Source organism: Mycobacterium sp. PTI7 (assembly GCF_056679845.1).
In genome coordinates this window covers 4,091,081-4,205,860 of the sequence record NZ_CM155252.1, presented here as the reverse complement: position 1 = coordinate 4,205,860, position 114,780 = coordinate 4,091,081, and the positions used below count along the sequence as shown (strand labels likewise).

Annotated in this window: 107 protein-coding genes, 2 tRNA genes and 2 pseudogenes (2 of these 111 only partly in view); 63 read left to right on the top strand and 48 right to left on the bottom strand. The window is 70.1% G+C overall.

Going from position 1 to position 114,780, the window contains the following annotated elements:
* Positions 1-211: the final stretch of a hypothetical protein gene (locus AC1MEY_RS20265; protein ID WP_480227194.1), read on the top strand. It extends 263 nt beyond the left edge of the window; 211 of the gene's 474 nt are visible here — the last part of the coding sequence; its start codon lies off the left edge, out of view; its stop codon occupies positions 209-211.
* Between the two features lie 45 nt (positions 212-256).
* On the top strand, positions 257-1,240 hold the full coding sequence (locus AC1MEY_RS20260) for a linear amide C-N hydrolase (RefSeq protein ID WP_480227193.1): 984 nt from the start codon (positions 257-259) through the stop codon (positions 1,238-1,240).
* On the opposite strand, the gene AC1MEY_RS20255 is transcribed toward AC1MEY_RS20260, so the two are convergent.
* Positions 1,237-1,839: a nitroreductase family protein gene (locus AC1MEY_RS20255; protein WP_480227192.1), complete on the bottom strand. Its 603-nt coding sequence runs from the start codon at positions 1,837-1,839 to the stop codon at positions 1,237-1,239. The two genes, AC1MEY_RS20260 and AC1MEY_RS20255, sit on opposite strands and share 4 nt — an antisense overlap.
* Positions 1,840-1,955: 116 nt before the next feature.
* Here AC1MEY_RS20255 and AC1MEY_RS20250 point away from each other — a divergent pair, with 116 nt between their 5' ends.
* The 3 genes from AC1MEY_RS20250 to AC1MEY_RS20240 all read left to right on the top strand — a co-directional run bounded on the left by AC1MEY_RS20250 (position 1,956) and on the right by AC1MEY_RS20240 (position 5,437).
* On the top strand, positions 1,956-3,221 hold the full coding sequence (locus AC1MEY_RS20250; RefSeq protein ID WP_480227191.1) for an aspartate kinase: 1,266 nt from the start codon (positions 1,956-1,958) through the stop codon (positions 3,219-3,221).
* Positions 3,222-4,256 (top strand): aspartate-semialdehyde dehydrogenase, encoded by a 1,035-nt coding sequence (locus AC1MEY_RS20245; protein WP_480227190.1) that lies wholly within the window; start codon positions 3,222-3,224, stop codon positions 4,254-4,256.
* A gap of 116 nt (positions 4,257-4,372) precedes the next feature.
* Positions 4,373-5,437 (top strand): DUF4185 domain-containing protein, encoded by a 1,065-nt coding sequence (locus AC1MEY_RS20240; protein ID WP_480231588.1) that lies wholly within the window; start codon positions 4,373-4,375, stop codon positions 5,435-5,437.
* Between the two features lie 20 nt (positions 5,438-5,457).
* Here the strand turns inward: AC1MEY_RS20240 and AC1MEY_RS20235 are convergent, their stop codons facing one another.
* Positions 5,458-5,631 (bottom strand): CsbD family protein, encoded by a 174-nt coding sequence (locus AC1MEY_RS20235; RefSeq protein WP_480227189.1) that lies wholly within the window; start codon positions 5,629-5,631, stop codon positions 5,458-5,460.
* A gap of 162 nt (positions 5,632-5,793) precedes the next feature.
* Between AC1MEY_RS20235 and AC1MEY_RS20230 the strand changes: the two genes are divergently transcribed.
* The 10 genes from AC1MEY_RS20230 (at position 5,794) to egtE (ending at position 15,130) form a co-directional block, all read left to right on the top strand.
* Positions 5,794-6,291, top strand: a complete 498-nt coding sequence (locus AC1MEY_RS20230) for a hypothetical protein (RefSeq protein ID WP_480227188.1) — start codon at positions 5,794-5,796, stop codon at positions 6,289-6,291.
* A 94-nt stretch (positions 6,292-6,385) separates the two neighbouring features.
* Positions 6,386-7,837, top strand: coding sequence for a catalase (locus AC1MEY_RS20225; RefSeq protein ID WP_480227187.1), 1,452 nt, complete (start codon positions 6,386-6,388; stop codon positions 7,835-7,837).
* 214 nt (positions 7,838-8,051) lie between these two features.
* Positions 8,052-8,591: a hypothetical protein gene (locus tag AC1MEY_RS20220; RefSeq protein WP_480227186.1), complete on the top strand. Its 540-nt coding sequence runs from the start codon at positions 8,052-8,054 to the stop codon at positions 8,589-8,591.
* Between the two features lie 31 nt (positions 8,592-8,622).
* Positions 8,623-9,051 carry an organic hydroperoxide resistance protein gene (locus tag AC1MEY_RS20215; RefSeq protein ID WP_480227185.1) on the top strand — a complete coding sequence of 143 codons (429 nt, stop codon included), beginning with the start codon at positions 8,623-8,625 and terminating at the stop codon, positions 9,049-9,051.
* Positions 9,052-9,053: 2 nt separating this feature from the next.
* Positions 9,054-9,701, top strand: a complete 648-nt coding sequence (locus AC1MEY_RS20210) for a sensor domain-containing protein (protein WP_480227184.1) — start codon at positions 9,054-9,056, stop codon at positions 9,699-9,701.
* Positions 9,702-9,848: 147 nt separating this feature from the next.
* The gene (gene egtA, locus AC1MEY_RS20205) at positions 9,849-11,129 is read left to right on the top strand and encodes an ergothioneine biosynthesis glutamate--cysteine ligase EgtA (protein ID WP_480227183.1); all 1,281 of its coding nucleotides are present in this window, start codon (positions 9,849-9,851) and stop codon (positions 11,127-11,129) included.
* A complete protein-coding gene (gene egtB / locus AC1MEY_RS20200; protein WP_480227182.1) occupies positions 11,126-12,400 on the top strand; it encodes an ergothioneine biosynthesis protein EgtB in 1,275 nt (424 codons plus the stop codon). The genes egtA and egtB overlap by 4 nt, the downstream gene beginning before the upstream one ends.
* Positions 12,393-13,082: an ergothioneine biosynthesis protein EgtC gene (gene egtC, locus AC1MEY_RS20195; protein ID WP_480227181.1), complete on the top strand. Its 690-nt coding sequence runs from the start codon at positions 12,393-12,395 to the stop codon at positions 13,080-13,082. The genes egtB and egtC overlap by 8 nt, the downstream gene beginning before the upstream one ends.
* Positions 13,083-14,048: an L-histidine N(alpha)-methyltransferase gene (egtD, locus tag AC1MEY_RS20190; protein WP_480227180.1), complete on the top strand. Its 966-nt coding sequence runs from the start codon at positions 13,083-13,085 to the stop codon at positions 14,046-14,048.
* Positions 14,045-15,130, top strand: a complete 1,086-nt coding sequence (egtE, locus tag AC1MEY_RS20185; RefSeq protein ID WP_480227179.1) for an ergothioneine biosynthesis PLP-dependent enzyme EgtE — start codon at positions 14,045-14,047, stop codon at positions 15,128-15,130. Before egtD ends, egtE begins: the two co-directional genes overlap by 4 nt.
* Here egtE and AC1MEY_RS20180 read toward each other — a convergent pair.
* The 9 genes from AC1MEY_RS20180 to AC1MEY_RS20140 all read right to left on the bottom strand — a co-directional run bounded on the left by AC1MEY_RS20180 (position 15,127) and on the right by AC1MEY_RS20140 (position 23,698).
* Positions 15,127-15,819 (bottom strand): class I SAM-dependent methyltransferase, encoded by a 693-nt coding sequence (locus AC1MEY_RS20180; protein ID WP_480227178.1) that lies wholly within the window; start codon positions 15,817-15,819, stop codon positions 15,127-15,129. The two genes, egtE and AC1MEY_RS20180, sit on opposite strands and share 4 nt — an antisense overlap.
* Positions 15,820-15,843: 24 nt before the next feature.
* On the bottom strand, positions 15,844-17,319 hold the full coding sequence (locus AC1MEY_RS20175; RefSeq protein ID WP_480227177.1) for a glutamate-cysteine ligase family protein: 1,476 nt from the start codon (positions 17,317-17,319) through the stop codon (positions 15,844-15,846).
* Between the two features lie 56 nt (positions 17,320-17,375).
* On the bottom strand, positions 17,376-18,467 hold the full coding sequence (locus AC1MEY_RS20170; RefSeq protein WP_480227176.1) for an FAD-binding domain-containing protein: 1,092 nt from the start codon (positions 18,465-18,467) through the stop codon (positions 17,376-17,378).
* Positions 18,468-18,506: 39 nt separating this feature from the next.
* Positions 18,507-19,235: a class I SAM-dependent methyltransferase gene (locus tag AC1MEY_RS20165; protein WP_480231587.1), complete on the bottom strand. Its 729-nt coding sequence runs from the start codon at positions 19,233-19,235 to the stop codon at positions 18,507-18,509.
* Positions 19,236-19,282: 47 nt separating this feature from the next.
* Complete coding sequence (locus AC1MEY_RS20160; RefSeq protein WP_480227175.1) at positions 19,283-19,711, bottom strand: hypothetical protein; 429 nt, start codon at positions 19,709-19,711, stop codon at positions 19,283-19,285.
* Positions 19,712-19,786: 75 nt separating this feature from the next.
* Positions 19,787-20,641, bottom strand: a complete 855-nt coding sequence (locus AC1MEY_RS20155) for an oxidoreductase (RefSeq protein ID WP_480227174.1) — start codon at positions 20,639-20,641, stop codon at positions 19,787-19,789.
* A gap of 101 nt (positions 20,642-20,742) precedes the next feature.
* Positions 20,743-21,459: a PadR family transcriptional regulator gene (locus tag AC1MEY_RS20150; RefSeq protein ID WP_480227173.1), complete on the bottom strand. Its 717-nt coding sequence runs from the start codon at positions 21,457-21,459 to the stop codon at positions 20,743-20,745.
* Between the two features lie 83 nt (positions 21,460-21,542).
* Entirely contained in the window at positions 21,543-22,082 is a 540-nt protein-coding gene (locus AC1MEY_RS20145) for a PadR family transcriptional regulator (RefSeq protein WP_480227172.1), read from the bottom strand.
* A 62-nt stretch (positions 22,083-22,144) separates the two neighbouring features.
* On the bottom strand, positions 22,145-23,698 hold the full coding sequence (locus AC1MEY_RS20140) for an NCS1 family nucleobase:cation symporter-1 (protein WP_480227171.1): 1,554 nt from the start codon (positions 23,696-23,698) through the stop codon (positions 22,145-22,147).
* A gap of 249 nt (positions 23,699-23,947) precedes the next feature.
* On the opposite strand from AC1MEY_RS20140, the gene AC1MEY_RS20135 reads away from it, so the two are divergent.
* The 3 genes from AC1MEY_RS20135 to AC1MEY_RS20125 are packed head-to-tail and all read left to right on the top strand — an operon-like array spanning position 23,948 to position 26,848.
* Positions 23,948-25,276 (top strand): carotenoid oxygenase family protein, encoded by a 1,329-nt coding sequence (locus tag AC1MEY_RS20135; protein WP_480227170.1) that lies wholly within the window; start codon positions 23,948-23,950, stop codon positions 25,274-25,276.
* A gap of 36 nt (positions 25,277-25,312) precedes the next feature.
* The gene (locus tag AC1MEY_RS20130; protein WP_480227169.1) at positions 25,313-25,690 is read left to right on the top strand and encodes a hypothetical protein; all 378 of its coding nucleotides are present in this window, start codon (positions 25,313-25,315) and stop codon (positions 25,688-25,690) included.
* Between the two features lie 57 nt (positions 25,691-25,747).
* The gene (locus AC1MEY_RS20125; protein ID WP_480231586.1) at positions 25,748-26,848 is read left to right on the top strand and encodes a cation:proton antiporter; all 1,101 of its coding nucleotides are present in this window, start codon (positions 25,748-25,750) and stop codon (positions 26,846-26,848) included.
* On the opposite strand, the gene AC1MEY_RS20120 is transcribed toward AC1MEY_RS20125, so the two are convergent.
* Complete coding sequence (locus AC1MEY_RS20120; RefSeq protein WP_480227168.1) at positions 26,827-27,759, bottom strand: AraC family transcriptional regulator; 933 nt, start codon at positions 27,757-27,759, stop codon at positions 26,827-26,829. The genes AC1MEY_RS20125 and AC1MEY_RS20120 overlap by 22 nt on opposite strands.
* Positions 27,760-27,803: 44 nt before the next feature.
* Between AC1MEY_RS20120 and AC1MEY_RS20115 the strand changes: the two are divergent.
* Positions 27,804-28,247, top strand: a pseudogene (locus AC1MEY_RS20115) (anthrone oxygenase family protein); the annotation flags it as partial.
* Here AC1MEY_RS20115 and lfrA read toward each other — a convergent pair.
* The 3 genes from lfrA to AC1MEY_RS20100 form a co-directional block, all read right to left on the bottom strand.
* Complete coding sequence (lfrA, locus tag AC1MEY_RS20110) at positions 28,159-29,856, bottom strand: efflux MFS transporter LfrA (RefSeq protein ID WP_480227167.1); 1,698 nt, start codon at positions 29,854-29,856, stop codon at positions 28,159-28,161. The pseudogene AC1MEY_RS20115 and the gene lfrA overlap by 89 nt on opposite strands.
* Before the next feature lie 34 nt (positions 29,857-29,890).
* On the bottom strand, positions 29,891-30,457 hold the full coding sequence (locus AC1MEY_RS20105; RefSeq protein ID WP_480227166.1) for a TetR/AcrR family transcriptional regulator: 567 nt from the start codon (positions 30,455-30,457) through the stop codon (positions 29,891-29,893).
* A 144-nt stretch (positions 30,458-30,601) separates the two neighbouring features.
* Positions 30,602-31,471 carry an RDD family protein gene (locus tag AC1MEY_RS20100; protein WP_480227165.1) on the bottom strand — a complete coding sequence of 290 codons (870 nt, stop codon included), beginning with the start codon at positions 31,469-31,471 and terminating at the stop codon, positions 30,602-30,604.
* A gap of 114 nt (positions 31,472-31,585) precedes the next feature.
* Here AC1MEY_RS20100 and AC1MEY_RS20095 point away from each other — a divergent pair, with 114 nt between their 5' ends.
* A complete protein-coding gene (locus tag AC1MEY_RS20095) occupies positions 31,586-32,578 on the top strand; it encodes a stage II sporulation protein M (protein ID WP_480227164.1) in 993 nt (330 codons plus the stop codon).
* Here AC1MEY_RS20095 and AC1MEY_RS20090 read toward each other — a convergent pair whose 3' ends face one another.
* From AC1MEY_RS20090 to AC1MEY_RS20070, 5 genes are read right to left on the bottom strand one after another with little or no spacing between them, the layout of a single operon-like run.
* Positions 32,579-33,901, bottom strand: coding sequence for a DUF58 domain-containing protein (locus AC1MEY_RS20090; protein WP_480227163.1), 1,323 nt, complete (start codon positions 33,899-33,901; stop codon positions 32,579-32,581).
* Positions 33,901-34,875: an AAA family ATPase gene (locus tag AC1MEY_RS20085; protein WP_480227162.1), complete on the bottom strand. Its 975-nt coding sequence runs from the start codon at positions 34,873-34,875 to the stop codon at positions 33,901-33,903. Before AC1MEY_RS20085 ends, AC1MEY_RS20090 begins: the two co-directional genes overlap by 1 nt.
* Positions 34,872-36,014 (bottom strand): DUF4350 domain-containing protein, encoded by a 1,143-nt coding sequence (locus AC1MEY_RS20080; RefSeq protein ID WP_480227161.1) that lies wholly within the window; start codon positions 36,012-36,014, stop codon positions 34,872-34,874. The genes AC1MEY_RS20085 and AC1MEY_RS20080 overlap by 4 nt, the downstream gene beginning before the upstream one ends.
* Complete coding sequence (locus tag AC1MEY_RS20075; protein WP_480227160.1) at positions 36,011-36,664, bottom strand: DUF4129 domain-containing protein; 654 nt, start codon at positions 36,662-36,664, stop codon at positions 36,011-36,013. Before AC1MEY_RS20075 ends, AC1MEY_RS20080 begins: the two co-directional genes overlap by 4 nt.
* Before the next feature lies 1 nt (position 36,665).
* Positions 36,666-37,946, bottom strand: a complete 1,281-nt coding sequence (locus tag AC1MEY_RS20070; RefSeq protein WP_480231585.1) for a hypothetical protein — start codon at positions 37,944-37,946, stop codon at positions 36,666-36,668.
* Positions 37,947-38,007: 61 nt separating this feature from the next.
* Between AC1MEY_RS20070 and AC1MEY_RS20065 the strand changes: the two genes are divergently transcribed.
* From AC1MEY_RS20065 to AC1MEY_RS20055, 3 genes are all read left to right on the top strand, one after another.
* Positions 38,008-38,472 carry a GatB/YqeY domain-containing protein gene (locus tag AC1MEY_RS20065; protein ID WP_480227159.1) on the top strand — a complete coding sequence of 155 codons (465 nt, stop codon included), beginning with the start codon at positions 38,008-38,010 and terminating at the stop codon, positions 38,470-38,472.
* A 38-nt stretch (positions 38,473-38,510) separates the two neighbouring features.
* On the top strand, positions 38,511-39,488 hold the full coding sequence (locus AC1MEY_RS20060; protein WP_480227158.1) for an LLM class F420-dependent oxidoreductase: 978 nt from the start codon (positions 38,511-38,513) through the stop codon (positions 39,486-39,488).
* 73 nt (positions 39,489-39,561) lie between these two features.
* Positions 39,562-39,807 carry a hypothetical protein gene (locus tag AC1MEY_RS20055; RefSeq protein ID WP_480227157.1) on the top strand — a complete coding sequence of 82 codons (246 nt, stop codon included), beginning with the start codon at positions 39,562-39,564 and terminating at the stop codon, positions 39,805-39,807.
* Positions 39,808-39,842: 35 nt separating this feature from the next.
* On the opposite strand, the pseudogene arsB reads toward AC1MEY_RS20055, so the two are convergent.
* The 6 genes and pseudogenes from arsB to ponA2 all read right to left on the bottom strand — a co-directional run bounded on the left by arsB (position 39,843) and on the right by ponA2 (position 46,771).
* A pseudogene (gene arsB / locus AC1MEY_RS20050) lies at positions 39,843-41,335 on the bottom strand (ACR3 family arsenite efflux transporter).
* Positions 41,332-41,679, bottom strand: a complete 348-nt coding sequence (locus AC1MEY_RS20045) for an ArsR/SmtB family transcription factor (RefSeq protein WP_480227156.1) — start codon at positions 41,677-41,679, stop codon at positions 41,332-41,334. Before AC1MEY_RS20045 ends, arsB begins: the two are co-directional and overlap by 4 nt.
* Before the next feature lie 109 nt (positions 41,680-41,788).
* Positions 41,789-41,862 (bottom strand) — tRNA-Pro (locus tag AC1MEY_RS20040).
* Positions 41,863-42,180: 318 nt separating this feature from the next.
* Positions 42,181-43,293, bottom strand: a complete 1,113-nt coding sequence (cds1, locus tag AC1MEY_RS20035) for an L-cysteine desulfhydrase Cds1 (protein WP_480227155.1) — start codon at positions 43,291-43,293, stop codon at positions 42,181-42,183.
* Positions 43,290-44,249 (bottom strand): metallophosphoesterase, encoded by a 960-nt coding sequence (locus tag AC1MEY_RS20030; RefSeq protein WP_480227154.1) that lies wholly within the window; start codon positions 44,247-44,249, stop codon positions 43,290-43,292. The genes cds1 and AC1MEY_RS20030 overlap by 4 nt, the downstream gene beginning before the upstream one ends.
* Positions 44,250-44,317: 68 nt before the next feature.
* On the bottom strand, positions 44,318-46,771 hold the full coding sequence (gene ponA2, locus AC1MEY_RS20025) for a transglycosylase/D,D-transpeptidase PonA2 (RefSeq protein WP_480227153.1): 2,454 nt from the start codon (positions 46,769-46,771) through the stop codon (positions 44,318-44,320).
* A gap of 303 nt (positions 46,772-47,074) precedes the next feature.
* On the opposite strand from ponA2, the gene AC1MEY_RS20020 reads away from it, so the two are divergent.
* Positions 47,075-47,431 (top strand): WhiB family transcriptional regulator, encoded by a 357-nt coding sequence (locus AC1MEY_RS20020; protein WP_480227152.1) that lies wholly within the window; start codon positions 47,075-47,077, stop codon positions 47,429-47,431.
* A 5-nt stretch (positions 47,432-47,436) separates the two neighbouring features.
* On the opposite strand, the gene bagB is transcribed toward AC1MEY_RS20020, so the two are convergent.
* The gene (bagB, locus tag AC1MEY_RS20015; RefSeq protein ID WP_480227151.1) at positions 47,437-48,567 is read right to left on the bottom strand and encodes an ATPase BagB; all 1,131 of its coding nucleotides are present in this window, start codon (positions 48,565-48,567) and stop codon (positions 47,437-47,439) included.
* Positions 48,568-48,654: 87 nt separating this feature from the next.
* Positions 48,655-49,695: an ATPase BagA gene (gene bagA, locus AC1MEY_RS20010; RefSeq protein WP_480227150.1), complete on the bottom strand. Its 1,041-nt coding sequence runs from the start codon at positions 49,693-49,695 to the stop codon at positions 48,655-48,657.
* Positions 49,696-49,742: 47 nt separating this feature from the next.
* Here bagA and sp36 point away from each other — a divergent pair, with 47 nt between their 5' ends.
* The 3 genes from sp36 to AC1MEY_RS19995 are packed head-to-tail and all read left to right on the top strand — an operon-like array spanning position 49,743 to position 51,163.
* Complete coding sequence (gene sp36 / locus AC1MEY_RS20005) at positions 49,743-49,904, top strand: Sp36 family protein (protein ID WP_480227149.1); 162 nt, start codon at positions 49,743-49,745, stop codon at positions 49,902-49,904.
* On the top strand, positions 49,901-50,356 hold the full coding sequence (locus tag AC1MEY_RS20000; protein WP_480227148.1) for a RidA family protein: 456 nt from the start codon (positions 49,901-49,903) through the stop codon (positions 50,354-50,356). The genes sp36 and AC1MEY_RS20000 overlap by 4 nt, the downstream gene beginning before the upstream one ends.
* A 3-nt stretch (positions 50,357-50,359) precedes the next feature.
* A complete protein-coding gene (locus AC1MEY_RS19995) occupies positions 50,360-51,163 on the top strand; it encodes an MBL fold metallo-hydrolase (RefSeq protein ID WP_480227147.1) in 804 nt (267 codons plus the stop codon).
* 96 nt (positions 51,164-51,259) lie between these two features.
* On the opposite strand, the gene AC1MEY_RS19990 is transcribed toward AC1MEY_RS19995, so the two are convergent.
* Both AC1MEY_RS19990 and AC1MEY_RS19985 read right to left on the bottom strand, forming a co-directional pair.
* Positions 51,260-51,934: a Crp/Fnr family transcriptional regulator gene (locus AC1MEY_RS19990; RefSeq protein ID WP_163795365.1), complete on the bottom strand. Its 675-nt coding sequence runs from the start codon at positions 51,932-51,934 to the stop codon at positions 51,260-51,262.
* Positions 51,935-52,043: 109 nt separating this feature from the next.
* A complete protein-coding gene (locus AC1MEY_RS19985; RefSeq protein ID WP_480227146.1) occupies positions 52,044-52,373 on the bottom strand; it encodes a hypothetical protein in 330 nt (109 codons plus the stop codon).
* Positions 52,374-52,550: 177 nt separating this feature from the next.
* Between AC1MEY_RS19985 and nth the strand changes: the two genes are divergently transcribed.
* Genes nth through marP form a run of 4 tightly spaced genes read left to right on the top strand, consistent with a single transcriptional unit; the run spans position 52,551 to position 55,864 of the window.
* On the top strand, positions 52,551-53,231 hold the full coding sequence (nth, locus tag AC1MEY_RS19980) for an endonuclease III (protein WP_480231584.1): 681 nt from the start codon (positions 52,551-52,553) through the stop codon (positions 53,229-53,231).
* 10 nt (positions 53,232-53,241) lie between these two features.
* Entirely contained in the window at positions 53,242-53,889 is a 648-nt protein-coding gene (locus AC1MEY_RS19975) for a TlpA family protein disulfide reductase (RefSeq protein ID WP_480227145.1), read from the top strand.
* Positions 53,886-54,680, top strand: a complete 795-nt coding sequence (locus AC1MEY_RS19970; protein ID WP_480227144.1) for an NUDIX hydrolase — start codon at positions 53,886-53,888, stop codon at positions 54,678-54,680. Before AC1MEY_RS19975 ends, AC1MEY_RS19970 begins: the two co-directional genes overlap by 4 nt.
* Positions 54,677-55,864: an acid resistance serine protease MarP gene (gene marP / locus AC1MEY_RS19965; RefSeq protein ID WP_480227143.1), complete on the top strand. Its 1,188-nt coding sequence runs from the start codon at positions 54,677-54,679 to the stop codon at positions 55,862-55,864. The genes AC1MEY_RS19970 and marP overlap by 4 nt, the downstream gene beginning before the upstream one ends.
* Position 55,865: 1 nt before the next feature.
* Here the strand turns inward: marP and AC1MEY_RS19960 are convergent, their stop codons facing one another.
* Positions 55,866-56,873 (bottom strand): alpha/beta fold hydrolase, encoded by a 1,008-nt coding sequence (locus AC1MEY_RS19960; RefSeq protein WP_480227142.1) that lies wholly within the window; start codon positions 56,871-56,873, stop codon positions 55,866-55,868.
* Positions 56,873-57,385, bottom strand: coding sequence for a phage holin family protein (locus AC1MEY_RS19955; RefSeq protein WP_480227141.1), 513 nt, complete (start codon positions 57,383-57,385; stop codon positions 56,873-56,875). The genes AC1MEY_RS19960 and AC1MEY_RS19955 overlap by 1 nt, the downstream gene beginning before the upstream one ends.
* Positions 57,386-57,595: 210 nt before the next feature.
* Between AC1MEY_RS19955 and AC1MEY_RS19950 the strand changes: the two genes are divergently transcribed.
* Positions 57,596-58,267, top strand: a complete 672-nt coding sequence (locus tag AC1MEY_RS19950; protein ID WP_480231583.1) for a S1 family peptidase — start codon at positions 57,596-57,598, stop codon at positions 58,265-58,267.
* A 3-nt stretch (positions 58,268-58,270) separates the two neighbouring features.
* Here the strand turns inward: AC1MEY_RS19950 and acs are convergent, their stop codons facing one another.
* A complete protein-coding gene (gene acs / locus AC1MEY_RS19945) occupies positions 58,271-60,223 on the bottom strand; it encodes an acetate--CoA ligase (RefSeq protein WP_480227140.1) in 1,953 nt (650 codons plus the stop codon).
* A 168-nt stretch (positions 60,224-60,391) separates the two neighbouring features.
* Here acs and AC1MEY_RS19940 point away from each other — a divergent pair, with 168 nt between their 5' ends.
* Positions 60,392-61,153 (top strand): Fic family protein, encoded by a 762-nt coding sequence (locus AC1MEY_RS19940; protein ID WP_480227139.1) that lies wholly within the window; start codon positions 60,392-60,394, stop codon positions 61,151-61,153.
* Positions 61,154-61,560: 407 nt separating this feature from the next.
* On the opposite strand, the gene AC1MEY_RS19935 is transcribed toward AC1MEY_RS19940, so the two are convergent.
* Positions 61,561-62,415, bottom strand: a complete 855-nt coding sequence (locus AC1MEY_RS19935; protein WP_480227138.1) for an HAD-IB family hydrolase — start codon at positions 62,413-62,415, stop codon at positions 61,561-61,563.
* 433 nt (positions 62,416-62,848) lie between these two features.
* Here AC1MEY_RS19935 and ssd point away from each other — a divergent pair, with 433 nt between their 5' ends.
* The 8 genes from ssd (at position 62,849) to AC1MEY_RS19895 (ending at position 69,069) form a co-directional block, all read left to right on the top strand.
* Complete coding sequence (gene ssd, locus AC1MEY_RS19930) at positions 62,849-63,916, top strand: septum site-determining protein Ssd (RefSeq protein ID WP_480227137.1); 1,068 nt, start codon at positions 62,849-62,851, stop codon at positions 63,914-63,916.
* On the top strand, positions 63,913-65,073 hold the full coding sequence (locus AC1MEY_RS19925) for a TadA family conjugal transfer-associated ATPase (RefSeq protein ID WP_480227136.1): 1,161 nt from the start codon (positions 63,913-63,915) through the stop codon (positions 65,071-65,073). Before ssd ends, AC1MEY_RS19925 begins: the two co-directional genes overlap by 4 nt.
* Positions 65,074-65,084: 11 nt before the next feature.
* Complete coding sequence (locus AC1MEY_RS19920) at positions 65,085-65,855, top strand: type II secretion system F family protein (RefSeq protein WP_480231582.1); 771 nt, start codon at positions 65,085-65,087, stop codon at positions 65,853-65,855.
* Entirely contained in the window at positions 65,852-66,412 is a 561-nt protein-coding gene (locus AC1MEY_RS19915; RefSeq protein WP_480227135.1) for a type II secretion system F family protein, read from the top strand. Before AC1MEY_RS19920 ends, AC1MEY_RS19915 begins: the two co-directional genes overlap by 4 nt.
* A 54-nt stretch (positions 66,413-66,466) precedes the next feature.
* Positions 66,467-66,670 carry a DUF4244 domain-containing protein gene (locus AC1MEY_RS19910; protein ID WP_480227134.1) on the top strand — a complete coding sequence of 68 codons (204 nt, stop codon included), beginning with the start codon at positions 66,467-66,469 and terminating at the stop codon, positions 66,668-66,670.
* Positions 66,667-66,990, top strand: coding sequence for a TadE family type IV pilus minor pilin (locus tag AC1MEY_RS19905; RefSeq protein WP_480231581.1), 324 nt, complete (start codon positions 66,667-66,669; stop codon positions 66,988-66,990). Before AC1MEY_RS19910 ends, AC1MEY_RS19905 begins: the two co-directional genes overlap by 4 nt.
* Entirely contained in the window at positions 66,893-67,327 is a 435-nt protein-coding gene (locus AC1MEY_RS19900) for an Rv3654c family TadE-like protein (RefSeq protein WP_480227133.1), read from the top strand. Before AC1MEY_RS19905 ends, AC1MEY_RS19900 begins: the two co-directional genes overlap by 98 nt.
* A 113-nt stretch (positions 67,328-67,440) precedes the next feature.
* Positions 67,441-69,069: an acetolactate synthase large subunit gene (locus AC1MEY_RS19895; RefSeq protein ID WP_480231580.1), complete on the top strand. Its 1,629-nt coding sequence runs from the start codon at positions 67,441-67,443 to the stop codon at positions 69,067-69,069.
* Positions 69,070-69,075: 6 nt separating this feature from the next.
* Here AC1MEY_RS19895 and AC1MEY_RS19890 read toward each other — a convergent pair whose 3' ends face one another.
* Complete coding sequence (locus tag AC1MEY_RS19890) at positions 69,076-69,936, bottom strand: SDR family NAD(P)-dependent oxidoreductase (RefSeq protein ID WP_480227132.1); 861 nt, start codon at positions 69,934-69,936, stop codon at positions 69,076-69,078.
* Between the two features lie 91 nt (positions 69,937-70,027).
* Here AC1MEY_RS19890 and AC1MEY_RS19885 point away from each other — a divergent pair, with 91 nt between their 5' ends.
* Positions 70,028-70,576: a TetR/AcrR family transcriptional regulator gene (locus tag AC1MEY_RS19885; protein ID WP_480227131.1), complete on the top strand. Its 549-nt coding sequence runs from the start codon at positions 70,028-70,030 to the stop codon at positions 70,574-70,576.
* Here AC1MEY_RS19885 and AC1MEY_RS19880 read toward each other — a convergent pair whose 3' ends face one another.
* Both AC1MEY_RS19880 and AC1MEY_RS19875 read right to left on the bottom strand, forming a co-directional pair.
* A complete protein-coding gene (locus AC1MEY_RS19880; protein ID WP_480227130.1) occupies positions 70,577-71,647 on the bottom strand; it encodes a PAS domain-containing protein in 1,071 nt (356 codons plus the stop codon).
* 283 nt (positions 71,648-71,930) lie between these two features.
* The gene (locus AC1MEY_RS19875) at positions 71,931-74,264 is read right to left on the bottom strand and encodes a DEAD/DEAH box helicase (RefSeq protein WP_480231579.1); all 2,334 of its coding nucleotides are present in this window, start codon (positions 74,262-74,264) and stop codon (positions 71,931-71,933) included.
* Positions 74,265-74,591: 327 nt separating this feature from the next.
* On the opposite strand from AC1MEY_RS19875, the gene AC1MEY_RS19870 reads away from it, so the two are divergent.
* The 4 genes from AC1MEY_RS19870 to AC1MEY_RS19855 all read left to right on the top strand — a co-directional run bounded on the left by AC1MEY_RS19870 (position 74,592) and on the right by AC1MEY_RS19855 (position 80,157).
* On the top strand, positions 74,592-74,795 hold the full coding sequence (locus AC1MEY_RS19870; RefSeq protein WP_480227129.1) for a cold-shock protein: 204 nt from the start codon (positions 74,592-74,594) through the stop codon (positions 74,793-74,795).
* Between the two features lie 174 nt (positions 74,796-74,969).
* Positions 74,970-75,560 (top strand): hypothetical protein, encoded by a 591-nt coding sequence (locus AC1MEY_RS19865; protein ID WP_480227128.1) that lies wholly within the window; start codon positions 74,970-74,972, stop codon positions 75,558-75,560.
* Between the two features lie 145 nt (positions 75,561-75,705).
* Positions 75,706-78,525, top strand: coding sequence for a type I DNA topoisomerase (gene topA / locus AC1MEY_RS19860; protein WP_480227127.1), 2,820 nt, complete (start codon positions 75,706-75,708; stop codon positions 78,523-78,525).
* Positions 78,526-79,230: 705 nt separating this feature from the next.
* On the top strand, positions 79,231-80,157 hold the full coding sequence (locus tag AC1MEY_RS19855) for a hypothetical protein (RefSeq protein WP_480227126.1): 927 nt from the start codon (positions 79,231-79,233) through the stop codon (positions 80,155-80,157).
* A gap of 133 nt (positions 80,158-80,290) precedes the next feature.
* Here the strand turns inward: AC1MEY_RS19855 and AC1MEY_RS19850 are convergent, their stop codons facing one another.
* Complete coding sequence (locus AC1MEY_RS19850) at positions 80,291-81,940, bottom strand: adenylate/guanylate cyclase domain-containing protein (protein WP_480231578.1); 1,650 nt, start codon at positions 81,938-81,940, stop codon at positions 80,291-80,293.
* A gap of 47 nt (positions 81,941-81,987) precedes the next feature.
* On the opposite strand from AC1MEY_RS19850, the gene AC1MEY_RS19845 reads away from it, so the two are divergent.
* Together AC1MEY_RS19845 and AC1MEY_RS19840 are read left to right on the top strand one after the other, a co-directional pair.
* Positions 81,988-83,205 (top strand): DNA polymerase III subunit delta', encoded by a 1,218-nt coding sequence (locus tag AC1MEY_RS19845; protein ID WP_480227125.1) that lies wholly within the window; start codon positions 81,988-81,990, stop codon positions 83,203-83,205.
* A gap of 77 nt (positions 83,206-83,282) precedes the next feature.
* A tRNA-Thr gene (locus tag AC1MEY_RS19840) sits at positions 83,283-83,358 on the top strand.
* Between the two features lie 63 nt (positions 83,359-83,421).
* Here AC1MEY_RS19840 and AC1MEY_RS19835 read toward each other — a convergent pair.
* From AC1MEY_RS19835 to AC1MEY_RS19820, 4 genes are all read right to left on the bottom strand, one after another.
* Complete coding sequence (locus tag AC1MEY_RS19835) at positions 83,422-83,805, bottom strand: carboxymuconolactone decarboxylase family protein (RefSeq protein ID WP_480227124.1); 384 nt, start codon at positions 83,803-83,805, stop codon at positions 83,422-83,424.
* Between the two features lie 22 nt (positions 83,806-83,827).
* Positions 83,828-84,631 (bottom strand): hypothetical protein, encoded by an 804-nt coding sequence (locus AC1MEY_RS19830; RefSeq protein ID WP_480227123.1) that lies wholly within the window; start codon positions 84,629-84,631, stop codon positions 83,828-83,830.
* The gene (locus AC1MEY_RS19825) at positions 84,631-86,763 is read right to left on the bottom strand and encodes a TPR repeat domain-containing protein (protein WP_480227122.1); all 2,133 of its coding nucleotides are present in this window, start codon (positions 86,761-86,763) and stop codon (positions 84,631-84,633) included. The genes AC1MEY_RS19830 and AC1MEY_RS19825 overlap by 1 nt, the downstream gene beginning before the upstream one ends.
* Positions 86,764-86,905: 142 nt before the next feature.
* Entirely contained in the window at positions 86,906-88,702 is a 1,797-nt protein-coding gene (locus AC1MEY_RS19820) for a hypothetical protein (protein WP_480231577.1), read from the bottom strand.
* 42 nt (positions 88,703-88,744) lie between these two features.
* Here AC1MEY_RS19820 and AC1MEY_RS19815 point away from each other — a divergent pair, with 42 nt between their 5' ends.
* Complete coding sequence (locus AC1MEY_RS19815; protein WP_480227121.1) at positions 88,745-89,683, top strand: NAD-dependent epimerase/dehydratase family protein; 939 nt, start codon at positions 88,745-88,747, stop codon at positions 89,681-89,683.
* Positions 89,684-89,705: 22 nt separating this feature from the next.
* Here AC1MEY_RS19815 and AC1MEY_RS19810 read toward each other — a convergent pair whose 3' ends face one another.
* From AC1MEY_RS19810 to AC1MEY_RS19790, 5 genes are read right to left on the bottom strand one after another with little or no spacing between them, the layout of a single operon-like run.
* Positions 89,706-90,044: a DUF2304 domain-containing protein gene (locus tag AC1MEY_RS19810; RefSeq protein WP_480227120.1), complete on the bottom strand. Its 339-nt coding sequence runs from the start codon at positions 90,042-90,044 to the stop codon at positions 89,706-89,708.
* Entirely contained in the window at positions 90,041-90,739 is a 699-nt protein-coding gene (locus AC1MEY_RS19805; RefSeq protein WP_480227119.1) for a glycosyltransferase family 2 protein, read from the bottom strand. Before AC1MEY_RS19805 ends, AC1MEY_RS19810 begins: the two co-directional genes overlap by 4 nt.
* Positions 90,740-90,762: 23 nt before the next feature.
* The gene (locus AC1MEY_RS19800) at positions 90,763-92,085 is read right to left on the bottom strand and encodes a hypothetical protein (RefSeq protein WP_480227118.1); all 1,323 of its coding nucleotides are present in this window, start codon (positions 92,083-92,085) and stop codon (positions 90,763-90,765) included.
* Positions 92,052-93,380: a M1 family metallopeptidase gene (locus AC1MEY_RS19795; RefSeq protein ID WP_480231576.1), complete on the bottom strand. Its 1,329-nt coding sequence runs from the start codon at positions 93,378-93,380 to the stop codon at positions 92,052-92,054. Before AC1MEY_RS19795 ends, AC1MEY_RS19800 begins: the two co-directional genes overlap by 34 nt.
* Positions 93,380-97,264, bottom strand: a complete 3,885-nt coding sequence (locus AC1MEY_RS19790) for a Pls/PosA family non-ribosomal peptide synthetase (RefSeq protein ID WP_480231575.1) — start codon at positions 97,262-97,264, stop codon at positions 93,380-93,382. The genes AC1MEY_RS19795 and AC1MEY_RS19790 overlap by 1 nt, the downstream gene beginning before the upstream one ends.
* Positions 97,265-97,490: 226 nt before the next feature.
* Between AC1MEY_RS19790 and AC1MEY_RS19785 the strand changes: the two genes are divergently transcribed.
* The 11 genes from AC1MEY_RS19785 (at position 97,491) to AC1MEY_RS19735 (ending at position 110,008) form a co-directional block, all read left to right on the top strand.
* The gene (locus tag AC1MEY_RS19785; protein WP_480227117.1) at positions 97,491-97,886 is read left to right on the top strand and encodes a hypothetical protein; all 396 of its coding nucleotides are present in this window, start codon (positions 97,491-97,493) and stop codon (positions 97,884-97,886) included.
* A gap of 79 nt (positions 97,887-97,965) precedes the next feature.
* The gene (locus tag AC1MEY_RS19780) at positions 97,966-99,564 is read left to right on the top strand and encodes an aldehyde dehydrogenase (NADP(+)) (protein WP_480227116.1); all 1,599 of its coding nucleotides are present in this window, start codon (positions 97,966-97,968) and stop codon (positions 99,562-99,564) included.
* Between the two features lie 55 nt (positions 99,565-99,619).
* Complete coding sequence (locus AC1MEY_RS19775; protein WP_480227115.1) at positions 99,620-100,561, top strand: 5-dehydro-4-deoxyglucarate dehydratase; 942 nt, start codon at positions 99,620-99,622, stop codon at positions 100,559-100,561.
* A complete protein-coding gene (locus tag AC1MEY_RS19770; RefSeq protein WP_480231574.1) occupies positions 100,558-101,823 on the top strand; it encodes a glucarate dehydratase family protein in 1,266 nt (421 codons plus the stop codon). The genes AC1MEY_RS19775 and AC1MEY_RS19770 overlap by 4 nt, the downstream gene beginning before the upstream one ends.
* A 56-nt stretch (positions 101,824-101,879) precedes the next feature.
* A complete protein-coding gene (locus tag AC1MEY_RS19765; protein WP_480227114.1) occupies positions 101,880-103,784 on the top strand; it encodes a solute carrier family 23 protein in 1,905 nt (634 codons plus the stop codon).
* A 42-nt stretch (positions 103,785-103,826) separates the two neighbouring features.
* A complete protein-coding gene (gene uraD / locus AC1MEY_RS19760; protein WP_480231573.1) occupies positions 103,827-104,276 on the top strand; it encodes a 2-oxo-4-hydroxy-4-carboxy-5-ureidoimidazoline decarboxylase in 450 nt (149 codons plus the stop codon).
* Positions 104,273-104,596, top strand: coding sequence for a hydroxyisourate hydrolase (uraH, locus tag AC1MEY_RS19755; protein ID WP_480227113.1), 324 nt, complete (start codon positions 104,273-104,275; stop codon positions 104,594-104,596). Before uraD ends, uraH begins: the two co-directional genes overlap by 4 nt.
* Before the next feature lie 3 nt (positions 104,597-104,599).
* Positions 104,600-105,499: a factor-independent urate hydroxylase gene (gene pucL, locus AC1MEY_RS19750; RefSeq protein ID WP_480227112.1), complete on the top strand. Its 900-nt coding sequence runs from the start codon at positions 104,600-104,602 to the stop codon at positions 105,497-105,499.
* A gap of 10 nt (positions 105,500-105,509) precedes the next feature.
* Positions 105,510-106,334, top strand: a complete 825-nt coding sequence (locus AC1MEY_RS19745; RefSeq protein ID WP_480227111.1) for an FAD binding domain-containing protein — start codon at positions 105,510-105,512, stop codon at positions 106,332-106,334.
* A complete protein-coding gene (locus tag AC1MEY_RS19740; protein ID WP_480227110.1) occupies positions 106,331-109,069 on the top strand; it encodes a molybdopterin-dependent oxidoreductase in 2,739 nt (912 codons plus the stop codon). The genes AC1MEY_RS19745 and AC1MEY_RS19740 overlap by 4 nt, the downstream gene beginning before the upstream one ends.
* 9 nt (positions 109,070-109,078) lie before the next feature.
* On the top strand, positions 109,079-110,008 hold the full coding sequence (locus tag AC1MEY_RS19735) for a LysR family transcriptional regulator (RefSeq protein WP_480227109.1): 930 nt from the start codon (positions 109,079-109,081) through the stop codon (positions 110,006-110,008).
* A 79-nt stretch (positions 110,009-110,087) separates the two neighbouring features.
* Here AC1MEY_RS19735 and AC1MEY_RS19730 read toward each other — a convergent pair whose 3' ends face one another.
* Entirely contained in the window at positions 110,088-111,116 is a 1,029-nt protein-coding gene (locus AC1MEY_RS19730) for a 2-hydroxyacid dehydrogenase (protein WP_480227108.1), read from the bottom strand.
* A 308-nt stretch (positions 111,117-111,424) separates the two neighbouring features.
* Here AC1MEY_RS19730 and AC1MEY_RS19725 point away from each other — a divergent pair, with 308 nt between their 5' ends.
* The 3 genes in view from AC1MEY_RS19725 to AC1MEY_RS19715 are tightly spaced (at most 33 nt apart) and all read left to right on the top strand, a layout consistent with a single transcriptional unit that may run on beyond the window.
* Positions 111,425-113,005, top strand: a complete 1,581-nt coding sequence (locus tag AC1MEY_RS19725) for an ABC transporter substrate-binding protein (RefSeq protein ID WP_480227107.1) — start codon at positions 111,425-111,427, stop codon at positions 113,003-113,005.
* Between the two features lie 33 nt (positions 113,006-113,038).
* On the top strand, positions 113,039-113,968 hold the full coding sequence (locus AC1MEY_RS19720; RefSeq protein WP_480227106.1) for an ABC transporter permease: 930 nt from the start codon (positions 113,039-113,041) through the stop codon (positions 113,966-113,968).
* A 9-nt stretch (positions 113,969-113,977) separates the two neighbouring features.
* A protein-coding gene (locus AC1MEY_RS19715) for an ABC transporter permease (RefSeq protein ID WP_480227105.1) crosses the window boundary here: on the top strand, positions 113,978-114,780 show its 5' portion. The gene runs 187 nt beyond the window's last position; only the first 803 of its 990 coding nucleotides appear in the window; it begins with the start codon at positions 113,978-113,980; its stop codon lies beyond the right edge, outside the window.

Here is a 114,780-nt window from a genome sequence, read left to right as displayed (position 1 = left end):
CAAGGTGACGGCAGACGGCCTGGCGGGTCAGGCCCGCGAGCTGGCGCAGACCATCGACCGCCTGGTCGGGGCGAAGATCGACTTCAACGCGCAGACCCGGGCGACCGCGCCGGGCAGTAACGGCCCCCAGGCGCTGGCGATGGTGGTGACCGCCTTCAACGACGAGTTCGAGACACGGGTCGGCCAGCTGTCGCAGGCGTGCCCGGCGTGAACGGTGTCGCCCCGCTCGCCCCTGCCCCCGTCCTAGAGTGAGCCCATGTGCACACGGGTGGTCTACCTCGGAACCAACGATCGTGTCGTGACCGGTCGCTCGATGGACTGGAAGACCGAGATGGGGACCAGCCTGTGGGCGTTCCCGCGCGGGATGACGCGCACGGGAGAGGCCGGACCGGGCTCCCCGGAGTGGACGTCGACGTACGGCAGCGTGATGGCCTCGGGCTTCGACATCGCGACCACCGACGGCGTCAACGAAGTCGGTCTGGCCGTCAACCTGTTGTGGCTGGCCGAATCCGAGTACCCCGCGCCGACCGCCGACGGACCGGCCGTCTCGGTGTCACTGTGGGGCCAGTACGTGCTGGACAACTTCGCGACCGTGTCCGACGCGGTGGCGGCGCTGACGGCGACGCCCCTGCGGGTGGCCACCGCTGAGATCCCGGGTCAGGACCTGTCGGCGACGGTGCACCTGGCGATCTCGGACCCCAGCGGCGACAGCGCCATCGTCGAGTACATCGACGGCCACCAGGTGATCCACCACGGCAGGCAGTACCAGGTGATGACCAACTCACCCATCTTCTCCAAGCAACTCGCGATCACCGAGTACTGGAAGGAGATCGGCGGCACCGTGATGCTGCCCGGCACCAGTCGCGCCGCCGACCGGTTCGTGCGCGCGTCGTTCTACGTCGATGCGATCCCCAAGACCGACGACCCGCTTGTGGCTGCCGCGTCGGTGCTGAGCGTGATGCGCAACGTGTCCGCCCCGTACGGCATCGCGACGTCGGACGAACCCAACATCTCCTCCACGCGCTGGCGGACCGCGATCGACCACAAGGCGCTGCGCTACTTCTTCGAATCCGCACTGTCGCCCAACACGTTCTGGGTCGAGCTGAAGAACATCGACTTCACCGAAGGCGCGCCCGTCCTGCGGCTCAGCCTCGGCGAGGGTGAGAAGACGATCTACGCCGGCGACGCCAGTTCGAGCTTCGAGCAGGCCGCCCCGTTCGCGTTCCTCGCGGTGGGTTAACGCTCCAGCGGTAGGCCCCAGCGACCCGCGAACGCGACGTCGGCCAGCGGCAGGCGTTCGCGCGGCCGGGAGTCCCGCTCGACGATCTCGGGCGCGGCGTCGGCGTAGTCGCCCAGCGTGCCCACCGCGACGACGGCGATCGGTCGTACGCCGTCGGGGATGCCGAACGCCGACCGCGCGGCGTCGGCGTCGAACCCGGCCATCGGGTGCACGACGAGACCGCGGGACACCGCCTCCACGCTGAGGTTCGCCATCGCCGCCCCGGCGTCGACCGCCGCGTAGCGGGCGGTGTTCTCGTCGTCGCCCTCGTCGGCACAGACCAGGACGAGCGCCCCCGCGGCGTGGGCGTAGGAGTTGCCGCGCTTCAGCGTCGCGGCCAGCGCGACAAAGGTCTCGTCACCGCGGACCCCGACCACGAACCGGACCGGCTGACGATTGCCCCACGTCGCCGCCCACCGCGCCGCCTCGAGCAGCGCGGTCAGCTGGCCAGCGGAAACGTCGGCACCGGGGTCGAAGGCCCGTGGACTCCACCTCGCTGCGAGGTCCGGGTGGATGGGCACCAGCGTGGGTGCCGACCGGTCGGCGGGACGGGAGGTCACGGTGTCTCACGCTACCGGCGGACGGCGAGGGAAAAATCGGGTGCGGATACCCCTTATCCTTGACGGGAATCGCGGGAGGGGCCCCGGGGGCCCTCGAGTAGGCAGAAAGGCATGTCGTGGCGCTCGTCGTCCAGAAGTACGGCGGCTCGTCGGTGGCCGACGCCGACCGGATCCGACGCGTCGCAGAACGCATCGTCGAGACCAAGAAGGCCGGCAACGACGTGGTCGTGGTCGTGTCCGCGATGGGCGACACCACCGACGACCTCCTCGACCTGGCCCGCCAGGTCAACCCCGCTCCGCCCGCCCGCGAGATGGACATGCTGCTGACCTCCGGCGAGCGGATCTCCAACGCGCTCGTCGCGATGGCCATCTCCTCGCTCGGCGCCGAGGCCCGTTCCTTCACCGGATCGCAGGCCGGCGTCATCACCACCAGCACGCACGGCAACGCCAAGATCATCGACGTCACGCCGGGCCGTCTGCGCGAGGCGCTCGACGAGGGCCTGATCGTCCTCGTCGCCGGCTTCCAGGGCGTCAGCCAGGACAGCAAGGACGTCACGACGCTGGGCCGCGGCGGATCCGACACGACGGCCGTCGCGCTGGCCGCCGCGCTCGACGCCGACGTCTGCGAGATCTACACCGACGTCGACGGCATCTTCACCGCAGACCCGCGCATCGTGCCCAACGCCCGGCACCTCTCGACCGTCTCCTTCGAGGAGATGCTCGAGATGGCGGCAGCCGGCGCGAAGGTGCTCATGCTGCGCTGCGTGGAATACGCCCGCCGCTACGACGTTCCGATACACGTCCGGTCGTCGTACTCCGACAAGCCGGGCACGCTCGTCACAGGATCGATGGAGGACATCCCCATGGAAGATGCCATTCTCACTGGGGTGGCCCACGACCGCAGCGAGGCGAAGGTCACGGTGGTCGGGCTGCCCGACGTCCCGGGCTATGCCGCCCAGGTGTTCCGCGCGGTCGCCGATGCCGACGTCAACATCGACATGGTGTTGCAGAACATCAGCAAGATCGAGGACGGCAAGACCGACATCACGTTCACGTGCTCGCGGGAAAGCGGACCGGGCGCCGTCGAGAAGCTGACGGCGCTGAAGGACGAGATCGGTTTCAGCGCAGTGCTGTACGACGATCACATCGGCAAGGTGTCGCTGGTCGGTGCGGGCATGCGCAGTCATCCCGGCGTGACGGCCACCTTCTGCGAGGCGCTCGCCGACGTCGGCGTGAACATCGACCTGATCTCCACCTCGGAGATCCGAATCTCGGTGCTGGTCAAGGACACCGAGCTGGACAAGGCCGTCGCGGCGCTGCACGAGGCCTTCGGTCTCGGCGGCGAAGAGGTCGCGGTCGTGTATGCGGGGAGTGGAATCTAAATGGTGTCGATCGGTGTGGTCGGCGCGACCGGCCAGGTGGGTCAGGTGATGCGTCGCCTGCTCGAGGAGCGTGAGTTCCCGGCCACCAGCGTGCGGTTCTTCGCCTCGGCGCGGTCCGAGGGCAAGAAGCTGACGTACCGCGGCCAGGAGATCGAGGTCGAGAACTCCGAGACCGCCGACCCCAGCGGCATCGACATCGCCCTGTTCTCGGCCGGCGCGACGATGTCGCGGGTGCAGGCGCCGCGGTTCGCGGCCGCCGGTGCGGTCGTCGTCGACAATTCGTCGGCGTGGCGCAAGGACCCCGACGTGCCGCTCATCGTCAGCGAGGTCAACTTCGAGCGCGACGCCGCGAACCGGCCCAAGGGCATCATCGCCAACCCGAACTGCACCACCATGGCGGCGATGCCGGTACTGAAGGTGCTGCACGACGAGGCCGGACTGACCAGGATGATCGCCTCGACGTACCAGGCCGTCTCGGGCAGCGGGCTCGCCGGTGTCGAGGAGCTGTTCGGCCAGGCGTCCGCCGTCGTCGCCGACAGTCGCGAACTCGTGCACGACGGGTCGGCGCTGAGCTACCCCGCGCCGGAGAAGTACGTCGCACCCATCGCGTTCAACGTGGTGCCGCTGGCCGGGTCGCTCGTCGACGACGGGTCCGGCGAGACCGACGAAGACCAGAAGCTCCGCAACGAGAGCCGCAAGATCCTGGGCCTGCCCGACCTCGCGGTGAGCGGGACCTGCGTCCGCGTGCCGGTGTACACCGGCCACTCGCTGTCGATCAACGTCGAGTTCGAGCGTCCGATCACGCCCGAGCGCGCGCGCGAATTGCTCAGCGGTGCAGCCGGAGTCACCTACGTCGACGTGCCGACGCCACTGGCGGCAGCCGGTGAGGACGACTCGCTCGTCGGGCGCATCCGGCAGGATCCGGGCGTGCCGGACGGTCGCGGCCTCGCGCTGTTCGTCTCGGGTGACAACCTGCGCAAGGGCGCCGCGCTCAACACCATTCAGATCGCCGAGCTGCTCGCCGCCCAGCTCTGAGGCGCCGCGTGTCGGTCCGTGTCCCGCGGTGGCGCCGCGCGGCACGGCTGACGGCGACGCTCGGGGTGCTGCTGCTGATCGCCGCACCGCAGGCGCACGCCGACCCGCCGGCGCCGATGCCTGGGCCCGCGCTCCCGCCGCTGCTGCCCGGCCAGGTGGTCCGCATCGGACCGACCGCCGGAACCGGAACGCCGACAAGGGATTACGGGATCGGCGCGACGGACCTGTGCGAGTTCATGGAGTTCCCGAGCGGCATCCTGCAGGTGTGCGGTGACAGCTTCGCAGGCCAGGGCGTCGCCTTCGGGCGGCACTTCTCGCCGATCGCCCTGCACGTCGAGACTGAGTCGATCGACGACCCGTCCGGGGTGCGCTACGACGGCGTCACCGGGGTCGACACGCCACTGCTGGCCGACCGGTCGGCCCCCGGCACCTCGCAACTGCCCGCCGGCATCGTGTCGATCAACCGCGAGAACTACATGCTGGTGACCACCACCACGGACCTGGTGCCCGCGACGTCCCGGCTGGTGAAGGCGCTTCCCGCAGGGGGAGATTGGCCCACCGTGCCCGGCTCGCGGCGCGACGTGGCCTGGGCCGAGGGCAGGCAGTCGCAGATCAGCGGCTACTACGACCCGATTCCGCGGCCCGACTCGGCACGCGGCTGGGTGTACGTGGTGGCCAACGACTTCGATCGCAGCGCGCCCGTCGAGCTGTACCGCGTGACCCCGCAGGAGTTCACCGACCGCGGCGCCTGGCAGGCCTGGTCCGGGCCGGGCGGCGGCTGGGGCAGGCCGCCGGTGCCGCTGTGGGAGGACGCGGTGGGCGAGATGAGCATCCGGCAGATCGACGGCAAGACGGTGTTGTCGTACTTCAACGCCACGACCGGCAACATGGAGATCCGCGTCGCCGACGATCCGACGCTGCTCGGCAGTGCGCCGGTCACCACCGTGGTCGTGGCGGGGGACTGGCCCGAGCGCGCCGACGACCTCCCCGCACCCACCGACAACCGGCTCGCCCAGCCCTACGGCGGGTACATCTCGCCGGGCTCGACCATCGACGAGGTGCGCGTGTTCGTCAGCCAGTGGAACACCACGCCCCGCGGCGACAACGCCCCGTACCGGGTGATCCAGTTCGCGGTGAACCCGATGAGGCCCGGACAGCAATCAGGCCCGTCACCTCGGTGACGGGCCCGATCGGGAATTCGCTAGCTCTTGAAGGCGTCCTTCACCTTCTCGCCCGCGTCCTTCAGGTTGGCCTTGACCTGGTCGGCCTTGCCCTCGTTCTTGGTGCTCTCGTCGCCCGTGGCGTCGCCGGCCTTCTCCTTGGCCTGGCCGCCGATGTCCTCGGCCTTGTTCTTGGCCTTGTCGACAAAGCTCATGTTCGACTCCTTCTCTTCACTGCCCAGAAACTCCGGGCGTGGCAGTCGGGTACCTCCTGACGCTCGCGACGAAACCGCGAGACGCCCCGTCCGCCCGTCTTCACAGGTGATTCACATACGGTTCTGCGCCGATGCTTGGCCTCGGCGACCACCATCGTTCCCATGAGCGAACCGACGCCGTCCTCGACGCCTCCCGAACGTTCGGTGGGGGACACCCCCGCCGACCCGGCCACGGGCCCCATCCACCCCGTCGCCGCGCCGCAGTACGGTCCACCTCCCGGCTACGTGCTGCCGCCGCAGCCGGTGCAGAGGCAGAGTCGGGTGCCGCTGATCGCCGCATGGGTCGGCATCGCCGCTGGTGCGGTGTTCATCGTCGCGATCATCTTCGGCACCGGGTTCATGCTCGGCGCCCACTCCGGCGCGGGGCACCGCGGCGGCCCCGACCGCGGCGACGCGATGGCGCACCGGGGCGAGGGCCCGCCCCCGCAGGTGTTCCCGATGGGTCCGATGCTGCGACCCGGCCCCGGTTTCGTCTTCCCCGGTGGCCCCGGCGGCAACTTCGGCCCCGGTGGCCCCGGCGGGGTGTTCGGGCCCGGCGGACCGGACGGCTCCGGTGGATCCGGCCAAACGCCGAGCACCCTCCCGACTCCGCCACGCTGACCCGTTTTCGGTCGTACGGTCCTGGGGTATCCGCGACGCGGGTACCCCAGGTTTCGTTTGCGGCTCAGCCCCCGCCGACTACGAGGAGAACAGAATGACCGAAAAGATCGCCACCACCGATTCGGGTGCGCCGGTACCCAGTCTGGAGCACTCGCTGTCGGTGGGGCCGGATGGTCCGCTCCTCCTCCAGGATCACTATCTGATCGAGCAGATGGCGAACTTCAACCGGGAGCGCATCGTCGAACGCCAGCCGCACGCCAAGGGCGGCGGGGCCTTCGGTCACTTCCAGGTGACCCACGACGTCAGCCAGTACACCAAGGCGGCCGTGTTCCAGCCCGGCGTGAAGACCGAGATGCTCGCCCGGTTCTCCACCGTGGCGGGGGAGCGCGGCAGCCCAGACACGTGGCGCGACCCGCGCGGTTTCTCGCTGAAGTTCTACACGACCGAGGGCAACTTCGACCTCGTCGGCAACAACACGCCGGTGTTCTTCATGAAGGACCCGATGAAGTTCCAGAACTTCATCCGGTCGCAGAAGCGCATGGCGGCCAACAACCTTCGCGATCACAACATGCAGTGGGACTTCTGGACGCTGGTGCCCGAGTCGGCACACCAGGTGACCTGGCTGATGGGTGATCGCGGCATCCCGAAGTCGTGGCGGCACATGAACGGCTACTCCAGCCACACGTACAGCTGGATCAACGCCGCGGGCGAGATGTTCTGGGTCAAGTACCACTTCAAGACCGACCAGGGCATCGACTTCCTCACCCAGGAGGACGCCGACCGGCTCGCCGGCGAGGACGCCGACTACCACCAGCGCGACATGTACGACACCATCGAGGCGGGCGACCACCCGACCTGGACGCTCAAGATGCAGATCATGCCGTTCGAGGACGCCAAGACCTACCGCATCAACCCGTTCGACCTGACCAAGGTGTGGCCGCACTCGGACTACCCGCTGATCGACGTCGGCACGATGACGCTCGACCGCAACGTGGTCGACTACCACTCGCAGATCGAGCAGGCGGCGTTCGAACCGAACAACGTGGTGCCCGGTACCGGCCTGTCGCCGGACAAGATGCTGCTGGCCCGCGGGTTCTCGTACTCGGACGCGCACCGCGCGCGACTCGGGGTCAACTACAAGCAGATCCCGGTCAACGAGCCCCACGTGGAGGTCAACGCCTACTCCAAGGACGGCGCGATGCGGATGAAGCTCGCCACCGATCCGGTGTACACGCCGAACTCGATGGGCGGCCCGGTCGCCGACGATCCGAAGCGGGTCGCCGAGGCGCACTGGGCGAGCGACGGTGACATGGTCCGCGCGGCCTACACGCCGCGCGCCGAGGACGACGACTGGAGCCAGGCGGGCACGCTGGTCCGCGACGTGCTCGACGACGCAGCCCGGGAGCGTCTGGCGCAGAACATCATCGGGCACGTCTCCGATGGCGTGAAGGAGCCGGTGCTGTCGCGGGTCTTCGAGTACTGGACCAACGTCGACCCCGACCTGGGCAAGAAGGTCGAGGAGGGCGTGCGGTCCGGACAGGGCTGACGCCGAACCGCTCTTACGCCGAGACTGCGGTGGGATCGCCTTCCGAGGCCGGGAAGCGATCTCACCGCAGTCTCGCGTGTGGGGAGGGGAGTGGCGGCACCGCGACACGCCGGTTTGAATCGCACCCTTGTAATTCCGATGTGGTCTGTGGGACCATTGAGAACTTTGTGATTGCTGTGGCGTAAGCCGACGATTCGTGACAGATTCGTCAACCATGACGCGGGTCGAACGAGCACGGTGGACGACGATCGCCGTCATGGTCGCGGTGGCCGCGACCCTGGTGGGCTGCGGGATGCAGACCGCCCCGCCGGTCGAGCGCGCCACGATGGACGTCTTCAAGGTCGGCGACTGCGTCGAGATCCCCAGCGGAACCCCCGACGCGCCGGGCTCGCTGCGTGCCGAGGAAGTGCCGTGCAGCGTGGACCCGAGCTACACGGTGGGCGCCACCGCCGACGACTCCGGCGCCTGCCCCAGCGCGGAGTACCAACACATCTCGGCCGAGACGGTCGATCCCACGACCTCCCGGCTGTGCCTGGTGCCCAACCTCGTCGCCAACCACTGCTACGTGATGGACGTACCCGTCGGGGTCATGCAGCGCGCCGACTGCGACGAACGCGGCCAGCAGGGCCTGCTCGTCCAGGTCACCCAGCGCCTCGACGTCCGCGATCAACGGGCGTGCCCCTCATCGTCGGGCCAGTTCGCGTGGCCGTACCCCTCGCCGGCGAGGACGTACTGCACGCTCACCATCTACTGACGCGAACCGCTCGGCTGGCATGATCGAACCCGTGAGCATCGACGTCGTCTACACCGCAGAATCCACGGCCACCGGCGGAGGCCGCGACGGCCACGTCAAGTCCACCGACGGCAAGATCGACCTCGACACCCGCCCGCCCAAGGAGATGGGCGGCAGCGGCGAGGGCGTCAACCCGGAGCTGTTGTTCTCGGCGGGCTGGTCCGCGTGCTTCCTCGGCGCGCTGCGCCTGGTCGCGAAGAACGAGAAGGTCACCATCGACGACGCGAGCGGCATCACCGCCCAGATCGGCTTCGGCAAGGACTCCGACGGTGGCTTCGGCCTGACCGCACACCTGCTCGGCTACCTGCCCGGTCTGGAACAGGACGAGGCCGACGCGCTGATGGAGAAGGCGCACGAGGTGTGCCCGTACTCGAAGGCGACCCGCGGCAACGTCGAGGTCAAGCTGACGGCGAAGGTCTGAGGATGCGCCGGGCCGCCTGGGGCGCCGCGGTGGCGGCGCTGACCGTGGCGCTCCCGATCGCCGCTCCGGCCGCGGCACGACCGTCGGAGCCGGGCGTCGTCAACTACGCGGTGCTGGGCAAGGGATCGGTGGGCAACGTCGTGGGCGCCCCGATGCGCTGGGAGTCGACGTTCACCGCGCCGTTCCAGGCGTTCTACGTCGACGACGCCCGGTGCAACGACTGGGCCGACGTCGGCCTGCCCGACGTGTACGCCGACCCCGACCTCGCGTCGTTCAACGGCGCCGTCGCGCAGCGAGCCGCCGACGACGACACCAACCTGGTCAAACAGGCGGTCGGAGTGTTCGCCACCACCGACGCGGCCGATCGTGCGTTCCGCCGCCTCGTGGACCGCACCCGGGGATGCGACGGTCAGACCACCGCGATGCACCTCGACGGCTTCGTCACCGAGGTGTGGTCATTCTCTGGTAATCCCCCGACGGGCACCGACGCGGCGTGGGTGAAGCAGGAAGCGGGTACTGACCGGCGATGCTTCATTCAGACCCGCCTGCGGGAGAACGTCCTGCTGCAGGCCAAGGTGTGCCAGCCGGGCAACGGCGGTCCGGCGGTCGACGTACTCGCCGGGGCCATGCAGAACGCTCTCGGACAGTGACGGCGACGGGGCGCGGCGCGCGTCGATGAGCCCCGGGAAATCCCGTGCGGGAATTCCCGCGACATTGTCGGTGTCCTCTTCCAAGATGGAAGGCATGGTGGCGGACCGGCGGTCGGCCGTGCCCACGTCCGGAAAGGTTTGGTTGACGTGACCACGACCGAGGCAGATACGCCGCAGCCCTGCGGCGACCAACGCAACCGCGAATTCGCCGACGCCGACGAGGCCGCCCTCCACATCGGGGGCGACTGTCTGCGCGACGGCCCGGTGGGCACGGTGGGTCTGGAGATCGAGGCGCACTGCGTCGACCTGGCCGACCCGATGCAGCGCCCCGGCTGGGACCGGCTCAGCGACGTCATCGCCACGGTGCCGCCGCTGCCGGGTGGCAGCGCCATCACCGTCGAACCCGGCGGCGCCGTCGAACTGTCCGGTCCACCGCTGGCGGACGCCCCCACGGCCATCGAGGCGATGCTGGCCGATCGTCGGGTGCTCACCGAGGCGTTCCGCGCCGACGGGCTCGGGCTGATCCTGCTCGGCGCCGATCCGCTCCGGCCCGCGCAGCGCGTGAACCCGGGCGGCCGGTATCGAGCCATGGAGACGTTCTTCGCGGCCAGCGGCACCGAGGCCGCGGGCGCGGCCATGATGACGTCCACGGCGTCCGTCCAGCTCAACGTCGACGCCGGACCGCGTGACGGGTGGGCCGAACGGGTGCGGCTGGCGCACGCCCTCGGACCCACGATGATCGCGATCACCGCCAGTTCGCCGCTGCTGGGCGGCGAGGCCACCGGGTGGCGCAGCGCCCGGCAGCGCGTGTGGAGTCAGCTCGACTCGGCGCGCTGCGGGCCGATCCTCGGCGCGGGCGACGACGACCCGGTGAACGACTGGGTGCGGTACGCGCTGAACGCGCCGGTGATGCTGGTGCACGACCCCGAGCCGACCGCGGTGACCGACTGGGTGCCGTTCGCCGACTGGGCCGACGGCCGAGCACCGCTGGGCGGCCGCCACCCCACCGAGGCTGACGCCGACTACCACCTGACCACGCTGTTCCCGCCGGTGCGGCCGCGAGGATTCCTCGAGATCCGATACCTGGACAGCGTCCCCGACGTCGTGTGGCCTGCAGTGGTGTTCACACTCGCCACGCTGCTCGACGACGCGGAGGCCGCACGGATCGCCGCGGAGGCGACCGCGCCGGTCGCCACCGAGTGGGACGGCGCCGCCCGCGACGGGCTCGCCGACGCGCGACTCCGGCACGCCGCCGTGCAGTGCGTGACCGCCGCCGCCGAACGCGCGCCCGACGCCCTGGCACCCGCCATGACGCGCCTCGTCGATCAGGTCGAGCGGGGCCGGAGCGTCGCCGACGACTTCGACGATCGGGTCGCGGCGGTCGGAATCGTCGGTGCCGTGCGGGAACTCGCGGCGGCGGACGCGTGAGCACACGCGAGGCGCTGGCCCGGGAATTGACCCGTGCGCGCGACCGGACGCTGCGGATCGTCGAGTTCGACGACGTCGAACTGCACGCGCAGTACGACCCGCTGATGAGCCCGCTGGTGTGGGACCTCGCCCACATCGGCTGGCAGGAGGAGTTGTGGCTGCTGCGCGGCAACGACCCCCGCCGGCCAGGCATGCTGGCCGCCGACGTCGAGCGCTGCTACGACGCGTTCGCCAACCCGCGCGCCGGCCGGGTCGACCTGCCGCTGCTCCCGCCCCGCGACGCGCGGTCCTACTGTGCGACGGTGCGGGACAGGGTGTTCGACCGCCTCGAGGCACTGCCCGAGGACGGTGACGCGTTCACGTTCGGTCTGGTGGTCAGCCACGAGAACCAGCACAACGAGACGATGCTGCAGGCACTGAACCTGCGCGCGGGTCCCGCGCTACTGGACGCCGGCACCGCGCTGCCGCCGGGCAGGCCGGGCGTCGCGGGGACGTCGGTCCTGGTGCCGGGTGGGCCGTTCGTCCTCGGCGTCGACGCGGTGACCGAGCCGCACTCACTGGACAACGAGCGCAACGCCCACGTCGTCGACGTGCCGTCGTTCCGGATCGGGACGGTGCCCGTCACCAACGGCGAGTGGGCCGGATTCATCGCCGACGGCGGCTACCGCGAACGGCACTGGTGGTCCGAGCGCGGCTGGCAGCACCGCGAGCAGGCCGGGCTGGACGCACCCCGGTTCTGGAGCGGCGACGGGACGCGCACCCGGTTCGGACACGTGGAGCAGCTGCCCGCCGACGAGCCCGTGCAGCACGTCACCTTCTTCGAGGCGGAGGCGTTCGCGGCGTGGGCCGGGGCGCGACTGCCCACCGAGGAGGAGTGGGAGAAGGCCTGCGCGTGGGACCCCGTCGCGGGCTCGCGCCGTCGCTTCCCCTGGGGGTCGACCGAGCCCACCGCCGCGCTGGTGAACCTCGGCGGCGACGCACTGCGCCCGGCACCCGTCGGCGCCTACCCGGCCGGCGCGTCGGCCTACGGCGCCGAGCAGATGCTGGGCGACGTGTGGGAGTGGACGACGTCGGACATCCGGCCGTGGCCCGGCTTCACGCCGATGCTCTACGAGCAGTACACGGAGCCGTTCTTCGGCGGTGACTACAAGGTGCTGCGGGGCGGCTCGTGGGCGGTATCGGCCGACATCCTGCGGCCGAGCTTCCGCAACTGGGACCACCCGATCCGCCGGCAGATCTTCTCCGGGGTCAGGCTGGCCTGGGATGTGTAGACATCTCGGCTGGCTCGGCGCGCCCGTGTCGGTGGCCTCGCTGGTGCTCGATCAGCCGTACGGCCTTCGCGTGCAATCGTATTCACCGCGCAGGCAGAAGAACGGCCTGATGAACGCCGACGGCTGGGGCGTCGGCTTCTTCGACGGCGGGGAGGCCAGGCGGTGGCGCAGCGCGGCGCCGCTGTGGGGCGACGTGTCGTTCGCGTCGGTGGCCCCCGCGTTGCGCAGCGGCTGCATCGTCGCCGCGGTCCGATCGGCGACCATCGGCATGCCCATCGAACCGTCGGCGTCGGCCCCGTTCACCGACGGCACCTGGCTGCTGTCCCACAACGGAGTCGTCGACCGCGGCGTGCTGCCGCTGTCGGCCGCCGCCGAGTCGACCGTGGACAGCGCGCTGCTGGCCGCGCTGATCTTCGACCGCGGCCTCGACGCGCTGGGCGACACGATCGCCGAGGTCGGCGCCGCCGACCCGAAGGCGCGCCTGAACGTGATCGCCGGCAACGGCTCCCGCCTGCTCGCCACGACGTGGGGCGACACCCTGTCGATCCTGCGGCGCGACGACGGCGTGGTGGTGGCCAGCGAACCCTACGACGACGACCCCGCCTGGCAGGAGGTGCCGGACCGGCACCTCGTGATCGCCGGTGACGGTGGCGTGATCTTGACCGCTCTGGAAGGAGCCTGAATGTCCATCACCCTGTCCAACTATCTCGCGGCCGACGCCGCCGCGACCGCGCTGCGCCGCGACGTGCGCGAGGGCCTCACCGGATCGCCGAAGTCGTTGCCGCCGAAGTGGTTCTACGACGCGGTCGGCAGCGATCTGTTCGACCAGATCACCCGGCTGCCCGAGTACTACCCCACCCGCGCCGAGGCCGAGATCCTGCGCACGCACGCCGCCGCGATCGCGGCGGCCGCCGGTGCGGACACCCTGGTGGAACTCGGCAGTGGTACGTCGGAGAAGACCCGCATCCTCCTCAGCGCCATGCGCGAGACCGGCGAGTTGCGCACGTTCATCCCGTTCGACGTCGATGCGAGCGTGCTCACCGCGGCGGGTGAGGCGGTCAGCGCCGAGTATCCGGGCGTGGACGTCGACGCCGTCTGCGGCGACTTCGAGGAGCACCTCGGCAAGATCCCGGCCGGCGGTCGACGGCTGGTGATCTTCCTGGGGTCGACAATCGGCAACCTGACGCCCGGGCCGCGCGCCGAGTTCCTCGCCGCGCTGTCGGAGAGCATGGCTCCCGGCGACACCCTGCTGCTCGGCACCGACCTGGTGAAGGACACCGGTCGGCTGGTGCGCGCGTACGACGACGCCGCCGGTGTCACCGCCCAGTTCAACCTCAACGTCCTGACCGTGGTGAACCGCGAACTCGACGCGGACTTCGACCCGTCGGCGTTCGAGCACGTCGCGAAGTGGAACGAGGCCGAGGAGCGCATCGAGATGTGGCTGCGGTCCCGCACGGCCCAGCGCGTCCGCATCGCCGCCCTGGATCTCGACGTCGACTTCGCCGACGGCGAGGAGATGATCACCGAGGTGTCCACGAAGTTCCGGCCCGAGCGCGTGCGTTCCGAGCTGGCCGCCGCGGGTCTGACCCTGCAGCACTGGTGGACCGACGTCGCGGGTGACTTCGGGCTCTCGCTGTCCACCCGGTGACCGCGGGCCTCGCCGAGCGGTGGCGCGCCGCGCGGCCGGTGGTCGCGGGCGTCCACCTCGACAGCGCGGCGTGCTCGCGGCAGAGCTTCGCGGTGATCGACGCCGCCGCCCAGCACGCGCGGCACGAAGCCGAGGTGGGTGGATACGTGGCGGCCGATGCCGCCGCCCCGCTGCTCCGGGCGGGCCGGGTGGCGGTCGGGACGCTCACCGGCGTCGCCGCCGACGACGTCCTGTTCACCACCGGGGCGACCGATGCGCTCGACCGGCTGCTGACCGACTGGCGCGGTGATCGCACCGTGGCCTGCCTGCCCGGGGAGTACGGACCGAACCTCGCGGTGCTGGCCCGGCACGGCTTCGAGGTACGCCGACTGCCGGTCGATTCCGCGGGACGCCTCGACGTGGATGCCGCCTCGACGATGCTCGCCGCCGCGCCGCCCGCGATGGTGCACCTCACGATGCTCGGCAGCCACCGCGGCACGGTCCAACCGGCCGCGGCGCTCGGGGCCGTGTGCCGCGCATCGGGGCTCCCGCTGATCGTCGACGCCGCACAGGCCTTCGCCCACCTCGACTGCTCGGACATCGGCGCGGACGCGATCTACACGTCGTCGCGAAAGTGGACCGCGGGTCCCCGCGGCGTGGGCGTGCTCGCCACCCGTCCGGGGCTGCTGTCCGACGACGCACTGGCCCGCTTCGCGCATCAGGAGGTGAATCTCGCTGCGCACGTTGCCCTCTCGTTGGCGATCGGCGAGCACGTCGCGGCGGGCCCCGACGCGATCCGCGCGCGCCTGCTCGAGGTCGGAACGATGACCAGGACGGTGCTGGCCGGCGTGGCGGGCTGGCGGGTGGTCGAGGCGACGGACGAGCCGAGCGCCATCACCACGTTGACCGCACCCGACGGCGTCGACGCGCAGCAGGTACGCACGCGGCTGATCGAGGACCACCGCATCGTCACCACCTACGCCGGGGTGCAGCGCGCGCCGGACGAGATGACGACCCCGGCGCTGCGGGTGTCTCCGCACGTCGACGCGACCGAGGGTGACCTCGAGGCGCTGGCCCGGGCGCTCGTCGACCTCGGCGGCTAGCCCGGCTTGTGCGCGGTGAGTAGCAGGGCGGGAAACTTCATGCGGCCCTTGTCGTCTCGTGGATGTTCGGGCGCCGGACCTTCGATGCCGGGCGGTGCAGTCATCGCGTTCGCGTGGATGAACGCGGGCCGCACGTCGGCGACGGCCCAGTACTTGCCGACCACCGCGCGCAACTCGTTCTCGTCGACCTCGTTGGGCTTGGTGGTCCACTCCGCCGGGAACGCGCCGCGCGCGAACACCAGCACGAAGTACGTCGCCCCCGGCGCCGCGGCCCGCAGGATCGACTGCTGGTAGCCGTCGCGGCCCTCGACGGGCAGCGAGTGGAACAGGGTCGAGTCGATGACCGTGCTGAACCGGCCGTCGAAGCCGGTGAAGCTGGTGATGTCGTCGGCCACGAACGTGGCCCCGGTCAGGTTGCGCTCGGCCGCAGCGCTCGTCGCGGCGGCGATCGCGGTGGGGGACAGGTCGATGCCGACGACGGTGTAGCCGTCGGCGGCCAGTGCGAGGGACAGTTCGGCGTGCCCGCAGCCGGCGTCGAGGACGTCGCTGCGAACCTTGCCGTCGCGGATCAGGACCGCCAGCTCGGGTTGCGGCTCACCGATGTTCCACGGTGGTGGGCCCTCGAAGTCGCCGGCCCCGCGGTAGGCGCCGTCCCAGTCCATGTCCTCCGGGTGCATCGCGTCGGTCATGGATTCCACGCTACGCCCGGTGCGTCACGGCCCGTCCCAGGTGTGCACGGGCTCGTTGGAGTGCATCCGCTCGCAGTACAGCCGCAGCATCTCGGCCAACGCCCGGGGCCGGTCGAGTCCCCGGTCGTGGAGTGCGTGCACCGTCGCGACCTGCCAGGCCGCGCCGTTCCGCCCGGTCTTGGCGCGACCTTCGATGACGCCGAGGAAGCGCTCGCGGACCTCGGCCGCCACACCCCACCGGCGCAGCCCCTCATGGGCCATCGGCAGCAGCTCGCGCAGTACCAGCTCGTCGGGCGTCACCTCGCCGACGCCGGGCCAGTACAGCCGCGCGTCCATGCCGTGCCGGGCTGCGGAGGTGAAGTTGTGTTCCGCCGCAGCGAAACTCATCTTCGTCCACACCGGCCGCTCGTCGTCGGCCAAGGCGCGCAGCATCCCGTAGTAGAACGCGGAGTTGGCGAGCATGTCGACCACGGTGGGGCCGGCGGGCAGCACGCGGTTCTCCACCCGGAGGTGCGGACGGCCGTCCACGACGTCGTACACCGGGCGGTTCCACCGGTAGATGGTGCCGTTGTGCAGTCGCAGTTCGGGCAGCGTCGGGGTGCGACCGGCAGCCAGTTCGGCGACGGGATCCTCGTCGGACAGCTCGGGCAGCAGCGACGGGAAGTACCGGACGTTTTCCTCGAACAGGTCGAAGATCGAGGTGATCCACCGCTCGCCGAACCAGACCCGCGGGCGCACGCCCTGGGTCTTGAGTTCGTCGGGCCGGGTGTCGGTGGCCTGGGCGAACAGCTCGATGCGCGTCTCGGACCACAGTTCGTGGCCGTAGAAGTACGGCGAGTTGGCGCCCAGCGCCAGCTGTGGGCCCGCCAGCACCTGAGCGGCGTTCCAGTTCTTGGCGAAGTCGCCGGGGGAGACCTGAAGATGCAATTGCATGCTGGTGCAGGCGGATTCGGGCGCGATCGTAGCCGCCTGGACGTTCAGCCGCTCCGGCCCGTGGATGTCGATCTGGATGTCCTCGCCGCGGGCGGTGAAGATCGAGTCGTTGAGCGCCTGGTACCGCGTCGACTCGCTCATCCAGGGGCCGGTGAGGTGCTCGGGCATCAGCGTCGGCAGGATGCCGATCATCACGATGTGCGACCCGTCGGCGTTGGCCTTGGTCTCGGCGGCGTTGAGGCTGGCGCGCACCTCGGTCTCGAGTTCCAGCGCCGACCGGCCGGGCAACGGCCGCGGCGGCACGTTGAATTCGATGTTGTACGCGCCTAATTCGGTCTGGTATGCCGGGTCGGCGATCGAGGCGAGCACGTCGGCGTTCGTCATCGCGGGCTGGTAGCCGGCGTCGACGAGGTTGCACTCGATCTCCATGCCCGTCAGGGGCCGGTCGAAGTCGAAGCTCGACTGCGCGAGCATCGTCTCGAACACGTCGAGGCTCAGCGCCACCTTGCGGCGGTACTCCTGCCGGTGCGCCCGGCTGAACTCCGTCTGCGTGACTTCTTCACCCACACCGCGAGCCTATCGGCGCGAGGCGTCGCACCGCTCCACTTCGCCCGCGGCGCCGGTCAGGCCGGTCTGGCCGTGGTCTTCTGGCACTGCTTCCAGAAGCTGGTGAACGACGCGTACGACTTCTCGGGCACCTGAGGGAACATCCGCGGCATCTCGTCGGCGGTGCCGCGCCAGTGCGACACCGACGGGTGCTGCGCGAAGTACACGTCGTCACCCAGCTCGAGGTCGTCGAACTCGGCGACCACCACCGCGGCACCGGGGATCTCGCGCGCGCAGCGCACGATGTAGTCGGTCACGTGCGGGGCGACCGGGAAGCGGGCGAACCAGCTCGGCTCGAGCAGCACGACGCGGTTGGCGTCGAGGTCCTCGCGCCAGGCCGCGTTGAGCCAGAAGGAGTGGTACAGCACCGTCGGCTTGGCCGGGTCGATGGACACCGGGTCGCTCGGCGGCGGCGTCCACGCGAGGTCAAGGTCGGCACGTTCGGTGAGACGGTCGGGGACGTCCATCTCGCCGAGTTCCCCGTAGCCGAGGTCGATGATGCTGCCGTGCTGGACGAGCGGCGAGTACTTGTTGACGTTGGACTGCGCGGGCACGTACTTCTTGTGGCTGTTGGTGCCCGCCACCCACTGCCAGGACAGGCTGTTGCTGGCAGGGTCGCCGTCGAGCAGGTGGTAGTACATCCAGAGGCTCGGCTGCCACCAGTGCGTGCGCGCGACGTTGCAGATCAGGCCGGACATCCACATCCGCGCGTGGTTGTGCATGTAGCCGGTGTCGTAGAGGGTGCGCACGGCGGCGTCGAGCGCGTCGACTCCGGTGTCCGCCTCGAGCACTGCGCGGGGGATCCGGCGGGAGCTGACGGGGAACTGCGATCGCTTCACGTCGGTGAAGATCTTCTCGCCGAGATACGTCCACTCTCGCTGCCAGTACTCGCGCCAGGCCAGTTCGAAGACGAATTTGGAGGCCTGGCTCGGGGTGTGGCGCGTCAGGACCTCGTCGCGCACCTCGGGCAGCGTCACCAGGCCGCGGGTGAGGAAGGGGGAGATCTCGGTGCCGCCGTCGGTGTGGTTGCGCCGGCGGGCGTACCGGGCGGCGTCGATCTCGGAGACGTGGGCGAGCACCTCGTCGCGGGACACCGGAAATTGCTGCACGCCCCGAGCGTAGGTGCGGGCCCCGACAGGCACCGACGGTCAGCGGCGGGTGGCCACCATGACCTGCGGACTCAGCAGACCGCCGCGCAGGTCGGCGTCGGCGTCCACGTGGTCGGCCAGGGCGCGCAGCGCCGAGGGACTGTAGGACCGCAGCGAGCTGATCACGCCGTCGTGCACGAACGGGACGAACGGGGCCAGCGGCAGCATGCTCGCCAGCCGCAGCAGGTGCAGCGGCGCGGGCGGCCGGGGCAGATCGATCACCAGCAGCTTGTCCGCGACCCGGGTGCCCTCGGCGATCGCCCGTGCCGCGGCAGCCGGTGCGAGGTGGTGAAACGACAGCGCGAAGACCGCGAGGGCGTAGTGCCCGTCGGGTGCGTCGATGTCCGTCGCGTCCATCGTGCGCACCGTCGCGCGGGGGTGGCGGCCCAGGTCGCCGGCCGCGATCGCCGCCACCGAGTCCGCCTCGAGGTCGGTGACGGTGAGTTCCGCCGTCGGGTGCATCTCGAGCAGCTTCGACGAGAGACCGCCGTGCCCCGATCCCAGCTCGAGGATGCGCGGATCGGGGACGTCGGCGACCTCGTCCAGCGCGATGGCGGCGAACCTCTGGTGGTTGCCGAACAGTTCCCCGGTGCGTTCCAGCGCCCGCACGACGCTGCGCTTGCGCGCCTCGCTCTCGGGGTCGCCGCCGGAGTCGCGGTCGAGGTACTCGGTGCAGTCGGTGGTCAGCGCCCGGTCCAGGCAGGACGCCGTCGGGCCGCCGCGAGGCATGCGGGCGATGTCGATCACGCGCGCAGTCGTGGACACCGTGCCTCCTCTCAGGAGGGGCCCAAGAACCCCGGGAGACGAAAGTCCGGGGGGATGGTGAAGAGCTCGGGGATGACCGGGCGTTCGGTGGGCTCGGTCTTCCCGTCGCGGTACACGGCCGTGCCGACGTAGGCCCCGTTCTCGTAGGTGTCGTAGTAGAAGTGGCCCGAGACGATGTACTGACAGACCGACCGCGGAACACCCTGCTGGACATCGGTGGTGAGAACGCCGCCGAACTCGGGGGACTCGCACTGAGCCCGCAGGTCGGGGCCGGGCACGAGCGGATCGGGCTCGGCGTGGGCGGCCGCGCTCAGGACCAGGGGGGCGACGGCACACGCAGCCGCGAGCGCAGCGACCCGACCCAGGGCAGTGGTATTGATGGACGGCACCTCTCGTGTCGCGACGGCGAACCCGACCCCGTGCACACTACCGGCGTCCACCGCCGGGACCCTGCGCTTCAGCGGCAATGCCCCACCTGGTCATCCGAGAGGGCGGAAGCCGGCGCTGCGCATCCCCTACGGGGCGAAGCCCTCGGGCAGTTCGATGTCGTCGACGGCGAGGTTCTCCTCGAGGTGTGCGACCGACGACGTGCCCGGGATCAGCAGCACGTTGGGTGCCACGGACAGCGTCCACGCGAGGGCGATCTGCGCCGGCGTGCGGCCGAGGTCGGCGGCGGCCTGCTGCACTGCGGGATTGCCGAGCACCGGGTTGTCGGCCGAGAAGCCCGAGCCCAGCGGGAAGAACGGCACGAACGAGATGCCGTGTTCGGTCGTGAGGTCGAGCACCGGCTGCGACGACGTGTCGACGAGGTTGTAGGCGTTCTGCACCGTGACGATCTCGGTGCGGTCGAGCGCGATCCGCAGGTGCTCGACGGAGACGCTCGACAGTCCGATGCCGCCGATGAGGCCCTCGTCGCGGGCCGCGATCATCGCGGTCAGCTGGCGGTCGAACAGCTCGCGCTGCACTGGTCCGACCGAGTTCGGGTCGCCCGAGTGGATGCGGAGGTTGACCGCGGCGAGGCGATCGGTCTGCAGGGTGCGCAGGTTCTCCTCGATGTCGGCGCGCAGCTCGTCGGGTTCCTGGGCGGCGGTCCAGTTGCCCTCGCCGTCGCGGCGGGCACCGACCTTGGACACCAGGGCGAGGTTCTCGGGGTAGGGATGCAGCGCCTCGCGAATCAGGTCGTTCGAGACGTTGGGGCCGTAGAACTGCGCGGTGTCGATGTGGTCGACACCCAGCTCCACCGCGCGCTTGAGCACCGCGATCGCCTGGTCGTGATCGCGCGGCGGCCCGAAGACGCCGGGGCCGGGGAGCTGCATGGCGCCGAAGCCGACGCGCTTGACCGTGTAGGAGCCGATGTGGAAGGTCGTCATGCTCTCTCACTACCTCTGATGCGGCGGCGGTATTCCGGGTTCTCGCGATTCGTGGAGTCTGAGCGGCGGTGAGCGCCGCTCAGACTCCACGAACGGATGAGCTACTCCGACTCGCCGAGGATCTGATAGACCTCGCGGCGTGCGTTGTTGACGATGTCGAGGATGCGCTGCTGCTGTTCGGCAGATCCGGCGTGCGCCGACTGGGCGATCGCGCCCATGAGTTGGCCGACCGCGGTGCGGAGGTTGACGGCGTTGGGATCGGCGCCCTCGGTGATCTCGTCCCACGGTGCCGTCTCGATCTTCTCGGCGGCGGCGCGGCCGTCGTCGGTCAGTTCGAACAGCTTCTTGGTGCCGCCGGCATCGGTCGAGACGATCAGGCCCTCGTCGACGAGGAGCTGCAGCGTCGGGTAGACCGAGCCGGGGCTCGGCTTCCAGAGCTGCTGGCTGCGTTCGCCGATCTCCTGGATCATCTCGTAGCCGTGCATCGAGCGTTCGGTCAGCAGGGTGAGGATCGCGGCGCGCACGTCGCCGCGCCTGCTGCGTCCGCCGCCGCCGCGTCGTCCGCCGCGACCACCGGGGCCGAAGCCCGGGCCGGGGGCACCGGGACCGAAGCCGCCGAAGCCGCCGAAGCCGGGTCCGAAGGGACCTCCGCCGCGGTGCTCGCGGACGTGGTCACGGAAGTCGCGACGCGCCTGCCTGCGGTGTTCGTGCAGTGCACGGCGGTCTGCGGGGGCGAAGCCGAAGCCCGGTCCGAAGCCGGGGCCGAACTCGGGGCGGCCGCCGAAGGGGCCGTCTTGGGGTGTGAATGGGGTGTTCATGAGTGTTCCTTCTGTCGAGAGGGAAGCACTGAGTGCGCTTCCGATACGTTGACGATATATCGGAAACTATCGGGATGCAACGGTTATGCCGAGGGCGAACCCGAGCTGCGTTCGTCGATGGCGCCGATCAGCCAGTGCGCCCACTCTCGCTCCATCGCGGCGTCGCGCAGTCCGAACTCCAGCGCGGCGCGGCCGTAGAAGTCGGGGTCATCGGTACCCCAGTGGAACGAGTCGCGAAGGCGCTCAAGGCGTTCGAGTTCCGACCCGGCGTGGTGGGCGAAGTCGACGGCGTAGGTGCGGGCGGCCTCCGCGGGCAGTTCGCCCAGCAGGAAGACGCGCAACAGGTCGGGGCGCCGCATCGGTGGATCGCTCTCCGGTTCGGTGATCCACCGGACGAGTTCGGCACGGCCGGCCTCGGTGACGCGGTACTCCTTGCGGCCGCGCGGACCGATGTCGGCCACCTCGATCAGGCCGCCGTCGGCGAGCTTGTTCAGTTCTCCGTACAGCTGGCTCTGGGTGGCCGGCCACACGTTGGCCATCGACACCTCGAACCGTCGGAGCAGGTCGTAACCACTACCGGGGTGCTGGGCGAGCAGGCCCAGCGCGGCGAATCTCAGGCTCACGGGTCGATGGTACGGCCCCACATGTCAGTTGTGACATGTCGGGGCCGCCCGCGTGTCGCGGATCAGTCGACCAGCGTCGCGCCCTCGGCGACCCGCAGCGCCGTCATCCGCCACGGACCGCGCGTCGCCAGCACGTGATAGATCGCGAACGCCACGCCGCAGCCGATGAACCAGCTGTACTGCGCCGCCCCGGCCATCCCGAACACCACCCCGCCCAGCAGCACCGGCGTCATCGCCAGGACCGCGCCGACCAGGGTGGCCGCCACGGCCGCGGGGTTGTAGCCCTTCGTGTACCAGTAGTTGCCGGTCTCGCTCATCGTGAAGAGGTCGTCGACGACGATCTTCTGCTTGCGGATCAGGTAGAAGTCCGCGATCAGGACACCGAACAGCGGACCGATGAACGCGCCCAGCGTCTCCAGCGTGTAGTGGATGACCTCCGGGTTGCCGTACAGGTTCCACGGCGTCAGCAGGACGGACCCGACGGCGGCGATCATGCCGCCCATCCGCCAGCTGATCTTCTGCGGGCTGACGTTCGAGAAGTCGAACGCCGGGCTGATGAAGTTGGCCACGATGTTGATGCCGATGGTGGCGATGGTGAAGGTCAACGCGCCCAGGATGATTGCGGTGACGCTGTCGATGCGGGCGACCGTGGTGACCGGGTCGGTGATGAGTTCACCGAACACCGGGACGGTGGCCGCTGCGGTGACGACGACCAGTAGCGAGAACACCAGGAAGTTGACCGGCAGCCCGAGGAAGTTGCCCTTCTTCACCGCCTGATAGCTCCTGCCGTAGCGGGCGAAGTCGCCGAAGTTCAGCATCGGACCGGAGAAGTACGACACCACGAGTGCGATCGCGCCGAGCATGACCACCAGTGCGTTGCCCTGCTTCTCGCCGCCCAGCGAGAGGCTGACGTGCCAGCCCGACTTCCACAGCAGGTAGCCGCAGAGGATGAACATGACGACGTAGACGGCGGGCCCGCAGAAGTCGATGAACTTGCGGATCGACTCCATGCCGCGCCAGAACACGGCCGCCTGCAGCACCCACAGGAGCGTGAAGCTGCACCAGCCCAGCAGCGACAGCCCGGTGAACCCGTACTGCTCGACGTCGGCATACGGCATCAGGCCCGGAAAGAGCTTGAGCAGCACGATGTCCAGGGCTGCCGACGCCAGATACGTCTGAATCCCGTACCACGCCACTGCGATCAGGCCGCGGATGATCGCCGGGATGTTCGCGCCGAGGACGCCGAACGAACTGCGACACACCACCGGGTACGGCACGCCGGCCAACTGGCTCGGCTTCGCGACCAGGTTGCACAGGAAGTAGACGATCACGATGCCGACCAGTAGGGCGATCAGCACCTGCCAGCTGGCGAGCCCGAGCGCGAACAGGCTGCCCGCCGTGACGTACCCGCCGACGCTGTGCACGTCGGACATCCAGAACGCGAAGATGTTGTAGGTCGACCACGATTGTTTGGCCAGGGGCGCGAGATCCTCGTTGGTCAGCCGCGGGTCGTAGTGCTCCTTGATGAGCCCGCCGCCGACGGGGTGGCCCGCGGCTTCGACGACGTCGCCCGCGCCGACCACGGCGCTCGGCGGGAGATCACGAGTGTCTGTCATGTCTGCGTCCTGTCCATCGGCGAGGAGATGAACGGAACGTAGCGACGGAGTGTTTCGCCGCCGTTGCGCCGAAATCATATTTACGCGGCGTGTGACACAACCCGCGAGCAGTCGCGAACTCCCCTGTTTGCCTGCCAAGGAGGGGAGTTCGCGACTGCTCGCGAGGATTGGAGGTCGCCGCACCTACCACCATTGACATGTCATACCTGGAATGTCAGAGTGGGGGTCAGCCCAGCCGAGGAGTCCGCCATGACCGAGACCGTGAACCCGCCGACCGCCGACGCCTCGCTGCCCGAGGACGGCCAGGCCTTCGGCGTCGGCAACTACGCGCCCGTCGCCGACGAACTCACCGAATACGACCTGGACGTCGAGGGCGCCATCCCGCCCGAACTCGACGGCTGGTACCTGCGCAACGGCCCGAATCCGCGTCAGGCCGAGGGGCACTGGTTCACCGGCGACGGGATGATCCACGGCGTCCGCGTCGAGGACGGCCGCGCCAAGTGGTACCGCAACCGGTGGGTGCGCACCGAGAGCTTCGTCGACCCGTTCCCGCTCTACCGGGAGGACGGCACGCGCAACCTGCGCTCCAGCGTGGCCAACACCCACGTGGTCAACCACGCGGGAAAGACGCTCGCGCTCGTTGAGTCGTCGCTGCCCTACGAGGTCACCAACGACCTGGAGACCGTCGGCGTCTACGACTTCGGCGGCAAGCTGGTCGACTCGATGACGGCACACCCGAAGATCTGTCCGACGACGGGTGAATTGCACTTCTTCGGCTACGGCAACGTGTTCGAGCCGTACGTCACCTACCACCGTGCAGATGCCAACGGCGAGTTGGTGATCGACCGGCCCATCGACGTTCCCGCGATGACGATGATGCACGACTTCGCGATGACCGCCGAGCACGTCGTCTTCATGGACCTGCCCGTCGTCTTCGACGTCGACGTCGCGGCGAAGGGCGGCATGCCGTTCCGCTGGGACGACGGGTACGGCGCGCGGTTCGGTGTGCTGCGCCGCGACGACCCGTTCGGCGAGGTCCGGTGGTTCGACGTCGACCCCTGCTACGTGTTCCACGTCGCCAACGCGCACGACACGATCGACGGCCTGGTGGTGCAGGCCGTCCGGTACCCCGAACTGTGGCGCGACGCCGCCGATTTCGACGTCGACGGCGTCCTGTGGTCGTGGACGATCGACCTGGCGTCCGGCCGGGTGACCGAACGTCAGCTCGACGACCTCAGCGTCGAGTTCCCGCGCATCGACGACCGGCTGGCCGGCCTGCCAGCGCGGTACGCGGTGTCCGTCGCCAAGAACGGGTGGGTACGCCACGACCTCGGCACCGGTGCGGCCGTCGCGCACGACCTGGGCGACGGCGGGCCGGGTGAGGCCGTGTTCGTCCCGGCGCCGGGTCCGGCGGGCGAGAGCAACGGCTACTACCTCGGCTACGTGTACGACCCCGGCCGCGACGGCAGCGATCTGGTGATCCTCGACGCCGCCGACTTCGCCGGGGACCCGGTGGCCAGGATCAAGCTGCCCACCCGCGTGCCCTACGGATTCCACGGCAACTGGATCGCCGACTGACAGCCGATCGGCGGCGGCGGCGTTTATCGTGACCGGATGGCAGTCAAGTGGTCGAGCGATCCGGAGTCCCACGACTACGACGCGGCCGCCGACTATCTGAGCCTGGTCGCCGAGGCCGCCGCCGTCGACGCCACGGTGGCGGCGCTGCGGGCGGGCGAGCCCGTCCACCGCAAGGCCAAGGACATCCTGCGCGCCGCCTGCCTGGCGCTGCTGCCGGACACCAACGTCCGCGTGCGCAGCGACCTCGGCAAGATCAGCGACGGCAAGAAGCTGTCGCCGATCCTGCTCGTCCGCGGCGACTTCCGCACCACGGCGCCGCTGCACATCGCCGACGGCTACCACCGGGTGTGCGCCAGCTACCTCACCGACGAGAACACCGACATCCCGTGCCGGCTCGTGTCGTGGCAGTCCTGAACGGCTGACGTGCCGGGCTTCGGGTTCGACACGCTGGCGCTGTTGGTCGTCGTCGGCATGGCCGGTCCGCTGCTGACGGCGGTGCCACGCCTCGCGATACCGGTGATCATCGGCGAACTGGTGGCCGGAATGGTCATCGGCCGAACGGGATTCGACCTCGTCGACACCACCGATCCCACGTTCGTACTGCTCGCCAACATCGGCTTCGCGCTGGTGATGTTCGTCGTCGGCACCCACGTACCGGTACGCGACGCGGCGCTGCGCACCGGCCTCGGCAGGGCGGTGCTGCGGGCAGTCCTGGTCGGTGCGGTCGCGGCGGTCCTCGGCGTCGCGGTGGCGCACGTGTTCGACACCGGGCACGCCGCGCTGTACGCCGTGTTGATGGCGTCGTCGTCGGCCGCGGTCGCGCTGCCCATCATCGACGGACTCGGTCTCGACGGCCCACGGGTGCTGTCGGTCAAGGCGCAGATCGCCGTCGCGGACGCCGCGTGCATCGTGTTGCTGCCGTTGGTGATCAACCCCGGTCGAGCCGCAGGCTCCGCGCTCGGTGCGCTGGCCATCACCGCGTCGGCCGCAGTGCTGTACGCCGTGCTGCGACGGCTCGACCGCGACGGCACGCGCAAGAGGGTCCGCGAGTACTCGAAGCGCCACTCACTCGCGCTCGAATTGCGGATCAGCCTCATCCTGCTGTTCGCACTGTCCGCGCTTGCGGTCACCACACACGTGTCGATCATGCTGGCCGGCTTCGCGCTCGGCCTGGTGATCAACGGCATCGGGGAACCGAAGCGGCTGGCCCGCCAGTTGCTCGGCATCACCGAGGGCTTCTTCGGCCCGCTGTTCTTCGTGTGGCTCGGGGCCTCACTGCAGGTGCGCGAACTCGCCGACGACCCGGCCTTCATCGGCCTGGGCCTCGCACTGGGAGCCGGCGCCGTGGTCGCCCACGGCGTGGGACGACTGGTCGGTCAACCCCTTCCGCTGGCGGCGATGGCCGCGGCACAGCTCGGCGTGCCCGTCGCCGCCGCCACCCTCGGCACCGAGCAGGGGCTGTTGGCGCCCGGTGAGCCGTCCGCGCTGATCCTCGGCGCGCTGGTGACCATCGCGGTCACCTCCGTCGCGGGCGCGGTGGCCAAGCGCCGTCAGGACGCGGCGGCCCGATAGGCATTGGGGCTGACGCCGTAGGCCCGCTTGAACGCGGTGCTCAACGCGAACGGGGTGGCGTAACCGACCTCGCGAGCGATGAGTGCGAGCGTCGACCTGCTGTCACGCAGCATGTCGGCGGCCAATGCCAGTCGCCAGCCGGCCAGGAATGCGATGGGTGGTTCGCCGACGCGCTCGGTGAACCGACGGGCGAAGGCGGCCCGCGAACTGCCCACCGCCGCAGCGAGGTTCGCGACCGTCCAGGGGTGCCGAGGGTTGTGGTAGATCAGTCGCAGTGCGGGCCCGACGACGGCGTCGCGCTCGGCGTGCCACCAGGTCGGCGCGTGCTCGTCGCGGTCGAAGCGGGTCCGTAGCACGTCCATGAGGAGGAGGTCGAGAAGTCGGTCGAGGTACGCCTCCTGGCCGGGTCCCGCCCGCTCGGACTCCGTCGCCAGCAGGTCGACCAGCGATGTCCGCCAGTCACCTGCCCGCAGGACGAAGAGCTGTGGAAGGGATTGCAGCAGGCGGGAACTCACCTGGCTGTCACCGTCGTAGCTCGCGACGATCGCCCGGTCCGCCCCCGTTGCCGAGTTGCCCCAGGTGCGTACGCCGACCGACATCTCGAAGCGGAGGTCCACCCCGTTCAGCGTCGTGCACCGGTTGCCGGGATGGATGACCACCTGCGGGTCGGTGTCGGCGGAGTCGGCGAACCGGTAGTGCTCGGTGCCGCGGGCGACGGCGACGTCACCCGGTCCGAGGTCGACACGCGTTCCCGACCCCGTGACGATGACCGCCGCACCGTGGGTGACGCAGATCAGGGTTAACGGGGCGTCGTCCTGGATCGACATCGACCATGGCGGCTCGAGCGACAACTTCAAGACGAAGGCGCCTCGAGCACGCACCCCGTCGAGCAGGCCTCCGAGCGCGTCCACCTGCCGAATGTAGACGATGGCGTATGCCTCGAGCACCCTGATCGATGGATCGTCTCGTGACGGACTGGTGGACTGTCCCCATGACCTCCAGCCCCTATGCCATCGCGACCGCCGCCGCCACCCTGTCCGCGGCCGCGACCGGAGGGCTGTTCTTCGCCTTCTCGACGTTCGTCATGACCGGTCTCGACCGTGCGGACCCGGCAGAGGCGATCGCCGCGATGCGAGCCGTCAACGCCGAGGCGCAGGCCAACGCTCCGTTCCTCGCCCTCTTCTTCGGTGGCACCGTGGTCGCATTGGTGGTGGGCGTCGTTGCGGCACTCCGACTGTCGACGCCCGGCTCCGGTTACGTGTTGGCCGGCGCGGTTCTCGCGGTCGTCGCGTTCATCGTGACGGTGGTGTTCAACGTCCCGCTGAATGACCGACTGGACGTGGTCGATCCGTCCGCGGTGTCCGCGGCCGACGCGCTGCGCGACTGGACTGCCTACTCAGCGACGTGGACCGGGTGGAATCACGTGCGGACGGTGGCGCCGCTGGCGGGGGCGGCGTTGATGCTGGCGGGCCTTCTTCGCCACCCTTGAGCCGATGGCTGCGGAACGCCAGGGCGACGACGACGGCCGCGATGAGCACCAGCACGCCGGCGATGATCGACGTCGGCGCGATGCCCGAGTCGAACGCCGTTCGCGCAGAGTCCATCAACGAGTCGGCCTGTGCTGCGGGCAACTGCGTGGCGACGGCTGCCGCACCACTGATGCTCTCGGCGGCGTCGGCGGTCTGCACCGACGACAGGCCCTGTGGGACGTCGACGTTGGCGCGGTAGAACGCCGTGAAGATCGTGCCCAACGTGGCGGTGCCGACGACGGCGCCCAACTCGTAGGCGGTCTCCGAGACCGCCGATGCCGCACCGGACTTCTCGGCGGGCACCGACGCGACGATCGTGTCGTTGGTGATGGTCTGCGAGATGCCCACGCCGATCTCCAGCACGATGAACGACACGACCACGGCGGCGATGCTCAGGTCGTGGCGGAACAGCAGGATCATCCAGAACCCCACGGACACCAGGACGAGTCCGAAGATCATCAGCTGGTGCGGCGCGAACCAGCGCACGAAGCGCACGACGGTGATGCCCGCGATCATCGACAGCACCGCACCCGGAAGCGTGACCAGTCCGGCGGCGAGCGGGCTCATCCCGAGGACCAGCTGCAGGTGCTGGGACACGAAGAAGATGAACCCGATGAGGCCGACGATCGACAGGAAGTTGGCCAGGACCGACGACGCGAAGGGTGCGTGCCGGAACAGCGTGATGTCGAGCATCGGTGTGGCGGTGCGGGTCTGGCGTCGGGCGAACAGGACGGCGGACGCGATGCTCAGCGCGAGCGCGCCGGCCACGGTCCACGACGGGCCGTCGTGTGCGGCGGTCTTGATGGCCCACACCAGGGGGAGCATCGTCGTCAAGGACAACAGCACGCTGAACGAGTCGACCGGGCCCGGGTTGGGGTCCTGCGACTCGGGCACCAGCCGCGGCGCGAGGATCAGTAGCGGCAGCAGGATGGGCACCGCGACCAGGAAGACCGCGCCCCAGTGGAAGTGCTCGAGCAGCACGCCACCGACGATCGGCCCCAATGCGGAACCGGCCGTGAAGAACGACGCCCAGATGGCGATCGCCAGCCGGCGCGAGGAGGCGTCGGCGAAGATGTTGCGGATCAGCGACAGCGTCGACGGCATCAGCATGGCGCCGAAGAAGCCGAGCACCGCGCGGGCCGCGAGAAGTGCTTCCGCGCTGGGCGCGAAGGCCGCGGCGACGGACACGACGGCGAAACCGCTGGCACCGATCATCAGCAGCCGGCGTCGCCCGAAGCGGTCGCCGAGGCTGCCCATGGTGACCAGCAGCGCGGCCAGCACGAGCGAGTAGACGTCGATGATCCACAGCTGCGTGGTCGCCGGCGGGCGGAAGTCCTGCGCGATGCTGGGCAGCGCGAAGGCGAGGATCGTGTTGTCGACCGCGATCAGCATCACGGGCAGCAGCAACACCGCGAGCGCCACCCAGGCGCGCCGCGGGGTGTGGACGGACGTCGTCACGACGTCTGACCGGGAAGACATTGTTTCTCCTGTGGTGCAGTTCGGTGAAGCGGAATCAATCGGATGAGATGGTGCCGCGGGTCAGGCTCGCCATGATGGCGTCGACCACCTGCACCCGCGGGGTGCCCTTGTTCGCGGCCTCGTAGCCGGCGTTGAGCAGCGCCCAGAAGACCAGGCGCGGCCAGCACGGCGGTCCGGCGGTGCCCTGCGTGGCGACGCGGTCGAGCACCGCGACGATCGCCTCGTCGCCGGTGTCGAGGATCGCGGCCAGCTCCTTGTCGGCCTGCAGGCTCGGCTCGGCGTAGATGAACGGCACGATCGGGCCGAGGTCCAACTGGCTCTCGACGACGCGTCGCAGTGCCTCGATGGCCGGCCCGCAGTCGGGTTCGGCGTGGGCGATGGCCGCGTTGCTCAGCTCGTGCACGTGCAGCGCCAGCGCCTTCAGCAGCTCGGAGCGCTCGGGGAAGTAGCGGTGCAGCGTGCTGCGGCCCACCTCGGCGGCCGAGGCGATGTCCGACAGCGATGCCGTGCCGTTCTCGGCGAGCACGACCATCGCGGCCTCGAGGATCGCCCGGCGCGTCCGCGTGCGCGGACCACCTTCGTACGACAACGGAGCAGCCATGCCAGCCAATGTAGCACCCGTGGTCCAGAATGGGACAATGGTGTCCCACATCTCCGCGCACGTGCTCCGCGAGTGTGACCGTGACGACGGATTCGGCGCTCAGGCGTCGTCGGGTTCACACTCGGCGGTGCAAGGGGGGAGCGGTCAGTCGGGAGGGGCGAATCCGCCGGGCGGGCCGGGCTGCGGCGGGGCGCCCGGCGGCGGTGCGGACTGCGGCGGCGCGTAGGTCGGCGGCGCGGCGGGCTGGGGCGGACTCCACTGCTGAGGCGCGGCGTGAGGCGGACCCGACGGCGCCGGACCCCACTGCTGAGGCGGGCCCGACGGCGGACGCTGCGCGGCCTGCATCCGGGCGTACTCGCGGCGGTGCCGCTCGGCGAGCACGGCGGCGAGTACCAGCTGAGGCGGCGCCCCGGGCGGCGGAGGCGGGGAGACCTGCGCGGCGACCTCGCCGGCGATCCGGTGCGCCATCTGGTCACGGAACCCCGGTTGCAGCTGCGGGGCGCGAGAGAGGAACTGCCGGGCCCGCTCGGCCTGCTCGGCGCCCAGCCCGGACAGCTGCAGCGACGACGCCCACCAGGCGAGCTGCGGCGGCATCTGCGGCGGTGGGCCGAGGCGCGGTGCGCGCTCGCTGATCACCATCGTGCCCGCGAACACGTCGCCGATCCGCTTGCCCCTCGGCGACACCAGACTGCAGATCACCGCGGGGCCACCGGCCAGCGTCCAGATCTCGACGAAGCCTGCCAGCGCGCGAAAGAGGGCCTGGCGGAAGCGTTCCGGGCCGCCGTCGTCGGAGACGACGCGCAGCCCCATGACCATCTTGCCGAGGGACCGGCCGCGCGTCGCCGTCTCGATGACGACCGGGTAGCCGACGAGGGCGAGGACGGTGAAGATGATCAGCACCGCCGCCGAGAACGCCGTGTCGAGGTCGGTCAGCGTCGCCGCCCACAGCACGATGCCGATCAGGTAGACGATAAAGATCACGGTGATGTCGATGAACGCGGACAGCGCGCGCACCGGCAGCTGGGCGATCTGCACGTCGAGCACGACGGCGTCGCCGGTCACCATCGGTTCGGGCTGAGCCACCATGGCCACCCACGCTACTAGGGCGGCGCACGTAGGATTTTCGACGTGGATGTCGACGCGTTCGTGCTGGCCCACGACGCGACGTGGGATCGCCTGGAACAGCTCCTCAAGCGCCGCCGCAGTCTGACCGGCGCCGAGGTCGACGAACTGGTCGACCTGTACCAGCGGGTGTCCACCCACCTGTCGATGGTGCGGTCGGCGTCCGCGGACCCGGTGCTCGTCGGCCGCCTGTCCGGTCTCGTCGCTCGCGGCCGGGCGGCCGTGACCGGCGCACACGCGCCGCTGTGGAGCGAGTTCACCCGGTTCTGGCTGGTGTCCTTCCCGCTGGTCGCCTACCAGGCCTGGCGGTGGTGGCTGGGCTCGGCCGTCGCGTTCCTGGTGGTGGCCATCGCGGTCGGGGCGTGGGTGGCGGGCAGCCCGGAGGTGCAGTCCACGATCGGCACCCCGTCCGACATCGAGCGGCTCGTCAACAACGACTTCGCCGCCTACTACAGCGAGAATCCGGCGGGCTCGTTCGCGCTGCGGGTCTGGATCAACAACTCCTGGGTCGCGGCGCAGTGCATCGGCTTCGCGGTCCTGCTGGGCATCCCGATCCCATACATCCTGTTCCAGAACGCCGCCAACGTGGGCGTGTCCGGCGGCCTGATGTTCCACGCCGACAAGGGCGACATCTTCCTCGGGCTACTGACCCCGCACGGCCTGCTCGAGCTGACGGCGGTGTTCCTCGCCGCCGCTGCGGGCATGCGCCTGGGCTGGTCGGTGGTGGCTCCCGGCGACCGTCCGCGCGGGCAGGTGCTCGCCGAGCGGGGCCGGGCCGTGGTGGCGGTCGCCGTCGGCCTCGTCGTGGTCCTGCTGGTGTCCGGCCTCATCGAGGCGCTGGTCACGCCGTCACCGTTCCCCACGTTCGTCCGGATCGCGATCGGCGTGATCGCCGAGGCGGCCTTCCTGGCGTACGTGGTGCACTTCGGCCGCCGAGCGGAGCGTGCCGGGGAGACCGGCGACGTCCAGGACGCGCCGGACGTGTTGCCGACGGGCTGATCAGAGCCGTCCGGTGGCCTTCATCGCCAGATAGCGATCGGCCAGCGCGGGCGCCAGGTCCTCGGGTTCTGCGTCGACGACGTCCACGCCGTGCCGCCGCAGTCGTGTCGCGATCGCCGACCGGTCGTTGCGGGACCGCTGGGCGGACGCGGCGTCGTACACCTGCGCGGCATCGGCCCGGCCTGCTGCCAGCAGGTCGACGCGGGGGTCGGCCACCGCGGCGATCAGGACGTGGTGCCGGGCCGCCAGGCCGGGCAGGACCGTCATCAGACCTTCGTCGAGCGCCGAGCTGTTCAGGTCCGTCAGCAGCACCACCAGCGCGCGTCGCCGGACGCGGCGCTGCACGGTGGCGACCATGGCCGCGGCATCGGACTCCACCAGCGCCGGCTGCAGCGGGGCCATGGCGCCGACGAGGGCGGCGAGCAGGCCGGTGCGCGACGCGTTGAACACGCCGGCGCGGGCGACCCGGTCGTGCGCGATGAAGTCGACGTGGTCGCCGGCCCGGGAGGCCAACGCCGCCAACAGGAGTGCGGCGTCCATCGACCAGTCCAGGCGCGGCCAGCCGCTCGGATCGCCCGCGGTGGGGTCGACGCCCACCCGGCCCGCCGAGGTGCGGCCGGTGTCGAGTACGACGACGATCCGGCGGTCGCGCTCGGGTCGCCAGGTGCGGACGACGACGTCGGACCGCTTGGCCGTCGCACGCCAGTCGATCGAGCGGACGTCGTCACCCGGGACGTACTCCCGCAGCGAGTCGAACTCGGTGCCCTGGCCGCGGATCAGCACGGGGATCATGCCGTCGAGTTCGCGCAGTCGGGCGAGTCGCGACGGCAGGTGCTTGCGCGACAGGAACGGCGGCAGGATCCGGACCTCCCACGGCACGCGGTGCGAGGCCTGCCGGCCGGCCAGCCCCAGCGGACCGATCGACCGTGCCGTCACGAACGCCGAGCGCTGATCGCCACGACGGTTCGGGCGCAGCGTCGTCACGATCCGGAGGCGCTGTCCCGCCGCGACGTCGGCGTCGTGCAGCCTGGGCTCGGCGCGCGCGGACGGTGGCCATGCGTCGCGCACCACGCCGCAGAACCGCCGACCGGTGCCGTTCTCGAGCAGCAGGATTGCGTCGACGCTCTCGCCGAGCCGCGCCGTCACGTCCCCGCTCCTGCTGAACCGCAACCGTCGTGGGCCCGCGGCCGCCGCGACGTCCACGGCGACGGCGAGCAGGAGCGCGGCCAGCAGGACGACGAACGTCGCGGCGGGCCAAGGGGACAGGCCGACGGGCAGTGCGCAGACCAGGGCCACCAGCCCGGCGCGGCGGGTGAGGACCACTAGCGCGGGACCGGGACCGCGGCCAGGATCCCGTCCACGATGCCGTCGGGGGAGGCGCCCTCGAGTTCGGCCTCGGGCCGCATCGCGATCCGATGGCGCAGCGTCGGCCGCGCCATGGCCTTGACGTCGTCCGGGGTCACGTAGTTGCGGCCCGACAGCCAGGCCCAGGACCGCGCGGTGGACAGCAGCGCCGTGGCGCCGCGCGGTGAGACGCCGAGCTGCAGCGACGGCGAATGCCTCGTGGCGCCTGCGATGTCGACGATGTACCCGAGCACCTCGTCGGCCACCAGCACCCGGGCGACGGCCTCGCGGCCGGCTGCCAGTTCGGCGGGGCCGGCCACCGGACGGATCGCGGAGAGGTTCCTCGGGTCGAAGCCACGGGCGTGCCGGGACAGGATCGCGATCTCCTGATCACGCGGCGGCAGCGGCACGTTCAGCTTCAGCAGGAATCGGTCGAGCTGTGCCTCGGGAAGCTGGTAGGTGCCCTCGTACTCGATCGGATTCTGCGTCGCGGCGACGATGAACGGATCGGGCAGCGGCCGCGCCTCGCCCTCGACGCTGACTTGACGTTCCTCCATCGCCTCGAGCAGGGCCGCCTGGGTCTTCGGCGGCGTCCTGTTGATCTCGTCGGCGAGGAACAGGTTGGTGAACACGGGTCCCGAGCGGAACTCGAACTCCGCGGTGCGGGCGTCGTAGACGAGCGACCCGGTGATGTCGCCGGGCATGAGGTCGGGGGTGAACTGGACGCGCTTGAAGTCCAGCGCGAGTGCCGCGGACAGGGTGCGCACCAGCAGTGTCTTGGCCACGCCCGGAACGCCTTCAAGCAGCACGTGACCACGGCACAGCAGCGCGATCACCAGACCGCTCACGACGGCGTCCTGACCGACGACGGACTTGCCGATCTCGGCGCGCAACGCCAGCAGTGCGTTGCGGGCCGCAGCCTCGTCGGGTGGGGTGTCACGGGAGTCGGTCACGACTGGGAGACCTGCCTTTCGATGTCGTCCAATTGGTGGGCGAGGGTGACCAGGTCTGCGTCGGTGTCCGGCGCAGGCCCGAACAGCCAGTGGCCGTGGGCATTCGGGTCGCCGCCGATCCGCTCGGCGACGGCGAGGGCGACGGCCGGTGGTGCCGTGGCGGCGTTCATGCCCAGCCGCGGCAGCAGACGGTGCAGCGTGCCCGTCCGCAGTGCGTCGGCGGCCCGGTCGCGGGCCCGCCTCGACCGGTACAGCCGGCCGCGGCCCTCCACGGTCTCCGAGGCGCGGACCACGACGGGCAGATCCTCGGCCACCAGCGGCCCGACGCGCCTGCCGCGCCACAGTGCGGTGAGCAGCACGGCCAGACACAGCTGCAGCACGACCCAGAAGACCCAGCCGGGGATGAGGTCCGTGACGGACGCCGACGCGTCGGACTCGCCCTCGACGAGGGTCGGCGTGTACCAGATGACGCGTTCACGGCTGCCGACGAGGTTCATCGCGAGCGCGGCGTTGCCCTCCTGCGTCAGACCGCCGTTGAGCATGAAGTCAGCGGTGCCGACGGCGGTGATCGTGCGGCCGTCGCGGGGGTACCGGGCCACCGCACCGCCGTAGCACCGGGTGACGTCGGCGCCGTCGTTCGCCTCGAAGGTGGTGGCGGTGCCCAGTCGGGTCCGTCCGGCACGCTCGGCGGCGGGCAGGTCGCAGTCGGGGTCGCCGCCGAAGCTGCTGTCCGGCGCCACCTTCAGGCCGTCGGCGAGTGCTTCGCGGGTGCGGGAGACGGGTTCGACCAGGAGACGGTCGCCGGGCAGGCCGGCCAGTCGGCGGAGTGCGTCGTCGTCCACCAGGAAGGAGGACTCGGCCACCACCAGCAGGGTGTCGGGCCGGGCGTTGCGTTCGACGTCGTCGAGCCGGCTCGCCTCGACGACGTCGACTCCGGCGTCGCGCAGCAGCGTGACGAGCGCCAGCGCCCCATCCGGAGACGAGGACGCCGGGTCCATCCGGGCACCCGGCCGCGCACCCGTCAGGTAGGCGGTGAGTACGGAGACCGCGGTGATCACCGCCAGCGCCAACAGGATCCACCGCGCAGTGCGCCAGCGCTGCGCCATCGACGAGCCGACGGCCGTGGTGCCCAGCGTCATCGGATCTCGGCCCAATCGGCCGCGTCGCCCGTCGGCGCACCGGACGACGGGTGTGCCGGGGCGTGGCTGCGCAGGTGGTCGTCGAGGTCGGCGACGACGCGGTAGCCGGCCTCGGTGCCCGGCCGCTCACCGTAGGTGACGTCGTTGAACGCGTCTGCCGCCCCGCGTAATTCGGTCGTGAGCGCGGGGATCTCGGCCCCGGCGTCGCGGGCCAGTTCGGTGGCGGTCCGTCCGGGAACCGGGTTGAGCACGGCCGTTTCCTCGAGGTGCCGTGCCACCGCGCGCAGGCGGTGTCTGATGGCCTGCGCCCAATCCCCCTGTGCCGCAGTTTGCTCGGCGGCGGCACGGTGCTCGGCGGCCGTCTGGACCGTCGAACCGAAGACCGCGGCGTCGCCTGCGCGGTTGGTGCGCATGGTGCGCAGCGCCACCCGGACGGCGACCACCGCGGCGACGAGCAGCAGGAGGGCGAGGACGGTGATGGTCAGCCAGCCGCCGGGGATGGATGCGCCCTCGACGGTCAGCTTGTAGATGAGGTCGTCGAGCCAGCCGCTGAGCCGGTCGGTCAGCGACGCGTCGGGGTAGATCGGTTTCGAGAGTTCGCGTTGCGCGGCGTCGTGCGCGGCGTCGCGGTCGACGTCGAGTCCCGTCACGTCAGCGACGCGGCGTCTGCGACGTCAACCACAGGTGGTCGGTGGAGTCCTGCGGTGCGTGCGGGGGCATCCCGACGCCGGTCTGCAGGACGAGGTCGAACGCCTCGGCCCGCATGCGCCGGTCGGCGTAGAGCAGCACCACTACGCCGGCGGCGAAGGGAGCGGTGATGATCTGCCCGATCGCCAACCCGATCGACTCGAGCACCAGCGCGACCACGGATCCCGACGTCGACCCGTCACCCAGGAGCAGCACCTGGCCACCCACGCTGAACGGGATGGAGACGGCGCCGGCGATGATGGTGGCCACCAGCTGGCTCAGCAGCCAGATCCCGAGGACGCGCCAGAAGTCCTTCTTCACCAGCGCGAACGACCGCGTGATGGCGTCGATGACCGGCAGCCGCTCGAGCACCACCAGCACGGGTGCGAACAGCAGCATCGTGCCGAAGTAGCCCAGTGCGGCCAGCAGCGCGAGGACCAGCGGGATGCCGATGACGAAGCCGGCGGTGCCGCTGATGATGTAGCTGACCATCGCGATCGCTCCGGCGACGACGCCGACGAGCACCAGCGTGCCGACGACCTCGATGCCGAGGATGCCGAACAGCGCCGGGAGCCTGTTGCGCACCCGGTTCCAGGTCTCGCCGATGGAGATGCCCGCGCCGAAGACGGCGCGCCCGACCACGACGGTCAGCAGGCCGCTGAGCACGACTGCCGACAGCATCGTGGTGAGCACGCTGGCCAGGGAGGACAGCACGGCGCCGATCAGGCCGGCGGTGGAGACGTCGTCGGTACCCGACCCGTCGCCGAGGGCTCCCAACGCGGCAAGTGGACCGATCTGGAGCACCAGCGTGAGGATCTGCGCCACGACCACCACGACCGCGGTCAGCCCCAGGGTGGCCTTGGGATTGGCCCGCACGTAGCTGAACGCACCGTTGAAGATGTCGGACAGGCTCAGCGGGCGCAGCGGGATGATGCCCGGCTTGAGCGCGGGCGGACCCCCGGGGTATCCCGGCGGCCCGTATCCGGGTGGCGGCCCGTACCCGGGCGGTGGGTAGCCCCCGCCGTACTGCGGTGGCGGGTACCCGGGCGGTCCGTACCCCGGCGGCGGTCCCGCAGGCGGCCCGTACCCAGATGCCGGAGGCGGCCCGTACCCGGGCGGACCGTAGCCCTGCGGCGGCGGACCGTAGCCCTGCGGCGGCGGGCCGTAGCCCTGCGGCGGTCCGTACTCCGGCGGCGGCGGATCGGGTCGGCCGAACCCACCGGCGTCGTTGCTCATGCTCACCATCCTGTCCAAGCCGACGATGATTGTCGACGTTCACGTCTGCCCCGGGCGTACCGTTTCGATCATGTCGGAACTGAAGGCGAAACTCCGGTCGGATCTCACCGCGTCGATGAAGGCCCAGGACAAGCTCCGGACCGCGACGCTCCGGATGCTGCTCGCCGCGGTGCAGGCCGAGGAGGTGTCGGGCAAGGCCGCACGGGACCTCTCCGACGACGACGTTCTCAAGGTGCTGGCGCGCGAGTCCCGCAAGCGTGGTGAGGCGGCCCAGATCTACGTCACCAACGGCCGCGGCGAACTCGCCGCCAACGAGCGCGCCGAGGCGACCATCATCGACGAGTATCTGCCCTCGCAGCTCAACGACGACGAACTGGCGCACGTCGTCAACACTGCGATCGCCCAGGTGGCCGAGGAGATCGGGGCCCGGCCCAGCATGAAGCAGATGGGCCAGGTGATGAAGGCCGCGGCGTCGATCGCGGCCGGACAGGCGGACGGCGCGCGCCTCTCCGCCGCGGTGAAGGACCGCCTCTAGCCGGGTTTTCGCTGCTGGCGCCCGGGTATCCGAGCGGCATGACCCGCTACGGATACACCCTGATGACTGAGCAGAGCGGCCCGAAAGAGCTTGTCGAATATGCGGTTTCGGCCGAGAACGTCGGCTTCGACTTCGAGGTGAGCAGCGACCACTTCTCGCCGTGGCTCAGCTCGCAGGGACACGCGCCGAACGCCTGGACCATGCTCGGCGCCGTCGCGCACGCGACCAACCGGGTCGAACTGTTCACCTACGTCACCTGTCCGACGATGCGGTACCACCCCGCGATCGTCGCGCAGCAGGCCGCCACGCTGCAGATCCTCGCCGACGGCAGGTTCACCCTCGGGCTGGGCAGCGGCGAGAACCTCAACGAGCACGTCGTGGGCAAGGGCTGGCCGACGGTGGCCCGCAGGCTCGACATGCTGCAGGAGGCCATCCACGTCATCCGCGAGTTGTTCACCGGCGAGATGGTGGACTGGCGGGGCGACTACTTCGAGGTGGACTCGGCCCGACTGTGGGACGTTCCCGAGATCCCGGTGCCGATCGCCGCTGCGGTGTCCGGTGACCGCTCCGTGGAGGCGTTCGCCACGATCGCCGACCACCTGATCGCCGTGCAGCCCGACAAGGACGTCGTCGACGCGTGGCATCAGGCGCGGAAGGGGACCGGACTGCCGGGCGACGTCCGGGTCATCGGACAGCTGCCGATCAGCTGGGATCCGGACCGGGACACCGCCGTCGCCCGTGCGCACGACCAGTTCCGCTGGTTCGCCGGCGGCTGGGCCGTCAACGCCGACCTCCCGACCACCGCGGGGTTCGCCGGTGCGACGCAGTTCGTCACGCCCGAGAACACCGCGTCGGCCATCCCGTGCGGACCCGACCTCGACGCGATCGTCGACGCGGTGCGCGAGTACGAGGCCGCCGGGTTCACCGACATCGCCCTGGTGCAGGTCGGCGACGAGGGTCAGGCCCGGTTCCTCGACGAGGCCGCCGAACCCCTGCTCGCAAAGCTGCGCGGCTGATCCCGGCAGGCCGTTTGACTTCGACGGCCGTCGGGAAGACAGCACGAGAACGCCAAACGAACCAGGGGGAATCGTGGCTACGACGCTGTTGACCGCATACCTGACCATCGCCGCGGCTGCGGCCGTGATCGTCTACGTCGTGAGTGGGCGGGCGGCCGACGAGCGTCGGCCCGTTACCACCCGCGCGCCGCTGAGCCTGGTCGCCGGCCTGATGTGGCCGCTGCTGCTGATCGGGCTCGTCGAGTTCACCTCGTTCGCCGCCTACGCCAAGGTGCACGAGAACGACGACGTCGACCAGGGTGTCGCAGTCCTGGTCTGAGCGCGCTCAGCCGGCCTGACGGTCGACGCGTCGAACTAGGCGCCGGTGAGCGTGCCGTGCAGGTGTCGCACGCGAGCGGCGATGTCGTCGCGCACGAGGCGCATCCGCTCGATTCCGTCGATGCCGCGGTCGGACGGTTCGTCGGTGTCCCAGTTCTCGACCCGCACTCCCGGCAGCGGGTCGAGCGTCGCCTCCCGTCCGAGGGTGACGACGACGTCGACCGAGCGGGCCAGGTCGTAGTCGACCGCCGTGGGCCGCTCGGCGGTGATGTCCACGCCCACCTCCAGGAGCGCCTGAGCGGACAGGCCGTTCACCGTCGCGCCGGGTGTGGTTCCGGCCGAATGGACCTCGACGGTGTCGCCGGCGAGCTGCCGCATGAGCCCGGCGGCCATCTGCGACTTCCCGCCGTTCTTGACGCAGACGAACAACACGGACGGCGTGGTCACGGGGTCTCCTGGGTGGTCGGCACGGCCGGGACGTGGTCGCGGAAGCGGCGGCGCAGTGCGAGTGAGACGTAGACCAGCCCGACCAGGACCGGGACCTCGATCAGTGGTCCGACGACCCCGGCGAGGGCTTGGCCCGACGTGGCGCCGTAGGTGGCGATGGCCACGGCGATCGCGAGCTCGAAGTTGTTGCCCGCCGCGGTGAACGCGAGCGTGGTGGTGCGCTGGTAGCCGAGGCCGATCGCGGCGCCGAGCAGGTAGCCCCCGCCCCACATGATCGCGAAGTAGACGAGCAGCGGGAGCGCGATGCGTACGACGTCCAGTGGGCGGCTGGTGATCTGTTCGCCCTGCAGCGCGAAGAGGATGACGATGGTGAACAGCAGCCCGTAGAGGGCCCAGGGGCCGATTCTCGGCAGGAACGCCGACTCGTACCAGTTGCGGCCCTTGGCCTTCTCGCCGAGCCGGCGCGACAGGTAGCCCGCCAGCAGCGGGATCCCCAGGAAGATGAGCACCGACTTGGCAATCTGCCACGGCGAGGTGCTGATGGTGGTCTGCTCCAAGCCCAGCCACCCGGGCAGGACCGACAGGTAGAACCAGCCCAGGACGGCGAACATGACGACCTGGAAGATCGAGTTCAGCGCGACCAGCACCGCGGCGGCCTCGCGGTCCCCGCAGGCGAGGTCGTTCCAGATGATGACCATGGCGATGCAGCGGGCGAGTCCGACGATGATCAGGCCGGTCCGGTACTCGGGCAGGTCCGGCAGCATCAGCCAGGCCAGTGCGAACATCAGCGCCGGGCCGAACACCCAGTTCAAGAACAGTGAGCTGAGCAGTAGCTTGCGGTCGCTGGTCACGGTGTCCAGGCGGTCGTAGCGGACCTTCGCGAGCACGGGATACATCATGATCAGCAGGCCGAGGGCGATCGGCAGCGAAATGCCGTCGATCTGAACGCCTTCCAGTGCACCGTCGAGGCCGGGGAGCCATCGGCCCAGGAGTAGGCCGGCGACCATGGCGATGCCGATCCACGCCGGAAGGAACCGGTCCAGGGTGGACAGCTTGCCGACCACCGGGGTCGTGGCCGTCACGCGGACACCGGCGCGTCGACGTCGAGCAGGGTCGACAGCTCGCGCAGCGCATCGGGCACCACGGCGTAGTAGACCCAGGACGCACGGCGCTCGGAGGTCACCAGCCCCGCGTCGCGCAGCACCTTCAGATGGTGCGACACGGTGGATTGAGAGACGTCGATGCCGTCGGTGACGTCGCAGACGCACGCCTCACCACCGGCATGACCGGCGATGGCGCTGAAGAGTCGCAGCCGTACCGGATCGGCGAGCGCCTTCACGGTCCGTGCCAGATCGACGGCCTGGTGCGCGGTCAGCGGCGGTCGGCGCACGGGCGTGGCGGCGCAGTCCTGCTGCGGATTCGACATCCATCGATATTGACAGTCGTCGAAGCCGAGGGCAACTCGTCGACTCGGTAGAACGAAGGAAGGCCCCGACCGGACAACCGGTCGGGGCCTTCTTCTGCAGTTCCACGAGTCGGGGTGGCGGGATTCGAACCCACGACCTCTTCGTCCCGAACGAAGCACGCTACCAAGCTGCGCCACACCCCGCGGAAAGCTCCGACAGCGTATCGCACGGGTGCCGATGGAAGCCAAACGCTGTGGTCCCCGGCACCCCGGGTGTAGCGCCGAAGGCCGATGGGTAACCCGAACACAACACAGCCGCCCAGTCGGGCGGCGGGATCAGCCGGCGACAACGGGATGAAACGAGCCCGGGCTGACGTTGTGACCAGCACGGTCGTACATCGGTACGACCCGAGAAGGAGAAGATTCGATGACCGGTCTGGGAGCTGCCATCTACGGTGGATTCTTCGGTCTTGCTGCGCTGTGGTTGTTCCTGACGTCGGACGCGGTGAGCGTGCGACGGGTTCAGACCCAGGCGCCGGATCGTTCGAACTCGACCAACTTCGTGGCCGATTCCGAGGAGTCCAGCCCCGAGCTGGTCAGCCATTCGTCGTTGAAATAGGTGTCGGCGTAGCGGTCGCCGCTGTCGGCGATCAGCGTCACCACCGAACCACTACGACCCTCGGCCACCATCTGCGCGATCAACCCGAACGCACCCCACACGTTGGTGCCCGTCGACGGCCCGACGCGTCGGCCCATCACGGAGCTGACGTGGTGGGCGGCCGCGATCGACGCGGCGTCGGGGACCCGAACCATGCGATCGACGACGTCCGGTAGGAACGACGGCTCGACGCGCGGTCGTCCGATGCCCTCGATACGCGACGACGACCCCGCCACCGCGCGACCCTGCTGGTACGACGGGAAGAACGCCGAGTTCTCCGGATCCACCACGCACAACTGGGTGGGATGGCGCCGGTAGCGGATGTAGCGACCTATGGTCGCGCTGGTGCCACCGGTGCCCGCACCCACCACGATCCACTCCGGGATGGGGTTGGTCTCCTCGCGCAACTGCTCGTAGATCGACTCGGCGATGTTGTTGTTGCCGCGCCAGTCGGTCGCGCGCTCGGCGTTGGTGAACTGGTCGAGGTAGTGGCCGCCCGTCTCGTCGGCCAGTCGTTCCGCCTCCGCGTACACCTCGGCGGCGTTCACCACGAAGTGGCAACGCCCGCCCTGACTTTCGATGAGCCGGATCTTCGACGCGCTCGTCGTCCTGGGCATCACCGCGATGAAGGGCAGCCCCAGCATCGCCGCGAAGTACGCCTCGGACACCGCCGTCGACCCGGACGACGCCTCGATCACCGTGGTGCCCCGGTCGATCCAGCCGTTGCACAGCGCATAGAGGAACAGGGACCGCGCCAGCCGGTGCTTGAGGCTGCCGGTGATGTGGGTGGTCTCGTCCTTCAGATACAGCTGCACGTCGACACCGGGACCCGGGAAGTGACTCCATGCCGACGGCAGCGGGTAGCGCAGCAGATGGGTGTCCGCGCTACGCCGAGCGTCGGCCTCGATCAGCCGGATCGCATTCTCGGCCCAGTCACGGGACCGGGCGCGGGACGCGACGGAGGTCCCGTCGGTCACCGCGCGGAGACGGTCGGCTGCGACATGCCTGCCGTGGCACCCGTACGTCCGCCGCCGGTCGGCGCCGCGACCAGCGTGAGCAGGGTGGCCTCGGGCCTGCAGCAGAACCGCAGCGGCGCATACGGGGAGGTCCCGATGCCCGCCGAGACGTGCAGCGCCGTCCCGGCACCCCACCGCGACGGACCCTTCGCCCGCGAGGTGTCGATGTCGCAATTGGTGACCAGTGCGCCGACGAACGGCAGGCACAGCTGGCCGCCGTGGGTGTGCCCGGCCAGCACCAGCTGGTAGCCGTCGGCCGCGAAGCGGTCCAGCACGCGGGTGTACGGCGCGTGGGTGATGCCCAGGCTCAGGTTCGCCGCCGGGTTCGGCGGGCCCGCGATGGTGTCGTACCGGTCGCGCTTGAGGTGCGGATCGTCGACGCCGGCGGCGGCGATCACCAGCCCGTTGACGTCGATCTCGCGCCGAGTGTGGGTCATGTCCAGCCAGCCGCGCTCGGAGAACGCCGCACGCAGGTCCTGCCACGGCAGCGGTGCGCCGGTGACCCGCTTCTTCTTGTCGAAGACGTAGCTCGCCGGATTCTTCGGCCGGGGACCGAAGTAGTCGTTGCTGCCGAACACGAACAGTCCCGGCACCGACAGCAGGTCACCCATCGCCTGCACGACCGACGGCACGGCCTTGGGGTGGGCGAGGTTGTCACCGGTGTTGATCACCAGGTCCGGGCTCCAGCGCGACAGATCCCGCAGCCACGCCTGTTTGCGGCGCTGGCCGGGCCGCATGTGGAAGTCGGACAGGTGCAGCACCCGCAGCGGCGACGATCCCGGTGTCAGCACCGGCATCGTCAGCTCCCGCACGACGAACGCGTTGCGCTCGATCAGGGAGCCGTAGGCGAGCCCAGCGACCAACGAACCGGCCGCCGCAGCCGCCGAGTTCCTCAGGACGGTAGTGGGTTCGGGCATGCAGGCAGCTTACTGCCAGATGCCCCGGCGAACCCGTGACTGCGCTCTGACGTCACCGTTTCCACACGTCACGGCGGGGGAGGCGGCGGTGGCGGCCCGAGCACCGGCACCGTGATCGGCGGCAATCCGGGGATCTGGACCACGGTCTGTCCCACCTGCGGTGGCGGCGCGTTCGGGTCGAAACCGGGGATCGGCGGGAGACCGATCGGCGGCGGGGGTGGCGCCGGCGCGATGCCATTGCTGACCTGGATGGTGATGATCGAGCCGGGCACCGTCTGACCCGACGGGGAGGTGCCGACCACCGTTCCCTGCGACGAGCTGCTGTTGACCGGGGTCGCCTGGTCGGCGACCTGGAAGCCGGCGTCCTTCAGGCGCTGACGGGCCAGGCTCTCGTTCATGCCCGCGATGCTCGGCACCCGCGAGCCGGGCGCGCCCTCGACGTACCTCGGGTCGGTCGGCGGCAGTGCGACGGTGTCGGGCGTGATGGTCTTCATCGCCGTGAACCAGGTGCGGGCGGGCTCGTTGCCGCCGAACAGGTCGCCGGAGCCGCACTGGCGCAGCGGGAACGAGCAGAGTTCGCCGGGGCTGGTCGAGTCGTCGTAGATGTAGTTGGCGGCCGCGAACTCACTGGTGAACCCCAGGAAGCCGGACGAGCGGTGCGCCTCGGTGGTGCCGGTCTTGCCCGACATGGGCAGGTTCCAACCGACCGAGCCCGCCGCGCCCGCGGCGGTGCCGGAGCCGGTGTCGTCCTTGCTCATGGCGTTGGCCAGCGTGTTGGCCAGCCCCTCGGGCACGACCTGCTCGCAGGTCTCGGTGGTGACCGAGACCTCTTCGCCGTTGCGGTCGAAGACCTTGTCGATCGGGTTGGGCGGGCACCACGTGCCGTTCGACCCCAGGGTCGCGGCGACGTTGGACAGCTCCAGGGCGTTGACCTCGATGGGGCCGAGGGTGAAGGAGCCCAGGTTCTGGCGCTTCACGAAGTCGGCGAGGCTCTCGTTGCTCTCGGGATCGTAGTCGCGTGCGGTGCCGGGCAGCGCGTAGGACCGCAGCCCGAGCTTGACCGCCATGTCGACGGTGCGCTGCACGCCGATCTGGGAGATCAGCTTGGCGAACGCCGTGTTCGGGGACGTGGCCAGCGCGTCGGTGACGCTCATGCCGCCGCGGCCGCCGCCGGTCACGCACCAGGTGGCCGGCGGGCACCCCTTGGCGCCACCGCTGCCCAGGCCCTTCGCCTGGAAACTGGCCGGCGCATCGAGCGTGGCGTTGATGCCCATGCCCATGTCGAGCGCCGCCGCGGTGGTGAACACCTTGAAGATGGAGCCCGCGCCGTCGCCGACGAGCGAGAAGGGCTGCGGCTGCATGGTCTCGCCGGCGTCCAGGTTGAGCCCGTAGGTGCGGTTGCTGGCCATGGCGACCACCGGGTGGACCGTCTTGCCGGGCCGGATGACGCTCATGACGCTGGCGACGCCCTCGAGGTCGGGGGCCGCGATGCCGTCCACCGACGACTTGACCTGGTTCTGGATGTCGGGGTCCAGCGTGGTCTTGATCAGGTAGCCGCCCTTGGCCACCTGCTCCTTGCTGATGCCCGCCCGCGCGAGGTACTCGAGCGCGTAGTCACAGAAGAACGCGCGGTCGGCGGCGGCGATGCAGCCGCGCGGCAACTCCTGGGGCTGCGGCAGGATGCCCAGCGGCTGCTCCTTGGCCGCGCGCAGCGCCTCGGCCTCCTGCGGCACGTTCTCGATCATGGTGTCGAGCACCAGGTTTCGGCGGGCGAGCGCGCCGTCGGGGTTGGTGTACGGGTTCAGCGTGCTGGTGGACTGCACCATGCCCGCGAGCAGGGCGGCCTGCTGCCAGTTCAACTCGGAGGCGTTGATGCCGAAGTAGGTCTGGGCGGCGTCCTGCACGCCGAAGGCGCCGTTGCCGAACGACACGAGGTTCAGGTAGCGCGTGAGGATCTCGGGCTTGGTGAACGTCTTGTCGAGCGTCAACGCCATGCGGATCTCGCGCAGCTTGCGTGCCGGCGTGGTCTCGATCGCCGCCCGCTTCTCGCTCTCGGTCTGCGCGACGACGAGGAGTTGGTAGTTCTTGATGTACTGCTGCTCGAGCGTCGAGCCGCCGCGGGTGTCGGCGGCACCGGACAGGTAGCCGGACAGGCCCGTCAGCGTGCCCTGCCAGTCGACGCCGTTGTGATCGGCGAACCGCTTGTCCTCGATCGAGACGATGGCCAGCTTCATCGGGTTGGCGATCTCTTCGCTCGGCACCTCGAAGCGGCGCTGCGAGTACAGCCAGGCGATCGGGTTGCCCTTGGCATCGACCATCGTCGACACGGCGGGCACCTCACCCTCGACGAGCTGGGCGGAGCCGTTGGCGACGACGTCGGAGGCGCGGTTCGACACCAGGCCGAAGCCGCCGACGAGGGGAAACATGAGCGCCGCGGCGATCACGCTGGCGAGGATGACGCACCAGGCCAGCTTGATCGCCGTGACCGCGGTGGGCGGTCGGGTCGGCGGGCGGTCGGACATGGGTTACAGACTAGCGAGGTCGGCGAACAACGGTCTCCGCGTGGTCGCGGGGCCCGCCCGCAACCATCGGCGCCGCTCGCAGGGCTGCGACCTCGCCGGACACGAGGAATCATGGTTCACGGCACGGTCGTCCCAAAAAAGCGGGATTTGACTGTTGCGCAAAACCCCCCTGACCACCTAGCTTGGGACACACAGTGCGATCTAGGTAACACTCCAGGTCGCAATGTGGCGTAGATCGCACCGGCGTTCTGCACCAGGGATACGGACCGTCGAGAACATGGCGGCTGGACGGAGGGATCGCAGGTGTCAGCTACTCGGCCCGCGGCGCGCAAGACCATTACGTGTTCGCCTGTCACCGGCGCAGTTCAGAGCGCCGAAGCAGAAGCCCGCATCGCGTGGGTGTCGCAAGCCAGGTGCCGGCAAGCCGATCCCGATGAACTGTTCGTCCGTGGCGCCGCTCAGCGCAAGGCCGCCGTGATCTGCAGGCACTGCCCGGTGATCTCCGAGTGCGGTGCGGACGCCCTCGACAACCGCGTCGAGTTCGGCGTGTGGGGCGGCATGACCGAGCGTCAGCGCCGTGCCCTGCTCAAGCAGCATCCCGAGGTCGTCTCCTGGGCGGACTTCTTCGCCGCCCAGCGCAAGCACCGCAGCGCGGTCTAGGACCGCTAGGCCGCAGGGGCGTCGCCGGTGATCTGATCGGCGATGGCCCGCAGCGCTTCCAGGTCCGACACGTCGAACGGAAGCGACGGCACACCCACGATCGCCACGTTCGGGTTGGCGCCCGTGAAGCGCGACAGCAGCCGCACCTCACGCTTGGCCGTCAGTGACCGGTCGGCGTGGACCCGCAGCACCGCCGCCGCGAGCTGATCGTTCGGCTCCAGCGACTCGGCCGCCTCCCGTGCCTTTTCCGGGCTCAGGTTGCACAGCGTGGGATGCGTCCGGTTCAGGATGAGACCCGCGAGCGGCATGCTCTCCTGCGACAGCCGGTCGACGAAGAACGACGCCTCGCGCAGCGCGTCCGGTTCGGCCGCCGAGACCACCACGAACTGGGTGCCGCGGCGCTTCAGCAGCTCGTAGGTCTTGTCCGCCTTCTTGCGGAACCCGTCGAACGTGGCGTCGAGCGCCTGCACGAAACCGGCTGCGTCCGAAAGCATCTGCGATCCGAGGATGGTCGACATGGCCTTCATGGCCAGACCGACGGCACCCGTGACCAGCTTGCCGATCCCGCGTCCCGGTGCCAGCAGCAGCCGCCACAGCCGGCTGTCCATGAAGCTGCCGAGCCGCTTCGGCGCGTCGAGGAAGTCGAGCGCGTTGCGCGACGGCGGGGTGTCCACCACGATCAGGTCCCACTTGTCCTCGCCGAGCAGCTGGCCCAGCTTCTCCATCGCCATGTACTCCTGCGTGCCGGCCAGCGACGTCGCGACGGTCTGATAGAACTGGTTCTCCAGAATCGCCTCTGCGCGTTCGGCATCCGAGGAGTACTGCAACACCATCTCGTCGAACGTGCGACGCATGTCGAGCATCATCGCGTGCAGTTCGCCGGTCACCTCGGGCGCCAGCGGAACCCGCTGCGGGGTGTTGCCCAGATCCTTGATGCCGAGCGCCTGGGCGAGGCGCTTGGCCGGGTCGATCGTCAGCACGACCACGGTGCGCCCGTACTCCGCGGCGCGCAGCGCCATCGCGGCCGCGGTCGTGGTCTTGCCGACTCCGCCTGCGCCGCAACAGACGACGACGCGGTTGGACCGGTCGGACAGGATCGCGTGCATGTCGAGTGCGCGAGGTGCGGTGGTGGCCATGTGTGTTCCTCAGCTCCGAAGCTCTACCGGTGGTGGGTGGTCGTCGCGCGGGCGCTCATCGGGACCCGACGCTCTTCGCGCAGGCGCTCATCGGACGCCCTGGGCCGCAAGCTCTTCGGCGAGTTCGTACAGGCTCCCCAAATCGACGCCCTCGCGGAGCGCGGGCAGCTCCAGGCGGGGGATGTCGATCTGGTCGAGCTGCTCGGCGCTCTCGGCGCGCGCCGACAACCGCGTCGCGTGCTGGATGGACTCGGTGAGCAGGCCCGCGAAGTCGTCGTCGGGCAGCGTGATCCCGGCGGCTGCGAGCCCGCTGCGGACGGCGTCGGCGTCGACGACGCCCTCGGCGGCCTTCGTGAGGTCGTCCGCATCGAGGTAGGCCGGGATGTTCCGGTTGACGATGACGCTGCCGATGGGCAGGCCCAGCGCCTTCAGCTCGTCGATCGCCTCGACGGTCTCCTGGACGGGCAGCGCCTCCAGCAGCGTGACCAGGTGGATGGCGGTGAGTTCGGAGTGCAGGACCTTGACCACGCTCTCGGCCTGACCGTGCACGGGTCCGCCCTTCGCCAGGTCGGACACCGCCTTGGTGACGTCGAGGAACCGCGCGATGCGGCCGGTGGGCGGCGAGTCGACCACGACCGCGTCGTAGACGGCCAACTTGCCGCTCTTGTCGGGCTTCTCGCCACGGGTGACGATCTCGCGGACCTTGCCGGTGAGCAGCACGTCACGCAGGCCGGGAGCGATGGTGGTGGCGAACTCGATGGCGCCGATGCGGCGCATCGCCCGACCCGCGATGCCCAGGTTGTAGAACATGTCGAGGTACTCGAGGAACGCGGCCTCGGTGTCGATGGCCAGCGCGTTGACCTGACCGCCGCCCTCGGCGGTCGCGATCTTCACCTCTTCGTAGGGCAGCGGCGGGACGTCGAACAGCTGCGCGATGCCTTGGCGACCCTCGACCTCGACCAGCAGGACCTTGCGCCCACCGGCGGCCAGCGCCAGCGCCAGTGCCGCGGCGATCGTGGACTTGCCCGTTCCGCCCTTGCCGGTGACGAAGTGCAGACGGGCCTTGGCCAGCCGCGGCGGCCAACCGACCGAGGTGCGGGGTGAGGAGGACGACGGCTCTGTGGTCACACCATGAGCCTAGCCAAGCGGGGCGACCTGCCAGATAGGCTGCGCACATGAGTGACATCACCCGCTGGGAGTACGCCACCGTTCCCCTCCTGACCCACGCCACCAAGCAGATCCTCGATCAGTGGGGCGAGGACGGGTGGGAACTCGTCTCCGTGTTGCCCGGCCCGACGGGAGAGCAGCACGTCGCGTACCTCAAGCGCGCCAAGTGAGCTACTCGGACCGCCTGGCCGAACTGGGCATCGACCTGCCGGGCGTCGTCGCGCCACTGGCCGCCTACGTGCCGGCCGTGCGAACCGGGAACCTGGTCTACACCGCAGGTCAGCTCCCCATCGTCGACGGTGAACTGGTCCGCACCGGCAAGGTCGGCGACGACGTCAGCGCCGAGGATGCCCAGGCGCTCGCCAGGACGTGCGGGCTCAACGGGCTCGCCGCCGTGCACGCCCTCGTCGGCATCGACAGCATCGTCCGCGTGGTCAAGGTGGTCGGCTTCGTCGCGTCGGCCCCCGGTTTCACCGGCCAGCCCGGCGTGATCAACGGCGCCTCGGAGCTGTTCGGCGAGATCTTCGGCGAGGCCGGCGCACACGCCCGGTCCGCCGTCGGCGTCTCCGAGCTGCCGCGCAACGCGCCCGTCGAGGTCGAACTCATCGTCGAGGTTGCGTAGCGCGTGACGTCCGGCGACGCCTCCGACGGACCGGGTCCCGAGCACCCGGCCTACGGAACGCTGCGCCGCGTGACCGACACGGCGTCGGTGCTGCTCTGCGACAACCCCGGCCTGATGACCCTCGAGGGCACCAACACCTGGGTGCTGCGCGGACCGGGGAGCGACGAGTACGTCGTGGTCGACCCCGGCCCCGACGACGACGCGCACGTCGGACGCATCGCCGACCTCGGCAGGATCCCGCTCGTCCTGATCAGCCACAAGCACGGCGACCACACCGATGGCATCGACCGGCTGGTGGACCGCACCGGCGCCGTGGTGCGGTCCGTGGGCAGCGGATTCCTGCGGGGTCTCGGTGGGCCGCTGGTCGACGGCGAGGTCATCGACGCCGCGGGATTGCGGATCACCGTGCTGGCGACACCCGGGCACACCGCTGACTCGCTGTCGTTCGTCCTCGACGATGCCGTGCTCACCGCCGACACCGTGCTCGGCCGTGGCACCACCGTCATCGACAACGAGGACGGCAGCCTCCGCGACTACCTCGACTCGCTGCGCCGGCTACGCGGTCTCGGCCACCGCGCGGTGCTGCCCGGGCACGGGCCGAACCTCCCCGACCTCGAAGCGGTCACCAGCACGTACCTCGCGCACCGCGAGGAACGCCTCGACCAGGTGCGCGACGCGCTGCGGGTCCTCGGTGAGGACGCGACCGCGCGGCAGATCGTCGAACACGTCTACACCGACGTCGACGAGAAGCTGTGGGACCACGCGGAATGGTCCGTGCAGGCGCAGTTGGACTACCTGCGGTCCTGAGTCGGACAGCACGCCGGACCGTCCACACGCGAACAGACGCGAACTCCCCTCCTTCGCGAGGAAAGAGGGGAGTTCGCGACTGCTCGCGGAGAAAAGCTAGCGGGCTCGGCGGGCCAGCCGCTCGGAGTCGCTGATCAGCACGCTCTTGCCCTCGAGCCGGATCCACCCGCGATGGGCGAAGTCGGCGAGCGCCTTGTTGACGGTCTCGCGGGAGGCGCCGACGAGCTGGGCGATCTCCTCCTGCGTGAGGTCGTGCGTAACGCGGAGCGAGCCGCCCTCCTGCGTACCGAAGCGTTGCGCGAGCTGAAGCAGCTGCTTGGCCACGCGGCCCGGGACGTCGGTGAAGATGAGGTCGGCGAGGTTGTTGTTGGTGCGGCGCAGGCGGCGGGCGAGGACGCGCAGCAGCTGGTCGGCGATCTCCGGCCGGTCCTTGATCCAGGCCTTCAGCGCGTCGCGGTTCATGGCGACGGCGCGCACCTCGGTGATCGTGGTGGCGCTCGACGTCCGCGGGCCGGGATCGAAGATCGACAGCTCGCCGAACATGTCGGACGGTCCCATGATGGTGAGCAGGTTCTCGCGACCGTCCGGCGAGCGACGCCCGATCTTCACCTTGCCGGTGATGATGATGTACAGGCGGTCGCCTGGCTCTCCCTCGGCGAACACGGTGTGCCCGCGCGGGAAGTCGACGGGTTGAAGTTCCTTCGTCAGCGCGGAGACCGCCGCTGGTTCGACTCCCTGGAAGATTCCGGCCCTGGCCAGGATCTCGTCCACGTTGCCCCTCTTATGTTCTCGGGTCACATGACATGACACGCGCAGGCCAGATCCGGGTTTGGAATGGCAACTTCAGTCTAGTGGTAGGCCGCTTCTCGACGTGCCAAAGCTACACACGATCCGCCTGGCGAGTCGGGAGAAATTCCGGATTGCTCCGATGATGGACGTAGATCCGTGCGGGCAAACGCGGTGACGGCTCGCTGAAGACGAGGTCGCCCCGGTCGACCCAGGGGTCGAAGTCGTCGTCGTCGGCCGCGTCGTCGGCGTCCCGATACCGGGGCAGCGCACGGCGCGCACAGTCCGCCTTGGCCTTGTCGAGGGCGGCGGTGACGTCGGCGGGGGAGACGGCGTCCTCGGTCAGGCCGGCCTCCAGACGGTCGAGCCCAAACGTCGCCAGCATCAACAATGCTGGGATGAACGAGACGAGCAACCAGGACACAAGGACGAAGTAAACACGGCCCAGGTCTCAGCAGGATCACGAAATGCCACCGGTCCGTCCGCGCCGCTGTCGGCCCCCGTCAGTACGCTGACGTGCGTGGCAGTACGTGCGCCCAGCGTCAAGCGGGCACCGGTCAAAGAGGAAACCCACCTGGGTCTGGTTCGCCGGGCCCGGCGGATGAACCGTGCTCTCGCGCAGGCGTTCCCACACGTCTACTGCGAACTCGACTTCACCAACCCGCTGGAACTCACGGTCGCGACCATCCTGTCCGCGCAGAGCACGGACAAGCGGGTGAACCTGACCACGCCCGCCCTCTTCGCGCGGTACCGGTCGGCGGAGGACTACGCCGGCGCCGACCGGACCGAACTCGAGGAACTGATCCGCCCCACGGGCTTCTACCGGAACAAGGCGACGTCGCTGATGCGCCTCGGGCAGGAACTCATCGCGCGCTTCGACGGCGAGGTCCCGAACACGCTCGACGAACTCGTCACCCTGCCCGGGGTCGGCCGCAAGACCGCCAACGTCGTCCTCGGCAATGCGTTCGACGTCCCCGGCATCACCGTCGACACCCACTTCGGCAGGCTGGTGCGGCGCTGGGGCTGGACCGAACTCGAGGACCCGGTGAAGGTGGAGTTCGCGATCGGCGAACTGATCGAGCGCAAGGAATGGACGCTGCTCAGCCACCGCGTGATCTTCCACGGCCGCCGCGTGTGCCATGCCCGCAAGCCCGCCTGCGGCGTGTGCGTGCTGGCCAAGGACTGTCCCTCGTTCGGCACGGGCCCCACCGACCCCGCGACCGCTGCCGCGCTGGTCAAGGGCCCGGAGACCGATCACCTGCTCGCGCTGGCCGGACTGTAGTGCGCCGGCCATGAACAGATCGGCGCGCTGGAGCGTCGTCGTGCTGGTCGTCCTCATCGCGCTCGGCGTCGCGTTCTGGCGCGAACTGGACGTCACGGAATCGACACCTGGAGCGCAGGCGGCCGAGACGTCACGCGACCGTCGCGACGCCGACACCCCGGCCGCGCTCGCCGGTCCGCGCGACAGGGCCGACCTCGCGCCGTGCCCCCGGCCGGGCCCCGGACCGGGACCGCAACGGCTGCGCGGCATCACCCTCGAGTGCGTGGGGGACGGCTCGCCGGTCGACGTCGGCCGGGCACTCGACGGTCGCGCCGTCGTCCTCAACCTCTGGGCCTACTGGTGCGGGCCGTGCGCCGACGAACTACCCGCGATGGCCGAGTACCAGCGCCGGATGGGATCGGCGGTGACGGTACTGACCGTCCATCAGGACGAGAACGAGACCGCCGCCCTCGTGCGGCTCGCGGAATTGGGCGTGCACCTGCCGACGGTGCAGGACGGCAGGCGTCTGGTGGCCGCCGCTCTCGCCGTTCCCAACGTCATGCCCGCGACTGTCGTCCTGCGACCGGACGGTACCGTTGCCGACATCCTGCCCCGCTCCTTCGCCACGGCCGACGAGATCGCGGAGGCGGTGAATCCACGGATCGGAGTGCCGGGTTGAGTGCGGAGCAAGACCGGGCCCGATTGGCTCCCGATGCCGCCCCCGGCTGGTTGAGCGGCCTCGTCGACAACCTCGCGGGCGTCCCCACCGCGCAGAGCCGATACATCCCGCCGGACGTGCAGGCTGCCTTCGCCGCCGCGAGCGCCACCGCGATGGCGAAGGCCGCCGTCACCGGCACCAAACGCGACGCCGCGGTCCTGGTCCTGGTCTCCGGCCCGACGGACGCGCCGGCCGACGTCCTACCCGACACCGCAGACCTGCTGCTCACCGTCCGCGCCTCGACCCTGCGCAACCATGCCGGTCAGGCCGCGTTCCCGGGCGGCGCCAGTGATCCGGAGGACACCGGACCCGTCGACACCGCGCTGCGCGAGGCCCGCGAGGAAACCGGCATCGACACCGACCGATTGCAGCCGCTGGCAATCCTCGACCGGATGTTCATCCCGCCGTCGAACTTCCACGTCGTCCCCGTGCTGGCGTACTCGCCCGACCCGGGACCCGTCGGTGTGGTGAGCCCCGGCGAGACGGCGATCGTCGCCCGCGTGCCGGTGCGGGCGTTCACCAATCCGGAGAACCGGCTGATGGTCTACCGCAAGGAGCGGTCGCGCCGCTACGCCGGACCGGCGTTCCTGCTCAATCAGATGCTGGTGTGGGGGTTCACCGGGCAGGTGATCTCCGCGATCCTCGACGTCGCGGGCTGGGCCAGGCCCTGGAACACCGACGACGTGCGCGAGCTGGACACTGCAATGGCGCTCGTCGGGGCGACCAGCGACTACGGTGATGGCCAACGATGACATCCTCGCAGTGGCTGGATCTGGCCGTTCTCGCCGTCGCCTTCGTCGCGGCCATCTCCGGATGGCGCTCCGGGGCGCTGGGTTCCCTGCTGTCCTTCGTCGGGGTGATCCTGGGCGCGGTGGCCGGCGTGCTGCTGGCGCCGCACGTCGTCAGCCACGTCGACGGCCCCCGGAGCAAGCTGTTCGTCACGCTCTTCCTGATCCTCGGCCTCGTCGTGATCGGCGAGATCGCCGGCGTCGTCCTCGGCCGCGCCGTGCGGGGCGCCATCCGCAGCGGGCCGCTGCGCCTGGTGGACTCGGTGGTCGGCGTCGCGCTGCAACTGGTCGCCGTCCTGGTGGCCGCATGGCTGCTGGCCACCCCGCTCACGTCGTCCGACCAACCGAATCTCGCTGCCGCCGTGCGCGGTTCGCGGGTACTCGAGCAGGTCAACGAACTGGCGCCGTCCTGGCTGCAGCGGGTTCCCGCCCGGTTGTCGTCGCTGCTCGACACCTCCGGCCTGCCCGACGTGCTGCAACCGTTCGGCCGCACGCCGATCGCCAACGTCGGCGTGCCGGACGCGGCGCTGGCGACCGATCCCGTGGTCGCGGCCGTCCGCCCGAGCGTGCTCAAGATCCGCGGTGTCGCGCCGAGTTGCCAGAAGGTCCTGGAGGGCAGCGGTTTCGTGGTCGCCCCCAACCGGGTGATGTCGAACGCGCACGTGGTGGCGGGCTCCGAGACCGTCACGGTGGAGGTCGACGGCCAGAGCTACGACGCGAGCGTGGTGTCCTACGACCCGAACGCCGACATCTCCATCCTGGACGTGCCGAACCTGCCGTCGGCGCCGTTGGCGTTCGACATGGTGGAGGCAGAGTCGGGCCTCGACTCCGTGGTCCTCGGCTACCCGGGCGGCGGTGACTTCACGGCGACGCCGGCGCGGGTCCGCGAGATCATTCAGCTCAACGGCCCGGACATCTACCACACCACGACGGTGACCCGTGAGGTCTACACCATCAGGGGCACTGTCCGGCAGGGCAATTCGGGTGGCCCGCTGATCGACCGCGAGGGCAGGGTGCTCGGGGTCGTCTTCGGCGCGGCCGTCGACGACGCCGACACCGGCTTCGTGCTGACCGCCAACGAGGTGGCCAAGCAGATGGCGAAGGTCGGCAACAGTGCCCGGGTGCCCACCGGCACCTGCATCTCCTGACCTAGCGGCCGTACACCTGGGTGAGGAACCTGCTGAACTGCTCGTTCACGATGTCCGGGGACTCCTCGTGGGCGAAGTGTCCCGCGCCCGCGATGGTGGCGTACCGGCCGTGCGGGGCGTAGCGCTGCGTGCGCAGCACCGGATCCTCCAGCACGTAGGGGTCGGCGTCGCCGCGCACGTGCAGCACCGGTACCGACTGCGGCTTCTTCATCGACCGCATGAAGCGTCGTCCCTCGCCGCGCAGCTGACTGCGCACCGCCCAGCGCTGGTACTCCAGCGCACAGTGTGCGGCGGACGGGATCTGGATGGCGCGCCGCAGGTGCCGCATGGTCTCGGCGAAGTCGTCGGTCGCGTGCCACGCCGCGCTGGACCGGCTGCGCACCAGCGTCTCGAGTTCCTCGGCGTCGTTGCGGATCAGGTCGCGCTCGGGGGTGATCGGCACCTGGTAGCGCAGCATCCACGGCAGCAGCGCCCGCCGCTGGTCGCGGCGGCGCATGGTCGAGGCGCGCAGTGCCACGGGATGCGGTGAGCTGACCAGTCCGATCGCCCGCACGGCCCGTGGGTGCAGCACCGAGGTGGCCCAGCAGACCAGGCCGCCGTCGGCGTGGCCGATCAGCGTGGCGTTCTCGTGGCCGAGTGCTCGTACCAGGCCGGCGATGTCGCCGGCCAGCGTCCAGCCGTCGTAACCGCGGGGCGGCTTGTCGCTGCCGCCGTAGCCGCGCAGATCGACGGCCACCACCCGTGCGCCGGACAACTCGCGGAGCTGATGCCGCCACGACCACCAGAACGAGGCGAAACCGTGCAGCAGGATCACCAGCGGTCGGTCGCCGACGTCGACCCCGTCGGCCCTGTTCGCCTCGACTCTGTCTGCCTCTACGACGTGAAACCGAATCCCGTTGGCGTGCACCTCGAGATGACGCCACGGGCCGTCGATGCGGGTCACCGACGGGTCGGGCGGGGGTCGCTTCTCGCCGCCGGGGTCACCGCCGGGGCGGCTCCGGCGGGCCACTACCAGCCTGACGGGTCAGTCGTCGATCCTGCGGGGCGGTCGATAGCCGGCGTCGGCTTGTCCCCACCCGGAACCAGCGCGACGCGCGCCTCCTTCACCGACGCGATCGTCTTCTGCGGCCCGCGGATGCGGCGAACCTTCAGGTAGCCGAGGAACGCCAGCAACAACGTCGTCACCACCATCAACCCGAACACGATCAGGTACGACGCCCACGTCACCAGCCAGATGTCGAGCACCTCGGCGATGAAGAAGAAGAAGAAGAACGTCGAGTAGAACAGCACGACCAGCGCCAGGATGAAGAAGATGCTGCCGGTGAGGCCCTTCTTCACGTCCCGGGTGATCTCGGCCTTGGCCAGCTCCACCTCGGCGCGGACCAGCGTCGACATCTGGGCGGTCGCATCCTTCACCAGGTCGCCCACGGAAGGGTCGGCCTTCGGCGCATGCGGATCCACCAGAGGAATCGACGTCACCGTGGTCGGCACGCCGCCGCTCTTACGGTCGCCAGAACTCATGGACACGTCCTCCCGCGTCGGAACAGATGCGGATCATGTTGCCATGTCGCGGCGAACTCCTCGATGCCGCCCGACGATAGACTGGTCTCGTTTCGTGCGACGTCCGCCGGGGCAAACGTTAGGGATGCCGTGCTTCTGTCTGCCGAGGGAACGTTGAGTCGTCGCTGGTCCGACACCGCACGCCGGGGTGTCCTCGCGACCGCGTTCGCCCTGCTCCTGGCCACCGTGAACCTCACGGCCGCAGCGCCGTCCCAGGCCGCCGACCCGGTACCGCTCGGTGGCGGCTCCGGTATCGTCGTCAACGGCGAATCGTTCTGCACACTGACCGCCATCGGCAACGATTCGCGCGGCAACCTCATCGGCTTCACGTCGGCGCACTGCGGCGGTCCGGGTGCGACCGTGTCGTCGGAGGCCGCCGAGGACCGTGGACCGCTGGGCAAGATGGTTGCCGGCAACGACGGCCTCGACTACGCCGTGATCCAGTTCGACCCGGCGCTGGTGACGCCGGTGAACAATGTCGGCGGGTTCCAGATCGACGGCATCGGCCCCGACCCCGCGTTCGGCGAGGTGTCGTGCAAGCTCGGGCGCACCACCGGATACTCCTGCGGCGTCACGTGGGGCCCCGGCAAGGAGCCCGGCACCATCGTCAGCCAGGTCTGCGGTCAACCCGGCGACTCGGGCGCCCCCGTCACCGTGAACAACCGGCTCGTCGGCATGATCCACGGCGCATTCAGCCAGGACCTGCCCACCTGCGTGGTCAAGTACGTACCCCTGCACACGCCCGCGGTGACAATGTCGATCAACGCCGTACTCGCCGACATCACGGCCAAGAACCGGCCGGGCTCGGGCTTCGTCCCGGTCGGCGCTGCCCCCGCGGCCTGACCCCTACTTGCTGGCGCGGATGGCCTCGAAGACGCTGGGATCGACGAGGGTCGACGTGTCGCCGAGTTCGCGGCCCTCGGCGACGTCGCGCAACAACCGGCGCATGATCTTGCCGCTGCGGGTCTTCGGCAGCTCGGGGACGACGTGGATCTCGCGCGGCTTGGCGATCGGCGAGATCTCCTTGGCCACCTCGGCCCGCAGCTCGTCGACCATGTTCTCGTTGCCACCCTGGGCGCTGGCCTTGAGGATGACGAACGCACAGATGGCCTGACCGGTCTGCTCGTCGGTGGCGCCCACGACCGCAGCCTCCGCCACGCCCGAGTGTCCGACGAGAGCGGACTCGACCTCGGCGGTGGAGATGCGGTGGCCGGACACGTTCATCACGTCGTCGATGCGGCCGAGCACCCAGATCTCGCCGTCCTTGCCGTACCGCGCACCGTCGCCGGCGAAGTACCAGCCCTGCTCGGCGAAGCGGGCCCAGTAGGTCTCCTTGAAGCGCTCCGGGTCGCCCCAGATGCCGCGCAACATCGACGGCCACGGCTTGTCCAGGACGAGGTAGCCGCTCGCTTGCTCACCGTGGTCGGTGCCGGGCTCCAACTGGTTGCCGTCGTCGTCGACGATTTTTGCCGAGATGCCCGGCAGCGGCGTCATCGCCGAACCCGGCTTGGTGTCGGTGACGCCCGGCAGCGGGGAGATCATGATCGACCCGGTCTCGGTCTGCCACCAGGTGTCGACGATCGGGGTCTTGTCGGCGCCGAACACGGTCCGGTACCACCGCCACGCCTCCGGGTTGATCGGCTCGCCGACCGAGCCCAGCAACCGGAGGCTGGACAGGTCGTGCTCGACGGCGATCTGGCGGCCGAGCTTCATGAACGTCCGGATCAGGGTTGGCGCGGTGTAATAGATTGTTACGCCGTACTTCTCGATCACCTGGAAGTGACGGTGCTCGTCGGGTGAGGTGGGCGTGCCCTCGTAGACGACCTGCGTGACGCCGTTGGAGAGCGGGCCGTAGACGATGTAGGTGTGGCCGGTGACCCAGCCGATGTCGGCGGTGCACCAGTAGACGTCGGTGTCGGGCTTGACGTCGAACACGTTCGAGTGGGTGTACGACGTCTGCGTCAGGTAGCCGCCGGTGGTGTGCATGATGCCCTTGGGCTTGCCGGTGGTGCCCGACGTGTAGAGCAGGAACAGCGGGTGCTCGGCGTCGAACGACTCGTAGGCGTGCTCGGTCGACGCAGCGTCGACGACGTCGTGCCACCAGACGTCGCGCCCCTCGGTCCACGAGATGTCGATGCCGGTGCGGCGCACCACCACCACGTGCTCGACGGAGGGCTGGTCCGCGGCCGCCTCGTCGACGGCCTCCTTCAGGGAGGCGGCCTTGCCGCGGCGGTACTGGCCGTCGGTGGTGATGACGAGCTTGGCCTCGGCGTCCTCGATGCGGGCCTTGAGTGCCGACGCGGAGAACCCGGCGAACACCACCGAGTGCATCGCGCCCAGTCGTGCGCAGGCCAGCATCGCGATGATCGCCTCGGGGACCATCGGCATGTAGATGGCCACCCGGTCGCCGGCGACGAGGCCGAGGTCGGCCAGCGCGTTCGCGGCCTTGCACACCTCGTCCTTGAGTTCGGCGTAGGTGATGGAGCGGGCGTCGCCGACGGGCTCGCCCTCCCAGTGGATGGCCACCCGGTCGCCGTTGCCGGCCTCGACGTGGCGGTCCACGCAGTTGTAGGCGACGTTGATCTTGCCGCCGACGAACCACTTCGCGAACGGCGCCTCGGACCAGTCGAGGACCTCGGTGTACGGCGTCTCCCAGGCGAGTCGATCGGCCTGACGGCCCCAGAAGGCGAGACGGTCGCGTTCGGCCTCGTCGTAGAGATCGGCGGTCGCGTTGGCCTGCGAGACGAAGTCGGCACTGGGCGCGTAGGACGCCTGGACCTCGGTGTGCGTGTCGGACATGGGTGTGAGCCTAGTCACCACGGGTTGCAGGAAGGTTGGCAACCGACGGCGATCGCTGCGGGCGGCGCCCGGTGCGCGACGAACGTGCGCTGCCGCGGGTCCAACGGTCGTCCGGGCGCCTCCGGCCATGCGTGGGAGGGCCGTTCGGAGGCATTAGCGTGTGGTGTCGTGGCCGAATCCGATCCTCTCGCCCCGCTGGCCGACCTGCCGGGGGTGGCCGACGCCGGCGACGAAGCCCGCGAGGCGCTCGGCCGGGCCCACCGGCACCGGTTCAATCTGCGGGGCTGGCCGGCGTCGGCCGCCGAGGCGTCGATCCGCGCGGCCCGCGCGTCCTCGGTGCTCGACGGCGGCTCGCTGCTGCTGGCCAACGCCGGCGACGCCGACCCCATCCTGTCCGGTGCGCTGCGCGTCGCCGAGGCGCTCGAGGGCGGGGCGACGGCGATGGTCGGTGTCTGGCAACGCGCACCGCTGCAGGCGATCGCGCGGCTGCACGCGCTCGCCGCGTCCGACCTCACCGACGACGATCGGCTCGGCAGGCCGCGCGGCGACGGGGACGTGGCGCGCCGGCTCGAGCTGCTGGGCGACATCGTCACCAGTGGCACCCGCGTGCCCGCGCACGTCCTGGCCGCCGTCGCGCACGGCGAAATCCTGACGCTCGAACCGTTCGGCGTGGCCGACGGCGTGGTCGCGCGCGCGGTCGCGCGACTGATCACCATCAACAGCGGCCTCGACCCGCACGGCCTCGGCGTGCCCGAGATGTACTGGATGCGGCAGTCCGGCGACTACCGCGCCTCGGCCCGCGGGTTCGCCTCCGGCACCGCGGATGGTCTGACGGCCTGGCTGATCAACAGCTCACGCGGTCTGCAGGCCGGCGCACGCGAGGCGCTGAGCATCGCCCAGTTGATGAACGACCAGCAGTCAGCAAAGTAAAAGCGGGCGACGATCCGATTCACATTCGAGATGTGACTCGGCTCGCCGCCCGCTAGCACGGATACCGGTTACCAAGCGTGCTCGGTGGGTTGTGTGGGTGGCCTCGGCGTTCTCGCGATGCGCTTCGCTCGGCGTCCTCACCCAAGAGGTCGACACGTCGTTCGCTCTTCCCGATTCCGCAGGCCCACAACGCTTCTGCCATATCGCGGCATGTGCTCCGCGTGGGTGCCAGGGATCCGTGCTGGGTAGTCCGACTCGGGAGACCGTGCCTTCTCTTCCGACCCGATCTTGGCCTTGCCGAACTTCCGTGACTCCTTTGTACTCCGTGACGGCCATCACATCAAGGGCCAAAACGCGCGCGTCGCGAGATCGTTACGGAGGACGCGTCAGCTACCGGCTGCCTCGGATCAGAGGGCGAAGCGGCGCAGCAGCGAGTACGTCAGTGCGCCCGCCGCCAGCGCGCTGACGCCGACGGCCACTGTGGTCGCCACGGCGGCACCGGACGGCGCGGGAAAGCGGTCACGCAGCGGAACCGGCCGTGAGAAGGTCCGGGCCGGCCAGCCGCGGGAGGCGGCCTCCTTGCGCAGCGCACGGTCGGGGTTCACCACGGTGGGGTGGCCGACGGCCTCCAGCATGGGCAGATCGGTGATCGAGTCGGAGTACGCGTAGCAGTGTTCGAGTGAGTACCCCTCGCGCGCAGCGAGTTCTCGGATCGCCTCGACCTTGCCCTCGCCGTAGCAGTAGAAGGCGACCTCGCCGGTGTACTTGCCGTCCTCGACCACCATGCGGGTGGCCATGGCGTGGGTGGCGCCGAGGGCACGGGCGATGGGGGCCACGATCTCCTCGCCGGAGGCCGAGACCACCACGACGTCTCGGCCGAAGAGCTTGTGGTCGGCGATCAGGTTGGCCGCCTCGGCGAACACCAGTGGGTCGACGATGTCGTGCAGCGCCTCGGCGACGATCGACTTGACCTGTTCGACGTTCCACCCCGTGCACATGTTGGTGATGTAGGACCGCATCCGGTCCATCTGCTCGTGGTCGGCGCCCGACATCAGGAACATGAATTGTGCGTAGGCGGACTTCAGCACCGTCTGGCGGTTGATTAGCCCTTGGTCGAAGAAGGGTTTGCTGAAGGCGAGGGTGCTGGACTTCGCGATGACCGTCTTGTCGAGGTCGAAGAAGGCGGCCGAGCGCACCGGGCGATCGGCGTCGGGCTCGGGGCGTACCGGAGCGATGCCCGAGGCCGAGTCGGGGGCGGTCACGTCCACAGCATAGGGGGCCTGGCGAACTCGTGCGCTGTCGGTGCCGCCCCCGTCAACGCCAATTGTCGCAATCGGCCATTCGAAGGTCGCTGCAACATTCCAGGTCACGAGGTGATTTCATAGGAAACCAAGACTTGCGTTGCGTGGTGTCGGCGTGTGTATAGTGAGCATTACTCGGCTTATGCCGGGTGTGGATCAGCCCGACCCCCCGGGGCTGATACACGACGACCTCCGCCTCCTCCCCCCCTGGCGGGGGTCGTCCCTTTTCTGGGGTAAGTCGCAGTTTCGCGCCCCCTCTCGTACGTTTCCCCAGCTCAAGATCAAACCCGCGGTCGTTGCCGTGCGTCTCGGTCGCCATCCACAGTCGCGATTTCATCCACAGATGTGTTGCGGGCCGTCGCGCGCACCGCCTCCGATCCCGCACATTCGACGCATGAGTCCCAGCGATGGCGTGCTGTCCGTGGTCGACGACGCCGGCCTGCGCGCCGACGTCGACCGCATCGCGGCCGCGGCAGGATCGCGGGTCGTGCACGCCTCCGAGCCGTCGAGTCGCAAGGTGTGGACGGCCGCGTCGGCCGTCGTCCTCGACGCCACCGCCGTCACCAGGTGCGCCCGCCTGGGCCTGCCCCGCCGCGACCGCGTGCACCTCGTCCATCGCACCGCCCTGACCGAGGATCAGTGGCGCGAGTCGATCGCGCTCGGCGTCGGCCGCGTGTTGGAACTGCCCGCGCAGGAGACAGAGCTGGCCTCGGAGTTCTCCGACGCGGGCGAATCCGTGCGCGGCGTGCGGCGCGGCGCGACGGTCGCGGTACTCGGCGGCCGGGGTGGCGCGGGTGCGTCGGTGTTCGCGACGGCGCTCGCGATGACCGCGGGCGAGGCGCTGCTGGTCGACGTCGATCCCTGGAGCGGCGGTCTCGACCTCGTCCTCGGTGGTGAGGCGCTGACCGGTCTGCGCTGGCCCGACCTGACCCTGCAGGGCGGACGGCTGGCGTATCCCGCACTGCGGGAGGCGCTTCCGACTCGAAACGGTGTGACGGTGCTGTCCGCGGGTCGCGCCGCGCACGACGTCGATCCCGGTGCGACGGCCTCGGTGCTCGAGGCGGGCAGCCGCGGCGGGGTGACCGTGGTGTGCGATCTGCCGCGCCGGGTCACGTCGGCCACGGAGGTGGTGCTCGACGCCGCCGACCTCGTCGTCCTCGTCACGTGCGCCGACGTCCGGTCGTGCGCTGCCGCTGCCGCGGTCGGCGCCTGGGTGGTGGCGGTGAACCCGAACGTCGGGCTGGTGGTGCGTGGCCCCTCGCCCGGCGGGCTGCGGCCCGTCGACGTCGCCCGGATCACCGGCCTGCCGCTGGTGGCCGCGATGCGCCCGCAGCCGCAGTTGGGTGGTGTCCTCGAGCACGGTGGTCTGGCCCTGCGCGGACGGTCGCCGCTGGCCGTCGCGGCCCGCCGCGTGCACGACGTGCTGCGCGGACACGCGGCCGGCGCGGAGGGCGCCGCGTGAGTTCGTCACTGGTGGAACGGGTCCGCGAGCGACTGGCCGCCGAGTCGGTCGCGTTGCGGCCCACCGTGGTCGCCGCCGCGATCCGTGCGGAGGCCGGCGGCGTGCTCGGGGACGCCGAGGTGCTCAGCGAGTTGCGGGTGATGCAGACCGAGTTGACCGGAGTCGGCCTGCTCGAACCCCTGCTGCGCGCCGAGGGGACGACCGACGTCCTCGTCACCGCACCCGACTCGGTGTGGGTCGACGACGGATCGGGGTTGCGGCGCAGCACCATTCGCTTCGGCGACGAGGCCGCGGTGCGTCGGCTCGCACAGCGCCTCGCGCTTGCGGTCGGCCGCCGTCTCGACGACGCGCAGCCGTGGGTGGACGGCCAACTGGCCGGGCTCGGTCCCTTCACGGTGCGGCTGCACGCCGTGCTGCCGCCGATCGCCGAGGCGGGTACGTGCCTGTCGCTTCGCGTGCTCCGGCCGGCGACGCAGGACCTCGACTCGCTGGCCGCGACCGGCGCGCTCTCTCCGGAGGCGGCAGCGCTGGTCCGGCGGATCGTGCACGCGCGCTTGGCGTTCCTGATCTCCGGTGGTACCGGGGCGGGCAAGACCACGCTCTTGGCCGCGGTGCTGGGCGCGGTGCCCGCACACGAGCGCATCGTCTGCGTGGAGGACGCATCGGAGTTGGCGCCGCGGCACCCGCACCTCGTCAAGCTGGTGGCCCGGACGGCGAACGTCGAGGGCATCGGCGAGGTGACCGTGCGCGACCTGGTCCGGCAGGCGCTGCGGATGCGGCCCGACCGCATCGTCGTGGGGGAGGTCCGCGGCGGTGAGGTGGTCGACCTCCTGGCGGCCCTCAACACGGGCCACGATGGTGGCACTGGGACCGTGCACGCCAACAGTCCCGCCGAGGTGCCCGCGCGGCTGGAGGCGCTGGCGGTGCCGGGCGGACTCGACCGGCGGGCGCTGCACAGCCAGTTGGCCGCCGCGGTGCAGGTCCTGTTGCACGTGGGACGCGACCCGGCGGGACGCCGCCGCCTCGTCGAGATCGGCGTGCTCGTCCGCGGTGCCGACGGCGAGGTGTCGACCCGTACGGCCTGGCACGCCGAGCGCGGCGACGGCGAGGGCATGCCACTGCTGCGCCGACTGCTCGACGACAGGGGTGCGGGGTGATCGCGGCCGCGATGGCCCTGGCAGCCGCGCTCCTGGTGGCGCCGTCGTCGCCCCGGCACCGGTTGACGGCGCACCTCCCGTCCGAGGGGCGCCGCGTGCGCGGGCTCGGTGCCGTGCTGGTACTCGCGGTGGGTGCGGCAGGCGCGCTGCTGGTGCCGGTCCCCGTGCTGATGGCCGTCGCTCTGGCGGCGGCCACCGTGGCGCGGCGGCGGAGGGCGTCTGCCCTGACCCGCCGCCGGACTGCGGAGTCGGGTGAGTTGCAGGGCGCGCTCGCCGTCCTGATCGGAGAACTCCGCGTCGGGGCCCATCCCATCACCGCGTTCGAGGCGGCCGCCCGGGAGACGGACGGCGCGACGGCGGTGGTTCTGCGAGAGGTGGCGGCCCGGGCACGGCTGGGGGCCGACGTCGCCGCCGGGTTGGCCTCCGTCGCAGCGGGTTCGACGTCGCCGTCGCACTGGCAGCGGCTGTCGGACTGCTGGCGGCTGGCCCACGCGCACGGTCTGTCGATCGCCACGCTGCTGCGCACCGCGCACCGGGACGTGGTGGAGCGCGACCGCTTCGACACCACCGTGCGGGCCGGCATGGCGGGCGCCCGTGCGACGGCCGGGATCCTCGCGGCGCTGCCGGTGCTCGGGGTCGGCCTGGGCCAACTCATCGGCGCGGGCCCGCTGGGCTTCCTGCTGTCCGACGGGCCCGGCGGCTGGGTCTTGATGGTCGGCGCCGCCCTGGTGTGCGCGGGGCTGCTGTGGTCGGACCGCATCGTCGACCGGGTCGTGTCGTGACGGCCGCGGCGCTGCTGCTGGCGGCCGCCGTCCTGCTCGGCGGCGCCGCACGACGCGGGACGTCGCCGGCCAGCGTGCGGACCCGCCGCGCCCCGACCCGACGGAACGATCCGCTGGCCGTCGCGTCGAGCCTCGACGTGTTCGCCGCGTGCCTCGTCTCGGGGATGACCGTGGCGGGAGCGGCGGCCGCGGCTGCCGAGTCGGCGCCCGCACCGCTGTCCGACGTCCTCGGCCGCGCCGCGGGACTGCTGGCGCTGGGCGCCGACCCCGCTCGCGCCTGGGCGGACCCGGGGACCGGCAACGGGACGGTGACCGCGCTGACCCGGCTGGCCCGGCGGTCGGCCGCGTCGGGTTCGGCGCTCGCACAGGGCGTCGTCGATCTGGCCGAGCAGTCCCGGCACGACGCCGCCGCGAGCGCCAGGGCGGCGTCCGAGCGCGCCGCGGTGCTGATCGCCGGCCCGCTCGGTCTCTGCTACCTGCCGGCGTTCGTCTGTCTCGGCATCGTCCCGGTCGTCGTCGGCCTCGCCGGTGACGTCCTGACCACCGGCGTGCTGTGAGCACGCCGACGGCTCGCGGATGGTCCGCGGCCACCACCGAAGAGGAGAATCATCATGACGAGCAACGCCTTCCGACGACTCCGGGCCCGCCTGGCACTGTTGGCCGTCGACGAGACCGGTATGTCCACCGTCGAGTACGCCATCGGCACCATCGCCGCCGCGGCGTTCGGGGCGATCCTGTACTCGGTGGTCACGGGCGACTCGGTGGTCGGTGCGCTGACCAACCTGATCAGCCGGGCGCTCACCACCAACCTCTGAGCCGTGACGAGGGCAGCGTCACCGTCGAGGCGGCCATCGCCGTCGCGTCCCTGGCCGCCGTGCTGGTGCTCTGCGTGGCGGGACTGGCCGCCGTGCTCACCCACGTGCGGTGCCTGGACGCCGCACGGGAGGCGGCCCGGCTGGCGGCGCGCGGCGACGACACCGCGGCCGTCCTGCGCGACGTGGCACCCGACGGCGCTCGCCTCGAGGTCCGCAGCGACGGTGGCTGGGTGGTCGCGCGGGTGGCCACGTCGGCGCCACTGCTGCCCGGCCTGGTCATCAGCGCCGAGGCGGTCGCCGCGGCCGAGGGGGATCGGTGACGACCGCGGCGCCGCGACGGTGGTGGCGGCGGCGATGGTGGCCGTCCTGCTGGCGGTGGCACTCGGCGGTCTGGCGCTGGGGTCGGCGGTCCTGGCCAGGCACCGGGCGCAGGCCGGCGCCGACCTCGCCGCGCTCGCAGCCGCCGAGCGGGTGGGGTCGGGCCACGACGCGGCGTGCGCGTGGGCGCAGTCGATCGCCGCCCGCATGCACGGGGCGGTCACCGAGTGCGTCGTCGACGATCTGGACGTCGTGGTGCGGGTGGACGTCGCTGCGAGTCTGGGCCGATGGGGTCTGGGCCGGGCCACGGCTGCGGCACGTGCCGGACCGGACCCGTGACGGGGAGGGGCCATGGCGGAACCACCGTGGCAGCTTGCACTTTCGCGGCGGTGCTGCCCCGCCTGTGGTTAGCTCGACGGGTGCCGGAGACCAGTCGCAACACCGCCGAGTTGATCGTCGAATGCCTCGAGAACGAAGGCGTCACGCACGTGTTCGGCATCCCGGGCGAGGAGAACATCCGACTGGTCGACGCACTGTCGCGGTCGTCGATCGACTACGTGCTCACCCGCCACGAACAGGGCGCGTCGTTCATGGCCGAGGTCTACGGTCGCCTCACCGGCAGGGCCGGGGTGTGCTCGGCCACGCTCGGCCCCGGGGCGATCAACCTGTTGCTCGGCGTCGCCGACGCGACCACCAATTCGACTCCGGTGCTGGCACTCTCGGCGCAGGTCGGCATGCGGCGCAGCTACAAGGAGTCGCATCAGAGCGTGGACCTGGTGTCGATGTTCGCACCCGTCACCAAGTGGTCGGCGCTGGTCGCCACCCCGGGGTCGGTGCCGGAGATGGTCCGCAAGGCGTTCAAGCTCGCGCAGACCGAACGGCCCGGTGCGGTGTACCTGGCGGTACCCGAGGACGTCGAGGATGCCGACGCCCCCGCCGACGCCGCCCCGCTGCGCGTCAACGTGCCGCGGTCGGACGACCCGTCGGCCGCGCAGATCGAACGGGCCGCCGAGATCCTGCGGGCCGCGCGCAACCCGGTCCTGCTCGCCGGACACGGTGCGGTGCGCAGCGACGCCTCGGCCGCGGTGCGCCGATTCGCCGAGTCGCTCGGCATGCCGGTCGCGACCACGTTCCACGGCAAGGGCGTGATGCCCGACGACCACCCGCTCGCCCTCGGCGCCGTCGGCTTCATGCGCCACGACTACGTCAACTTCGGCTTCGACCAGGCCGACGTGATCGTGGCCGCGGGCTACGAACTGCAGGAGTTCGATCCGGTCCGCATCAACCCACGCGGCGACACGAAGATCATTCACGTGCACCGGTTTCCGGCCGAGGTCGACGTCCACTACGACGTCGCGGTCGGGCTGCACGCCGACATCGGCCGGTGCCTCGACGCGCTGGCCGACGCGGTCGGTACCGATCAGCCGTACTCGTCGGGTGACGAGCGCATCCGCGGCCTGCTCGCCGACGAACTCGACCGCGGCCGCGCCGACGACAGCTTCCCGCTCACGCCGGCACGGATCGTCGCCGACACGCGGACGGCGCTCGGCCGCGACGACATCGTGCTGGTGGACACCGGCGCCCTGAAGATGTGGATGGCGCGGCTGTACCCGACCTACGAACCGAACACCTGCCTGATCTCGAACGGCCTGTCGACCATGGGCTGGACCGTGCCGGGTGCGATCGCCGCGAAGATCGCGCGTCCGGCGGCGAACGTCCTCGTCGCGACCGGCGACGGATCCTTCCTGATGAACTCCCAGGAGATCGAGACAGCGCTGCGCGTCGGTACGCCGATGGTGATCCTGGTCTGGGTCGACGACGCCTACGGGCTGATCAGTTGGAAGATGGATCTGGAGATCGGGCACAACGTCGACACCCGCTTCGGCAACCCCGACTTCGTCTCGTACGCCGAGAGTTTCGGCGCCCGCAGCCACCGCATCTCCTCGGCCGACGAGCTGCTGCCGACGCTGCGGGAGGCGTTGGCCGCCGACACCGTCAGCGTCGTCGCCTGCCCCGTCGACTACCGCGCCAACAGTGCGCTCATCGCCTCGCTGGGCGAGTTGGACGAGTCCTGGTCGTAGCGTGGCTCAGGACCCGGCGGGGAAGTCCACCGGGTACGGCTCGGCGAAGTCGGCGGACCGCGCGACGGCGGCCCACCGGCGATCCGCGGCGAGCAGGTCCTCGTCCTGGCGGATCGCCCCCTCGATGGCGATGACGCCGAGCGGCAGGTGGTACGGCAGGTCGCCGTGGCGGGACAGTCGCACCAGGATCTCCGCGGCGCGCGCCGGATCGCCCGCGGTGATCGCGTCACTCCTCCGGATGGCGTTCATCGCGCCGACCGTGCCGGCGTATTCGGCGGGGACGTCGGCGACGCTCATCGACGAGCCCGCCCAGTCGGTGGCGAAACCACTGGGTTCGACCACCACGACGTCGATCCCGAACGGCGCCGTCTCGGTCCGAAGCACACGGGAGAAGCCGTCGATCGCGAACTTGGCGGCCTGGTAGGACGCGATGCCCGCCGACCCGCCGACCCGCCCGCCCATCGACGAGAACTGAATGATCAACCCGCCGTGCTGTTCCCGCAGCACGGGGATCGCGGCCTTGGACACGTTGTAGACGCCCCAGAAGTTCGTTTCGAACTGTGCGCGGAAGTCCGCGTCGTCGACGGTCTCGATCGGCGCGACGTTCGCATAGCCGGCGTTGTTGACCACGACGTCGATCCGGCCGAATCGGTCCCGGGCCGCGGCGATGGCGGTGGCGGCCGCAGCCGCGTCGGTGACGTCCAGCGGCAGCGGCAGCACGCGGTCGCCGTAGGTGTCGACCAGGTCGGCGAGTCGATCAGGCTGCCGCGCGGTGGCCGCCACCGAGTCCCCGGCGTCCAACGCCGCCCGCACCAGTTCTCGGCCGAACCCTCGGGTCGACCCCGTGACGAACCAGATCTTGCTCATCGTTCTCTCCTCTATCTGATAGTGAAGCTCTCAGATAGTGTGAACTCCGAACCGGGCATCCTGATTCCCGACGAGCCGAGGGGAGGACGCGATGCGCCGGGACGCCTCCGAGAACCGCGAACGGGTGCTCCAGGCGGCCGAGGAGGTGTTCGCCGACCGCGGCCCCGCCGCCACCCTCGAGGACGTCGCCGCGGCGGCCGGGGTGGGCCCCGCGACGCTCTACCGCCGCTTCGCCAACAAGGACGCGCTGGTGCGCGAAGTGCTGACGCGTTTCTTCCAACGCCTGATCGAGGTCGCGGAAGCCGCCGCGCAGGAACCGCCCGAGGTAGGACTCGACGAGTTCTTGCGCACCGTCGGCGTCGAACTCGCGTCGAAGGGCGGCCTCTCGGCGCCGATATGGGGAGAGCTGGCACCCGGACCGCTGGTGGAACGACTGCGCGGGCTCTCGACCGAGCTGCTGGTGCGAGCGCAGGAGGTCGGTGCCGTGCGCGCCGACGTGACGCCCGACGACGTCACCGTCGCGGTGTGGGCGCTGCGCGGGGTGGTCCACGCCGAGCTGGGCGATCCGGACCGCCGGGGCCGCGAACTGTGGCGCCGCCACCTGGACACGATCCTGCGCGGCTTCCACACGGCGTCGTGATCAGGTACGCACGATCTTGTTGCGCAGCAGTCGAAGCCGAGACGCCGGCCGCCCCTCGAAGTCCCTGCGCTCGGCGTCGGTGGGCTCGCGCAGCGAAAGCATGCCCGCGTACACGCCGTCGCCGAGTTGCACCCGATTGACCGTCACGTGCACCGGCGTCCAGCCCCCGCCGGTCGCGTGCAGGCGCAGCACCCGCGACGCGGACTGCGACCCGAAGTCCCGGGATCCGAAGTCCGCCGTCATCGCGGCGACCTCGTCGGCGTCGTCGGGATGGACCATCGGCTCGTCGTCGCGGTGGCGCCAGTCGTAGAAGGGGCACGGCTCGTCGAGCCACTTGAGCAGCGTCCAGGACTTGAGGTCGACCAGCGCCCGGTGCACGCCCGGCGTCTGGGGATCGTCGAGCACGCTGCGGCCGACGTCGTCGGGGCTGAGCGTGGCGTCGTCGCGCACGCTGCGCCAGTTCATCGCCCGGCAGATGACGTGGTCGGGACCGCCGTCGCCCTCGGCCATGATCCGCGCCACGAAGCCGACCACGATCGGGTTGCCCAGGTGGTCGGTCAGGTCCCACGAGCTGCAGTAGACCCGGCCCGGCTCCGGTTCGATGGCGGCCGACAGCACGTGCGCCTCGCGCTCGCTCAGGTCACGCGTCGGCAGGTCCTCGGCGAAGACGCGGCCGTGCGTGGTCTCGACCGACGGATCGCGGCCGCTGTTGGCGAGCGACTCGGTGGTGTCGGTGGCCACCCCGTTGGTCAGGTCCCACACCAGGGGCCCCGGGATCGGGCGTTCGGGCGGCTCGACGTCGGGCGGCCCGTCCCACACGTGGACGCCGTGGATGGTGCCGTCGATCATCTGCACCATCTCGGTGCGGATCACGCGGTCGTTCTTCGGCGTGATGCTGCTCAGCCCCTGGCCTGCGCGGATGGTCTCGCCGATGGCCGTGTGAATGGTCATCGCGTGGGGGTTGCGGCGGAGGAACTCGCTGACGGGAACCAGGTTCAGCGTGCGGTTGCCCTCGGCGACCACGACGGGTTCGCGGCCGAGCGTCTCCACGAGGAGCCAGTCGGGGGCCATGGGGGCATGTTACCGGCGCGGGCTCCCGGGACGGGGCGGTGCGGGGCCTGCGGAATCCGTCGGACACCGTGGGCTGGGGCCGGTCGAACAGCACCGACCTGCCCTGATTGGTTGCGCTGGTCGGCTGCGGAGGAGTATTTTTCACCTGCGCCCCGGCCCATCGGGATCGTGAACGGATTGCGTTGTCGCCTCCGTTGTCACCACGTCGTACGACGTGACCGGATGGGCGCGCGGGGAACCGCGGTGGACGACCGGCGAGGGGTTGGTCGTCCCGCGGAGGGGGTCACGAACTGGGTTTGGCCAGTTCGTCGAGCACCAAACGCAACACCGCCACCGCGCCGGCCTTGTCGAGTGGATCGTTCCCGTTGCCGCACTTGGGCGACTGCACGCACGACGGGCAGCCCGACGGACACTCGCACGCCTCGATCGCGTCGGCCGTCGCCGTCCACCAGGTGACCAGTTGGCGGTAGCCACGGTCGGCGAAGCCCGCGCCGCCGGGATAGCCGTCGTAGACGAAGATCGTGGGCAACCCGTCCTCGGGCCCGATCGCCGTCGACACCCCGCCGATGTCCCCGCGGTCGCAACTGGCGACCAGCGGCAGGAGTCCGATCGAGGCGTGTTCGGCGGCGTGCAGTGAGCCCGGGAAGCGCAGCGCGGGAATGCCGTTGCGCTCCAATGCCTCCGGGGTGATGGTGCACATGACGGCGATCGTGTCGAGGGTGTGCGTCGGCATGTCGAGTTCGACGCAGTCGATCACCTCGCCGTCGAGCCGGCGCCGCAGGTAGCTGGTGACGGTGTGCGACACCGAGACGGGCACCACGCCCACCGTGACGTCGCCGTGGGTGCGTCGCTCACCGCGTCCGGTGACGACGATGTCGGTGATCTCCCGCGCCGACGTGCTGTACCCGGGATCGTGGGCGCGCACGAACGCGACGCCGTCCTCGAAGTCGAGCGAGTCGACCACGTAGGACTCGCCGCGGTGCAGGTACACCGCACCCGGATGGACCGACGACGGTGCCTGTCCCGCGCCGGTGGTGCCGAGGATCCGGCCGGTCCCCGTCTCCAGGATCGCGATCTGGCCACCCGACGATCCCCGGATGTCCACGGCGGGATGGGGATCGACGCCCGGCGTGGGGAAGTAGCCGGTCGGACGGCGGCGCAGCAACCCGTCGTCGACGAGCGCGGCGGCCACCTCCTCGGCGTTCCACGTCCGCACCTCGGCGTCGGTGAGCGGCAACTCGGTCGCGGCGCAGAGCAGCTGCGGTCCGAGGACGTACGGGTTGGACGGGTCGATGACGACGCGTTCGATCGGCTTGTCCAGCAGCGCCTCTGGATGGTGGACGAGGTAGGTGTCGAGGGGGTCGTCGCGGGCGATCATGACGATCAGGGCGCTCTGGCCGCGCCGGCCCGCACGCCCGGCCTGCTGCCAGAACGACGCGACCGTGCCGGGGAAGCCCGCGAGCACGACGGCGTCGAGGCCCGCGATGTCGACGCCGAGTTCCAGGGCGTTGGTGGTCGCCAGGCCGCGCAGGGTGCCGTCCGCGAGCGCCGCCTCCAGCGCGCGGCGCTCCTCGGACAGGTAGCCCGCGCGGTACGACGCCACCAGTTCGGTCAGGTCCGGCGCCGTCGACTCCAGGCGCGCGCGGGCGCCGAGGGCCGTCAGTTCCGCCCCGCGGCGCGACCGCACGAACGTCAGCGTGCGGGCACCCTCGGCCATCAGGTCGGCCATCACGCGCGCCGCCTCCGCACCCGCCGACCGCCGGACCGGCGCACCGTTCTCGCCCACCAGGTCCTCGCGCAGCGCCGGTTCCCACAGCGCGACGGTGCGGCCGCCCTGGGGCGAACCGTCCTCGGTGACCTCCTCGACGGTGTGTCCCAGCAGTTCCGACGCGGTGGCGGCGGGCGAGGCGGCGGTGGCGCTGGCGAAGATCACCGTCAGCCCGGGACTGTCGGCAGCGGAGTACCTGGCGCACAGCCGGACCAGCCGGCGCAGGATCATCGCCACGTTCGAGCCGAAGATGCCCCGGTAGTAGTGGCATTCGTCGACCACGACGTAGCGCAGGTTGCGCAGGAACACCGCCCAGCGGGCGTGGTTGCGCAGCAACGACAGGTGAATCATGTCGGGGTTGGAGAAGATCCACCGCGAGCGCTCCCGGGCGAACTGTCGCGCCTCGGTGGAGGTGTCTCCGTCGTACGGGCACGGACCGACGTCCGCGAGGCGGTCGATCGCGCCGGTCAGCGCCTGCGCCGCGCGGAGCTGATCGTGCCCGAGCGCCTTGGTGGGGGACAGGTACAGCGCCCGTGCCCGCGGGTCCTCGGCGAGCGCGGTGAGGATCGGCACCTGGTAGGCCAGCGACTTGCCCGACGCCGTTCCCGTGCTCAGCACCACGTGCCGGCCGGCGTGCGCGAGATCGGCCGCGGCCACCTGGTGCGTCCACGGCTCGGCGATGCCGCGGGCGGCGAACGCACCGACGACGTCCGCGGGCACCCACGCCGGCCACGCACGCTGCCGGGCACCGCGCGCGGCGAGATCGGCGACGTGCCGGACGGGGTGCTCGTCGGGGTCGACACCTGCGACGGCACAGTCGAGTAACTCCCGACCGAAGTCCGACGCCAGACCCGACACCTACTGCCTCCTCGTGCGTGAAAACGTGCGCGCGGCACGCGATTGTTCCGGCTCCATTGCCCCGTGTGAATTGTTGACCACGGCCCTGCGTCAAACCCGGCGCGTCGGCCCCGAACATGTTTCACTTGTCGCGGTCGCAGCTTCTGTGTGCGTGTGTCAGCACCCGCAGGAACGTCGTTGCGGTCGCGGTTCCCAACGGGGGTTTGTAGCTCGGTCCGATCCGGCGACACACGCGTTGGCATGGCGGTCGGAACGGGCCCGGTCCACCGAAGCACGGTGGGCCGCACCCGAGGTAGTAGTACGAGAAAGAAGCACGAGATGCCACAGGGAACTGTCAAGTGGTTCAACCCCGAGAAGGGCTACGGGTTCATTGAACAAGAGGACGGCGGCGACGACGTCTTCGTTCACTACAAGCAGATCCAGTCCAACGGTTTCCGCACCCTCGAAGAGAACCAGAAGGTCGAGTTCGAGATCGAGCAGGGTGCGAAGGGTCCGCAGGCGCTCGCCGTCCGCCCCCTCTGAACCACCCAGACTTCATCCAGGAGACCCCCGCGGACCATTCGAGGACTGCGGGGGTCCTTCCGTCGGGGAGGGCTTCGCGCGCCGGCCGCGACGCCGCGGGGGCGGCGGACTCGCCGTCCGGCGCTCGGCCCGGTGACGCCTCGACGGGTCCCCGGCTGGCCTAGTGTCGGATTCGTGAGTCAGCTGTCCTTCTTCTCGGCTGAGTCGGTGCCGCCCGCGGTGTCCGACTTGACCGGGATCCTCGCCGCGCCGGGCCAGGTGGTGGTGGCGGGCAGCGGCGCGCAGCAGACGGCGCGGTTGTCGGTGGTCGTCGACCAGGCGTGGCGCGCTCGGGCACTGGCCGAGATGATGGCCGAGTGCGGGCTCACCCCCGAGATCGCCCGCACCGACGAGGACAACCCGCTGGTGCGGACCGCGCTCGACCGGCGGTTGACCCCCATCGCCGCCGAATGGACCCGCGGTGCGGTGAAGACCGTCCCGGCGCAGTGGCTGCCAGGGCCCCGGGAGCTGCGGGCCTGGACGCTGGCCGCGGGGTCCCCGGAGGCCGACCGCTACCTCCTCGGACTGGATCCGCACGCACCGGACACGCATTCCGCACTCGCGTCGGCACTGATGCGCGTGGGAATCGCACCGACTCTGATCGGCACCAGGGGCACGCGTCCGGCACTGAGAATCAGCGGCCGTAGAAGGCTGTTACGCCTGGTAGAGAACGTGGGCGACCCCCCTGGCGACACGGAGGCGTTCGCGATGTGGCCCAGGACTTAGGTGTCGTCTGGCAGTGTTCTGAAAGGTAAGCCGGTTTGCGTAGGCTGCCGCGTAGTGCGAAATTGGCAGTTGCCGAGGGCCCGGCAGACGTCGAACGACGCCATCCGGACCCGGATGGCGACCAGGAAGTGGAGCGTGTACCAGGTTGGCTGACTCCGACGGTGGCAGCGGCAACGGGAGGGTGAGGCGACTCGTCATAGTCGAGTCGCCCACTAAGGCGCGCAAGATTGCGGGCTACCTAGGGTCGAATTACGTGGTCGAGTCGTCCCGAGGGCACATCCGCGACCTGCCCCGGGCCGCCGCCGACGTGCCCGCCAAGTACAAGTCCGAGCCGTGGGCGCGTCTCGGCGTCAACGTCGACGCGGACTTCGAACCGCTGTACATCGTCAGCCCGGACAAAAAGGGCACCGTCACCGAACTCAAGGCGCTGCTCAAGGACGTCGACGAGCTGTACCTCGCAACGGACGGTGACCGCGAGGGCGAGGCCATCGCCTGGCATCTGCTGGAGACGCTGAAGCCGCGCATCCCGGTCAAGCGGATGGTCTTCCACGAGATCACCGAGCCCGCGATCCGGGCCGCCGCCGAGAATCCCCGCGACCTGGACATCGACCTGGTTGACGCGCAGGAGACCCGCCGCATCCTCGACCGCCTCTACGGCTACGAGGTCAGCCCCGTGCTGTGGAAGAAGGTCGCCCCGAAGTTGTCGGCGGGCCGCGTCCAGTCCGTCGCCACGCGCATCATCGTGTCCCGGGAGCGCGAGCGCATGGCGTTCCGCAGCGCCGGCTACTGGGACGTGACCGCAGAACTCGACGCGAGCGTGTCCGACTCGGAGGCGTCGCCGCCGAAGTTCACGGCCAAGCTCAACCTGGTCGACGGCCGCCGCGTGGCGTCCGGACGCGACTTCGACTCGCTCGGCGGGGTCAAGAAGCCCGACGAGGTGCGGGTGCTCGACCAGTCCGCGGCCAGCGGGCTCGCCGCCGGACTCCGCGGGGCCCAGCTCCAGGTCTCGTCGGTCGAGCAGAAGCCGTACACCCGCAAGCCCTACCCGCCGTTCATGACGTCGACGCTGCAGCAGGAGGCCGGCCGCAAGCTGCGGTTCTCCTCGGAGCGCACCATGAGCATCGCGCAGCGCCTGTACGAGAACGGCTACATCACCTACATGCGTACCGACTCGACGACGCTGTCGGAGTCGGCGATCAACGCGGCGCGCACGCAGGCCGGCCAGCTCTACGGCGACGAGTACGTGCACCCGACGGCGCGGCAGTACACCCGCAAGGTGAAGAACGCGCAGGAGGCACACGAGGCCATCAGGCCCGCGGGCGACGTGTTCCAGACCCCGGGCCAGCTGCACGCGGCGCTCGACACCGACGAGTTCCGGCTCTACGAGCTGATCTGGCAGCGCACGGTCGCCTCGCAGATGGCCGACGCCCGCGGTACGACGCTGTCGCTGCGCATCTCCGGCGCCGCCACCACCGGCGAGCAGGTCGTGTTCAACGCCAGCGGCCGCACGATCACCTTCGCGGGCTTCCTCAAGGCCTACGTCGAGACCGTCGACGAGCAGGCCGGCGGCGAGGCCGACGACGCCGAGAGCCGGCTGCCGAACCTCACGCAGGGGCAGCGGGTCGACGTCGCGGACCTCACCGCCGACGGCCACAACACCAGCCCGCCCGCCCGCTACACCGAGGCGTCGCTCATCAAGGCGCTGGAGGAACTGGGCATCGGGCGCCCGTCGACGTACTCGTCGATCATCAAGACGATCCAGGACCGCGGCTACGTCCACAAGAAGGGCAGCGCGCTGGTCCCGTCGTGGGTGGCGTTCGCGGTGATCGGCTTGCTGGAGCAGCACTTCAGCCGGCTGGTGGACTACGACTTCACCGCCGCGATGGAGGACGAACTCGACCAGATCGCCTCGGGCAACGAGCGACGGACCAACTGGCTCAACAACTTCTACTTCGGCGGCGAGCACGGCGTCGACGGCTCGATCGCCCGCGAGGGCGGTCTGAAGAAGCTCGTCGGCGGCAACCTCGAGGAGATCGACGCGCGACTGGTCAACTCCATCAAGCTGTTCGACGACGACGAGGGCCGCGCGATCAACGTCCGCGTCGGCCGCAACGGCCCGTATCTCGAGCGGATGATCGTCGGCGACGACGGGGGACTGACCCCGCAGCGGGCCAACCTCAAGGACGAGCTGACGCCGGACGAGCTGACCCTCGAACTGGCCGAGAAGGCGTTCTCCACACCGCAGGAGGGCCGCTCGCTGGGCGTCGACCCGGTGTCCGGCCACGAGATCGTCGCGAAGGACGGCCGCTACGGCCCGTACGTGACCGAGGTGCTGCCTCCGCCGCCCGACGAGCCCGAGGACGGCGCGCCGGCGAAGAAGGGCAAGAAGCCGACCGGTCCCAAGCCGCGGACGGGGTCGCTGCTGCAGTCGATGGACCTCGAGACGATCACGCTCGACGATGCGCTCAAGCTGCTGTCGTTGCCGCGCGTCGTCGGCGTCGACCCGGCGACCAACGAGGAGATCACCGCGCAGAACGGCCGTTACGGACCATACCTCAAGCGCGGCACCGACTCTCGATCGCTGACCACCGAGGACCAGATGTTCACCGTCACCCTCGACGAGGCGTTGAAGATCTACGCCGAGCCGAAGCGACGGGGCCGCCAGGGTGCGGCGACGCCGCCGCTGCGCGAACTCGGCAACGACCCGGTGTCGGGCACCCCGATGGTGATCAAGGACGGCCGGTTCGGCCCCTACGTCACCGACGGCGAGACCAACGCGAGCCTGCGCAAGGGCGACGACGTCCTGTCGATCACCGACGAGCGGGCCTCCGAACTGCTCGCCGACCGGCGTGCGCGCGGCCCGGTGAAGAAGAAGGCCGTCAAGAAGGCCCCGGCGAAGAAGGCCGCGGTCAAGAAGTCCGCCGCCAAGAAGGCGCCGGCGAAGAAGGCGGCCAAGAAGGCCTAGTGCGTGACTTGAGGGCGTATTGGTTCCCTACATAGCCCTGATGCGGCCGTCCCCGACTTTATCGCTTGGGTTCATCCTGAATCTCGAACGCCAACGCAAGTCGTTTCGATGGATTGTCGGTCCTATGGTGGACAAAGCGATAACCTGCCTCTGAGCTGGGTGTAATGGTGGCCGCTGATGTCGCGCTGATTGAACCGGTTGGAGACTGCTTGTTTCCTGACGGCGCAACTATGCGCGCAGAGGAAAGCCGTGCAATCCGCCGTCTCATCATCGCGTCGAGACCTGCGATCTCAACTGGCAGAGGTGCGCTGCGGACACGGATACGGGATGCGACGAGTTCAATCAGAGGTTGGCGGCAGTTTAAGTGCGCTTCGGTCGCCGCTCTGTAACTTAGGCTAGGCACTGTCGTGATCGGTAAAGTACGTCGGGTGGCGCGGTTCCGCGAGCGGAGGTTTGGGGTGTGAGGCGACCGGCCGAGGGGTTGCATTTATGAGTACGCCGCCATCGAGCGGATGGCAGCCGCCCCAGCCCAATGAACCTCCTTCTGATTTGTCCCAATACGGATCTTTGCCGGAGAGTTTCCCGCCCAACCGCCAGCAGCCAGGGCACCCTTGGGGTGAGTGGCCTCAGCGGTCACCACAACCTCAGAAGGGCAACACTCTCAAGTGGTTGCTTGTTGCGATAGCGCTACTCCTAGTTGTCGGGGTGACGATCGGCGCGACCCTGCTATTTTCTCGTGATGGCGTAGACCCCTCGACGCCACCGACGTCGGGTGCAGGATCGAACTTCGCGAGTGCGGAGGATGTCGGCCCGGTGGCTATTCCAACCGAAGACCCAACGTGTAAGGCGTTGAGCGGGATAAACCGCACGGTGGCCGACGTCGAAGCAAACGGATGGTCCGACCAACGGCAGGCGTTGGGCCCATACTCAGACTGGACCTCCGAGCAGCGCGACCGAGTCAAAGCTGTGGTTACAGCGATCACGAATGCTTCTGACGAGATGGCCACGCTTGCCAGGCAGACGCCACATCGAGTGATGAGGGAGTTGTACATCCAGTACATCGCCTACGGAAAGGCCTACGCCGACGCTATCGAGTCCTATCAACCGAACGACAATGTGCTAGCGGATGTAAACGTGAGTATCGGCAATGCGTTGCTCGGTATTTGTAATGCAATTGATTTCGGCTCAGCCAGTCGGGCGGTGGCAATTGAAAGTGCCGACAGCCCCTCTGACGTCGGTCCTGTGACGGATCCCTCGGGCGCTGAGCCGTTTCTAATCACCACCAATACAGTCTGCGATCCTTGGGTCGTGCGGGAGCGGGCATTCATCGCGGAGACCGCAGTGTGGGAGCAATTAGACCCAAATGTACCGGGGGCGAACTGGTCTCCTGAGCAGCGCGCGGTTCAAATGGACGCTCTCCAAAAATTCAAGAGACTCGCTGACGTGAGTGTCTCCGCAGGCCAAGACAGTGACAATCCGGTATTTGAGGATCTTGCGACGCTTACGGCACTTTATCTCCGCGCTTACGCTGCGACCGGAGATGGGTACGTCCCGGCTGATAGTTGGCTGAGCTACAGTGCTGCTCGCTTGAACAACACGGTTGCACGCGCATGTGAGGCTTCTGCGCTATGAACTCGGCATCTGAAAGATGACCATCCCCCGGCCGGTTGGCGGACGCGTGCGGCGATCGCCGACTGGGTCTACTGGCAGCACCTCGCAGTGCTCATGTGGGAAGCCGCCGGCGCAGACGCCAACGCCTGATCGGTTAGGAGCGGTTCTCCGACTCCTGTAGCGGCACGGCGGCGGCGGGCTTCGGCTTGGGTGACGCCAGGGCGATCGGGCGGGCCAGCTGCGTCGGTGCGATGCGGCCGCGCAGTTCCACGATCTCGGCGACGTCCCAGCACAGCGCCTCGGCGTCGAGTGCCCCGCTGACGGCGATCGCGGACGCCAGCACGTGGCCCTTCTCCAGCTTGGCCAGCTCGGTGAGCCGGGCGGCCTCGTTCACCGGATCGCCGATCACCGTGTACTCGAAGCGGGCCTGCGCGCCGATGTGACCCGCGATCGCGCGGCCGGCCGAGACGCCGATGCCGAACTCGGTCTGATCGAGCACCAGGATCAGGTTGTCGTGCAGATCGCGCGACGCCGCGAGCGCCGCACCGCACGCGTCGGGGTGCTCGATGGGGGCGCCGAAGATGGCCAGCGCCGCGTCGCCTTGGAACTTGTTGACGAAGCCGCCGTGCCGGTTGACGCTGTCGACCACCACGCGGAAGAAGTCGTTGAGCAGGCTGACGACCTCGGCGGCGGGCCGGGTGGCGGCCAGCTGCGTCGAGCCGACCAGGTCGACGAACAGCACCGCCACGTCGCGCTCTTGGCCGCCCAGTTCGGTGCCGCGTTCCAGCGCGCGACGGGCGACGTCCTCGCCGACATAGCGGCCGAACAGGTCCCGAAGCCGTTGCCGCTCCGCCAGATCGCGGACCATGTCATTGAACCCGGCCTGCAGCAGGCCCAGCTCGCTGGCGTCGTAGATCTGCATGTGGGCGTTGTAGTTGCCGCGCTGCACTTCGCCCAGCGCCCAGCGCAATTGGCGCAGCGGGTCGGCGATCGACATGGCGACCAGGACCGTGCCCGCGAGGCCGATGATCAGAGCGGCGATGGCCAGCAACAGGATCGGCGTGTTGAGCCGGTCGGCGGGCGCGGTGAGGATCTCGAACTTGCTGGCCACCAGCGCCAGCACGATGGTCAGGATCGGCACGCCGGTGGACAGCACCCACGTGAGCACCTGCCGTTGGATGACGCCGGGGGCCCGGAAGTTCGGCGGAGCGCCGCCGCGAAGCGCGGCCACGGCGACGGGTCGGAGCACGCGCTCGGACTGCAGGTAGCCGATGATCGCGGTGGCCGTCGCACCCAGGCCGGAGGCGACAGCGACGACCGGTGCGGACTGGCTCGCGACCGGCCAGCTCGCCGCGATGAAGACGACTGAGCCGAGACACCAGTTGGAGGCGCTGACCAACGACCGGTAGTACGGCATCCGCAGGGCGCGGCGGCGGGCGAGTTCGGTGATCGCGGGGTCGGCCGCGGCGAGCAGGGTGTCGCGGCGCTGCCAGCGGATCACCGGCAGCAGCATCCGCAGCGTCAGGTAGGCGCCGACGGTGAACGAGACGAACAGGTAGCCCAGGAACACCGCGAGGTTGAAGGCGGGCAGGTCCTGCAGCTGGATGCGGTCCTCGGGCGGGAGGCCGAACCGCAGGAAGCCCAGCACCAGGAGTGCGCCGATGATGTCGGCCTGCAGCATGCCCAGGGTGAACACCGGCCATGGCGTGCGCACGACCCAACGGACGAATGCAGCGATTCGTCCGATCGGTATGGCCCCGGTGGTCACCCGACAACCGTATCGGTCGAGGCGGACCCGTATCAGCGCTGTCGGCGAGGTTCCTGTCGGTGTCGCCACTAGTGTTGGACCCGATGAGCGGTGTCTTTTCACGTCTGGTGGGCCAGGAAGCTGTCGAGGCCGAGCTGGTCGGTGCGGCGATGGCGGCCCGCGGTGATTCGGCTCACAGGTCCGAGATGGCCACCTCCACCGGCACCATGACCCATGCCTGGCTGATCACCGGCCCGCCCGGATCCGGCCGATCGGTGGCCGCGCTGTGCTTCGCGGCGGCACTGCAGTGCACGTCGGACGGGGTGCCGGGGTGCGGGGTGTGCCACGCCTGCACGACGACGATGGCCGGCACGCACGGCGACGTGCGCCGCGTCGTGCCCGAGGGTCTGTCGATCACCGTCAAGGAGATGCGCGAGATCGTGCAGGTGGCGTCCCGGCGCCCGGGCACCGGCCGGTGGCAGGTGGTGGTCGTCGAGGACGCCGACCGGCTCACCGAGGGTGCGGCGAACGCGTTGCTCAAAGTCGTCGAGGAGCCGCCGCCATCCACGGTGTTCCTGCTGTGCGCGCCGTCGGTAGATCCCGAGGACATCGCGATCACCCTGCGATCGCGGTGCCGGCACCTCGCGCTGGTGACCCCGCCCTTGGAGGCCATCGCCCGCGTCCTGATCGACACCGACGGCCTTCCTGAGGCCGATGCCAGGTGGGCGGCGTCGGTGAGCGGCGGCCACGTCGGTCGCGCCCGACGGCTCGCCACCGACGGGGAGGCCCGCAAGCGCCGCGAGCGTGCGCTGGCGCTGGCCCGGGACGCCGCCACGCCGACGCGGGCCTACGCGGCCGCCGAGGAGATGGTGGCGACCGCCGAGGCCGAGGCGAAGGCGCTGACCGAGGGCCGCAACGAGTCGGAGACCGAGGAGCTGCGCACCGCGCTCGGTGGCGGCGGTACGGGCAAAGGCGCGGGCGGTGCGCTGCGTGGCGCCGTCGGTGCGATGAGGGACCTGGAGAAGCGGCAGAAGAACCGGCAGACGCGGGCGTCGCGCGATGCGATGGACCGGGCGCTGATGGACCTGGCGACGTACTTCCGCGACGCGCTGGTCGTGTCGGCGGGGGCGGGATCGGTCCAGGCGAACCATCCGGACATGGCCGAGAAGGCCGGGGCGATGGCCGCCCACGTGCCGCCCGACCGGCTACTGCGCTGCATCGAGGCCGTGCTGGAGTGCCGCGAGGCGCTGGCGATCAACGTCAAGCCGAAGTTCGCGGTCGACGCGATGGTCGCGACCGTGGGGCAGGCGCTGCGGCGCTGACTTCGCGCGCGTGAAGCGAATTGGGTCGGCGGGCAGGCCTGCCGTAGACTCTGCTGCGCCCACTGCTGTACGGGCACGCCGCCTTAGCTCAGTCGGTAGAGCGTCTCACTCGTAATGAGAAGGTCGGGGGTTCGATTCCCCCAGGCGGCTCCATTTCTTGGCTGTGCGCCGAGCGTGACGCCACTGCGAACTTCGGCCCGCTTTCTCGCACCCACGTCACGCTCGAGGTGCGGTGTCCTCCTCGAACGCCTGGATCGCGGCGGTACGCGCGGTGTTGGCGGCGGGGAAGCCGGCGTAACCGCTGGAGTGGTAGATCACCTCGGCCAGCTCCTCGTCGGAGAGCCCGTTGGTGCGGGCGATCTGGAAGTGCGCGTGCAGCTCGTCGGTGGCCCGCTGCGCGATGAGGATGCCGAGCGTGACGAGGCTGCGGTCGCGGCGGCTGAGCCCCTCGCGTCCCCACAGCCTGCCGAAGACGCTCTCGACGCCGATGTCCATCAGCTCGGGAGCGAATCCGCCGCCGAAGTCGACGTCGCCGTCGGGCAGGACGCCGGGCAGCAGTTCGCGGAAGACCTGCAGACCCTCGTCGCGTAAGTTAGTCATGCTTAGCAGTTTGGCACGAGGGTTACGGGGAGGCGGTCGGCCAGCCAGGAGATGGTGCAGAGGTCGGGAAGTCCTCGCGCGGGTGATCGCCGTCAGACAGGAAGGCGCGGCGTTCGGGCGAATCCGGCGCGGCGCTCACGCAGGCGTTGAGGTCAGCGCCGTAAGTCGGCCACGCGGACGCGAATCCGGCGTCCTGCTGAAACAACGCGTCCTGGAAACCCTCAATTGACCAGCCTCCGAAGACGTCGCGGCTCGGTGCCGCCTCTGGGCCTTCCTGGGGCGGCAGGCGCTCGCCGTCATCAGTCGGAGCCAATAGAAGAACCCGGTTGACGTCGATTCCGCGGGGTTCGCCCGACTGGTGACTGGCGACACTCGAGTACGAGCCATCATCGTTCTTGGTCGCCACGGTGTAGCTGTATCTGCAGACGGTCGCGGTGACGTTGCGGCCATCTTGTTGAACCCCGGTGATACGGAACGTCTCGTTGCCGATGAACGGGTTCTGCACCTGATTGTCGGCCTCCGGCCTGCGGAAGTTGGCGCCGAACGGGGGGCCGTCCGAGTTGGGAGGGGTGGCGTCGAGAAATCCTGGATACCCGTAGTCCAGGTTGCCCTGCGACTGCGAGAGCCAGCGAGACTCCAGATAGGCGCGGACGGGGACGGCCACACCGATAGTGAGGTCAAGGTTGGGAGCGCTGGTCCACTGCGAGCGGAGTTCCGAAACCGGTCCGCCCCAGCGGTCAATTTCGATCGCCTCGCTGCCTGATTGGCAAGCAGTGGTTGCAATTAGCAGAAACAACGTCGGAATGGCACTCTGCGCTCGAGACACTAGGATCCGCTTATCGTCTGGTTGTAGTACATCTGGAAGTTCGCCGATGGGTTACTGCCACCGAGTACGGGAGCCATTGCCTGACTCAGAGCCTGATTCAAGACGGTGCCTGGCGGCTGGACGCGGCGGGCATCGGTCAACTCCTCTGTGGATCCGACGCGACCATCGATCAGGTACTCGTCACTTATATCCAGCTGGACGCCGCTCGCCAACAACGCGTTAGCGATGTAGCGGGACGCTTCATGCGGTGCGATGTTGCTCGGAGTTGCGCCGGCAGTGTCGACCGAATCGCCCAGCACTGAACTTTCCATTCCTGCGCCGAAGATTTCCAGGGCAGGTCCGCCCACGGGTCCAGCCGCAGCGCTGAGGGCGATGATGCCAGCGTCGTACGCGGACTTGCGCCACTCCAAGGCATCCTCCCGATTGAGATTCATAGCTTCGACACCTGCGGCAGTGCCGTCGGCGACAAGCCCCTTGAGTACAGCGGCGTCGCCCATCCGTGCGTCCTCCGCTGATAGCACGCGTCCGTTCTTGACGTCCTCGGCCCATGAATGCGCCTTATCTAGACCCAGCTGGTCCGCGGCACCGTTGAATTCGACGTAGGCCTCCCGGTCAGTTCCAAGAACCGCAAAGAGGTTTTTGGCGAGCGGTTGGTTCGAGCCATCATCATCGAGAGGAGAAAGGAACTTACTCTCGCCCTCGACACCCGCAATATCTGACATATAAGGCGTGAGGCCGTGGGCGTAGGCCTGAACGAGTTCGGGATTGCGTTGACCTAGGGTCTCACTACCAAAGCCCTCCATATGCAACAGCTCTGGATGGCGGCCGATGTAGTCCGCGTACTGCTCTGCGGCTTCCGCCGCAATCACAGCGTCTGGGCCGGTTGTCTCGTGCGTCCAGGCGAAGAGGTCTCCCGCGGACTTTCCACCATCCGACCAGTCGATCGTGTTGACGTCCTGGAGGAAACCGTCACGACTGCCTTCGTTCCTGCCCATCAATTGATCGGTGATGATCTGATGATCGCGGCCGGCGCTGTTGAAGATGTCCTGCACTGCCTGCTGGTTGGTTGGAGTGGGGTTGTCCATGAGCCGGTCGGACAGTTCGATCATGCCCCGGTCGACCTCCGTGCCCGTCTGCAATTCGACCCGTCCGTCGCCGATTATCTCGGCCATGTTCTTGACCTCGGTTTCGCCCGTCCTGTTGAAGTCGTCCGCAATGGTGCCCAGCCCCATCGTGGATTGGACGTGAGTGGGTAGCTGGTCGCGACTACCGACTACTTGCTCACCCGGCTTGTCGGGGTTGTCGTATTTGACGTCGTCGTTGCTCATCAGCTGCCACGAGTCGCCAATGACGTTTTCGTGCTCACCCAGCTGTTGTTCCGCTGCGTGAATCTCTTGGATCGACATGTCTTTCTGCTGAACTTGCATCTGATGCAGGTACGCAGCTTCTTCGGGACTCAGGCCCTGATACGGCTGAACTCCTTCTAGAACCTCGTCCACGCGCCCTGCAGCCGCGGCATCACCTTCGAGCGTCTTCCGCACGTCCTCCTCGGCGCGCCGCTTGATCTCGTCGTCCTTCTCGTCGCCGTCCTTCTTGCCCAGCGGGTCCTCGTCACCCTTGCCGTCCTGAGCGAACTTCTGACCCGTCCCGAGCGCCTCGTACTCGCCCTTGATCTTGTCGATGTTGCCCTTGACGGTCTGCATGCCGTCGTCGGTGTTCCGGACGATGTCGGTGAGCTGGCCGAGGCCCTTGCTGGCGAGCTGCATCTCCATCGTCTTGCCGGCCTGGTTGTTCGGGAGGTTGGCCGCGGCGTCGTTGATGAACGTGTGCAGCCTCTCGAGGTCGGTGCGCCCGGAGGTGACGAGGTTGGCCGCATTGGTCACCTGGGTGGCGAGCTTGCGGTCCGCCGCGCCGATCTTGCCGATGACCTCCTGGTGGTCGGCGTTCGCCTTGGCGTAGGCGTCCGAGGCGCCGCCGGACCACCGGCCGCCGGGCGCGGCCGCGTCCATCTGCGCCTTCAAGCCGTCCAGCTTGCTGCTCGCATCGAACCGCTCACCGGTGACCGGAGCGCCCTCGCCGTAGGTCTTGCGCGCATCCGACCACGTCGAGTTGAAGCCATCGATCGCGCTCACCCGTCCACCCCCAAGAAGTCCGTGACTGCAACTTCCGATTATCTCCGACGCCCGGCCACCCGGATGGCACTTGTTGGTTCCCGGTCGTCAACATTCGTTGACGCGTGGGGGAGCGACATGCCGACCCTCGCGGCGAACCGACCTACCGCGGCGCCACGTAACCGACCGGCCCCGACGCCACGCACACCGACAGTGCCGACGTGAGCGCCCGCACCAGCAGCGCGTCGCCCGCGCCGGGCAGCCGGACGAACACCCGGTTGAGCCCCGGCTTCACCGGCACCTTCACCTCGGTGCCCTCGGACAGCGACATCGTGATGGACCCGTCGCTGTTGGCCAGGTAGTTGACCTCGGCCGTCCAGTCCGAAGGCAACAGGGGACCGTCGAGCGGAATGCGCACCGGCGCATCGGGTTGCACCAGATACCCGCACTGCGGCAACGGCCCCTGCTTCATCGACCGCACCCACGTCACCTGCGCGTCGACCAACCGGCCCGACATGTCCAGCATCCGCAGTTTGGTCGTCGACCCGGCGAACTCGGGACTGTCCGGCACCAGGGCGAACACGTGGCTCGCCAGGTTCTCCGGCCACTGGATGCGCTGCAGGATCAGCGGATCCACCTCCTGATCGAGCATCGGCGCGTCCGACTCGGCCGTGGCTCGCGCCAGCGACGCCGCGCCGGTCCGGAGGTAGGACTCCGTCGGATTGTCCTGCCAGATCCTGTCGAACGTCACCGTCGAGTACAGGCTGCTGGCCACGAAGAGCGCCACCCCGCCGACCACGGCGGCGGAACGCGCGCGAGAGCGGTCCAGCCACCCGGACGTCGACCGATTCGGCGCTGCCAGTCCGACGGCGGCCAGCAGCGCCAGCACCACCACCAGATCGGGCAGGTACCGCAGCGCCTGGGCCAACTCCAGCGCGGTGAATTGCGACGACCGCATCAGATAGATCGGCACCTGACAGGCCACGGCGTACCCCGCCGCCACCGCCCACACCGCGCCGATCCGCTGCTTGCGCGCCACCGTCACCGCGACCACGGCGGCGAGTGCCACCCAGCCGAGCAGCATGACGATCACCGGTGGCGTCGCCCACGGCGAGGCCGGCGCCCACCGCTGCCACTCCCACGGCCCGCCCACCAGGCCCGGCACGATGCCGTGGGTCACCGACCGCACCAGGAGGTCCCACGTCATGCCGGGATCGAAGCTCCACCGCTGCTGGTCGACCACCAGCAGATAGACGCCGACCCACGCGGCCGTCACCGCCAGGCACGCCGACCACAACCGCACACCCCGACGCCACGTCGTCCGCAGTGCCGAGGGGTCGCCGCCCACGTACGCCAGCAGCGCCGTCACCGCGAACGCCACGAACGGGATCACCGCGGCCTTCTCGAAGAACAGCAGTCCGACGAAGAACGCGACCGCCCCCGTCACGGCGTAGCGCCGGTTCCCGCTGCGCACGAGCAGGATCGCGTCGGCGCAGACCCACGCCAACGCCGCGACCATCGGCAGCGCGTTCAGCGCCGCGGCCCACCAGGCGAACGACGGCAGCGTCAGCGGGGTGAACAACGCAAACGTCAACGGCAGCAACACGACCGGGCGCCAGCCGAGAATGACGTACAGCGCGCGCAGCAACGCCAACGACGCGACCAGCTGCAGCACCACCAGGCTGATCGCCGGCCAGATCCACTCCAGCGGCGCCAGCCGGGTGATCGCGCCGGCGATCAGAAACGCCCCGGGCATGACGTGACCGTCGTGGTCGTCGAACAAGTACGACGGCGACAACAACCCCTGCGTGCTCGCCCGGCCCGTCAGGATCAGGTCGTCCCAGTAGAAGTAGCCGTGGAACGCGAGGACCGCCCGAACCGCCAGGTGCAGCGCGATCAACGCCGCGGCGGTGCGGGGAACCCAGTGATTCCCGGGTCGCTCCGCTCCTGCCCGCCGCACCTTCACGTTCGCCGACTGTACGTGCCTCGGTATGGTGGCCCGGTGCGCACACTCGTCACCGGCGCTGCCGGATTCATCGGATCGACGCTGGTAGACCGCCTCCTGGCGGACGGGCACAGCGTGGTCGGCGTGGACGACCTCAGCTCGGGACGCAGCACCAACATCACCACGGCCGAGCAGAGCGACGCCTTCGAGTTCGCCAAGGCCGACATCGTCGACGCCGACCTCATCGCGTTGCTCGCCGACGTCAAGCCCGAGGTCGTGTTCCATCTGGCCGCGCAGATCTCGGTCAAGCTGTCGGTCGACGACCCGCAGCGCGACTCCAGCGTCAACGTGGTCGGGACCGTCCGGCTCGCCGAGGCCGCCCGGCACGCCGGCGTCCGCAAGGTGGTGCACACCTCGTCCGGCGGGTCGATCTACGGCAAGAACCCGCCGGGCTACCCGACCACCGAGGACATGCCCGTCGACCCGTCGTCGCCGTACGCGGCCAGCAAGGTGTGCGGCGAGGTGTACCTCAACATGTTCCGCAACCTGTACGGCCTCGACTGCAGCCACATCGCACCGGCCAACGTGTACGGCCCGCGCCAGGACCCGCACGGCGAGGCCGGAGTGGTCGCGATCTTCGCCCAGGCCCTGCTGGCCGGCCGGCCCACCAAGATCTTCGGCGACGGCACCGACTCCCGCGACTACGTCTTCGTCGACGACGTGGTCGACGCGTTCGTCCGCGCGGGCGGCGAGGCGGGCAGTGGGCTGCGATTCAACGTCGGGACCGGCGTGGAGACGACGACCCGCGAGATGCACACCGCGATCGCCGCGGCCGCGGGCAAGCCCGACGAGCCCGAGCTGCACCCGCCGCGGCTCGGCGACCTCAAGCGCTCTCAACTCGACATCGGGCGGGCCCGCGAGGTGCTCGGCTGGTCGCCGACGGTGGCGTTGCACGACGGCGTCGCGCGGACCGTCGACTTCTTCCGCGAGCCGTAGCGGCCCAGCGGCCCACCGACGGCTACTCGTGCGGCGTGCGCGCGCTCTCGAGTGCGACGGCGCGGGCGAGCTGCGCGTACTTCAGCTCGAGGTCCTTGAACCGCATGTAGGTGCTGATCGTCGTGAACAGGAACGCCACGATCAGCGCGTAGCCGAGCAGGTCGGAGCCGCGGTCGACGCCCAGCCAGTTGGCCAGCACCGTCGTGTCGTCGGGCCGCACGATCGCGTAGATCGCCGCCATCACGAACACCACGTAGCCGACCTTCACCCACGCCCTGGCCTGCGCGCTGCGCCGCGACCGCAGCAGGTAGACCACGAGCGTCACGATCGCGACGATCAGCAGGACCTGGATCCAGTTCATCGGCGCATCCTTCCGCGCAGCAGCCCGTCGAAGACGATGTTGACGCCGTTGACCAACGGCTGGCCCTTCGACATCGAGTAGTCGGTGTAGAGGATCTCGACCGGCTCTTCGCCCACCCGCCACTGGTTCTCGACCATCAGCGAGATGAACTCGCTGGCGTGGCTCATCCCGTTCATCGTGATGTTCAGCGAGTCGGCGACGGTGCGGTTGAACACCCGCAGCCCGTTGTGGGCGTCGGTCAGGCCCAGCTTGCGGCTCGCGGGGCTCAGCTTCGCGATGATCGGGAACAGCACGCGCCGCAGCGCGGGCATCCGCTCCGACACCTGGCCGCCGAAGCGGGTGCCCACCACGATGTCGAGGTGCTCGGCGGTCAGCCGGTCGATCATCCGCATGACGTCCTTGACGCGGTGCTGGCCGTCGGCGTCGAACGTGGCGAACACGGCGGCGCCGGGACGGCTGCGCGCGTACTCGACACCGGTCTGGATGGCCGCGCCCTGACCGAGGTTCACCGGGTGCCGGACCACGTGGGCGCCCGCCGCGTGCGCACGGTCCCCGGTGTCGTCCGGACTGCCGTCGTCGACCACGACGACGTTGGGGAACACCGCTCGCACGTCGGTGACGACACCGGCGATGACGCTCGCCTCGGTGTAGGCGGGGACGACGATCCACACGTCGCGATAGGGACTGTCGGGCATGATGATGGGGCCAAACTACACCGTCACGCTGCAGGAACCCTGCGTAGCGCGACGAGGTGGACGACGATTCCGACGACCGGCCCGCACAGCAGCGCGACGATGGTCCGATCCTCCAGACTCAGCGGCAGCAGGAGCAGCAGCGCCGACGCGAGCGTCGCGCCGATCCACCCCGCGGCGTAGGCCCGGTGCAGCGCGGCCGCGACGGTGGCGGCGCCCGTGACGGTGAGCAACGCGATCGAGATGGCGGCGGCGGTAAACCAGGCGAGCAGCCCGCCGCCGGCCTGATACTCGGGGCCGAAGGCGAACCGAAGCAGCCACGGTCCGGCCAGTCCCGCGACGAGCACCGCCAGAACTCCCAACCCGCACACGACGATCACCGGCGTGACCAGCGGCCGCAGGCCGCCCCATCCCCCGGGTCGCTCCGCTCCTGCCCGCCGAACCCCCCGCTGGTCGACGAAGTGCGCGATCAGATTGCCCTGCATGGCGGTCAGCGGCACCAGCAGGGGAGCGCGGGTCAGCGTCACCGCGAGGATCACCACCCCACCGGCCGCGCCCAGATCGGCCGACGTCGCCTTCAACAGCACCGGGAAGCCCATCACGAGGATCGCGCTGGCGCCCGCGGCGGCGATCGAGTGCGACGCCCCGCGCAGGAACGTCCCGACGGTGCCCGGGGTGACCAGACGGGCCGCCTCGCGCGTGGCCGGTGACGCGAGCAGCAGCACCAGCCACGCGATCGATCCGGCGACCGTCGCCCACAGGTAGCCGACCAGACCCCAGCCGACCAGGAACGTCGCCGTCGCCACCAGCACCCGGCCCGCGGCGTCGCCGACGATCAGCGTGCCGTACTGGCTCCACCGGTCCACGCCGGCCAGCACGCCCAGGAGCGTGGCGTGCACGCAGAACCCGGCGATTCCCGCGGCGAGCAAGGCGACGCTGAGCCACCGGGACTCGGCGAAGACGTGCGCCGACCACAGCGGCGCGGTGGCGACCACCGCGACGGCGGCGACGACGCTGACGAGCAGCGCCACCCGCAGCGGGTTGGTGTGTGGGCCAACGGGTTCGATGGGGACGAGTTGCACCTCGCGTACCTCGCGGGTCGACTCCTGCAGCAGGCCGTTGGCGGCACCGGCCAGCAGACCGAACGCGCCCCAGAACACCGCGAACACCGAGAAGCCCGCGGGCTCGAGGTCGCGCGCGGCCAGGTACAGCACGGCGTACCCGCACACCGCGCTGACGATCGTCGCCGTACCGACCCGGATGACGCTGCTCCTGGTGGTGGGGCCCTGCGTCGGGACGGGGGAGACGCCGTCGGTCACAGGTCCGGCAGCTTGGTGGAGTACAGCCACGCCTGCCACAGCGGACGCAGCGAGGACTCGGCGTAATGGGCTGCCAGACCGGTGAAGTCGTCGGTCACGGCGGTGGACTGGCGGTAGCGCGTGGTCCAGTCGCGCAGCAGGTCGAAGAAGTTCTCGTCGCCGATCGTGCGCCGCAGCACGTGCAGCGTGATGGCGCCGCGCTTGTAGACGCGGTCGTCGAACATGTCGCGTGCGCCGGGGTCGGCGAGGACGAGGTCCTGGGGCGACGACGCCAGCCGGTGGTGGTAGTGCCGGGCCCAGTGGTCCGCGCTGCGGCCACCCGACTCCTCCGACCAGAGCCACTCGGCGTAGCAGGCGAAGCCCTCGTGCAGCCAGATGTCGCGCCACCGCCGGACCGTCACCGAGTTGCCGAACCACTGGTGGGCGAGTTCGTGCGCGATCAACCGTTCGGCGGTGCGCTTGCCGTCGCAGTGGTTGGCCCCGAAGATCGAGATGCCCTGTGCCTCAAGGGGGATCTCGAGGTCGTCGTCGGTGACCACCACGGTGTAGCCACTGGCCAGCGGATACGGCCCGAACCGTTTGACGAAGAGCTTCATCATCTGCGGTTGGTGGGCGAAGTCGTGGTCGAAGTGGTGACGCAGCCGGGCCGGCAGCACCGCGGTCATCGGCACGGGCGTCTTGGTCATCCGGTGCGAGTCGTACATGCCGATCTGCAGCGTCACCAGATACGTCGACGTCGGCTCGGCCTGCTCGTAGGTCCACGTCGTCATCGCCGCGCGGGTGCGCTTGGACGTCAACTCGCCGTTGGCGATCGCGCGGTACGGATTGTCGGTGCTGATCGCGATGCGGTAGCTGGCCTTGCTGCTCGGGTGGTCGTCGCAGGGGAACCAGGACGCCGCGCCGTTGGGCTGGCCCGCGACGAGGGCGCCGTTGGTCAGCTCCTCGAAACCGACCGAGCCCCACAGGGATCGGAGCGGACGCGGGTTGCCCGCGTACCGCACGTCGATCTTCAGGGCCGCGCCCGCCGGCAGCGCGGCGGCCAGCGTCACGTGCAGCTTGTCGTGCGAGGTGCGGAACGACTCCGGCCGCCTGCCGTTCACCGACACCTTCGACACCGACAGCGCGTGCGACAGGTCGAGGCTGAACGTCTTGAGCGACGCCAGGGTGGCCGCGGTGATCGTGGCGCTGCCGGACAGGCGATTCGAATTGACCTTGTACTCGAGGTCCAGCTCGTAGCGTGACACCCGGTAGCCGAAGTTCCCGTTCCCCGGGATGTAGGGGTCGATGACGGGAGGTGTCCCCTTTGCGTTCTTGTGGTGGCGCATCACGCCGCCTTCTTCGACTTCGCCGCACCGCGCTTCTTGCGCACCGGATTCCACGGTGCGATCGGGTTGCCCTGCCACCGCGTCGACGCGGGCACCTCGTCGCCGCGCATCACCAGCGAGGCCGGGCCCACGGTCCCGCCCGCACCGATGCGTGCGGCGGGCAGCGCGACGCAGTGCGGGCCGAGCGTGCCGCCGTCCTCGACCACCACGGTGTCCATCCGCATGATGCGGTCGTGGAAGAGGTGGGTCTGCACCACGCATCCGCGGTTGACGGTGGCACCCTCGCCGAGCGTCACCAGGTCGGCCTCGGGCAGCCAGTACGTCTCGCACCACACGCCGCGGCCGATCTTGGCGCCCAGGGCGCGCAGCCACAGGTTCATCACCGGCGTCCCGCTCGCGGCACGCGCGAACCACGGCGCGGCAACGGATTCGACGAACGTGTCGGACACCTCGTTGCGCCAGACGAACGACGACCACAGGGGGTGCTCGATCGCATCGATCCGGCCGACCCACGCCCACTTGGCCACCACGGCGATGGCGCCCGCCACCGCGCCCGCGACCATCAGGACCAGCCCGCCGGCGAGCACGGCCCAGCCGTAGCCCACGTCGGCCAGGGACTGCAGCGCGGCCAGCACGGCGATGCCGATGCCGAACGTGACGATCAGCGGGATCACCCGGCACGTCTCGACCAGCCCGCGCAGCACCTTCAGCCGCGGCGACGGGTCGAACGTGCGAAGCGCGTCGGCGGCGGTGGGCTGGCGCCGCAACCGAATCGGCGGACTGCCGAGCCACGACGAGCCGGCCTTGGCCTTGTGCGGCGTGGCACTGAGCACCGCCACCAGGCCGTCGTCGGGGACGCGCCGGCCCGGCTGGGTGATGCCGGAGTTGCCGAGGAAGGCGCGCTTGCCGACGGTGGCCTTGGCCACGTGGATCCACCCGCCGCCCAGTTCGTAGGAGGCGACCATGGTGTCGTCGGCCAGGAACGCGCCGTCCTCGACGACGGTGAACTTCGGCGTCAGCAGCGCCGTCGAGATCTCGGTGTTCTTGCCGACCGTCGCGCCGAGCAGTCGCAGCCACGCCGGCGTCAGCAGGCTGGCGTAGATGGGGAACAGGTAGTTGCGTGCGGCGTCCATCAGCCGCTCGGTGGCCCAGAGCTGCCAGCCGACGCGGCTGCGCACGGGGTGGTAGCCCTCGCGCAGCCCGAGCGACAGCAGGCGCACGCCGGCCACGGTCGCGGCGGCGTAGACCATGACGGCTGCGAGGGTGGCGACCGGCGTCCACGCCAGCGCGGGCAGGATCGCGTCGCCCAGCGAGGTGGTGTCCCCGATGCCCCAGCCGATCACGGCGAGTCCGGCGGCCAGCGCGACCAGCGGGATGCCGCCGAGCAGCACGGAGGTCAGGCCGTACATCGCCACCCAGATCGGTGCGCGCCGCGGGCGCTCGTCGGGCCACGGGTGGCGGGCCTTGCCGGACTTCATCGCCGGCGAACCCTTCCAGTACTGCTTGGCCTTCACCTTGCCCACGACGCCCGAGCCCGGGGCGACGTCGGCGTTCTTGCCGATGACGGCGCCCGGGAACAGCGTGGTCCGCGCGCCGATGGTGGCGTCGTTGCCCACCTCGATACGGCCGACGTGCAGCAGGTCGCCGTCGATCCAGTGCCCGGTCAGGTCCACCTCCGGCTCGATCGAGCACCGGTGGCCGAGGGTGAGCATGCCGGTGACGGGCGGTGCCGAGTGCAGGTCGACGCCCTTGCCGACCCGGTTGCCCAGTGCGCGGGCGTAGTACACCAGCCACGGCGCACCGGCCTGGTTCTCGGCGCCGCTGGCCTCGCCCAGACGTTCGGCGAGCCAGATCCGCAGATGCACGGAGCCGCCGCGGCGGTAGGTGCCGGGTTCGAGTGCGCCGACGAGGATCCGCGCGCCGATCACGGCGATGCCCATCCGGCCGGGCGGGGTGACGAACAGCAGGAAGCCCGCGACCACCCACCACCAGCTGACGGGCACCGCCCACGACAGCAGGCCGAACGTCGCGGCGACGTTGTTGAGCAGCGCCAGCCACACCACCCACTGCACGCCGGTCAGCGTCGACAGCGGCAGGGACGCCGCCACCTGCATCACCTGCGTCAGGCGCGGCACGGGCGTCACCGTCCGCGTGACGACCTCGGCGGGCGGGTCGAGTTCGTCGAGGTACCCGGCGAGCGAGCCGAGCCGGGGATGGTCGTAGAGGTCGGCGACCGTCACCTCCGGGTAGCGCGCCCGCAGCGCCGCGACCAGTTGAGCGGCGGACAGCGAGCCGCCGCCCAGGGCGAAGAAGTCGGCCTCCGGACCGTCGATGGGCGCGGCGAGCACGTCGCGCCACAGCCCGGCGAGCCAGCCCGTGGTGCCGGCGAGGTCCGGATCGTCGGCGGCGGTGTCGCCCTCGATCGGCCAGGGCAGCGCGTTGCGGTCGACCTTGCCGGACGTGCGGGTGGGCAGTTCGTCGACGAGCACCAGACGGGGGACCAGGGCGGCTGGCAGCGACTCGGCCAGTGCGAGACGTGCCGCGCCGACGTCGAAGGCGGGGTCGGCGCTCGCGACGTAACCGACGAGCAGCGGGGTGCCGCTCGCGGTGCGGCGCACGGCGGCCGCGCCGCCGCTGACACCGGGCAGATTCATCAGCGCCGAGTCGACCTCGCCGAGTTCGATGCGGCGGCCGCCCACCTTGACCTGGTCGTCGGCGCGGCCCTGGAAGTACAGACCGTCGGACTCCAGCCGGACGAGGTCGCCGCTGCGGTAGGCCCGCGGCCACCCGAGCGTCGGCATCGGCGCGTACTTCTCGGCGTCCTTCTCGGGGTCGAGGTAGCGCGCCAGCCCGACGCCGCCGATCACCAGTTCGCCGACCTCGCCGAGCGCCACCGGGGTCCCGCTCGCGTCGACCACCGCGAGGTCCCAGCCGGGCAGCGGCAGCCCGATGCTGACGGGCCCCTTGCCGTCCAGCGGCGCCGCGCACGCCACGACCGTGGCTTCGGTGGGGCCGTAGGTGTTCCACACCTCGCGGCCGTCGACCGCGAGGCGCTCGCCGAGTTCGGGCGGACACGCCTCGCCGCCGAAGATCAGCAGCCGCACGGCCTCGAGCGCCTCGGCGGGCCACAGCGCGGCCAGCGTCGGCACCGTCGACACCACGGTGATGTCCCGCGACACGAGCCACGGCCCGAGGTCCATGCCGCTGCGCACCAGCGACCGGGGCGCAGGCACCAGGCAGGCGCCGTGCCGCCAGGCCAGCCACATCTCCTCGCACGACGCGTCGAACGCGACCGACAGGCCGGCCAGCACGCGGTCGCCGGGGCCCAGCGGATTGTCCTGGAGGAAGACCCGGGCCTCGGCGTCGACGAACGCCGCCGCGTTGCGGTGGGTGACGGCCACGCCCTTCGGCGTGCCGGTGGAGCCCGACGTGAAGATGATCCAGGCGTCGTCGCGGGCCATCGGCCGGCCCGCCCGCCATCCGCGGGAGGAGCCGTGCCCGCGGACCAGTCCCTGATCGGTGATGACGCCGACCACGCCCGCCTCGCCGAACACCAGGGCGGCGCGCTCGTCGGGATCGTCGGCGTCGACCGGCACGTAGGCGGCGCCCGCGGCCAGCGTGGAGAGGATCGCCACGTACAGCGCGTAGCTGCCCGACGGCATCCGGATGCCGATGCGGTCGCCGCGGCCGATCCCGCGGCTCGCGAGCCACTCGACGCTCTCCTCGATGTCGGCGACCAGCTCGGCGTAGGTGAGCTGCACGTCGCCGTCGTCGAGCGCGGGCGCGTCGGGGTGGAGTTCCGCGGTCGAGTACAGGACGTCGATCAGCGTGCGGGGCTCCGGCGCGTCGTCGGACAGCAGGTACTGGGCGGGGATCGCGGACACCAATTCGCCGGCCCGTTCGCCGAGGTACTCGTCGTGGCCGTCCACCGCAGAAGTGCCCTCGCCGTTCGCGTCCGCTGTCACGCGTACAAACTACTCAGGGACCGCGGCGTACCCGTCGGCGCCGCACGGTGGCGTGACCACCTCGTGGCCGAGCCGATCGATACCCCTGGATTCTCGCTGATCGCAATTGTGGCGTGGTCGGTCCGGCGTGATTAGCGTCGCGGCGGTGCGCCTCTTCGTGGCAGATCAGACAAGTGACGACGTCGCCGGACTCAGCGAGCTGACGGCGGGTGGTGGCCCGGTGGTGCGGTTGGCCGCGCCCGACCTGCAGCGCGCCAAGCGGCGGACGGACCGGATCCACGCCGACGGGGACGACGTGGCCGTCATCCTCGACGTCGCGGTCTCCGTGCCGGGCGACTTCCGGGTCGGCGCGTCCACCGAGACCGTGCACTACGCGGGGACCGTCGCCGGACTCACCGGACTGATCGCCGACATCGACTCGGCGGGCGTCGCCGATGGCGTCGCCCTGATCCCGAGCACCGCCGTCGACGGCGAGGACCTGCGCCGACTCGGCCGCGACGTGCTGCGTCTCCTCGCCGACAGGGACCGCAAGAGCGCCTGACCAAGCGATTCAATCGTTGAATCAGTCGAGGCCAAATTGGTCTTGGACATGAATCGATGAGGGCCTTAGCGTTGCCTGTGTGACCGCAACCATCGCCGAAACCACAGACCTCACCGGGCAGATGCTCATCGCCGGCGCGCTCGTCACCGGAACCGGGGACGAGATCCGCGGCTTCGATCCCACGGCGGGCACCGAACTCGACCCCGGCTACCGCTACGGCGACGACTCGCACGTCGACGCCGCCTGCGCCGCCGCCGCGGAGGCGTTCGGCCCCTACCGTGCCACCACCTCCGAGCAGCGCGCCCGCTTCCTGGAAGCCATCGCCGCCAACCTCGAGGCCATCTCCGCCCCGCTCATCGCCCGCGCGGTCGCCGAGAGCGGACTGCCCCAGCCCCGCATCACCGGCGAGGTCGGCCGCACCACCGGTCAGCTCCGTTTGTTCGCCGCCGTCCTGCGCGAGGGCAGCTGGACCGGCGCCCGCATCGACCCCGCGCTGCCCGACCGCACCCCGCTGCCCCGTCCCGACATCCGCCAGCGCTCCGTGCCGCTGGGCCCCGTCGCCGTGTTCGGCGCGAGCAACTTCCCGCTGGCGTTCTCGGTCGCCGGTGGCGACACCGCCTCCGCGCTCGCCGCCGGTTGCCCCGTGGTGGTCAAGGCCCACGACGCCCACCCCGGTACCTCCGAGCTGGTGGCCCGTGCGATCGCCGACGCCGTCGCGGCCGAGGGCATGCCCGCCGGAACCTTCTCGCTGCTGTTCGGCACCGGCCCCGGGCTCGGCACCGCGCTGGTCACCGATCCGCGGATCAAGGCCGTCGGCTTCACCGGATCGCGTTCCGGCGGAACCGCCCTCGTCGCGGCCGCCGCCGCCCGGCCCGAGCCGATCCCGGTGTACGCCGAGATGAGTTCGATCAACCCGGTGTTCCTGCTCGACGGGGCGCTCGCCTCGCACGGTGCCGACCTGGGCCGCGCGTTCGTCGGCTCCCTGACGATGGGGTCGGGGCAGTTCTGCACCAACCCCGGACTGGTCATCGCCGTCGACGGTCCCGGACTCGACGCGTTCGTCGCCGCGGCCCGAGAGGCACTCGAGCAGTCCGCCGCCACCCCGATGCTGACCCCGAACATCGCCGAGCGCTACGCCGAGGGCGTCGAATCCCTCGGTGCCGAGGCCGAACTCGTCGTCCGCGGCGCGGCGGGCGATACGCCCGGCACCTGCCAGGCCGCGCTGTTCACCACCGACGCGGCCGGCTTCGGCCGGTCCGAGGTGCTGCAGGCCGAGGTGTTCGGCGCGTCGAGCCTCATCGTGCGCTGCTCCGATGCCGACGAGATGGCCACCGTCGCCGCCGGCCTCGAGGGCCAGCTCACCGCGACGGTGCACGCCGACGAGGGCGACCACGACGGCGCGGCCACGCTGCTGCCGACGCTCGAGACCAAGGCGGGCCGATTACTGTTCAACGGCTGGCCCACCGGTGTCGAGGTCGGGTACGCCCAGGTGCACGGCGGACCGTTCCCCGCCACGTCCGACTCGCGGACCACGTCGGTGGGCGCACGTGCCATCGAGCGGTTCCTGCGGCCCGTCGCCTACCAGGACGTGCCGAAGGCGTTGCTGCCCAGCGCCATCGCCGACGGCAACCCGGACGCGCTGTGGCGCCGGGTCGACGGCCAGCTCACCAAGGACTGACCAACCCCCACCCGCCCGCACCGACCGCACCCCCGAACAACCAAGGAGTATCGCCATGCCCTCGTCCACGCTGGATGGAGTCCTCTTCTTCCCCGTCACGCCCTTCACCGAGACCGGTGAGGTGGACCTGACGCGGCTCGCCGAGCACATCGCCAAGGGCGTCGACGCGGGCCCCGGTGGCGTGTTCATCGCCTGCGGCACAGGCGAATTCCACGCGCTCGAGACCGGCGAGTTCGCCGGCGTCGTGCGCACCGCGGTCGAGGTGGCGGCCGGTCGCGTACCCGTCTACGCCGGTGCGGGCGGCTCGATCGCCCAGGCGAAGATCTTCGCCAAGGCCGCAGCCCAGGCCGGCGCCGACGGTCTGCTGCTGCTGCCGCCCTACCTGGTGACCATGCCCCAGCAGGGCCTGATCGACTACACCCGCCAGGTGGCCGGCGCGACCGACCTGCCGCTGATCGTCTACAACCGCTCCAACGCCCGCTACACCGAGGCGTCGGCCGTCGAGGTCGCCCACATCCCCAACGTGGTCGGCTTCAAGGACGGCACCGGCGACGTCGACCTGGTGGCCCGCATCGTGCGCGCCGTCACCGACTCACTCGCCGACAGCGGCAAGCCCTTCCAATTCTTCAACGGCCTGCCCACCGCCGAGGTGGCGCAGCAGGCGTACCGCGCGATCGGCGTGACGCTGTACTCGTCGGCCACCTTCGCGTTCGCACCGGAACTGGCGCTGGCCTTCTACGAGGCGCTCGAGCGCAACGACGAGCCCCAGATCGCGGCGCTGCTGCGCAACTTCTTCCACCCGCTGGTCCGCCTGCGCGACACCGTGCCCGGCTACGCCGTCTCGCTGATCAAGGCAGGCGTCACGATGGAGGGCGTGCCCGCGGGCCCGGTTCGCGCGCCGCTCGTCATGCCGTCCGAGGAGGACGCCCAGAAGCTGCGCGAGATCATCGCGGCGGGCCGCGCCGTGATCGCCGAGGAACTCGCGGCAGTTCGATAGTGGCCGCGCCGATCCGGATCACCGGCGCGCGGATCACCCCGGTCGCGTTCGCCGACCCGCCGCTGCTCAACACCGTCGGGGTGCACCAGCCCTACGCGTTGCGCGCCATCGTCCAACTCGACACCGACGCCGGCCTGGTGGGCCTCGGCGAGACCTACGCCGACACCCGCCACCTGGCCCGGCTCCGGGCCGCCGCCGACGCGATCACGGGGCTGGACGTGTTCGCGCTCAACGCGATCCGCGCGACGATCGCCGATCGCCTCGCGGGCGACGACGCGGCGGTGGGCACAGCGGGCATGATCACCACGGCCAGCGCGGTCGACCAGGTGCTGTCGCCGTTCGAGGTGGCCTGCCTGGACGTCCAGGGCCACGCGACCGGGCGGCCGGTGTCCGATCTGCTCGGCGGCAGGGTGCGCGACGCCGTGCCGTTCAGCGCCTACCTGTTCTACAAGTGGGCCGCCCACCCCGGCCGGGAACCCGACTCCTGGGGGGAGGCGCTCGATCCCGAGGGCATCGTCGCCCAGGCCGCCCGGATGATCGACGAGTACGGCTTCACCGCCATCAAGTTGAAGGGCGGCGTCTTCCCGCCCGACGAGGAGATGAAGGCGATCGAGGCGCTCCGGCGGGCGTTCCCGAACCATCCGCTGCGCCTGGACCCCAACGCCGCGTGGACGCCCCAGACGTCGGTCAAGGTGGCGGCGGGTCTCGCCGGCATCCTCGAGTACCTGGAGGACCCGACTCCCGGTATCGAGGGCATGGCGGAGGTCGCCGCGCAGTCGCCGATGCCGTTGGCCACCAACATGTGCGTGGTCGCGTTCGACCAGCTCGCGCCCGCCGTCGCCGCGCGCTCCGTCGGCGTCGTGCTGTCCGATCACCACTACTGGGGCGGCCTGCACCGCTCCCGCCTCCTGGCCGGCATCTGCGACACGTTCGGCCTCGGCCTGTCGATGCACTCCAACTCGCACCTCGGCATCAGCCTGGCCGCGATGGTGCACCTCGCCGGCGCCACGCCGAACCTCACCTATGCGTGTGACACGCACTGGCCGTGGAAGACCGAGGACGTCGTGAAGCCCGGCGTGCTGTCGATCCGCGACGGAGCCGTCGCCGTGCCGACGACGCCGGGTCTCGGGGTCGAGATCGACGACGACGCGCTCGCGGCGCTGCACGAGCAGTACGTGACGTGCGGCATCCGCGACCGCGACGACACCGGGTACATGCGGAGCATCGAGCCGACGTTCGAGGCCGCCAGTCCCAGGTGGTGAGGGGCTAGTTCGCGGTCCGACATGCGAAGTCGCCCCACGTGCACGATCCTTGGCAGATGACGGCGTCGACTAGTGCAGCTTCGGGACGGCGGACGCATCCCGTCGACGAGGTCCTGCCCGTGCCCAAGCTGGCGCTGTACGGATTTCAGCACGTGGTCGCGTTCTACGCGGGCGCCGTGCTGGTGCCGATCATCATCGCCGGTGCGATCGACCTGCCGCCCGAGCAGCTCGTCCAGCTGATCACCGCAGACCTCTTCACCTGCGGGATCGCCTCGATCATCCAGGCCGTGGGGTTCTGGAAGGTCGGGGTGCGGCTGCCGCTGCTGCAGGGCGTCACGTTCGCGGGCGTCTCACCGATCATCGCGATCGGCCTCGCCCACGGGGGTGGCGCGGCCAGCCTGCTGTACGTCTACGGCGCGGTGATCGTCGCCGGCATCTTCACGTTCCTGATCGCGCCGATCTTCGTGAAGCTGCTGCGGTTCTTCCCGCCGGTCGTCACCGGCACGCTGATCACGATCATCGGACTGTGCCTGGTGCCCGTCGGCGCGCTCGACGCGGTGACGAATCCGGTGACGCACGAACCGGATCCGACCAACATCCGCTGGTTCCTCTACGCGCTGGGCACCATCGCCATCATCGTCGGGATCCAGCGGATCTTCCGCGGGTTCATGGCGACGATCGCCGTCCTGCTCGGCCTGGTGATCGGCTGCGTCGTCGCATACGCGCTGGGCGACATGAACTTCGACCGGGTCGGCGAGGCATCGGCATTCGGCTTCACGCCGCCGTTCGTCTTCGGCATGCCCAAGTTCGACTTCGTGGCGTGCCTGACCATGATCATCGTGCTGCTCATCACCGCCGTCGAGTCGACCGGATCGACGATCGCCACCGGCGAGATCGTCGGCAAGCGCGTCAAGGCCTCCGACATCGGCAACGTGCTGCGCGCCGACGGCCTCGCCACCACCATCGGCGGCATCTTCAACTCGTTCCCCTACACCGCGTTCTCCGAGAACGTCGGGCTGGTGCGCCTCACCGGCGTCAAGAGCCGCTGGGTGGTGGCCGCCGCCGGCGCCATCATGATCGTGCTGGGCTTCCTGCCGAAGGTCGCCGCCATCGTCGCCTCGATCCCCAACCCCGTGCTGGGCGGCGCCGCGCTGACGCTGTTCGCGACGGTCGCCGTCGTCGGCATCCAGACCCTCGGCAAGGTCGACTTCACCGACCACCGCAACCTGATCATCGTCACCACCAGCTTCGCGCTGGCGCTCTGGGTGACCTCCTACCCCGAGATCGCCACGGCGATGCCCCCCGGTCTGGACCTGATCTTCGGCAGCGGCATCAGCATCGGCGCGGTCACCGCGATCCTGCTCAACGTCGTGTTCTTCCACACCGGATCGCGCGGTCCGCGGGTGGCCGGTGGCGGCTCGATCACGCTCGACGAGGTCAACTCCATGACCGAGGGTCGCTTCACCGAGGTGTTCGGGCACGTGGTGCAGGACGTGCCGTGGGCCGTCGAACGCGCCTACGCGCAGCGGCCGTTCGCCACCACCCGCGACCTGCGGGAGGCCTTCCAGGACGCCGTGCTGACGGGATCCTCCGAGCAGCAGCTCGAACTCCTCAACGCCTTCCACGATCTGGGCGCCGAGGACGAGACCGGCACCGCGCTGGCCGTCGACCACGTCGCGCTGTCCAACCTCGACGACAGCGACCATGATGACGTGGTGCAACTCGCCGCCGCGTACCGCGAACACTTCGGCTTCCCGCTGGTGATCTGCGCCCGGGAGACCGAACACTTCGACCGCGTGCTGCGCAACGGCTGGTCGCGGATGGACAACTCGCCCGCGGCCGAGCGCGCGTTCGCCCTGATCGAGGTGGAGAAGATCGCGAACTACCGCTTCGGCGACCTGGTGGCCGACGCCAATCCCATTGCCGCTGCCCGCTTCAGCCGACTCAACGAACTCCAGTAGATGGGGCTCGACGCCTTCAACGGCGCCAGCGAGCGCCAGCGCATGCACCTGCTGTTCGAGGTGTGCTCGTCGACGATCTGGGCCCGGCGGGTACTCGCCGGCGGTCCGTTCCGCGACGCCGACGGGCTGTACGACCGCGCCGACCGGGTGCTCGCCGAACTGCCCGACGCCGAGATCGACGCCGCACTCGACGGCCACCCCCGCATCGGCGACCGCGCCGACAACGCCTCCTCGGCCCGCGAACAGGCGGGCATGGCATCGGCCGACGACGCGGTCCGCACCGAGATGGCCGCCGCCAACGTCCGCTACGAGGAGAAGTTCGGCTACGTGTACCTGGTGTGCGCCAGCGGCCGCAGCGCCGACGAACTGCTCGCGATCCTGCTGGAGCGGCTCGAGAACGACCCCGAGACCGAACGACGGGTCATGCGTAGTGAACTGGCGAAGATCAACCGCCTGAGACTGATGCGGCTGCTGTCGAAGGAGACACCATGAGCCACCTGAGCACCCACGTCCTCGACGCGGTCACGGGCCGCCCCGCCGACGGCGTGCCGGTGACGCTCACCGACGCGGCGGGCACCGAACTGGCCACCGCGCACACCGACGCCGACGGCCGGGTGGCCGGCCTCCACGACGTCGCGACCACCGGCGTCTACCGGTTGCGGTTCGACACCGCAGCCCATTTCGCCGCGACCGGGGTCACCGGCTTCTACCCCGAGGTGGTCATCGCGTTCGAGGTCACCGACGTCGACGCGAAGTACCACGTACCGCTGCTGCTGTCGCCGTACGCGTACTCGACCTACCGAGGGAGCTGACGCATGTCCGAGATCATCCTGGGGAAGAACCAGTACGGCAAGGCCGAGAACCGCGTGGTGCGGATCTACCGCGACGACCCGCGGCACGAGATCCGCGACGTCAACGTCTCGACGTGTCTGCGCGGCGACTTCAGCGCCGCTCACCTCGCCGGTGACCAGTCCGCCGTGCTGCCCACCGACACGCAGAAGCAGACCGCCTACGCGTACGCGAAGGAGAAGGGCCTGCACGCGATCGAGGACTACGGCCTCGCCCTCGCCCGGCACTTCGTCGGCGACGTCGAGCCCGTCGAGGCCGCGCGCATCGAGATCGAGGAGTACGCCTGGCAGCGCGCCGTCGTCGATGGCCGCGAACACGACCACACCTGGATCCGCTCGGGCCAGGAGGTGCGCACCGCCGCGGTGACGGTGGACGGGACCGGCGAGTGGGTCGTCGGCGGGCTGAAGGATCTGACCATCCTCAAGTCGACCGGCTCCGAGTTCTCCGGATTCCTGAGCGACGAGTACACGACGCTCGAACCCACCCACGACCGGGTGATGGCGACGTCGCTGGTGGCGCAGTGGCGGTTCACCTCCACCGAGGTCGACTGGAACGCCGTGTACGAGGGCGTGAAGGCGTTGCTGGTGGAGCGGTTCGCCGTCGTGCACTCCCTGGCGCTGCAGCAGACCCTCTACGAGATGGGGGCCGCCGTCCTGACGGCGTACGCCGAGATCGCCGAGGTGCGGCTGTCCGCGCCCAACAAGCATCACTTCCTCTACGACCTCAGCCCGTTCGGCCTGGACAACGCGGGTGAGGTCTACAACGCCGACGATCGGCCCTACGGTCTGATCCAGGCCACCGTCACCCGCGACGACGCCCCACCTCCGGGGCCCGCATTCGACCTGCAGCAGGGCTGGCTCGGTTAGCCTCGGTCCCATGGACCTCCACACCGTCGAGGCGCTGCGCAGCCCGACGACCCGTGCCGAGCTGTGGCCGCTCGGCGACGGGGACGCCATCCTGTCCGGTGGCACCTGGCTGTTCTCCGAACCGCAGCCCGGGCTGCGGCGCCTGATCGACGTGACCGCGCTGGGATGGTCGCCGATCACGCTGTCCGACAACGGGATCGAACTGGCTGCGACCTGCACGGTGGCGGAGGTCTCGGCCCTCTCCGCCACGCTGGCCGCCAGCCACCCGCACTGGACGGCGGCGCCGCTGCTCCAGCAGTGCTGCACCGCCCTGCTGGCCTCGCCGAAGATCTGGCGGACCGCGACCGTCGGCGGCAACGTCTGCCTGTCCTTCCCCGCGGGATCGATGATCTCGCTGCTGGCGGCGCTCGACGGAACGGTCACCGTGTGGCGGGCCGACGGCACCGAGTACGTGCTGCCGGTCACCGAGTTCGTCACCGGGTCGTCGGCCAACGTGCTCGCCGTCGGCGACGTACTGCGGTCGGTGCACCTGCCCGCGGCCGCGCTCACCGCCCGCACCTCGTTCCGCAAGCTGGCACCGTCGCCGCTGGGCCGCTCCGGCATCGTCGTGATCGGCAGGCGCGACGTCGACGGCTCCGTCGTGCTCACCGTCACCGCCGCCACCGTCCGGCCGCACGTCCTCCGCCGGTCGGCGCCGCTCACGTCGGCGGATCTCGCGGCCTGGCACGCGGACATCGCCGACGACCAGTGGACGATCGACGCCCACGGCGACCCGGACTGGCGCCGCGCCGTCACGCTGGTGCTGGCCGAGCAGATCCGGGCCGAACTCTCGTGAAGGTCACCGTCAACGGTGCCGAGCTGCACCGGGATCCGGCGCCGGGTCAGTGCCTGCGCACCTACCTGCGCGAGGCTGGCCACTTCGAGGTCAAGAAGGGCTGCGACGCCGGCGACTGCGGGGCCTGCTCGGTGCTCGTCGACTCCGACGCCGTGCACTCCTGCGTCTTCCCGGCCTTCCGCGCCGACGGCCACGCCGTCACCACCGTCGCCGGCCTCGGGACGCCCGACGACCTGCACCCCGTGCAGCGCCGGTTCGTGGAGGCCGCCGGCTTCCAGTGCGGCTTCTGCACGGCGGGCATGGTCACGACGGCGTCGACGTTCGACGAGGACGACCTCGCCGACCTGCCGCAGCAGCTCAAGGGAAACCTGTGCCGCTGCACCGGATATCGCACGATCGTCGACGCCATCGAGGGTCGGGTGAACACCGAGAAGTCCGACGGCGCCGCCGCCGGTCGGTCGGTCGGCGCACCCGCGGGCGTGCGCGTGGTCACCGGCACCGAGCAGTACACGATGGACTTCGCACCAACCGGACTGCTGCACATGGCGGTGCTGTCGAGCCCGATCGCCCACGCCCGCATCGTCTCGATCGACGTCAGCCGCGCCGAGGCCATCCCCGGCGTCCGCCTGGTGCTGACCCATGCCGACAGCCCACCGCTGCGGTTCTCCACCGCCCGCCACCACAGTCGCACAGACGATCCCGACGACACGTCGATGCTCGACGACGTCGTCCGCTTCGTCGGCCAGCGGGTCGCCGCCGTAGTGGCCGACAGCGTCGCCGTCGCCGAACTCGCCTGTCGCTCGATCGAGGTCGTGTACCTCGAGCTGCCCGCCGTGTTCGATCCCGAGCAGGCCACCGCGCCCGGCGCGCCCGCGGTGCACGGCGACAAGACCGCCGACGCCCGCATCGCCGACGCGTCGCGCAACGTGCTCGCCGAACTGCACGGCGGCGTCGGCGATCTCGACGTCGGCATCGCACGGGCCGAGGCCGCGGGCGGCGCGGTGGTGCGCGAGACGTACCACACCCAGCGCGTGCAGCACGTCCACCTGGAGACCCACGGGTGCACCGGCTGGCGCGACGACGACGGACGGCTGGTGATCCGCACCAGCTCGCAGGTGCCGTTCCTGATCCGCGACGAACTCTGCTACCTCTTCGGCCTCGCGCCCGACGAGGTCCGCGTCGTCACCAAGCGGGTGGGCGGCGGGTTCGGCGCCAAGCAGGAGATGCTCACCGAGGACCTGGTCGCGCTCGCGGTGCTGCGGCTGGGGGAGCCGGTGCGCTACGAGTTCAGCCGCAGCGACCAGTTCACCGCCGCACCGTGCCGCCACCCGTTCCGGGTGACGGTGACCGCCGCAGCCGATCCCGACGGCACGCTGACGGCGCTCGGCATCGACGTGCTCGTCGACGCGGGCGCGTACGGCAACCACAGCCCCGGGGTGATGTTCCACGGCTGCGGCGAGTCGATGGCGGTGTACCGCGTCGCCAACAAGCGGGTCGACGCGGCGGCGGTCTACACCAACAACCTGCCGTCCGGCGCCTTCCGCGGCTACGGCCTCGGTCAGGTGATGTTCGGCGTGGAGTCCGCGCTCGACGAGCTGGCGGCACGGCTGGACATCGACCCGTTCGACCTGCGGCGCCGCAACGTCGTGGTGCCGGGCGACGACTTCGTCGACTCACACGTGCTCGACGACGACCTGACGTTCGGCAGCTACGGCCTCGACCAGTGCCTCGACCTCGCGCAGTCGTCGCTGCGGCGCGGCAACGGGGTCGGCGCACCGGAGGGCTGGGCCGTGGGCGAGGGCATGGCGATCGCGATGATCGCGACCATCCCGCCGCGCGGACACGTCGCCGACGCGTCGATCACCGTCGACGCCGCCGGCACCTACCTGCTGTCGGTCGGCACCGCCGAGTTCGGCAACGGCACCACCACCGTGCACGCGCAGCTGGTCACCAGCGCGCTCGACACGGTGGTCGACAACGTCGTGATCCGGCAGTCCGACACCGACGCGACCGGCTACGACACCGGCGCGTTCGGCTCCGCGGGAACCGTCGTCGCCGGGATCGCCGTACAGGCCGCGTGCCGTGCGCTGCGCACCCGCATCCTGGCCGCCGCCGCGGCTCTGTCCGGCGTGTCCGCCGACGGCTGCGTCCTCGGACCCAACGGCGTGCAGTGCGGCGCGACGTTCGTCGGATTCGCCGACCTGCCCTCCGGTCTGATCGGCCACGGCAGGCACGAGGGCACGCCCCGGTCGGTGGCGTTCAACGTGCAGGCCTTCCGGGTGGCCGTCGACGTCGAGACCGGCGTGGTGCGGATCCTGCAGTCGGTGCAGGCCGCCGACGCGGGCGTGGTGCTCAACCCGCAGCAGTGTCGCGGGCAGGTCGAGGGCGGCGTCGCCCAGGGCATCGGCTCGTCGCTGTACGAGGAGATGACCGTCGACGCGTCCGGTGCGGTGACCAACCGCGCGCTGCGCGAGTACCACGTGCCGCAGCTCGCCGACGTGCCCGTCACCGAGGTGTACTTCGCCGACACCTACGACGAACTCGGCCCGCTCGGTGCCAAGTCGATGAGCGAGTCGCCCTACAACCCGGTGGCCCCGGCGCTGGCCAACGCCATCGCGCGGGCCTGCGGGGCCCGGGTGCGCAGAATGCCGATGACGCCGGCGCGGGTGTGGCGGACCCTTACACTGATGCCCGAGGTGCGGGCGCAGGCCCCGAGCGATACCGGGAGTGCATAGGAGTACGCGGTGTTTTCCCTGGCGCGACTGTCCTGCTTCATCGCCGTCGCCGAGGAACTGCACTTCGGCCGTGCCGCCGAGCGGCTGCACATGACGCAGCCCCCGCTGAGCAGGCAGATCCAGCAGCTCGAGGCCGAACTCGGCGTGCAGCTGATCGACCGCACCACCCGGACGGTCACGCTGACCCCGGCGGGCGCGGCCTTCCTGCCCGACGCCCGACGCATCCTGCAGCTGGCCGAGGGTGCGGCGCAGACCGTGAAGCGCGTTCCCGCAGGCGATCTCGGCACCGTCGTCATCGGGTTCACCGCCGCGTCCGCGCACGCCGTGCTGCCCCCGCTCCTCGAGGCCAGCCGCGCGCAGCTGCCCGACGTCAAGCTCGACCTGCGCGAGATGGTGACCGCGGCGCAGATCGAGGGTCTCGTCACCGGCGAGATCGACCTGGGGATGGCCCGGCCGCCGCTCAAGCGGCCGGGGCTGGTGTCGCGGCCGCTGCTGCACGAGCAGCTCATCGCGGCGCTGCCCGTCGACCACCCGCTGACCACGCTGGGCAGGCAGCTCACGCTCAACGACCTCGACGGCCAGGACGTGATCATGTACTCGCCCGTCCAGGCGCGCTACTTCAACGATCTGCTGATCAGCACGTTCACCATCGCCGGCGCGACGCCCCGCTACGTGCAGACCGTCACGCAGGTGCACACCATGCTGGTGCTCGTCCGCTCCGGCATCGGCATCGCGCTGGTGCCCGCGTCGGCGGCGACGCTGCACCCCGAGGGCGTCGCGTTCCGGTCGATCGGCGCCTTCCGCGAGCGGCCCGTCGAGTTGGACGCGGTGTGGCGCAGCGACAGCACCAACCCCGCGCTGCTGCGCCTGCTGCGCGACGTGCTCCCGCAGCGCGAGTGGACCACCGACGACCTGGTCGACGAGTTCGTCGGCAACTAGCCCCTACCCGCGAACTGGAGAGTCACGTCGCCGGCGGGCCGGATTCACGACGTGACTCTCCAGTTCGGTGCAAAGAGACTCAGACGCGGACCGCGGGCTGCAGCACCGGGGTGACCAGCCGGCCGGTGGCGAGGAACTCGTCGAGGTTGCGCAGCGTCAACGCCTCCATGGCGGCGCGCGTCTGCACGGTTCCGCTGCCGACGTGCGGCAGCAGCACCACGTTGTCCATGTGCGTCAGCTCGGCGGGCACGTTGGGCTCGTCGGCGAACACGTCGAGCCCGGCGCCGGCGAGGCGCCCGGATGCCAGCCGCTCCACCAGGGCCTGCTCGTCGACGACGCTGCCGCGCGCGATGTTGATCAGGTAGCCCTCCGCGCCGAGGGCGTCGAGCACGTCGGCGTCAACGAGCCGGCTGGTCCCGCTGCCGCCGGCCGCGGCAATCACCAGGACGTCGACGCCGGTGGCCAGCTCGACGGGCGAGCCGACGTAGGTGAACTCGGACCCGTCCACCCGGTTGCGGTTGTGGTAGGAGATGGTGCAGCCGAATGCGCTGAGCCGCTTGGCGATTGCGCCGCCGATCCGGCCGAGGCCGATGATGCCGACGCGCGTGTTGCTGACCTGGCGGGTGAGCGGGTAGTTGCCCTCGACCGGCCAGCTGCCGGCCCGCAGGTAGCGGTCGGCGGCGCTGAACCGGCGCATCACGTCGATCATCAGCCCGACGGCGGTGTCCGCGACACAGTCGGTGAGGACGTCGGGGGTGTTGCTGACCCCGACGCCGCGCTGCTCGGCGGCCGCCACGTCGGTGGTGTCGTAGCCGACGCCGAAGTTCACGACGGCGCCGAGGTTCGGCAGGGCGGCCATCAGGTCGGCGTCGACGCCGGTGCGTCCTGACGTCACGACGGCGGTGACGTCCGCGCCGGACCGGTCGAGGAACTCGGTGCGCGCCGCGGCGTCGTCGGGCAGCTCCAGGGCGTCGTAGTCGGTGCGCAGGATCTGGGCCAGCGACGGCTTCAGCGGACCCACCTGAAGGACTCGGTGGTCGGAACGGTGGCCTGCACCGGGTGTCGTGGGCACGGCTGTCTCCTCGTGATGGGTCGAAATGCCTCGCATGCTCTCCATGGACCGTAGAGAGGCGCGGGAATACCTGTCCAACTCGGAATTAGCATGGCTTGATACCGAACCGGCATAACTAGCCGTTTGGGGACCGCTGGCGAGTATCGGACCAGTGTGACGGGGGTCGTATCCGCACGTCAGAGTGCCTGTGATCACCCTCGCGGGCACCGCCAGCAAGCCTGCGAGGCGCCGAATAGGGCCATTTGACGCGGTTGACGGTGGTTCCGAGGCGCTCCTACGGTGTGTCTACCGTCACAGACGTCATCCACATACGTGGACGCTCACGCCGACACACGGAGGAACACATGGCCGCATCCGGTCAGCACCGGCGCATCCGCCGCGCGGCGACCGCCGTAGTGGCCACGGCCGGGGCCTGCCTCGTCGCCGCCGGCTGCACCGTCGCCAACTCCGGCCAGGGCGGGTACGACCCGAACACCCTGCGCATCGTCCTGTCCCAGGAGCCGCCGACGCTCGAGCCGTGTGAGGGGTCGCTGACCTCGACCGGCATCGTCACTCGCTCCAACATCACCGAACCCCTCGTGGAGCGCGACTCCACCACCGGCGAACTGCTGCCGCTGCTCGCCACCGAGTGGAGGCAGACCGCGCCCACCGAGTGGACGTTCACGCTCCGCGACGGCGTCGCCTTCTCCGACGGCGCACCGTTCACCTCCGAGGACGCCGCGTTCTCGATCGACCGCGCGGTGAACTCGGACCTGAACTGCAACGTCGACGGCTACGTCTTCGGCGACGAGAAGCTGAGCCTCCGGACACCCGACGCCAACACCGTCGTCGTCGGCACCACCGAGCCGGATCCCATTCTGCCGCTGCGCATCTCGTTCGTCGAGATCGTGCCCCGCACCACCAGCGCCACCGAGAAGGTGCGCGAACCCATCGGCACCGGCCCCTACGCGATCCAGGACTGGCAGTACGGCCAGAAGCTCATCCTGGCGCGCAACGCGACCTACTGGGGCAAGCCGCCGGCCTTCGCCAAGGCCGAGTACAAGTGGCGCAGCGAGGGCAGCGTCCGCGCCGCGATGATCACCAACGACGAGGTCGACATCGCCACCGGGCTCGGACCCGAGGACGGCGCAGGCGATCTCGGCGTCCCGTTCCAGAACAACGAGACCACCGCACTCCGGATCACCGGCAACGAGGCGCCGCTGAACGACATGCGCATCCGGCAGGCCATCAACTACTCGGTCAACCGCACCGGCATCGTCAAGGCGCTGTTCCGCGGCCTCGGCGAGCCGGCCGCACAGCTCATCCCCGAGGGCGTGATCGGCTACAACGACCAACTCGAACTGTGGCCGCACGACCCCGAGAAGGCCCGCCAGCTCGTCGACGAGGCCCGCGCCGACGGCGTCCCGGTGGACCGGCAGATCCGGCTGATCGGCCGCAACAGCCAGTTCCCCGGCGTCACCGAGACCGTCGAGGTGATCCAGAGCGAACTCGCCAACGCCGGTCTGAACGTCAAGATCGAGATGATGGACACCGCCGCTCAGCTCGAGTACCAGCTCCAACCGTTCCCCGCCAACGCCGGACCGTTCCTCGCGCTGATCCAGCACGGCAACCAGGCCGGTGACGCCGCCTTCACCGTCGACCAGTACATGCGCTCCGACGGCGCCCAGAGTGCCTTCGGCACACCGGCATTCGACGAGCAGATCGCCGCGGCCGGCAGGCTCACCGGCGAGCAACGCCAGCAGGCCTACGCGCAGATCTTCGCCGACGAGCCGCAGAAGATCATGCAGTTCGCCTACATCGCCCACATGCGCGGCATTCTCGGCAAGTCGGCCCGGGTGGACTACACGCCCAACCCCGCCACCGGCGACGAGATGCTGCTGGCAGCGATGACGCCCTCCTCGTCCGACCGCACCGACCAGTCCTGACACCTCCGTCGTCTCGAGAAGGGCCCACCGCAGATGTTCTCCTTCGTCCGGCGCCGGATGTACTCCAGCGCACTGCCGTTGATCATCGTGCTCCTCGGAGTGTTCCTGCTCGCCAGGCTCACCGGGGATCCCACGAACCTGTACCTACCGGAGTCCGCGACACCCGACCAGCGCGCGGAGTTCGCCGCCGCCAACGGATTCAACGATCCGCTGATCACGCAGCTGATCGACTACTTCAAGGGCGTCGTCCACCTCGACTTCGGAACCTCGCTGCGCACCGGCCAGTCCGCGTCGGAGATGGCGCTGCGCGCCTTCCCGGCGACACTGCAGCTCGCAGTCACCACGATGCTGCTCGCCATGGTCGGCGCCGTCGTGATCGGCTGCTGGGCGGCCTACCGGCCCAACTCGCTGGCCGACCGCTTCTCCAGCCTGCTGTCGATGACGGCGGCGAGCATCCCCGACTTCTGGTTCGCCATCACCGGCGTCTGGCTGTTCGCGGTCCTGATGGGCTGGCTGCCCACCTCCGGCACCGACGCCGGCGTGCTCTCCTGGGTGCTGCCCATCGCGACGCTGATGATCCGGCCGCTCGGCGTCCTCACCCAGGTGGTGCGCGGCGCGATGGTGTCCGCGCTGTCGGCGCCCTACGTACGGCTCGCACGGAGCAAGGGCGCGAGCGACTTCCGCGTCGTCACCCACCACGCGCTGCGCAATGCCGCGGCGCCAGCACTGACCGTCGCCGGCGACCTGGCCGTCGGCCTGATCAACGGTGCGGTCGTGGTCGAGGCCATCTTCGGCTGGCCCGGCATCGGCAAGCTGATGATCGACGCGATCCTGCAGCGGGACTTCGCTGTCCTGCAGGCCGCCGTCCTGCTCACCGCCGTCAGCATCTTCATCCTCAACATCGCCATCGACGCCTGCTACGCGCTGCTCGACGCACGCGTGCGGGAACCGGCCAAGGTCTAAGGAGCGACCATGAGCACTCACATCGACCTGGTCCCGGTCAAGCCCACGACGCCCATCGTCGGCGAGGCCGAGCGCGGCGGGGCACGCAAGTCCGCAGGCGCCGTGTGGTTCCGGCTGCTGGTCAACGACCGGGTGGCCGCCGCAGCCGCGGTGGTCCTCGGACTGGTGTTCCTCACCGCCGCGTTCGGACCGATGCTGATGGGCAACCTCGCCACCACCATCGACCTCGACAACTCGAACCAGGCGCCGTTCACGCTGGCCAACGGCTGGGCCGGCGTGCTCGGCACCGACCCGCTGGGCCGCAGCATGTTCGCCCGGCTCGTCGTCGCCTGTCAGACCACGCTCTCGGTCGCCATTCCCGCCGTGCTGATCTCGGCGATCATCGGGTCGATCGTCGGCATGTGGGCCGGCTTCTACCGTGGCTGGCGCGAGACGCTGGCCATGCGCATCGCCGACGTCATCATGAGCTTCCCGTCGCTGCTGCTCGCGGTCGTCGTGCTCTACGTCTTCTCGCCGAGCGCCGCCAACATCGTTCTCGTCCTGGCGGTCACCCGCATCCCGGTGTACCTGCGTACCGCACGCGCCGAGTCGGCCGAGCTGTCGACGCGGGTATTCGTCGACGCCGCACGGACCTTCGGCGCCAGCGGACGGTCGATCATCATGCGCCACGTGCTGCCGATCGTCCTCCCGACACTGCTCACCGTCGCCACGCTCGACTTCTGCTACGTGATGCTGGCGGAGAGTTCACTGAGCTTTCTCGGCATCGGCATCCAGCCACCCGACGTCAGCTGGGGCCTGATGGTGGCGCAGGG

Bases quoted from the DNA above. Each gene is read 5' to 3' on its own strand.
- AC1MEY_RS20260 (WP_480227193.1), top strand. From the start codon at position 257: ATGTGCACACGGGTGGTCTACCTCGGAACCAACGATCGTGTCGTGACC.
- AC1MEY_RS20245 (WP_480227190.1), top strand. From the start codon at position 3,222: ATGGTGTCGATCGGTGTGGTCGGCGCGACCGGCCAGGTGGGTCAGGTG.
- AC1MEY_RS20240 (WP_480231588.1), top strand. From the start codon at position 4,373: ATGCCTGGGCCCGCGCTCCCGCCGCTGCTGCCCGGCCAGGTGGTCCGC.
- AC1MEY_RS20235 (WP_480227189.1), bottom strand. From the start codon at position 5,631: ATGAGCTTTGTCGACAAGGCCAAGAACAAGGCCGAGGACATCGGCGGC.
- AC1MEY_RS20230 (WP_480227188.1), top strand. From the start codon at position 5,794: ATGAGCGAACCGACGCCGTCCTCGACGCCTCCCGAACGTTCGGTGGGG.
- AC1MEY_RS20225 (WP_480227187.1), top strand. From the start codon at position 6,386: ATGACCGAAAAGATCGCCACCACCGATTCGGGTGCGCCGGTACCCAGT.
- AC1MEY_RS20220 (WP_480227186.1), top strand. From the start codon at position 8,052: ATGACGCGGGTCGAACGAGCACGGTGGACGACGATCGCCGTCATGGTC.
- AC1MEY_RS20210 (WP_480227184.1), top strand. From the start codon at position 9,054: ATGCGCCGGGCCGCCTGGGGCGCCGCGGTGGCGGCGCTGACCGTGGCG.
- egtC (WP_480227181.1), top strand. From the start codon at position 12,393: ATGTGTAGACATCTCGGCTGGCTCGGCGCGCCCGTGTCGGTGGCCTCG.
- egtD (WP_480227180.1), top strand. From the start codon at position 13,083: ATGTCCATCACCCTGTCCAACTATCTCGCGGCCGACGCCGCCGCGACC.
- AC1MEY_RS20180 (WP_480227178.1), bottom strand. From the start codon at position 15,819: ATGACCGACGCGATGCACCCGGAGGACATGGACTGGGACGGCGCCTAC.
- AC1MEY_RS20165 (WP_480231587.1), bottom strand. From the start codon at position 19,235: ATGCCTCGCGGCGGCCCGACGGCGTCCTGCCTGGACCGGGCGCTGACC.
- AC1MEY_RS20155 (WP_480227174.1), bottom strand. From the start codon at position 20,641: ATGACGACCTTCCACATCGGCTCCTACACGGTCAAGCGCGTCGGCTTC.
- AC1MEY_RS20150 (WP_480227173.1), bottom strand. From the start codon at position 21,459: ATGAACACCCCATTCACACCCCAAGACGGCCCCTTCGGCGGCCGCCCC.
- AC1MEY_RS20140 (WP_480227171.1), bottom strand. From the start codon at position 23,698: ATGACAGACACTCGTGATCTCCCGCCGAGCGCCGTGGTCGGCGCGGGC.
- AC1MEY_RS20135 (WP_480227170.1), top strand. From the start codon at position 23,948: ATGACCGAGACCGTGAACCCGCCGACCGCCGACGCCTCGCTGCCCGAG.
- AC1MEY_RS20130 (WP_480227169.1), top strand. From the start codon at position 25,313: ATGGCAGTCAAGTGGTCGAGCGATCCGGAGTCCCACGACTACGACGCG.
- AC1MEY_RS20125 (WP_480231586.1), top strand. From the start codon at position 25,748: ATGGCCGGTCCGCTGCTGACGGCGGTGCCACGCCTCGCGATACCGGTG.
- lfrA (WP_480227167.1), bottom strand. From the start codon at position 29,856: ATGTCTTCCCGGTCAGACGTCGTGACGACGTCCGTCCACACCCCGCGG.
- AC1MEY_RS20105 (WP_480227166.1), bottom strand. From the start codon at position 30,457: ATGGCTGCTCCGTTGTCGTACGAAGGTGGTCCGCGCACGCGGACGCGC.
- AC1MEY_RS20080 (WP_480227161.1), bottom strand. From the start codon at position 36,014: ATGACGCTGGGCACCACGGCCGTCGGCTCGTCGATGGCGCAGCGCTGG.
- AC1MEY_RS20070 (WP_480231585.1), bottom strand. From the start codon at position 37,946: ATGGTGAGCATGAGCAACGACGCCGGTGGGTTCGGCCGACCCGATCCG.
- AC1MEY_RS20065 (WP_480227159.1), top strand. From the start codon at position 38,008: ATGTCGGAACTGAAGGCGAAACTCCGGTCGGATCTCACCGCGTCGATG.
- AC1MEY_RS20060 (WP_480227158.1), top strand. From the start codon at position 38,511: ATGACCCGCTACGGATACACCCTGATGACTGAGCAGAGCGGCCCGAAA.
- AC1MEY_RS20045 (WP_480227156.1), bottom strand. From the start codon at position 41,679: ATGTCGAATCCGCAGCAGGACTGCGCCGCCACGCCCGTGCGCCGACCG.
- AC1MEY_RS20030 (WP_480227154.1), bottom strand. From the start codon at position 44,249: ATGCCCGAACCCACTACCGTCCTGAGGAACTCGGCGGCTGCGGCGGCC.
- ponA2 (WP_480227153.1), bottom strand. From the start codon at position 46,771: ATGTCCGACCGCCCGCCGACCCGACCGCCCACCGCGGTCACGGCGATC.
- bagB (WP_480227151.1), bottom strand. From the start codon at position 48,567: ATGGCCACCACCGCACCTCGCGCACTCGACATGCACGCGATCCTGTCC.
- sp36 (WP_480227149.1), top strand. From the start codon at position 49,743: ATGAGTGACATCACCCGCTGGGAGTACGCCACCGTTCCCCTCCTGACC.
- nth (WP_480231584.1), top strand. From the start codon at position 52,551: ATGAACCGTGCTCTCGCGCAGGCGTTCCCACACGTCTACTGCGAACTC.
- AC1MEY_RS19975 (WP_480227145.1), top strand. From the start codon at position 53,242: ATGAACAGATCGGCGCGCTGGAGCGTCGTCGTGCTGGTCGTCCTCATC.
- marP (WP_480227143.1), top strand. From the start codon at position 54,677: ATGACATCCTCGCAGTGGCTGGATCTGGCCGTTCTCGCCGTCGCCTTC.
- AC1MEY_RS19955 (WP_480227141.1), bottom strand. From the start codon at position 57,385: ATGAGTTCTGGCGACCGTAAGAGCGGCGGCGTGCCGACCACGGTGACG.
- acs (WP_480227140.1), bottom strand. From the start codon at position 60,223: ATGTCCGACACGCACACCGAGGTCCAGGCGTCCTACGCGCCCAGTGCC.
- ssd (WP_480227137.1), top strand. From the start codon at position 62,849: ATGAGTCCCAGCGATGGCGTGCTGTCCGTGGTCGACGACGCCGGCCTG.
- AC1MEY_RS19920 (WP_480231582.1), top strand. From the start codon at position 65,085: ATGGCCCTGGCAGCCGCGCTCCTGGTGGCGCCGTCGTCGCCCCGGCAC.
- AC1MEY_RS19910 (WP_480227134.1), top strand. From the start codon at position 66,467: ATGACGAGCAACGCCTTCCGACGACTCCGGGCCCGCCTGGCACTGTTG.
- AC1MEY_RS19890 (WP_480227132.1), bottom strand. From the start codon at position 69,936: ATGAGCAAGATCTGGTTCGTCACGGGGTCGACCCGAGGGTTCGGCCGA.
- AC1MEY_RS19885 (WP_480227131.1), top strand. From the start codon at position 70,028: ATGCGCCGGGACGCCTCCGAGAACCGCGAACGGGTGCTCCAGGCGGCC.
- AC1MEY_RS19880 (WP_480227130.1), bottom strand. From the start codon at position 71,647: ATGGCCCCCGACTGGCTCCTCGTGGAGACGCTCGGCCGCGAACCCGTC.
- AC1MEY_RS19870 (WP_480227129.1), top strand. From the start codon at position 74,592: ATGCCACAGGGAACTGTCAAGTGGTTCAACCCCGAGAAGGGCTACGGG.
- AC1MEY_RS19845 (WP_480227125.1), top strand. From the start codon at position 81,988: ATGAGCGGTGTCTTTTCACGTCTGGTGGGCCAGGAAGCTGTCGAGGCC.
- AC1MEY_RS19835 (WP_480227124.1), bottom strand. From the start codon at position 83,805: ATGACTAACTTACGCGACGAGGGTCTGCAGGTCTTCCGCGAACTGCTG.
- AC1MEY_RS19810 (WP_480227120.1), bottom strand. From the start codon at position 90,044: ATGAACTGGATCCAGGTCCTGCTGATCGTCGCGATCGTGACGCTCGTG.
- AC1MEY_RS19805 (WP_480227119.1), bottom strand. From the start codon at position 90,739: ATGCCCGACAGTCCCTATCGCGACGTGTGGATCGTCGTCCCCGCCTAC.
- AC1MEY_RS19795 (WP_480231576.1), bottom strand. From the start codon at position 93,380: ATGCGCCACCACAAGAACGCAAAGGGGACACCTCCCGTCATCGACCCC.
- AC1MEY_RS19775 (WP_480227115.1), top strand. From the start codon at position 99,620: ATGCCCTCGTCCACGCTGGATGGAGTCCTCTTCTTCCCCGTCACGCCC.
- AC1MEY_RS19765 (WP_480227114.1), top strand. From the start codon at position 101,880: ATGACGGCGTCGACTAGTGCAGCTTCGGGACGGCGGACGCATCCCGTC.
- uraD (WP_480231573.1), top strand. From the start codon at position 103,827: ATGCACCTGCTGTTCGAGGTGTGCTCGTCGACGATCTGGGCCCGGCGG.
- uraH (WP_480227113.1), top strand. From the start codon at position 104,273: ATGAGCCACCTGAGCACCCACGTCCTCGACGCGGTCACGGGCCGCCCC.
- pucL (WP_480227112.1), top strand. From the start codon at position 104,600: ATGTCCGAGATCATCCTGGGGAAGAACCAGTACGGCAAGGCCGAGAAC.
- AC1MEY_RS19745 (WP_480227111.1), top strand. From the start codon at position 105,510: ATGGACCTCCACACCGTCGAGGCGCTGCGCAGCCCGACGACCCGTGCC.
- AC1MEY_RS19730 (WP_480227108.1), bottom strand. From the start codon at position 111,116: ATGCGAGGCATTTCGACCCATCACGAGGAGACAGCCGTGCCCACGACA.
- AC1MEY_RS19725 (WP_480227107.1), top strand. From the start codon at position 111,425: ATGGCCGCATCCGGTCAGCACCGGCGCATCCGCCGCGCGGCGACCGCC.
- AC1MEY_RS19720 (WP_480227106.1), top strand. From the start codon at position 113,039: ATGTTCTCCTTCGTCCGGCGCCGGATGTACTCCAGCGCACTGCCGTTG.